This window comes from Deltaproteobacteria bacterium (assembly GCA_016709225.1).
GTDB classification, from domain to species: Bacteria; Myxococcota_A; Polyangia; order Nannocystales; family Nannocystaceae; genus Xiheibacterium; species Xiheibacterium phototrophicum.
Genome location: JADJEE010000012.1, coordinates 1,832,844 through 1,948,186 on the forward strand (window position 1 = coordinate 1,832,844; position 115,343 = coordinate 1,948,186).

The 115,343-nt window shown below is 70.8% G+C and carries 95 protein-coding genes and 2 tRNA genes (2 of these 97 cut by a window edge); 49 read left to right on the plus strand and 48 right to left on the minus strand.

Features of this window, described 5'->3' with window-relative positions; genetic code table 11:
• The 3 genes from IPH07_32610 to IPH07_32620 form a co-directional block, all read right to left on the minus strand.
• Positions 1-144, minus strand: the 5' portion of a protein-coding gene (locus IPH07_32610) for a hypothetical protein (GenBank protein ID MBK6922180.1). 363 nt of this gene lie to the left of the window's left edge; the window shows 144 of its 507 coding nt (coding positions 1-144); the start codon lies at positions 142-144; the stop codon falls past the left edge of the window.
• 248 nt (positions 145-392) lie between these two features.
• Complete coding sequence (locus tag IPH07_32615; protein MBK6922181.1) at positions 393-827, minus strand: hypothetical protein; 435 nt, start codon at positions 825-827, stop codon at positions 393-395.
• Between the two features lie 207 nt (positions 828-1,034).
• Positions 1,035-4,316: an isoleucine--tRNA ligase gene (locus IPH07_32620; GenBank protein MBK6922182.1), complete on the minus strand. Its 3,282-nt coding sequence runs from the start codon at positions 4,314-4,316 to the stop codon at positions 1,035-1,037.
• Between the two features lie 262 nt (positions 4,317-4,578).
• Between IPH07_32620 and IPH07_32625 the strand changes: the two genes are divergently transcribed.
• Positions 4,579-5,826: a hypothetical protein gene (locus tag IPH07_32625; protein ID MBK6922183.1), complete on the plus strand. Its 1,248-nt coding sequence runs from the start codon at positions 4,579-4,581 to the stop codon at positions 5,824-5,826.
• An 88-nt stretch (positions 5,827-5,914) separates the two neighbouring features.
• Here the strand turns inward: IPH07_32625 and IPH07_32630 are convergent, their stop codons facing one another.
• The 6 genes from IPH07_32630 to rpsF form a co-directional block, all read right to left on the minus strand.
• Positions 5,915-7,015 carry a hypothetical protein gene (locus IPH07_32630; protein MBK6922184.1) on the minus strand — a complete coding sequence of 367 codons (1,101 nt, stop codon included), beginning with the start codon at positions 7,013-7,015 and terminating at the stop codon, positions 5,915-5,917.
• Positions 7,016-7,040: 25 nt separating this feature from the next.
• On the minus strand, positions 7,041-8,078 hold the full coding sequence (locus IPH07_32635; protein MBK6922185.1) for a serine/threonine protein kinase: 1,038 nt from the start codon (positions 8,076-8,078) through the stop codon (positions 7,041-7,043).
• Positions 8,079-8,225: 147 nt separating this feature from the next.
• The gene (dnaB, locus tag IPH07_32640) at positions 8,226-9,635 is read right to left on the minus strand and encodes a replicative DNA helicase (protein ID MBK6922186.1); all 1,410 of its coding nucleotides are present in this window, start codon (positions 9,633-9,635) and stop codon (positions 8,226-8,228) included.
• A 139-nt stretch (positions 9,636-9,774) separates the two neighbouring features.
• Positions 9,775-10,218 carry a 50S ribosomal protein L9 gene (locus IPH07_32645; GenBank protein MBK6922187.1) on the minus strand — a complete coding sequence of 148 codons (444 nt, stop codon included), beginning with the start codon at positions 10,216-10,218 and terminating at the stop codon, positions 9,775-9,777.
• A gap of 23 nt (positions 10,219-10,241) precedes the next feature.
• Positions 10,242-10,517, minus strand: coding sequence for a 30S ribosomal protein S18 (locus IPH07_32650; protein ID MBK6922188.1), 276 nt, complete (start codon positions 10,515-10,517; stop codon positions 10,242-10,244).
• A 2-nt stretch (positions 10,518-10,519) separates the two neighbouring features.
• The gene (gene rpsF / locus IPH07_32655) at positions 10,520-11,062 is read right to left on the minus strand and encodes a 30S ribosomal protein S6 (GenBank protein ID MBK6922189.1); all 543 of its coding nucleotides are present in this window, start codon (positions 11,060-11,062) and stop codon (positions 10,520-10,522) included.
• Positions 11,063-11,389: 327 nt separating this feature from the next.
• On the opposite strand from rpsF, the gene IPH07_32660 reads away from it, so the two are divergent.
• Complete coding sequence (locus IPH07_32660; GenBank protein MBK6922190.1) at positions 11,390-11,899, plus strand: hypothetical protein; 510 nt, start codon at positions 11,390-11,392, stop codon at positions 11,897-11,899.
• On the opposite strand, the gene IPH07_32665 is transcribed toward IPH07_32660, so the two are convergent.
• Complete coding sequence (locus IPH07_32665) at positions 11,886-13,142, minus strand: NADH:flavin oxidoreductase/NADH oxidase family protein (protein ID MBK6922191.1); 1,257 nt, start codon at positions 13,140-13,142, stop codon at positions 11,886-11,888. The genes IPH07_32660 and IPH07_32665 overlap by 14 nt on opposite strands.
• Before the next feature lie 187 nt (positions 13,143-13,329).
• On the opposite strand from IPH07_32665, the gene IPH07_32670 reads away from it, so the two are divergent.
• Positions 13,330-14,298: a hypothetical protein gene (locus tag IPH07_32670; protein MBK6922192.1), complete on the plus strand. Its 969-nt coding sequence runs from the start codon at positions 13,330-13,332 to the stop codon at positions 14,296-14,298.
• On the opposite strand, the gene IPH07_32675 is transcribed toward IPH07_32670, so the two are convergent.
• Positions 14,289-15,095 (minus strand): hypothetical protein, encoded by an 807-nt coding sequence (locus tag IPH07_32675; GenBank protein ID MBK6922193.1) that lies wholly within the window; start codon positions 15,093-15,095, stop codon positions 14,289-14,291. The two genes, IPH07_32670 and IPH07_32675, sit on opposite strands and share 10 nt — an antisense overlap.
• A gap of 140 nt (positions 15,096-15,235) precedes the next feature.
• Between IPH07_32675 and IPH07_32680 the strand changes: the two genes are divergently transcribed.
• From IPH07_32680 to alkB, 3 genes are all read left to right on the plus strand, one after another.
• On the plus strand, positions 15,236-16,102 hold the full coding sequence (locus IPH07_32680) for a hypothetical protein (GenBank protein ID MBK6922194.1): 867 nt from the start codon (positions 15,236-15,238) through the stop codon (positions 16,100-16,102).
• Between the two features lie 99 nt (positions 16,103-16,201).
• Complete coding sequence (ada, locus tag IPH07_32685; GenBank protein MBK6922195.1) at positions 16,202-17,290, plus strand: bifunctional DNA-binding transcriptional regulator/O6-methylguanine-DNA methyltransferase Ada; 1,089 nt, start codon at positions 16,202-16,204, stop codon at positions 17,288-17,290.
• Entirely contained in the window at positions 17,287-17,934 is a 648-nt protein-coding gene (alkB, locus tag IPH07_32690; protein ID MBK6922196.1) for a DNA oxidative demethylase AlkB, read from the plus strand. Before ada ends, alkB begins: the two co-directional genes overlap by 4 nt.
• Before the next feature lie 109 nt (positions 17,935-18,043).
• Here alkB and IPH07_32695 read toward each other — a convergent pair whose 3' ends face one another.
• The 5 genes from IPH07_32695 to IPH07_32715 form a co-directional block, all read right to left on the minus strand.
• Complete coding sequence (locus tag IPH07_32695; GenBank protein ID MBK6922197.1) at positions 18,044-20,239, minus strand: sodium-translocating pyrophosphatase; 2,196 nt, start codon at positions 20,237-20,239, stop codon at positions 18,044-18,046.
• A gap of 216 nt (positions 20,240-20,455) precedes the next feature.
• On the minus strand, positions 20,456-21,058 hold the full coding sequence (locus IPH07_32700; protein ID MBK6922198.1) for an aminoacyl-tRNA hydrolase: 603 nt from the start codon (positions 21,056-21,058) through the stop codon (positions 20,456-20,458).
• 3 nt (positions 21,059-21,061) lie between these two features.
• Positions 21,062-21,748, minus strand: coding sequence for a 50S ribosomal protein L25 (locus IPH07_32705; GenBank protein MBK6922199.1), 687 nt, complete (start codon positions 21,746-21,748; stop codon positions 21,062-21,064).
• 215 nt (positions 21,749-21,963) lie between these two features.
• On the minus strand, positions 21,964-24,696 hold the full coding sequence (locus IPH07_32710; GenBank protein ID MBK6922200.1) for a serine/threonine protein kinase: 2,733 nt from the start codon (positions 24,694-24,696) through the stop codon (positions 21,964-21,966).
• 12 nt (positions 24,697-24,708) lie between these two features.
• Complete coding sequence (locus IPH07_32715) at positions 24,709-25,623, minus strand: lytic polysaccharide monooxygenase (protein ID MBK6922201.1); 915 nt, start codon at positions 25,621-25,623, stop codon at positions 24,709-24,711.
• 252 nt (positions 25,624-25,875) lie between these two features.
• On the opposite strand from IPH07_32715, the gene IPH07_32720 reads away from it, so the two are divergent.
• The 7 genes from IPH07_32720 to IPH07_32750 are packed head-to-tail and all read left to right on the plus strand — an operon-like array spanning position 25,876 to position 33,298.
• Entirely contained in the window at positions 25,876-26,640 is a 765-nt protein-coding gene (locus tag IPH07_32720; GenBank protein ID MBK6922202.1) for a DUF3450 family protein, read from the plus strand.
• Positions 26,637-27,998 carry a MotA/TolQ/ExbB proton channel family protein gene (locus tag IPH07_32725; protein MBK6922203.1) on the plus strand — a complete coding sequence of 454 codons (1,362 nt, stop codon included), beginning with the start codon at positions 26,637-26,639 and terminating at the stop codon, positions 27,996-27,998. The genes IPH07_32720 and IPH07_32725 overlap by 4 nt, the downstream gene beginning before the upstream one ends.
• On the plus strand, positions 27,995-28,597 hold the full coding sequence (locus IPH07_32730; GenBank protein MBK6922204.1) for a MotA/TolQ/ExbB proton channel family protein: 603 nt from the start codon (positions 27,995-27,997) through the stop codon (positions 28,595-28,597). The genes IPH07_32725 and IPH07_32730 overlap by 4 nt, the downstream gene beginning before the upstream one ends.
• Positions 28,594-29,010: a biopolymer transporter ExbD gene (locus tag IPH07_32735; GenBank protein MBK6922205.1), complete on the plus strand. Its 417-nt coding sequence runs from the start codon at positions 28,594-28,596 to the stop codon at positions 29,008-29,010. Before IPH07_32730 ends, IPH07_32735 begins: the two co-directional genes overlap by 4 nt.
• On the plus strand, positions 29,007-29,693 hold the full coding sequence (locus IPH07_32740; GenBank protein MBK6922206.1) for a TonB family protein: 687 nt from the start codon (positions 29,007-29,009) through the stop codon (positions 29,691-29,693). Before IPH07_32735 ends, IPH07_32740 begins: the two co-directional genes overlap by 4 nt.
• Positions 29,690-30,832 carry a hypothetical protein gene (locus tag IPH07_32745; protein MBK6922207.1) on the plus strand — a complete coding sequence of 381 codons (1,143 nt, stop codon included), beginning with the start codon at positions 29,690-29,692 and terminating at the stop codon, positions 30,830-30,832. The genes IPH07_32740 and IPH07_32745 overlap by 4 nt, the downstream gene beginning before the upstream one ends.
• Positions 30,833-30,838: 6 nt before the next feature.
• A complete protein-coding gene (locus IPH07_32750) occupies positions 30,839-33,298 on the plus strand; it encodes a TonB-dependent receptor (GenBank protein MBK6922208.1) in 2,460 nt (819 codons plus the stop codon).
• A gap of 41 nt (positions 33,299-33,339) precedes the next feature.
• On the opposite strand, the gene IPH07_32755 is transcribed toward IPH07_32750, so the two are convergent.
• Together IPH07_32755 and IPH07_32760 are read right to left on the minus strand one after the other, a co-directional pair.
• Positions 33,340-34,461: a hypothetical protein gene (locus tag IPH07_32755; GenBank protein ID MBK6922209.1), complete on the minus strand. Its 1,122-nt coding sequence runs from the start codon at positions 34,459-34,461 to the stop codon at positions 33,340-33,342.
• Positions 34,458-36,887: a hypothetical protein gene (locus tag IPH07_32760; protein MBK6922210.1), complete on the minus strand. Its 2,430-nt coding sequence runs from the start codon at positions 36,885-36,887 to the stop codon at positions 34,458-34,460. Before IPH07_32760 ends, IPH07_32755 begins: the two co-directional genes overlap by 4 nt.
• A gap of 291 nt (positions 36,888-37,178) precedes the next feature.
• Between IPH07_32760 and IPH07_32765 the strand changes: the two genes are divergently transcribed.
• On the plus strand, positions 37,179-38,789 hold the full coding sequence (locus tag IPH07_32765; GenBank protein ID MBK6922211.1) for a hypothetical protein: 1,611 nt from the start codon (positions 37,179-37,181) through the stop codon (positions 38,787-38,789).
• Positions 38,790-38,801: 12 nt separating this feature from the next.
• Here IPH07_32765 and IPH07_32770 read toward each other — a convergent pair whose 3' ends face one another.
• Together IPH07_32770 and IPH07_32775 are read right to left on the minus strand one after the other, a co-directional pair.
• Entirely contained in the window at positions 38,802-40,349 is a 1,548-nt protein-coding gene (locus IPH07_32770; protein ID MBK6922212.1) for a 1-acyl-sn-glycerol-3-phosphate acyltransferase, read from the minus strand.
• Positions 40,350-40,411: 62 nt separating this feature from the next.
• Positions 40,412-41,509, minus strand: a complete 1,098-nt coding sequence (locus IPH07_32775; GenBank protein MBK6922213.1) for a hypothetical protein — start codon at positions 41,507-41,509, stop codon at positions 40,412-40,414.
• A 203-nt stretch (positions 41,510-41,712) separates the two neighbouring features.
• Here IPH07_32775 and IPH07_32780 point away from each other — a divergent pair, with 203 nt between their 5' ends.
• The 3 genes from IPH07_32780 to IPH07_32790 all read left to right on the plus strand — a co-directional run bounded on the left by IPH07_32780 (position 41,713) and on the right by IPH07_32790 (position 46,863).
• Positions 41,713-45,876: a hypothetical protein gene (locus tag IPH07_32780; GenBank protein ID MBK6922214.1), complete on the plus strand. Its 4,164-nt coding sequence runs from the start codon at positions 41,713-41,715 to the stop codon at positions 45,874-45,876.
• Positions 45,877-45,976: 100 nt separating this feature from the next.
• Positions 45,977-46,279, plus strand: coding sequence for a hypothetical protein (locus IPH07_32785; GenBank protein ID MBK6922215.1), 303 nt, complete (start codon positions 45,977-45,979; stop codon positions 46,277-46,279).
• Complete coding sequence (locus tag IPH07_32790; GenBank protein ID MBK6922216.1) at positions 46,273-46,863, plus strand: hypothetical protein; 591 nt, start codon at positions 46,273-46,275, stop codon at positions 46,861-46,863. The genes IPH07_32785 and IPH07_32790 overlap by 7 nt, the downstream gene beginning before the upstream one ends.
• Before the next feature lie 40 nt (positions 46,864-46,903).
• Here the strand turns inward: IPH07_32790 and IPH07_32795 are convergent, their stop codons facing one another.
• Complete coding sequence (locus tag IPH07_32795) at positions 46,904-47,851, minus strand: ribose-phosphate pyrophosphokinase (GenBank protein ID MBK6922217.1); 948 nt, start codon at positions 47,849-47,851, stop codon at positions 46,904-46,906.
• A gap of 118 nt (positions 47,852-47,969) precedes the next feature.
• Here IPH07_32795 and IPH07_32800 point away from each other — a divergent pair.
• A tRNA-Arg gene (locus tag IPH07_32800) sits at positions 47,970-48,064 on the plus strand.
• Here the strand turns inward: IPH07_32800 and IPH07_32805 are convergent.
• Positions 48,003-48,079: transfer RNA gene (locus tag IPH07_32805), tRNA-Gln, on the minus strand. The genes IPH07_32800 and IPH07_32805 overlap by 62 nt on opposite strands.
• 412 nt (positions 48,080-48,491) lie before the next feature.
• Here IPH07_32805 and IPH07_32810 point away from each other — a divergent pair.
• On the plus strand, positions 48,492-51,749 hold the full coding sequence (locus tag IPH07_32810) for a protein kinase (GenBank protein ID MBK6922218.1): 3,258 nt from the start codon (positions 48,492-48,494) through the stop codon (positions 51,747-51,749).
• Between the two features lie 7 nt (positions 51,750-51,756).
• Here the strand turns inward: IPH07_32810 and IPH07_32815 are convergent, their stop codons facing one another.
• Positions 51,757-53,376 carry a hypothetical protein gene (locus tag IPH07_32815; protein MBK6922219.1) on the minus strand — a complete coding sequence of 540 codons (1,620 nt, stop codon included), beginning with the start codon at positions 53,374-53,376 and terminating at the stop codon, positions 51,757-51,759.
• 270 nt (positions 53,377-53,646) lie between these two features.
• On the opposite strand from IPH07_32815, the gene IPH07_32820 reads away from it, so the two are divergent.
• Both IPH07_32820 and IPH07_32825 read left to right on the plus strand, forming a co-directional pair.
• Positions 53,647-55,152 (plus strand): insulinase family protein, encoded by a 1,506-nt coding sequence (locus IPH07_32820; protein ID MBK6922220.1) that lies wholly within the window; start codon positions 53,647-53,649, stop codon positions 55,150-55,152.
• A gap of 53 nt (positions 55,153-55,205) precedes the next feature.
• Positions 55,206-56,774: an insulinase family protein gene (locus tag IPH07_32825; GenBank protein MBK6922221.1), complete on the plus strand. Its 1,569-nt coding sequence runs from the start codon at positions 55,206-55,208 to the stop codon at positions 56,772-56,774.
• 188 nt (positions 56,775-56,962) lie between these two features.
• Here the strand turns inward: IPH07_32825 and IPH07_32830 are convergent, their stop codons facing one another.
• Both IPH07_32830 and IPH07_32835 read right to left on the minus strand, forming a co-directional pair.
• On the minus strand, positions 56,963-58,006 hold the full coding sequence (locus tag IPH07_32830) for a peptidoglycan DD-metalloendopeptidase family protein (protein MBK6922222.1): 1,044 nt from the start codon (positions 58,004-58,006) through the stop codon (positions 56,963-56,965).
• 132 nt (positions 58,007-58,138) lie between these two features.
• A complete protein-coding gene (locus tag IPH07_32835) occupies positions 58,139-59,056 on the minus strand; it encodes a hypothetical protein (protein MBK6922223.1) in 918 nt (305 codons plus the stop codon).
• A 148-nt stretch (positions 59,057-59,204) separates the two neighbouring features.
• Between IPH07_32835 and IPH07_32840 the strand changes: the two genes are divergently transcribed.
• From IPH07_32840 to IPH07_32850, 3 genes are all read left to right on the plus strand, one after another.
• Positions 59,205-60,188, plus strand: coding sequence for a calcium-binding protein (locus IPH07_32840; GenBank protein MBK6922224.1), 984 nt, complete (start codon positions 59,205-59,207; stop codon positions 60,186-60,188).
• Positions 60,185-61,015: a hypothetical protein gene (locus tag IPH07_32845; protein MBK6922225.1), complete on the plus strand. Its 831-nt coding sequence runs from the start codon at positions 60,185-60,187 to the stop codon at positions 61,013-61,015. Before IPH07_32840 ends, IPH07_32845 begins: the two co-directional genes overlap by 4 nt.
• An 82-nt stretch (positions 61,016-61,097) precedes the next feature.
• Positions 61,098-61,820 (plus strand): hypothetical protein, encoded by a 723-nt coding sequence (locus IPH07_32850; GenBank protein ID MBK6922226.1) that lies wholly within the window; start codon positions 61,098-61,100, stop codon positions 61,818-61,820.
• A 12-nt stretch (positions 61,821-61,832) separates the two neighbouring features.
• Here the strand turns inward: IPH07_32850 and IPH07_32855 are convergent, their stop codons facing one another.
• A complete protein-coding gene (locus IPH07_32855) occupies positions 61,833-62,756 on the minus strand; it encodes a hypothetical protein (protein MBK6922227.1) in 924 nt (307 codons plus the stop codon).
• Positions 62,757-62,848: 92 nt separating this feature from the next.
• On the opposite strand from IPH07_32855, the gene glmS reads away from it, so the two are divergent.
• Positions 62,849-64,684, plus strand: a complete 1,836-nt coding sequence (glmS, locus tag IPH07_32860) for a glutamine--fructose-6-phosphate transaminase (isomerizing) (protein MBK6922228.1) — start codon at positions 62,849-62,851, stop codon at positions 64,682-64,684.
• 6 nt (positions 64,685-64,690) lie between these two features.
• Here glmS and IPH07_32865 read toward each other — a convergent pair whose 3' ends face one another.
• The 3 genes from IPH07_32865 to IPH07_32875 are packed head-to-tail and all read right to left on the minus strand — an operon-like array spanning position 64,691 to position 66,732.
• Positions 64,691-65,893, minus strand: a complete 1,203-nt coding sequence (locus IPH07_32865) for a sel1 repeat family protein (protein MBK6922229.1) — start codon at positions 65,891-65,893, stop codon at positions 64,691-64,693.
• Positions 65,847-66,005: a hypothetical protein gene (locus IPH07_32870; protein ID MBK6922230.1), complete on the minus strand. Its 159-nt coding sequence runs from the start codon at positions 66,003-66,005 to the stop codon at positions 65,847-65,849. The genes IPH07_32865 and IPH07_32870 overlap by 47 nt, the downstream gene beginning before the upstream one ends.
• Before the next feature lie 13 nt (positions 66,006-66,018).
• On the minus strand, positions 66,019-66,732 hold the full coding sequence (locus tag IPH07_32875; protein MBK6922231.1) for an RNA polymerase sigma factor: 714 nt from the start codon (positions 66,730-66,732) through the stop codon (positions 66,019-66,021).
• A 207-nt stretch (positions 66,733-66,939) separates the two neighbouring features.
• On the opposite strand from IPH07_32875, the gene IPH07_32880 reads away from it, so the two are divergent.
• Positions 66,940-67,518, plus strand: a complete 579-nt coding sequence (locus tag IPH07_32880; protein ID MBK6922232.1) for a hypothetical protein — start codon at positions 66,940-66,942, stop codon at positions 67,516-67,518.
• A gap of 25 nt (positions 67,519-67,543) precedes the next feature.
• Here IPH07_32880 and moaC read toward each other — a convergent pair whose 3' ends face one another.
• Positions 67,544-68,020, minus strand: a complete 477-nt coding sequence (moaC, locus tag IPH07_32885) for a cyclic pyranopterin monophosphate synthase MoaC (GenBank protein MBK6922233.1) — start codon at positions 68,018-68,020, stop codon at positions 67,544-67,546.
• 259 nt (positions 68,021-68,279) lie between these two features.
• Here moaC and IPH07_32890 point away from each other — a divergent pair, with 259 nt between their 5' ends.
• The 3 genes from IPH07_32890 to IPH07_32900 are packed head-to-tail and all read left to right on the plus strand — an operon-like array spanning position 68,280 to position 72,905.
• Positions 68,280-69,842, plus strand: coding sequence for a Re/Si-specific NAD(P)(+) transhydrogenase subunit alpha (locus tag IPH07_32890; GenBank protein ID MBK6922234.1), 1,563 nt, complete (start codon positions 68,280-68,282; stop codon positions 69,840-69,842).
• Positions 69,843-69,852: 10 nt separating this feature from the next.
• Positions 69,853-71,274, plus strand: coding sequence for a Re/Si-specific NAD(P)(+) transhydrogenase subunit beta (gene pntB / locus IPH07_32895; GenBank protein MBK6922235.1), 1,422 nt, complete (start codon positions 69,853-69,855; stop codon positions 71,272-71,274).
• A 5-nt stretch (positions 71,275-71,279) separates the two neighbouring features.
• Positions 71,280-72,905, plus strand: coding sequence for an AMP-binding protein (locus tag IPH07_32900; protein MBK6922236.1), 1,626 nt, complete (start codon positions 71,280-71,282; stop codon positions 72,903-72,905).
• A 37-nt stretch (positions 72,906-72,942) separates the two neighbouring features.
• On the opposite strand, the gene IPH07_32905 is transcribed toward IPH07_32900, so the two are convergent.
• Positions 72,943-73,614, minus strand: coding sequence for a hypothetical protein (locus IPH07_32905; GenBank protein MBK6922237.1), 672 nt, complete (start codon positions 73,612-73,614; stop codon positions 72,943-72,945).
• A 193-nt stretch (positions 73,615-73,807) separates the two neighbouring features.
• Here IPH07_32905 and IPH07_32910 point away from each other — a divergent pair, with 193 nt between their 5' ends.
• Positions 73,808-74,215 (plus strand): hypothetical protein, encoded by a 408-nt coding sequence (locus IPH07_32910; GenBank protein ID MBK6922238.1) that lies wholly within the window; start codon positions 73,808-73,810, stop codon positions 74,213-74,215.
• A 35-nt stretch (positions 74,216-74,250) separates the two neighbouring features.
• Here the strand turns inward: IPH07_32910 and IPH07_32915 are convergent, their stop codons facing one another.
• The 8 genes from IPH07_32915 to IPH07_32950 all read right to left on the minus strand — a co-directional run bounded on the left by IPH07_32915 (position 74,251) and on the right by IPH07_32950 (position 81,146).
• A complete protein-coding gene (locus IPH07_32915; protein ID MBK6922239.1) occupies positions 74,251-74,955 on the minus strand; it encodes a hypothetical protein in 705 nt (234 codons plus the stop codon).
• Between the two features lie 91 nt (positions 74,956-75,046).
• The gene (locus IPH07_32920) at positions 75,047-75,886 is read right to left on the minus strand and encodes a PHP domain-containing protein (protein ID MBK6922240.1); all 840 of its coding nucleotides are present in this window, start codon (positions 75,884-75,886) and stop codon (positions 75,047-75,049) included.
• Between the two features lie 11 nt (positions 75,887-75,897).
• Positions 75,898-76,737, minus strand: a complete 840-nt coding sequence (locus IPH07_32925; GenBank protein MBK6922241.1) for a Ppx/GppA family phosphatase — start codon at positions 76,735-76,737, stop codon at positions 75,898-75,900.
• Between the two features lie 35 nt (positions 76,738-76,772).
• The gene (locus IPH07_32930; protein MBK6922242.1) at positions 76,773-78,041 is read right to left on the minus strand and encodes a PD40 domain-containing protein; all 1,269 of its coding nucleotides are present in this window, start codon (positions 78,039-78,041) and stop codon (positions 76,773-76,775) included.
• A gap of 238 nt (positions 78,042-78,279) precedes the next feature.
• Complete coding sequence (locus IPH07_32935) at positions 78,280-79,074, minus strand: hypothetical protein (GenBank protein MBK6922243.1); 795 nt, start codon at positions 79,072-79,074, stop codon at positions 78,280-78,282.
• Between the two features lie 5 nt (positions 79,075-79,079).
• Positions 79,080-79,943, minus strand: coding sequence for a hypothetical protein (locus tag IPH07_32940; protein ID MBK6922244.1), 864 nt, complete (start codon positions 79,941-79,943; stop codon positions 79,080-79,082).
• A gap of 1 nt (position 79,944) precedes the next feature.
• Positions 79,945-80,397, minus strand: a complete 453-nt coding sequence (locus tag IPH07_32945; GenBank protein ID MBK6922245.1) for a biopolymer transporter ExbD — start codon at positions 80,395-80,397, stop codon at positions 79,945-79,947.
• A gap of 23 nt (positions 80,398-80,420) precedes the next feature.
• A complete protein-coding gene (locus IPH07_32950) occupies positions 80,421-81,146 on the minus strand; it encodes a MotA/TolQ/ExbB proton channel family protein (protein ID MBK6922246.1) in 726 nt (241 codons plus the stop codon).
• Between the two features lie 217 nt (positions 81,147-81,363).
• Here IPH07_32950 and IPH07_32955 point away from each other — a divergent pair, with 217 nt between their 5' ends.
• From IPH07_32955 to IPH07_32965, 3 genes are all read left to right on the plus strand, one after another.
• The gene (locus IPH07_32955; protein MBK6922247.1) at positions 81,364-81,936 is read left to right on the plus strand and encodes a hypothetical protein; all 573 of its coding nucleotides are present in this window, start codon (positions 81,364-81,366) and stop codon (positions 81,934-81,936) included.
• A complete protein-coding gene (locus IPH07_32960) occupies positions 81,929-82,705 on the plus strand; it encodes a hypothetical protein (GenBank protein MBK6922248.1) in 777 nt (258 codons plus the stop codon). Before IPH07_32955 ends, IPH07_32960 begins: the two co-directional genes overlap by 8 nt.
• Positions 82,706-82,787: 82 nt before the next feature.
• Complete coding sequence (locus tag IPH07_32965) at positions 82,788-84,230, plus strand: hypothetical protein (protein ID MBK6922249.1); 1,443 nt, start codon at positions 82,788-82,790, stop codon at positions 84,228-84,230.
• An 18-nt stretch (positions 84,231-84,248) separates the two neighbouring features.
• Here IPH07_32965 and gspD read toward each other — a convergent pair whose 3' ends face one another.
• Together gspD and IPH07_32975 are read right to left on the minus strand one after the other, a co-directional pair.
• On the minus strand, positions 84,249-86,558 hold the full coding sequence (gene gspD / locus IPH07_32970; protein ID MBK6922250.1) for a type II secretion system secretin GspD: 2,310 nt from the start codon (positions 86,556-86,558) through the stop codon (positions 84,249-84,251).
• A gap of 276 nt (positions 86,559-86,834) precedes the next feature.
• A complete protein-coding gene (locus IPH07_32975) occupies positions 86,835-89,126 on the minus strand; it encodes a DUF4139 domain-containing protein (protein MBK6922251.1) in 2,292 nt (763 codons plus the stop codon).
• A gap of 220 nt (positions 89,127-89,346) precedes the next feature.
• Here IPH07_32975 and IPH07_32980 point away from each other — a divergent pair, with 220 nt between their 5' ends.
• Positions 89,347-89,700, plus strand: a complete 354-nt coding sequence (locus IPH07_32980; GenBank protein MBK6922252.1) for a hypothetical protein — start codon at positions 89,347-89,349, stop codon at positions 89,698-89,700.
• A gap of 111 nt (positions 89,701-89,811) precedes the next feature.
• Here IPH07_32980 and IPH07_32985 read toward each other — a convergent pair whose 3' ends face one another.
• Complete coding sequence (locus tag IPH07_32985) at positions 89,812-90,951, minus strand: serine hydrolase (protein ID MBK6922253.1); 1,140 nt, start codon at positions 90,949-90,951, stop codon at positions 89,812-89,814.
• A 52-nt stretch (positions 90,952-91,003) separates the two neighbouring features.
• On the opposite strand from IPH07_32985, the gene pyrF reads away from it, so the two are divergent.
• From pyrF to IPH07_33005, 4 genes are all read left to right on the plus strand, one after another.
• Complete coding sequence (gene pyrF, locus IPH07_32990; GenBank protein MBK6922254.1) at positions 91,004-91,732, plus strand: orotidine-5'-phosphate decarboxylase; 729 nt, start codon at positions 91,004-91,006, stop codon at positions 91,730-91,732.
• A 212-nt stretch (positions 91,733-91,944) separates the two neighbouring features.
• Positions 91,945-92,325, plus strand: a complete 381-nt coding sequence (locus tag IPH07_32995; protein MBK6922255.1) for a group 1 truncated hemoglobin — start codon at positions 91,945-91,947, stop codon at positions 92,323-92,325.
• 1 nt (position 92,326) lies between these two features.
• Entirely contained in the window at positions 92,327-93,301 is a 975-nt protein-coding gene (locus tag IPH07_33000; protein ID MBK6922256.1) for a 2Fe-2S iron-sulfur cluster binding domain-containing protein, read from the plus strand.
• A gap of 3 nt (positions 93,302-93,304) precedes the next feature.
• On the plus strand, positions 93,305-93,823 hold the full coding sequence (locus tag IPH07_33005) for an HPP family protein (GenBank protein ID MBK6922257.1): 519 nt from the start codon (positions 93,305-93,307) through the stop codon (positions 93,821-93,823).
• Positions 93,824-93,910: 87 nt separating this feature from the next.
• Here the strand turns inward: IPH07_33005 and IPH07_33010 are convergent, their stop codons facing one another.
• Genes IPH07_33010 through IPH07_33030 form a run of 5 tightly spaced genes read right to left on the minus strand, consistent with a single transcriptional unit; the run spans position 93,911 to position 101,712 of the window.
• Entirely contained in the window at positions 93,911-94,150 is a 240-nt protein-coding gene (locus IPH07_33010) for a hypothetical protein (protein ID MBK6922258.1), read from the minus strand.
• Positions 94,122-95,474, minus strand: a complete 1,353-nt coding sequence (locus tag IPH07_33015; protein ID MBK6922259.1) for a M28 family peptidase — start codon at positions 95,472-95,474, stop codon at positions 94,122-94,124. Before IPH07_33015 ends, IPH07_33010 begins: the two co-directional genes overlap by 29 nt.
• An 8-nt stretch (positions 95,475-95,482) precedes the next feature.
• Complete coding sequence (locus tag IPH07_33020; GenBank protein MBK6922260.1) at positions 95,483-96,325, minus strand: mechanosensitive ion channel; 843 nt, start codon at positions 96,323-96,325, stop codon at positions 95,483-95,485.
• Positions 96,322-100,443 carry a cation:proton antiporter gene (locus IPH07_33025; GenBank protein MBK6922261.1) on the minus strand — a complete coding sequence of 1,374 codons (4,122 nt, stop codon included), beginning with the start codon at positions 100,441-100,443 and terminating at the stop codon, positions 96,322-96,324. The genes IPH07_33020 and IPH07_33025 overlap by 4 nt, the downstream gene beginning before the upstream one ends.
• A 3-nt stretch (positions 100,444-100,446) precedes the next feature.
• Positions 100,447-101,712: a hypothetical protein gene (locus IPH07_33030; protein ID MBK6922262.1), complete on the minus strand. Its 1,266-nt coding sequence runs from the start codon at positions 101,710-101,712 to the stop codon at positions 100,447-100,449.
• A 213-nt stretch (positions 101,713-101,925) separates the two neighbouring features.
• Here IPH07_33030 and IPH07_33035 point away from each other — a divergent pair, with 213 nt between their 5' ends.
• From IPH07_33035 to IPH07_33045, 3 genes are all read left to right on the plus strand, one after another.
• A complete protein-coding gene (locus tag IPH07_33035) occupies positions 101,926-102,393 on the plus strand; it encodes a cupin domain-containing protein (protein MBK6922263.1) in 468 nt (155 codons plus the stop codon).
• Positions 102,394-102,573: 180 nt separating this feature from the next.
• Entirely contained in the window at positions 102,574-103,968 is a 1,395-nt protein-coding gene (locus IPH07_33040; GenBank protein ID MBK6922264.1) for a hypothetical protein, read from the plus strand.
• On the plus strand, positions 103,965-105,086 hold the full coding sequence (locus tag IPH07_33045; GenBank protein MBK6922265.1) for a hypothetical protein: 1,122 nt from the start codon (positions 103,965-103,967) through the stop codon (positions 105,084-105,086). The genes IPH07_33040 and IPH07_33045 overlap by 4 nt, the downstream gene beginning before the upstream one ends.
• Here the strand turns inward: IPH07_33045 and IPH07_33050 are convergent.
• The gene (locus IPH07_33050; GenBank protein MBK6922266.1) at positions 105,067-105,477 is read right to left on the minus strand and encodes a hypothetical protein; all 411 of its coding nucleotides are present in this window, start codon (positions 105,475-105,477) and stop codon (positions 105,067-105,069) included. The two genes, IPH07_33045 and IPH07_33050, sit on opposite strands and share 20 nt — an antisense overlap.
• A 243-nt stretch (positions 105,478-105,720) precedes the next feature.
• Between IPH07_33050 and IPH07_33055 the strand changes: the two genes are divergently transcribed.
• From IPH07_33055 to IPH07_33090, 8 genes are all read left to right on the plus strand, one after another.
• Entirely contained in the window at positions 105,721-108,207 is a 2,487-nt protein-coding gene (locus IPH07_33055; protein ID MBK6922267.1) for a chemotaxis protein CheW, read from the plus strand.
• Between the two features lie 6 nt (positions 108,208-108,213).
• A complete protein-coding gene (locus IPH07_33060; protein ID MBK6922268.1) occupies positions 108,214-108,669 on the plus strand; it encodes a chemotaxis protein CheW in 456 nt (151 codons plus the stop codon).
• Positions 108,670-108,755: 86 nt separating this feature from the next.
• Positions 108,756-110,948 (plus strand): PAS domain S-box protein, encoded by a 2,193-nt coding sequence (locus tag IPH07_33065; protein MBK6922269.1) that lies wholly within the window; start codon positions 108,756-108,758, stop codon positions 110,946-110,948.
• Positions 110,949-111,026: 78 nt separating this feature from the next.
• Positions 111,027-112,121 carry a chemotaxis response regulator protein-glutamate methylesterase gene (locus IPH07_33070; protein MBK6922270.1) on the plus strand — a complete coding sequence of 365 codons (1,095 nt, stop codon included), beginning with the start codon at positions 111,027-111,029 and terminating at the stop codon, positions 112,119-112,121.
• A 33-nt stretch (positions 112,122-112,154) separates the two neighbouring features.
• On the plus strand, positions 112,155-112,532 hold the full coding sequence (locus IPH07_33075; protein MBK6922271.1) for a response regulator: 378 nt from the start codon (positions 112,155-112,157) through the stop codon (positions 112,530-112,532).
• 18 nt (positions 112,533-112,550) lie between these two features.
• Entirely contained in the window at positions 112,551-113,372 is an 822-nt protein-coding gene (locus tag IPH07_33080; protein MBK6922272.1) for a protein-glutamate O-methyltransferase CheR, read from the plus strand.
• A 125-nt stretch (positions 113,373-113,497) separates the two neighbouring features.
• Positions 113,498-114,649 (plus strand): hypothetical protein, encoded by a 1,152-nt coding sequence (locus IPH07_33085; protein ID MBK6922273.1) that lies wholly within the window; start codon positions 113,498-113,500, stop codon positions 114,647-114,649.
• A gap of 50 nt (positions 114,650-114,699) precedes the next feature.
• On the plus strand, positions 114,700-115,343 hold the 5' portion of the coding sequence (locus IPH07_33090) for a hypothetical protein (protein ID MBK6922274.1). 55 nt of this gene lie beyond the right edge of the window; 644 of the gene's 699 nt are visible here — the first part of the coding sequence; it begins with the start codon at positions 114,700-114,702; its stop codon lies off the right edge, out of view.

Sequence of the window (115,343 nt, forward strand, 5' to 3'; positions counted from 1 at the left end):
CGGCTGCGTCGCGAGTGCGACGAGGTACTCGGCGCCGCAGCGCGGGCACTCGAGTCTCCGGTCCGCCACGCCAGCCTGACGCACGGTCAGCGCCTGGGCGCACCTCGTGCAGGAGCCGACGGCGAGTCCGGACGGGTCGGTCATCGCCGACAGCGTACCTCCGTCATCCCTGCGTCGGCCTCGTCATCCCGAACCGGATCGGCAACCCCCGGGGCGAGCGGCGGAAACCCGGCGACCTTGGGGATCAGGATCTCGAGCAGGTTTGTGTCCGTCGCGGGGCGCCGGCGTCGGTGCGGGCTCGCTGGCGTCGACTCCGTGTTCGCCAGGCGTGCCGAGCTCCGGTAGCGCGCCCGCTGCAACGGGCTCGACCACGCGCCAGTCGCCAGCTCCGCTCAGCGGGGCAGATTCTGCAGCGCGCGAACATCGGTGCAGAACCACGAGAACGGCCAGCTGCGGTAATACCGGTGCACGTTCTGCCAGTCGCTCCCGCTCGGACGCTGGAGGTACGCTTTGACGACATGTCCCCAGCGTCGGTACTCGAGAATCCGATATCGGCCACTGAGGAGTCCATCGACTGCCTCTCGGTACTGACGCACCACGTCCTCGATGGTACAGGGAAACCACGACACCCAGAGTTCGCCGGCGCCGAGGTGCAGCTCGTCCACGTTGTGGAGAGCGAGCGTCACGTCGAACTCGAGGCCGGGTTGCGCCTTGATCGTCACTTCGAGCTCGGAGATGCCGCCATCGGCCTCGATCCGCATCTCGAGCCCGCCGTGGGCCGCACGGATACTCTCGAACAACCGCTGGGCAATCTCGCGCGCCTGCATCGTCACTTCACTCCGACCCACGCGGGGGCGCTCGAGCTGCGAGGCAATGCGCGGAACGCCGCATCCCCGTGACCGCCGCCCGCGGCCTTCGGCGGACGCTCGAGGGCGTGCCGAGCGTGCCACGACAAGTGGAGCAGGCACGGTCACGAAACGCAAATCCCCCGCTACCCACGCGACCCCGCCCGCGCGCGCCCGGTACCCATTGCGCTACCGCGAAACCGCAACCCGCAGCGCGACGGCGATCCCATCAATCTCGTCCCGCGCCACTTGCTCGCCCGCGAGCTCCCCGTCGCCCACGAGATCGATCGCCGTCGCCAGCACCTCGCCTGCGATCAACTCCCGCAGCCCCGCATCCGCGAGAACCACCGCGAGCTCGCCGCTGGTCGCAATCGCCAGCACCACGCGATCGCTCACATCGAGCCCCGCGTCCTTTCGCAGGTTCTGCACGCGATTCACCAGCTCGCGCGCCAGCCCCTCGCGGCGCAGCTCGGGCGTGAGCTCGGTGTCCAGCACCACGGTCATGCCCTCGCCGACCTCGGCCGCGCGCCCGCCCAAGACCTCGCGGCTCACGATCACCTCGTCGATCGCAATTCGCTCGCCGCCGACCTCGATCGATCCGTCGCGCTGCAGCGCTGCGATCGCGCCACCGTCCAGCGCCGCGATCGCAGCCCCGACGTCCTTCATGCGGGCGCCCAGGCGCTTGCCGAGGACCTTGAAGTTGGCCTTCACGCCCACGCGGCACAGCGCGCTGTCGTCCTCGGCAACCTCGAGGCGCTTGACGTTGAGCTCGCCGAGCACATCGTCCTGCATCGATTCGACCGCCGCGCGTACGGCCGCGTCGGTGCTGGCGATCGTGACGGTCGCGAGTGGACGACGCACCGGCAGCTTCTCGCGCTCGCGCACCGCCAAGCCCAGACCCACCGCTGCGCGCACGGCCGCGACCTCGGCCTCGAGCGCCTCGTCGCGCAGCGACGAGGGCAGCTCGGGCCACGACGAGAGGTGCACGCTGGCGCCCGCAGGCTCGATGCCGGTGTCGACCAGCAGGCGCTGGTACAACCATTCGGTCATGAAGGGGATCACCGGCGCAATCGCCTTGGTGATCGTCACGAGCGCGCGGAAGAGCGTCGCATACGCGAACTGCTTGTCGCGATCGCCAGCCTCGCGGCCGCGCCAATACCGGCGACGACCGCGGCGGATGTACCAATTGTTGAGATCGTCGCAGATGCGCGCCAGCGCGGGCACGGCATTCGAGAGCGCGTAGGCATCGAACTCGCGCTGCAGGTCGCCGACGAACGCGGCCAGCCGGCTGGTGATCCACCGATCGAGCTTGGCCTCGGGCGCACGCTCGAGATCCGCCGCCGTCGGTGCCCAGCCATCGGCGCGGGCATACGTGACCAGGAAGTTGTACGCGTTGTACAGCGGCAGGATCACCGTGCGCACGGTGTCGCGCACGCCCTTCTCGGAGAATCGCATCGGCTCGGCGCGCACCGCCGCCGACGACACCAGATACGCCCGCAGCGCGTCGGCACCGTATTCGTCGATCACCACCGTGGGATCGGGGTAGTTCTTGAGCCGCTTCGACATCTTCTTGCCGTCTTCGGCGAGCACGAGGCCGTTGACGATGACGTGCTTGAACGCGGGCCGATCGAACAACGCGTTGGCCAGCACGTGCAGCGTGTAGAACCAACCTCGGGTCTGATCGAGGCCCTCGGCGATGAAGTCGGCCGGGAGGTTGCGCTCGACGTAGTCCTTCTTGCTCGCGTCGAAGGGGTAGCCGTTCTGCGCGTAGGGCATGCTGCCCGACTCGAACCAGCAATCGAACACGTCGGCGACCCGGCGCATGGTGCCGCCCGGGGTCTTCTTCGACGGGAAGGTGATGCCGTCGACACTCTCGCGGTGCAGGTCGGTGATGTCCTCCACGGCGCGGCCGCTCAGCTCGGCGAGCTCGGCGATCGAGCCCACGCAGAGGGTGTCGTCGGGGTCGAGGTCGCAGCGCCAGATCGGGATCGGTGTGCCCCAGTAGCGGCTGCGGGCGACGTTCCAGTCGCGCGCGCCGCCCAGCCAGTTGCCGAAGCGCCCCGAGCCGACGTGCTCGGGCACCCAGTGGATCTCGTCGTTGTGCGCGACCAGGCGGTCACGCATGGTCTCGACCTTCACGAACCACGTCGAGAGCGCCATGTAGAGCAGCGGCTGCTCGGTGCGGTAGCAGTGCGGATACGGGTGGACGATGACGTCCTGATCGACCATGCGCCCGTTGGCCTTCAGCATCGCCATGATGCCCTTGTCGGCGTCCTTGACGTGCTGCCCGGCGAAGTCGGTCACGCGCGCGTCGAAGATGCCCTGCAGGCTCACGGGGTTGACCAGCGGCAGACCCTCGCGGCGACCGACCTCGTAGTCGTCTTCGCCGAACGCCGGCGCCTGGTGGACGATGCCAGTGCCGGCATCGGTCGAGACGTAGTCGGCCGTGACCACGCGGAACGCCAGGCGCTTGCCGTCCTTCTCGCGCAGCGCGGCGAAGTAGGGGAACAGCGGCGTGTACGGGCGACCCGCGAGCGCAGTACCCTTCATGGTCGCGAGCAGCTCGGTCTCGCCGAGCTTGCCCGCGGCCTGGTACGCCGCCAGGCGGCTGGGCTCGAGGTACGCGACCTCGCCGGTGTCCTTCACGCGGACCTTCACGTAGTCGAGCTCGGGATGCACCGCGAGCGCGAGGTTGCTCGGCAGCGTCCACGGCGTGGTGGTCCACGCCCACAGCGACGCGTCTTCGTCCTCGAGCGCGAAGCGGATCGTCACCGAGGGATCCTGGCGGCGCTTGTGGCCCTCCTTGCGCGTGACCGGATCGCGCTCCTGTGGCCCCTGCGCCACCTCGAAGTTCGACAGCGGCGTGCCCAGTGCCGGCGAGACCGGCTGCACGCGATGGCCCTCGTAGACGAGGCCCTGGTCCCACAGGCGGCGGAACACCCACCACACGCTCTGCATGAACGCGGGGTCCATGGTCTTGTAGTCGTTGTCGAAGTCGACCCAACGACCGAGGCGACGCATGGTCTTGCGCCACTGCGCGGTGTAGCGCAGCACGCCGGCACGACACGCGCGGTTGAAGTTCTCGATGCCGTGGGCCTCGATCTCGGCCTTGCCGTGCACGCCGAGTTCGTCTTCGGTGAGGCTCTCGATCGGCAGACCGTGGCAGTCCCAACCGAAGCGGCGCTCGACCGCGAAGCCGCGCATCGACTGGTAGCGCGGCACGATGTCCTTGATCGTGCCGGGCAGGATGTGGCCGTAGTGGGGCAGCCCGGTCGCGAACGGCGGGCCGTCGAAGAACACGAACGCCGGCGCCGCACTGCGACCCGCCGCCGCATCCGCGCCCTTGCGTAAGCTCTGGCCCTCGACGTCGTTACGCTCCCAACCCGCCAGAATGCCCTCCTCGAGTCGCGGAAGATCGAGTTGTGGTGGGACCGGCGCAAACCCGGGCGCTTCACGATCGGACGGTGGCATGGCGTCGAGAACCTGGTCGCCCTGTGCGACAGGTGCGACGGGTGCAAGCCTTGGCGAGCGTGCGCTTGCGGGTCAAGGCCTGCCGGAGGCGCCGCCCGAAACGACCAACCCCAACACCACAGGCCCCCGATCGACCGTCCCAGTGAAATTGCCCGCGCCCGCAGTGGCGGGTATTCTCCGGGGCGTTGGCGGCCCCTTCCAGGCGGGCCGCCCGCGTTACCGGAAGCGTGGCATCCGCCGCCCTCCGCTCGAGGAACTCCCCATGCAGCGCCTAGTCCGAGCCCCGATGTTCTTCTCCCTCGCCGTTGCCGCCAGCACCCTCGTCGGCGGGTGCAACGACGACTCCGGCGGCGGAAGCAGCAGCAACCAGCCCTTCCGCGACAAGTGGCGCGTCGAGCACGAAGGTGCGCTCGAGCTGCTCGACGCCGACGGCAACGTCGCGATCCAGCAGATCCTCATCGGCAACATGCTGGGATCGAACGAGAACTTCGTGAACCGCGGCGACGTGATCGTGAAGTTCGACGGCGCGCCGGGCACCATCAAGGTCGAGCTGCGACGCTTCACGTTCTCGGCCGACGAGACCGCCGCCAACGAGGTCTTCGACAAGCTGCAGATGTGGGCCTACAACGCCAGCACCGGCTCGCCGAAGAAGCCCGCCGACATGGACGAGGACGCGCGCTGCGGCGGCGAGAACGACAAGGGCGACCCGTACCCCTGGCAGGACGGCTGCGCGATCTACGTCTACTACGACGGCCTCAGCCAGCTGGCCCGCGCCGGCGCGGACATCCGCGTCACGCTGCCGCCGGAGTACCACGAGGACGTCGTCATCGAGACCGCCGACAACGTCGAGGAGTTCAGCTACCCCAACCGCGGCAACGTCTGCGTCGAGGGCCTCGCGGCCACCGTCGACGTGAAGATGCAGAGCGGCGAGGCGTTCATCACCGCCGCCCCGCAGACCATCGGGGGCGAGCTCAACCCGTACCCGAAGTGCCCGCAGGAGTTCGTCGAGATGTGCGTCGCATACAGCGACCCGATGACGGGCGATCCGGCGGCGTGGGACAAGAACTGCCCCTGCCTCGGCATGGGCTACGAGCCCGGCACCATCAAGGTCGCGTCGGTCGAGCCGTACGCCGCCAACATCACCGCCGACATCCCCGCCGCGCTGTGGACCAGCTTCCGCGCCGAGAACGCTGGCAAGAACGAGCTCAACGCCGACCACTGCGACTCGGTGGTCGATGGCTTCGATCCCGCGGCGATCGAGCTCAAGGATGACGACGCCGCCAAGCCGTGGCTGCGCTCGGGCGTGATCAACCAGCCGCCGGCCGCGCTGGCGGGTGGCTTCTTCGTGAGCCTGACCTCGGCGGGCTGCGAGCCGGTGTCGTCGATCGAGGCGCCCAAGGAGTGGGACCCGAACGCGGGCGATCCCGAGGGCGAGCTGCGCGGCGTGACCACCGTGTGCAGCGGCTGCTTGCAGGGCAAGAGCTGCGAGGACCTCCTGCCAGGCGGCTGATCCGTCGCCCGCTTCGGCGATCGCCAGCGCGCGATCGCAGCCCGAACGGCTCGCCCCTTGGCGGGCCGTTCGTGCGTCGGGGCTCGGCCTACGCCGGGCGCGGCTCGGGCAGACCCGGGGGCAGTCGCTCCACCAGCACCGCGCCTCGGATGTGGCGCACGTCGCCGCGCAGCGCCCCGGGGCGACCGCCGACCTGCACGATCGACGCGCCCGCCGCTGCGGCCGCGTTGGCGGCGCTGGTGGCCTGCTCGGCGGTGCACGGCACGACGCAGCACATCGGCCCCACCAGCGGGTGCTCGGGCAGCGGCCAGCTCGCGCAGAAGGCCGCGGGCGCGAGGTAGATCTCGCCGCCCTCGCCCCGCTCGAGCTCGCCGCCGTCGCACCACACGCGCGCCCGGGGCTCCGCGCGCCAGGCCGCCTGCGCCACCTCGAAGGCGTCGCGCAACGAGGCATCGACCGGACCCGCGAACGAGCCGGGATCGCTGGCGGGCCCCAGCTGCGCTGCGACCCACAGCCGCTGGAGCTGTCGCTGCAGTCGCGGCGCATCGCCGACGACGTAGGCGACGTGGACCGCCCGCGGATCCGTGCCGCTACGGCGCAGGCAGGTGCGCGCGAGCACGTACGCGACCAGCTCCGCATCGGCTGCGGCGTCGACCCACGCGACGCGCGGCACGGCTCGCGCGACGCCGGCGCGCGGCCACGTCGAGGGATCGTTCGGATCGATGTCGGCCGCTCGCTGCGACGACGACGGCGCGGGCGACAGCGTGCCGTCGGACACTGCGGGCTCGGACAGCAACGTCAGCGCGCCGGGCGGCAGGTCGGCGCTGGCCTCCGCGAGCAGCATCGCCGTGGCCGAGCACGCACCGGCCTCGGCCTCGTAGGCCACGCGACGCCCGTCGACCAACAGCGACCACACCGCGTCGACCGCCTCGAGCGGCTGCGCTCGCCACTCGCACACCCGCGCGGGCAGCCCGCCCGGCAGCGCGCCGCGACCCACCGCGATCGCGTCGAGCCGCGCCTGCACGCTGCCGATCAGCTGCTCGCGATCCCACGTGACCAGATGCAGCTCCTGCGCGAGCGCGGCCGAGACGTCGTCGGCGTGCAGCGCGAGCCGCTCGCAGAAGCCCGACAGCGCCGTGCGTGCGGCCTGCGCCGACGCGGCGCCCTCGGGCAGACTAGGACGGCTCACGCTCGACCATGCAGCGCCTACGACGCTACTGGAACGCGAAGATCGCGACCAGCGAGACGCACACGCCGATCGCAACCCCGGCCACGACCGCGATCATCACGGTTCGACTGCCCGAGCTCGCGCCACGACCCGCGCCCCCGACCGGCGGCTCGGTGCGATCGTTGTCGCCCGGCGAGCCGTTCTTGAGCAGCTCGACGTCCTGGTGCCGCGGCGGCACGCGACCACCGAGGCGACGCGAGATGTCGCCGAGCTTCTGGATCAGCTCGTCGAAGGTCGGCCGCACGTCGGGCCGACGGCTCATCATGCGACGACAAAGATCCGAGAGCTCCTCGTCGAAGCCGGCAATCTCGAGCTTGAGCTGCGGCCGCTCGGCCTTGAGGTGACGCCGCACCACCGCGGTGTAGTGGTCGTCCTGGCCGCCCTTGCGAAACGGCGGGTGCCCGCTGCACATGTGATAGAGCGAGCAGCCGAGCGCGTAGACGTCGGCACGGGCGTCGACCTCGTCGCCCATCGCCTGCTCGGGCGCGAGGTAGTCGGGCGTACCCACGAACACGCCGGTGGCGGTGATCGAGAGGTCTTCTTGCAGCGCCTTCGCCAGCCCGAAGTCGGTGACCTTCACGATGCCGTGGGTGGTGACGACCAGGTTCGAGGGCTTCACATCGCGGTGGACCACGCCGGCGCGCTGCGCCTCGGACAGGCCGACCGCCGACTGCCGGATGATCTCGGCCGCGTCGCCGGGGTGCAGCGGGCCGCCGCGCTTGAGCGTGCCGCCGATGTCCTCGCCGTCGAGGAACTCCATCGCGAGGAACGGCCGCCGCTCGTGCTCGCCGATCGCGTAGATCTGCACGATGTTGGGGTGGTTCATCGCCGCGAGCGCCCGACCCTCACGCAAGAAGCGGGTCTTGAACTCGGTCGACTCGCGATGCTTGGCACCGAGGATCTTGAGCGCGACCCGCCGGCTCAGCTGATCGTCGACGCCCTCGAACACCTCGCCCATGGCGCCCTTGCCCAGCAGGCGCAGCACGCGGAAATGGCCGATTTGCTCGGGGACGGGCCCAGACATCGCCAGGGCGGAAACTATCACGGGACGGCGAGCAGCCGCTAGGTTCGGGCCGCCGGCTCGGGCTCGGGGTGGGTCGCATCCGACCCACCCGCGGGCCGCGGGCCCGTCCCCGCGAGGGGACCGCGCCGCCGGCGAGCAGGGCCCCCGTCAGAGCTCGTTGGCGGGGTTCTCGAAGCGCGTGTGCTTGCCGACGAAGGTCAGATGGACGGTCCCGGTGGGGCCGTTGCGCTGCTTGCCGATGATGACCTCGGACGCACCCTCGACGGCCTTGCGCTTCTCTTCCTCGGTCATGTACCGCTCCTCGCGGTAGATGAACATGATCACGTCGGCGTCCTGCTCGATGGCGCCCGACTCGCGGAGGTCGGACAGCTGCGGCCGGTGGTCGGCACGACTGTCGACGCCACGGTTGAGCTGCGACAGCGCGATGATGGGCACGTGCAGCTCCTTCGCGATGGCCTTGAGGCCGCGCGAAATCTCGCTGATCTCCTGCTCGCGCACGTCGTAGCGGCCCTTGCCACCGCGGCAGAGCTGGAGGTAGTCGACCACGATGAGCCCGAGCGGCGGGCGCTTGCCCTCCGGTGCCGGGGGAAAGATCTGGCGGTCCTGGCGGAACCGCCGCGCGCGGGCGCGGATCTCGAGGATGGTCGGTGAGGCGCTGTCGTCGATGAACAGTGGCGCGCGGTAGATGCGATCGGCGGCGCGGACCAGCTCGGCGAACTCCTGCTCGATCAAACGTCCGCCGCGCAGCTTACCGGCGTCGACGCGGGCCTCGGAGCAGAGGATTCGCTCGATGAGCTGCTGCGCGCTCATCTCGAGGCTGAAGAAGAGCGTCGGGTACCGCGACGGCCGCTCCTCCTCGGGGAGGTGCATGTGGCGCGCCTGGGTGATGCAGGCGTTCTGCGCGAAGTTCAGCGCCAGCGCGGTCTTTCCCATCGAGGGGCGCGCGGCCAGGATGATGAGGTCGCCGGGCTGCAGGCCGCCGGTCATCTCGTCGAGCTTGGTGAAGGTCGTCGGGACGCCGGTGATCGGGTTCTTGAGCTTGGCGCGCTCGGTGATGTTCTCGAACACGCCATGGATGAGGTCCTTGGCCGAGCGGTAGCTGCCCTGACGGCCGCGCTGGTTGACCTCGAGCAGGCGCTTCTCGGCGCTGTCGATGAACTCGTCGACGTCGGGCAGCTCCTCGCGGCCCTCCTCGGCGATCTCCTGCGCCGCGACCACGAGGTTGCGGACGGCCGCCGACTGCCGCACCAGCTCGGCGTAGGCGCCGACGTTGTGGCTGCTGGCGTAGCGATCGGCGAGGCGGCCGAGCCCCTCGATGCCGCCGACGAGGTTCATCTCGTCGGTCGCGCGCAGCTGCGACTCGAGCGTGACGATGTCGATCGGCTGGCCGCGATCCGAGAGCTTCACCATCGCGCGGAACACCGCGCGGTGGGCCGGGACGTAGAAGTCCTCGTCGGTGATGCTCGCGATGACGTCGCCGAGCGCCTCGTTGCGCAGCAGCACGCCGCCGAGCACCGCCGACTCGGCCTCCTTGTTGTGGGGCAGCGGACGCGACATCGCGGGGGATCGTCAGTGTAGCAGCGGGCCGGACGCGCACGTGCGCCGCCCGAAACGAACGACGCGCCGCGACCCTTCGGGTGGCGGCGCGTCAGCGCACGAGCCGACGCGCTGGCCGGCTCGCGTACGCGTGGGTGGGCTAGATGCCGACCACGGTGACCTTGATGGTCACCTCGATGTCGGAGGTGAAGCGCACCGGCACTTCGTGCACACCGACGGTGCGGATCGGCTCGGCGAGCTCGATGAGCCGCTTGTCGATCGCGACCTTCTGCACCTCGAGTGCCTCCGCGATGTCGCGGACGCCGACCGAGCCGAACAGCTTGTCGTCCTTGCCGACCTTGCGGGCGATCGAGACGCTGATACCGCGGAGCTGGTCCGCCAGCTTCTGGTGCTCGGCACGCACGCGCTCGAGCTCGCGGGCGATCGCCCGGCGATGGTGCTCGTGCTGCGCGATGTTGCCGCGGGTCGCGACCAGGGCCAGGCCGCGCGGCAGCAGGTAGTTGCGCCCGTAGCCGGGCTTGACCTTGACGATCTCGCCGGCGCTGCCCAGCTTCGGAACGTCCTTCGTGAGGATGACATCCATGATCGATCTCGCTCCTTCGCCGATCAGCCCGAGGTGAACGGCAGCAACGCGAGCATGCGCGCGCGCTTGATGGCCTGGGTGAGCTGACGCTGCTGACGGGCGGTCAGGCCCGAGATCCTCGCCGGCACGATCTTGCCGCGGTCGGTGAGGAAGTTCTTCAGCATCTGCGGATTCTTGTAGTCGATGACGAGATCCTTGATCTCGCCGATCGCGAAGCGCTTGCGCGAGCGACCTTCACGGTCGCCGCGGTCGCCACGATCACCACGGTCGCGGTCTCGGTCCTTGAAATCGTCGCGCATGATCAGAGATCTCCCTCGGCGTTGAACTCTTCTTCGCCCTCGAAGACATCGCCACGCTCGCGGCGCGACGCATTCTCGGCCTCGCGCTGGGCGGCCTCGGCGGCGGCCTGACGGGCGAGGTCATCGGGATCCGGGCCCGGATCGGTGGCGGCCTCGAGCAGCTCCTCGGTGACCTCGCTGGGGCGCGCCTCGGGATCGATGTCCTCGTCGACGAGCACCGTGTAGAAGCGCAGCACCTTGTCGGAGAGCCGCATGTGGCGCTCGAACTCGGCCACGATGTCGGAGCCGCCGAGGTAGCGCCAGTAGAGGTAGATGCCCTTGCGGCAGTGCGAGATCGGGAACGCGAGCACGCGCGTGCCCCAGCTGTCGATCTTCATCAGCTTCGCGCCGCGGGAGGTGATGACCTCCTGCATGCGGGCGATGAGCTCGCCGATCTCCGGCCGGCTGGTCTCCGGGCGGATGATCGTGACCGATTCGTACTCGCGTTGGGTACCGACTTGAGCGCGCTGCGAGAGCACGCGCCCAGCGGGGATTGCCTTGGCCATGGAGAACTCCCTTTGGACGACTGGCCCCCACGGACATCGTGGGAGCAAGGAGGTGGTTTGGAGGGCGATCTCCTAGCGGACCCGGCCGCCCGGCGCAAGCACGGGACGACACCGGCGCGCGACCACGCGCCGTATGGCCCGCAGGGCCGCGTGGAGGGCTTGCCGCGAGCCGACCGGCCCCGCGCTTGGGGGGCCGAGGGCGACCGACGACGCGATTCGGGTCACCGATCCTGGACCCACCGACGCGATGCGGGTCGCCGGTCGCCGCCAAGCCCCGGCGCGAGCGACCACGCGGGCATGGCATCGCGTTTGCGATGCAGCCCTGGCATGTCGAACCCCCGCGTGTCCCGTGCCGTGTGCTCGCCGTTGGTCGCCGCCGCGCTGCTCGTCGCTTGTAGTCACTCCGACAAGCAGCCGCAGCGCCCCGACGACGAGCCCTACCTCTCGACCAGCTACGCGAAGGACACCGGCGACGCGCCCGATGGCGACGCGGCGCCCGACGCCGACGAGACCCCAACGAGCGGCACACCGAGCGACACGCCGGCGAACACCGTCGAGGGCCCCGGCGGGATCCCGCTGCCGGCCGACGCGGTCGCGCGCACGGACATGCCCAGCGCCGGCGGCAAGATGTCGGTGCACGAGATCACCCGCGATCGTCACAGTGCGGAGCAGGAGCTGCGGGCGAACCTCGCCGCCGCGGGCTGGGTCATCGACGCCGAGGAGGTCTCGCCGCGCTTCGGTGCACTGCGCCTCGATGTCAGCAAGGGCGACGTCCACGTCAATGTGCGGCTCACCGGCGACGACGCGAAGTCGGCGATCATCATCACGCTGAAGTGAGCGCCGGTGCCGGCGGCAACGCGCGCGAGCGCAGGTTGTCGCGCATGCCCTGCACCAGCGCCCGCACCCGACCGAGCGAGGGGTCGGGCTCGTGGCCGTCGGCCATGCGCTGCATCTGCTGCTGGAACCACATCACCTGCAGCGCGTCGTCGATCATGCGCACGCCGGTGTGCAGCCGCACCCCGCGTGCGACCTCGACCGAGCCATCGAGCAGGCGCGCGGCCAGATCGGGCTCGATGGTGAGCGGTCGCCCCAGGCCGATGACATCGGCGTCGCCGTCGGTGATGGCCGCGGCCATCGCGGCGGCGCTGCGCAGACCGCCGGTGAGCATGATCGGCGCGCGCGTGTGGGCCCGCAGCATGCGGGCGTACTCGAGGAAGTAGGCCTCGCGCGCGACCGTGCTCTCGCGGGTGGGCACCGGCAGCTCACCGCGACCGACCATCGCCGGGCTCTCGTAGTTGCCGCCCGAGACCTCGACCAGATCGATGCCCGCGGCATCGAGCGCGCGCACGACCTCGATCGCATCGTCGGTGGTGAAGCCGCCGCGCTGGAAGTCCGCCGAGTTGAGCTTGACCGCGATCGGGAAGCCCGCGCCGACCCGCGCACGCATGCGATCGACGATCGCCAGCAGGAACGCCATGCGCCGGGTCGCGTCGCCACCCCACGCGTCGTCGCGCCGGTTCACCAGCGGCGACAGGAATTGGCTCACGAGGTAGCCGTGGGCGGCGTGGATCTGCACGCCGCCGAAGCCGGCGCGCTGCGCCATCTCGGCGACGATGGCGAAGCGCTCGACCAGGGTCTCGATCTCGTCGGCTGCGAGCGCACGCGGGGGCGCGAACATGCCCGGCATGCCCCGCAGCTTCACGGCCGAAGGCGCGACCGGCTCGCGCGTGACCCCGCGCGACGACTGTCGACCGGCGTGGCTGATCTGCATCCACAGCGCGGCGCCGTGGGCCTGTGCGGCGTCGGCCCAGCGACGAAGCCCCGCGAGGTGGCGGTCGTCGTGGACGACGACGTTGGCGGGCTCGGTGCGACCGCCGCGATCGACGATCACATTGCCGGTCAGCAGCATGCCCGCGCCGCCACGACCCCAGCGCTCGTACAGCCGCACCAGCCGCTCGCTGGGCCCACCGTCGGCATCGGCGATGGCCTCGCTCATCGCGGCCTTGGCCAGACGATTGCGAAGCTGGGCGCCGCACGGCAGCGTGAGCGGGCGCGCGAGGATCGACGCGGGTGAGGTCATGGGCAGCGTGACGGTACGCGCAGTGGGCCCGTTACGCACCGCCGGCGACGTGCCGCGCCGCCGGCCATGGTTCCCGCAGTGCGGCGTGCGTCCTGCCTTCGGTGGTGGGCGCCGAATCCTGGAAGCGACGCGGTCGGCGTCGCGGTAGCTCCCTCGCGGCGCCACGGCGCCGCAGAAAGCACGAACCATGGGCGGCACCGGAGCCACTGCCTTCTGGGCCTGTCAGGATGCACTGCGCGCGAACCGACGGATGGACGCGCAGCTCGAGGCCAACCGCACGCTGCGTCGCGCGATGCGAGGCCTGCGGAGCCTGGAGCATGCCCCCTCGCGACACCCGTTCGCGTGCGGACACCTGTGCGTCGCGTGTGGCTGGCTCGAACCGCCGACGGACGCGGGCGATCCCATGCGAAGCGAACCCTCGCGCGGGCCGCGACGCGGCTGCCCCCGCTGCGGCGCGCACGGCTGGGCCGATCTGCGGAGCGTGGAGACCGCCGAGGCGCTGGCCGCCGCCGAGCAACGCGAGCTCGACCTGCGCGCGGGACTGCGGATCGCACCGTGGCTGGCGCTGGTGGCCCCCGCGCTGTTCGGGGCTGCATTCGCGGGGATCTGGCACCACGTGCCGGCGGTGTTCTGGCTGACCACGTTCGGCACCGCGTCGATCTTCACGGCCCACTACGGGCGCGTCCTCCTCCACGCGCTGCAGACCCCGCGACGAACCGCGTGGCGATGGCACGCGCCTTCGCGATGCGTCCGCCCCGGCCGCGTCACCGCGCGGGGCACGGTGGACGCCGATCGAACCCTGCGGTCACCGCTCGGTGATCGGCCGTGCATCGCCTGGCGAGTCGAGGTCCGCTACCGCCGCGATCGCGGCGATGCGTTCGCGCTGGTCGAGCAGGCCGCCGCCACGCTCGCGCTCGACGGCACCGTGATGACGCGCGAGCCTTCGCTCGCGTTGCCCGGCACCGAGATCGACGTCGCGCTGCCCCACGTCGTGCGGTGGCTGCAGACCCGCGGCGTCGATCCCAACGACGTCGCCGCGCTCACCGAGGCGGTGCTCGACGCGGGGTCGCCCGTGGTGTTGCGCCGCGATCGCAGCGGGCCCGCGCCGGTGCTGGGCCTCGCGAGCGCGCCCGTGAACGCGCGCCGTCAGAAGTAGAAGATCAGCCCGGTCTGACCGCCGGCGCTGATCGAGGTCGCCGCGCGCACCTGCATCAGGCCGTGGAAGGCGGTGATGCCCAGATCGGCCTGCCCCTGGAACAGCAGGCTCACGCGATCGCCGATGTAGAACTCGGTGCCGATCACAGGCCCGAACGAGAAGTTGAACATCCAGTTCGCGCGGCCATCGGGATCCACGTAGTGGAAGTGCAGCATGCCGCCGGCGTAGGGCGAGATGCGGCGCCACACCCGGAAGGGCCGCAGGAGCGCGAGGCTGGCCGAGATCCCGGCGTCGTTCTCGCTCTCGCCCTCGCGCGGGCTGTGGTTGAACACGCCGGCACCGAGGGAGAACTGCACGATCAGCGGCTTGGTCACGCGACGAAAGCCGAGCTCGGTCATGAGCAGGCGATTGATGCCGTGATCGCGGATGCCCGCGATCGACAGCGGCGCGAGACCACCGAAGGTGAACTGCATGCCCCAGTCACCCGGCTCGCCCCGACGGACGTTGCGACGCGGCCCGTCACCGCGCGCCCGCGTGGACGCCTCGGGCGGACGCGCGCCGCCGTCGGTCGCCGCGGACGCGACGACGGGTGCCTCGGCGGGCTCGGCTGCGCGCGGCGCTGGCTCGGCGGGGCTCGCCGCGGCGGTCGACTCGACCTCGGCGGCCGGCTCCGACGTCGCCGTGACCGCGGGCTGCGACACCGTCGGCGTCGTCCCCGAATCCGGCAGCTCGGGCGGCGATGCCCCGCCGGTGCCCAACATCACACACAACCCAATCAACCCCGTACCGATCACCATCGCCCAGCAGCCTACGGAATCGATCCGTCGCTCGCAAGCCACTGCCACCGGCGAGCCGCCGACCGCCGTGCTACTGTCACGAGTACGTGGGTGGTTGGATCGAACGTGCAAGGGTGGGTGTCGGGTGTGCCGTGGCGACCGTGGGCGGAGCAGCGATCGCCGGGGCCTGTGGCGTCGGTACGCCGACGATTCCAATCCCGCTCGCGGAGCTCGAGCAGGCGCTGTGCCACAAGCTGCTGGCCTGCGGCTGCAGCGAGGACCTGCGCGCAGCCGGCTACGTGCCGCCGGTGACCTGCGAGGGCTGGACGATCGGCTCGCTCGCGCCCGACCTCGAGCTCGGTGACGACGACGCCGATGGCACCCGCGTCGACGAGGCCTGCATCGAGCGCCTGGCCGCCCGCATCGACGCGCAGACCTGCGAGCTGAGCTTCACGACGCCCCGCTGCGACGACGACTGCTCGCCGTTCTTCGGGGCACAGCTCGAGTTCCAGCCGTGTCGACGCGACGCCGAGTGTGGTCGCGGGCTCGCGTGCGTGCTCGGGATCTGCCGCGACCCCTGTCAGGTGACGCCCCCCGGCGAGGGCGAGCCCTGCGAGGGCAGCTGCGCCGAGGGCCTGGTCTGCGATCTCGAACGAACCGGAACCTGCCGACGGCCGGTCGACGCGGGGCCCAGCTGCAACGATTCGGCGTGCTCGATCGACGAGTTCTGCGATCGCGTGGTCCCCTCGACGCCGGTCTGTCGGCCGCTGCGCGAGCGCGACGAGCCTTGCCGCGGCCATCGTGAGTGCCTCGCGGGCTACTGCCCGGCGGGGTTCTGTGCGGCGCTCCCCGGCGTGGGCGAGGCCTGTGGGCTCGGGGCCCTGTGTGCGCCGGGCTCGAGCTGCCGCGCCGACGATGGCGGCGGGCTGTGCGTCGCCGCCTCGCCCGCTTGCACCGATCTCGCCAACGACGTGCTCGAACGGCTCGACGCGCACCGCGGCTACGACTACGGCTACGGCTACGACTGAGGGCCGCTCGTTGCGGGTACGATGCCCGGGCGCGCCCGGCCGAATGCGACCGCAAGCGCCGGAGTGCGGCCGCACTGCGAGCTCGCCAGAGTTGCCGCCATGACCCGCACCTCCCCACGCCCGCGCCCGGCCTGCGCCGACGCGACCGATCCACGCTGGCAGGCGCTGCGCACCCGCGACGCGCGGGCCGACGGCAGCTTCGTCTACGCCGTACGCACCACCGGCGTGTTCTGTCGGCCGTCGTGCCCTGCCCGGCCGCCGCGGCCCGAGAACGTCAGCTTCTACGCCGAGCCGGCCGCCGCCGTCCGGGCCGGCTTCCGTCCCTGCAAGCGCTGTCGACCCGACGGCCCCAGCCCCGCGGCGCAGCACGGCGAACTGGTCGCCAAGCTGTGTCGGTTCATCGAGGGTAGCGAGGAGGTGCCGACGCTCGAACAGCTCGCGCAGCACGTCGGCAAGAGCGAGTTCCACACCCATCGGCTGTTCAAGGCCGGCACCGGGCTGACGCCGCGGGCCTACGCGGCGGCGCATCGCAACCGCCGCGTGCGCAGCGAGCTCGAGGCCGGCAGCAGCGTGACCGAGGCCATCCATGCGGCGGGCTTCGGCTCGTCGTCGCGCTTCTACGAGACCTCGCGCGCCACACTCGGGATGACGCCGACCCGCTGGCGCCAAGGGGGTGATCGCGAGCGCATCCGCTTCGCCGTCGGGCAGTGCAGCCTGGGCGCGATCCTGGTGGCGACGACCGACCTCGGCGTGTGCGCGATCCTCATCGGTGACGATCCCGAGCCGCTCGTGCACGACCTCGAGCGCAGGTTCCCGCGCGCCGAGCTCGTCGGCGACGACCCGGCATTCGCACAGACCATCGCCGCGGTGGTCGGCATGGTCGAAGCGCCACAGCTGGGCCTGCAGCTGCCGCTCGACATCCGCGGCACCGCGTTCCAGCGGCGGGTGTGGGCCGCACTGCAGGCGATCCCGCCCGGCGAGACCCGCGACTACACCGGCATCGCCGACGCGCTGGGACTGCCGCGATCGGCCCGTGCCGTCGCACAGGCCTGCGCCGCGAATCCGCTGGCGATCGCGATCCCGTGCCACCGCGTGGTCCGTCGCGACGGCGACCTCGCAGGCTACCGCTGGGGCATCGATCGCAAGCACGCGCTGCTGCAGCGCGAGCGCGGAGGCGAGTCGCGATGAGCCAGGCCCAGCTGGGCTTCTCGCTGGCCGGCGACGATGTCGAGCTGGGCCCCGGCGCGAAGGTGCTGCAGGGCTTCGCGCTCCCGCTCGAGCGCGCGTTGCTCGACGGTGTCGCGGCGGTGCTCGCCGCGGCGCCGCCACGCCACCTCGTGACGCCGGGCGGCTACACGATGTCGGTCGCGATGACCAACTGCGGCCCGCTCGGCTGGGTCTCGGACGCCCGCGGCTATCGCTACGACGCCCGCGATCCCCTGCGAGACGCGCCGTGGCCGGCGATGCCGGCAGTCTTCGCCGAGCTCGCCCGACGCGCCGCGGCGGCGCTCGGCTTCGACGACTACGACCCCGATGCGTGCCTGGTGAACCGCTACGTGCCGGGGGCACGATTGTCGCTGCACCGCGACGCCGACGAACGCGATCGCGTGGCGCCGATCGTGTCGATCTCGCTCGGTGTGCCGGCGGTGTTCCTGTTCGGCGGCGACGCGCGCAGCGACGCAACCACGCGGGTCGTGCTCGAGCACGGCGACGTCACGGTGTGGGGTGGGCCGGCGCGCATGCGCTACCACGCGGTCGCGCCGCTGCGTCGCGCGTGGCACCCGGCGTTCGGCGAGGACCGCATCAACCTCACCTTTCGCAAGGTCCGATGACGCGCCTCGCGGTCCGCGGGAGCCCGAAATTGCCGAGGGCGGCCTCCACCATCGGTGGGGCCGCCCTCGTCGCGCCGACCCTGCGGTCGGCCCACGCTCACCCTGCTCGCTAGCCGAGGAAGGGCGCGATCACGACCGCGACGATCGACATGAGCTTGATGAGGATGTTCAAGCTCGGGCCGGCGGTGTCCTTGAAGGGGTCGCCAACGGTGTCGCCGATGACGGCGGCCTTGTGGCGCTCCGAACCCTTGCCGGTGTTCACCTTGAGGTCGTAGTCCTTCTTCTGCTCCTCGACCTGCTTCTTCGCGTTGTCCCACGCACCACCGGCGTTGGACATGAAGATCGCGAGCATCACGCCCGACACCAGCGTGCCGGCGAGCAGACCACCCAGGGCCAGCGGCGACCAGAAGCCCATCACCACCGGCGAGATGACCGCCAGCAGGCCCGGCACGATCATGCGCTTGATGGCGGCCTGGGTGGAGATGGCGACGCACTTGGCGACCTGCGCGTCCTTCGTGGCCTCGAAGATCTGCTCCTCCTCGGCGTCCGTCAGCTCGCGGTTCTCGTCCTCGGCCGCCTTCACGAGCTCGAGCGCGGGGCGCAGCTTCGGGATCTCGCGGAACTGCCGGCGGACCTCCTGGATCATCTCCATCGCGGCCTCACCGACGGCCTTCATGGCCATCGACGAGAACAGGAACGGCATCATGCCGCCGATGAGCAGGCCGACCGTGACGTGCGGATGCGTGAGCGGCATCGCCGTGGTGGGCAGCGCGATCTGCTTGTAGCCAGCGAACAGCGCCAGCGCGGCGAGGGCCGCCGAGCCGATCGCGAAGCCCTTGCCGATCGCCGCGGTGGTGTTGCCGACCGCGTCGAGGTTGTCGGTGCGCTCGCGGACCTCGTGGGGGAGGTTGGCCATCTGCGCGATGCCGCCGGCGTTGTCCGAGATGGGGCCGTAGGCATCGACCGCCAGCTGGATGCCAGTGGTCGAGAGCATGCCCAGACCCGCCAGCGCGATGCCGTAGAGGCCGGCGTAGTGGTTGGCCAGGAGGATCGCGGCCGCGATGCAGACCACCGGCGCGGCGGTCGAGCGCATGCCGACGCCGAGACCGGCGATGATGTTGGTCGCGGGGCCGGTGGCCGACTGCGCCACCACCGAGTCGACCGGCGGCTTGTGCTTGCTGCAGTAGTAGTCGGTGATGAAGCCGATCGCGACGCCCGCCGCGAGACCACCCGCCATCGGGATGAAGAGGTCGAGCGTGGTCTTGGCGCTGCCGTCGTACATGATCGGGTGCTTGCCCGCAGCGGCGACGCCCACGAAGTAGTCGACCACGAAGTAGGCGATGGCGACCATCACCACCGCGGCACCGGTCGAGCCGCCGTTGAGCGCGCTCTGCGGGTTGCCACCCTCCTTGGTCTTGACCACGTAGGTCGCGGCCACCGAGACCACCACGCCGATCGCGGCGAGGACCATCGGCAGCAGCACCGCCTCGAGGCGACCCTGCTGCAGGGTCACGCCGATGACCATCGCACCGACGATCGCGGCGATGTACGACTCGAAGAGATCGGCGCCCATGCCAGCGACGTCGCCGACGTTGTCACCGACGTTGTCGGCGATGGTCGCGGGGTTGAGCGGGTGATCCTCGGGGATGCCCGACTCGACCTTGCCGACCAGGTCGCCACCGACGTCGGCGGCCTTGGTGTAGATGCCACCGCCGACGCGGGCGAACAGCGCGATCGACGAGGCGCCCATCGAGTAGCCGGCCAGCAGCTGCACCACCTGGTAGAGCGCCGTCTTGCCGTGCTCGACGCCCTCGACGTTCGCGAGCGCGTTGGTCGAGCCGTTGAATGCGATGAAGAGGATACCGAGGCCGAGCAGGCCGAGACCGACCACGCTCATGCCCATCACGGCACCACCGCGGAAGGCGATGACGAGCGCGGGTGCGAGGCCGCGGCGCGCGGCGGCGGCGGTGCGCACGTTGGCCTGGGTGGCGACGCGCATGCCGAAGTAGCCCGACAGCGCCGATGCGCCCGCACCGGAGATGAACGCCAAGCCGATCATCCACGAGGCGCCCACCGAGAGGTTGAGCATGATGAGCAGCGCGGCGACGGCGACCACGAAGATCGCGAGCACGCGGTACTCGGCGCCGATGAAGGCCATCGCGCCCTTGTAGATCTGATCGGCGATCGTCTGCATGCGACGGTCGCCGGGGTCCTGCTTGCCGATCCAGGTCGCGGTCGTGTACGCGTAGACCAGGCCGATCAAGCCGGCGGCGGGGATCATGTAGAGAAGCGTCTGGTTGTCCACGGAGGTTTTGCCTTCCGCGCCGCAGGCAGCCGCCCTCGCGAAGAGGACGAGAACCCGAGTCGCGCGGGGCACGACATACACGCAAAACTGGCCTCGGGGAAGGGTGTTCGATGCGGCGGCGACGTGCGGGCGCACGCGCATCGCGAGCCAGTGGCGACGTAAGCCAGGTCATGTCGCCCGCGCACGGGCGCATGCCATCGGCGATCGCCGCCGGACTCAGGCCTGCCCGGTGCCCTTGGTGTTGGTCGCCAACATCGCGGCCTGGACGCCGTCCCGGAGGATCGCCGTGATGGCCTGCTCGGCCCGATCCAACATCGACGGCAGCTCGATCGCGCGTTCGCTGGCGCCGAAGTCCGACAGCACCCAGTCGGCGACCTCACCGTGGACCGGACGACCGACACCCATGCGAACCCGCACGAATTCGGCGGACCCCAGCGCGGGGATGATGTCGCGCAGGCCGTTGTGCCCGCCATGGCCGCCGCCCTGCTTGACGGCCACGCGACCGAGCACGAAGTCGATCTCGTCGTGGACCACGACGACCTGCTTGGGCGGCACGTGGAAGAACCCCGCCGCCGCCCCGACGCTCTGGCCCGAGCGGTTCATGTACGTCTGCGGCTCGAGCACGACCACGCGCCCGAACGGTGTCGACAGCGTCACGGTGCGGGCGTGGAACTTCTCGCGCCAGCCATCGGCGCCGGGCGTCGCGAAACGATCGGCCCAGCGCTCGACGGCCATGAAGCCGACGTTGTGGCGATGGCCGGCGTACTTGGCCCCGGGGTTGCCGAGGCCCACCAACAGCCATGGCGCCGCGTCGGCCACGGGCTACTTCTTGGCGGGCGCCTTGGCGGCGGGTGCAGCCTTGGCGGCGGGCGCAGCCTTGCCCGCCGGAGCAGCCTTGCCACCGGGGGCCGGGGCCGCGACCTCGTCCTCGGCCTTGGCGCGCGCGAGGTGGCAGATCACCAGCGGCAGCTCGCCGTGCTCGTCGACGCGGGCGTTGTCCAGCTTCACGTCCTTCATCTTGATCGACTCGCCGTTGTCGAGCGGCGTGACGTCGAGGACGATCTCGGCGGGCACGTGGGCCGGCTTGGCGGCGACGTGCACGGTGCGGCGGGTGATGTCGACCCGGCCGCCCTTGACCATGCCGGCCGCGCGACCGATCACGCGCACGGGCACCGGGCGCACGACCTCCTTCTCGGGGTCGACGCGCATGAAGTCGATGTGCACCACGGCGTCGCGCAGCGAGTCGCGCTGGATGTCGGTGATCATGCACAGCTCCTCGCCCGCGGCCTTGCCGTCCTTCTTGAGCGCGAGCTTGAAGTAGGTGTTGTAGCCCATCTTCGGATCGGTCGCGCGCAGGTACGAGTGGGGATCGATCGCGATCGAGACCGACTCGCCGCCGCGGCCGTACACCACCGCCGGGAACTTGCCCGCGCGACGCAGACGGCGGACGCCGCCCTTGCCATCGGGGACGCGGAGATCGACTTCGAGGACACCGTAGGTCTGGGACATGGGAACTCCTGCGATCGCCCACGCCGAGGCGGCGGGGGCGTGGTTGGTGGCGGGTCTCGGGTAGGTGCCGCCAGAATGGGGCTTCGCCGCCGAGGCTCCCGCGAGGGAGGACGCGGGACCCAAAGAGGGACCTGCGCGGGCGATCGGATAGCCGCTGCCCGGCACGTTCGTCAAGTCGCCGCGTGGGCCCGCGGGCGGCGGGCTCCGAAGGTCCGTCAGAGCGGCGCTGGGATCCCCGGCTGCCCCAGGGTCCCGAGCCAGGCGCGGATCTTGTCGGCCGCCTCCGCGTTCGCGGTGTACTCGGCGAGCGCGCGCTCCCCCTGTGTGCGCGCCTCGTCGAGGCGACCCAGGCCCCGCAGCGCGACCGCGAGCTGGATCCTCGACTCGCCGAGGTAGCGGGGATCGAGCCCGAGTCCCTCGCGGATCGCGAGCGAGCGCGCGGCGTCGTGGCGGGCGGCCTCGTACTCGCCCATGGCGTTGCGCGCCGACGCGGTCGCGTGCAGATCGTAGGCGACCTCGGGATGCTCGGGCCCGAGCGTGGTCTCGTCGATCGCCAACGCCCGCGCGAGGAACGGCAGCGCCGCCTGCGGCTGGCCCAGCGCGGTGTGACAGTTGCCGATCGCCATCAGCGGCACCGCGACGGCGGGATCGTCGGGCCCGAGGTTGCGCTCGAGGATCGCGAGTGACTCGGTGTGGAACTCGAGCGCCGTGCGAGAGTCGCCGCGCTTCGCGGCGGTGGTGCCGAGGTTGTGCAGCACGTGCGCGACCTTGGGATGGTCGCGCCCGAAGATGCGCTCGCGGGCGACCAGCGCCTCGCGGAATGCGGCCTCGGCGGCATCCGGACGGTTCTCGTCGAGGAACAGCGAGCCGAGGTTGTTGAACGCATCGGTGGTGATGGGGTGATCGGGGCCGAGCAGCTCGATCCACTCTTCACGGGACTGCCGCAGCGCAGCCTCGGCCTCGCGCCACAGGTGCAGACGATGCAGCACCAGGCCCAGCTCGTTGTGCGAGATCGCCAGCGAACGCAGCGCTTCGTGGTGGTCCTCGCCCGCCAGCATGGCGAGCGCCTCCTCCAGCCGTGTGCGCGCCTGCTCGAGTCGGTTGGCGCGCTCGTCGATCGCCGCCTGCGCCTCGAGCAGCGTCACGCGCGACAGCGGCGGATCGCCGATGCGCTCCAGCCATGCATCGGCCACGCGGACCCAGGCGTCGACGTCGGCGAAGCGGCCCTGCTCGGCGCCGACCAGCGCAACCATCCCCACCGAGACATCGCTGGCGCCATGCTCGAGGCCGTGCACCACCGCCAGCTTGAACGCGGTCTCGAGCGCGGCCTGCGACTGCGCGAGTCGACCGTCGAAGCGATCGAGATCGGCGAGCAAGAGGTAGAAGTCGAACAGCAGCGGCGGATGATCGATCGCGAGGACCTCGGCACGCACCGCCTCGAGGGTCTCGCGCGCACGGGGTGCGCGACCGGCCCGCTCCTGCGCCCGCGCACGCTCGAGCTCGGTGCGCGCGGCATCGATGCGGGCTGCGTCCTCGGGCCGCGGCGCGGGCCCGCCGTCCTCGGCGAGCCGTTCGAGATCGCCGCATTGCTCCGGCGAGGCCAGGCGACTGACGGCGTCGGGAGCCGCGCGCACCAGGCCGACGTCGAACTGATCGAACTCGGCGAGCAGCGCACCGAGCTCTCGGCGACGACGCTCGAGACACGCCATGCGACGATCGAGCAGCGGTGCCGACTGCTCGCCGCGGCGATGGGCCATGCACGCGTCGCGGTGCTGGCCCAGCCATGTCTGCACGAAGCGGCCGAGTGCACCCTCGACATGATCGAAGGTCGTCTCGGCGTCGGCGTCGGCGAAGGCGCTGCGGAGTGCGTCGGCCCGCGCGGGATTCCACAGCGGGGCCAGCTGCTCCGGCCCGCCGTCGCAGCCCGGTTCGCGCGCGCGCGAGGCCCACGCAACCCCGCCCAGCACCGCCACCGTCGCCACGCCCATGGCGATGCGACGCTGGCGTCCCGGACGCGGCAGCGAGCGTTCGAGCGCCTGGATCAGCGCGTCCATCGACGGCCAGCGGGCATCCGGATCGACCGCGAGCCCGCGCAGGAGGATCGCGCGCAGGCCAGCCGGGACCCCGGGCGGCCGCGGCGGATCGACGGTGTTGCCGAGGAACACGTTCTGCGCCAGCGCACCGAGCTTCTCGCCGGGGAACGGCAGCGTGTGATACGCGGCCCGGAACAGCGACACACAGAAGCCGAATTGGTCGGAGCGCGCGTCGACGCTGAGCCCGCGCAGCTGCTCGGGCGACATGTACATCGGCGTGCCGATGAACTCTCCGGTTCGCGTGATGCGATCGATCGAGATCTCGGCGCGCGCGTCCTCGGGCAGCGCAACCGCCTCGAGCTCGGGGCCGGCCTCTTGCTTGGCGATGCCGAAGTCCACCAGCCGCACGCGCCCGTCGTCGCCGATCATGACGTTGTCGGGCTTGAAGTCGCGGTGCACCAGCTTGGCCTCGTGCACCGCCGCGAGTCCGCGAGCCGCCTGCAGGAACATCGCGAGCACCTCGTGGAACTGGCGCTCACCGGTGAGCCACTGCCGCAGGCTGTCGCCGACGACGTACTCCATCGCGACGAACAGGCCCTGCTCGAGCTCACCGACCTCGAACACCTGCACGACGTTGGGGTGGTTCACGCGCGCGAGCGCCTTGGCCTCGCGCAGCATGCGATCGCGCGAGCGCTCCGAGCGATGGGCCCCCGAGACCACCTTGATCGCCACGCGGCGATCGAGGGTGTCGTCGTAGGCCGACCACACCGTGCCCATGCCGCCTTCACCGAGGCGGCGGATGAGGGTGTAGCGACCGAACCGGGGCGGTGGCGAGGGCTCGCCGACGATCGGCACGCCATCGAGGGTCTCGGCCCGGGTCTCACCCGATCGAGGGTCGGTCTCGCGGTTCGACAAGACGCTGCGATTCTAGCGACGGCGCGTCCGCAGGCGCAGGCCCACCAGTCCGAACAGCCCCAGCAGGCCGACGAGGCCCGACGCCGGTCCGCGCGACGCCGCACTCGTGCACGCGCAGCCGCCCCCGTCGTCGTCGGTCGAGCCGGCAGAATCAGTGCCACCGGTGCCGCCGCTGCCACCGCCGAGCGTCGCATCGCCGGTCGACTCGCCGCCCGCGGTCGCGCTCGCGCTGCCACTGGCGCTCGCGCTGGCGCTGGCGTCGGTGGTCGCGGAGGTGGTGCCGTCGGTGCCGCTCGCCGAGGCCGAGCCGCCGCTGCTGTCACCGGAGTCGTTGCCACCGCCGCTGGTATCGCCCGCCGACGGCGTGATCGAGATGTTCGCGCAGTGGTGGTAGTAGCAACCGCCGGGGTTGTTCAGGCCGTGCTCCGACATGAACTGGATGATCTGCAGGGTGCAGTTGGTGCACGTGACGTCGTTGGGCAGCGTGATGTCGATCGACTGCGGCGAGTCGAACGCGCTGGTGTGCTCGAACACGCCATCGGCCAGCACCGGGAACACCGGCGGATCCATGATCGCCGCCGAGCCGCAGGCGAACATGTCGCCGGGTGTGACGTCGGGCTCCGCCGGCAGCTCGCTGGGGTCGTTGACCGCCAGCGCGATGCGGTAGTGACCGGGGTGGTAGACCGTCTCGTCGATCGTGATCGTGATGGTGTCGCCGCCCTGATAGGCGGTGATCATGTCGGTGGGGACCGCGGTGCCATTGTCGCCGCAGGGCGGCGCCTTCTGGGGATCGCCCAACCCGCTCTGCTCGAAGTTCGCGGCCGGTGCCTGCAGCACGAAGTGCGCGCCCGCGATCGAGGGGGAAACGACGACCCCGCCGAAGGCAGCGAGACCGAGAACGAGCCGATGACCCAGACGAATGTGCACGGGCCAACGGTACACGAACTCGCACGGCGCCGCCGCCCGTCGCGTCCGCGTCGGACCTGCGATCGCGCGGTCGCGTGTCGGGAGCGTGAGGTCGCGAGACACTTGCACAAGCGTTGAAATGCCGCGCGGCGGGGGCCCAGGGACCCGTGCAGCGACCGACGCACCGGCACGCCCGCGGGCGTAGTAACGACGCCCCACGGGAGACACCGACGACGGCGCGCACGGGCGCCACATGCGGTCGCACCTTCGAGCATGCTGCACTGGCCACGAATCGTCGCTTCGCTGCTGTTGTGCCTGCCGTTGGCGGCCCAAGCCGCCGGTACCACCGACGAAGCCGTGGTCGCGCTGCGCGTCGAGGTCGAGCGACTCGCCGGTGAGCTCGCGCAGGTGCGGGCCGAGCAGACCGAGCAGCTCGCGGCGCTGCGGGCCGAGCGGGTCGAGCTCGCGCGAGCGCTCCGGGCGGCGCGCTCCCGCAACGCGCAGCTGCGCGAGCTGCAGGCGCAGGACGCCGCGCGCGACGAGGCCGAGATCACCGCGGCGGCCCGCGGTCGTGCACCGGCGCTGGCGGCGATCGCCGCGGTGCGCGAGCACGTGCGAGCCTCGCTGCCGTTCGCGCGAGCCGATCGCGAGGCCGAGCTCGATCGCATCGAGGCCTCCCTGCAGGTCAGCGAACCCGATCTCGGGCGCGCGATGCAGCGACTGTGGCGGTTCGTCGAGCAGGACCTCGCGCTGGCCGGAGAGATCGAGCTCGGCCAGCAGGTGGTCACGACCGCGGGCGACGAGCAGCTCGCCGAGGTGCTGCGCATCGGCATGGCCGTGATGTACGTGCGCACGCAGGCTGGCGCGGTGGCGTGGACTCGCCACGACGGCACCACGTGGCGCATCGAACCCATCGACGATCCCGCGATGGCGCGCGAGGTGCTCGCGCTGTTCGACGCCTACCACGACAACCGCGGCTTCGGCCCCGCCGTGCTGCCGTTGCCGCGCGAGACGCTGCAGCCGGGGGGCACGCCATGATCGTCGGACTGCTCGCCGCGCAGCTGACCGTCGCGGTGTACTCGGCACCGCCGTCGCTCGAGGCCGCCCGTACCGACGAGCTCGAGGCGCTCCGGACGGAGCGCGATGGTCTGCGCAAGGCGGTCGACGACGCGGCATCCGGCGCCAAGGCGGCGATCCGCAGCGCCGAGGCCGAGGTCGAGCAGCTCACGCGCGAGCTCGCCGGCGTGCAGCTCGACAACGCCGCCCGCGAGCGCTCGTTGCCGGCGAGCGAGCGCACCCGCGCCGGCGCGACGCAGCAGCGCCAGCTCGCCGAGCTGCAGCAACAACAGGCCGGCTGGCTCGAGCTCCACCAGGCCGCGCCGGTCGCGGGCGAGGCCGACGATCTCGAGCGACTGCCGCGGCTGTTCGAGGCGGTGCTGCGCCACGCCGATCGAGCCGCGCGCGCGCGGATCGAGTCCGACGCGACGTGGTTCGACGTCGATGGCAGCGCTCGACACGGCGCGGTGCTGCGCGTGGGGGAGCTGGCCGCGGTCGCGTGGGACGACGCTGCGCAGCCGCTGGTCGACACTCCGCAGGGGCTGCAGGCCGCGGCGGGCGTAACGGGTGCGCGGATCGACGGCAGCGACGGCGTGCGCGTGCGGGTGGTGCTGCAGGATCCCGACGTCGCGACCGACCCGCGCGCGTGGCTGGCCCCCGACTGGCGCCAGACCATGGATCGCGGCGGCCCGCTGATGTGGGTGCTGCTGGGCTTCGGCGTGCTGGCAGCGTTGGTGGCGATCGAGCGCCTGCTCGCCGTGGGCTGGATCGCGCTGCGGTGGCGCGCCGCGGTGCGACGCCTCGAGGCCGCGGTGAGGCTGCCGGCCGCGCAACGCGACGCAGCGCTCGCAGCCGAGCGCGATCCGATCGCCACGCCGTTGGTGGTGGTGCTGGCCCCGGCCGCCCACGCCGATCGCAGCGCGATCGAGGAGCTCGCGACCCAGGCGGTGATCGGCATCCGCGAGCGGCTCTACCGACGGCTGTCGCTGCTGTCGCTGGCCGCCGCGGTCGCACCGCTCGCCGGCCTGCTCGGCACCGTCAACGGCATGATCACCACCTTCTCGGTGGTCACGAGCAAGGGCACCTCCGACGCCCAGCAACTCGCCGGTGGCATCTCCGAGGCGCTGCTGACCACGCAGTTCGGGCTCGCGGTGGCGATCCCGGCGCTGGTCGTGCACGCACTGCTGCTGCGGGGCGCGAGACGTGTGCTGGTCGCGATCGAGCAAGCAGTGCTGCAGCACATCCATGGCATCGCCGGCGGGCACGAGCACCATCACGGGCACGAGCACGGTGCCTTCGCCGACGCGGTCGCCCCCCGCGACGGGGTCGAGGACGCATGAGCGCGGTGCTCGACGCCGCGCTGGCCGACGCGCGCACGGTGATCGCGGCCGGCGGATGGATCTCGTGGGCACTGGTCGGCATCAGCGTGATGCTGTGGACCATCGTGGTGCTGCGCGCGCTCGAGCTGCGTCGGGGTGTCCGCGGGCCGCTGCGCGACGCGCTGCTGAGCTCGCCGACGGCGGCACCACGCGGGGTGATCGATCGCTTCGTGCAGCGTGCTGCCGCCGCGCTCGCGCGACCCGGCGGCTGTCACCACGACCTCGACCGCTGGACCATGCACGAGATCGATCGCACCGAGAGCTTCGGCGCCGTACTGAATGCGCTGGTCGCCGCGGCGCCGCTGCTGGGCCTGCTGGGGACGGTCGCGGGCATGATCGAGACCTTCGCGTCGATGCACGGCAGCCACCACCACAGCGACGAGAGCGTGGCCGGCGGCATCTCGATCGCCCTGGTCACGACCCAGCTGGGGCTCGCGATCGGCATCCCCGGGCTCATCGCGGCGCGCCTGCTCGATCGCCTGGCGGCCCGACGTCGTCGCGAGCTGCAGGCCACGCGCGCGCTGCTGGCCGCGCGCTTCGACGAGGGTCGCGCGTCATGAGGCTCGGTCAGCTCGCCGAGGAGACCCGCGAGGGCAGCGCGCTCGACATCACGCCGCTCATCGACATCGTCTTCATCCTGCTGATCTTCTTCGTGGTCACGACCACGTTCGTCCACGACCTCGGCATCGATGTCGAGCGCCCACAAGCCAGCACCGCGCGCGAGCAGCCCAGCGAGATCGTGCGGGTCGCGGTCAGCGAGCGCGGCGAGGTCACCGTCGATGCGCGGCCCACCAGCAGCTGGCGCATCGAGGCCGAGGTCCGCGATCGGCTCACCGGCGCGCGCGATGGCGCGGTGCTGCTGGTCGCCGACAAGGGCGTGCACGCCGAGACGCTGGTGTCGGTGATGGATGCGTGCCGGCGCGCGGGTGCGTCGTCGGTCGCACTCGCGGTGGAAGCCGGTGCCTCACCATGAGCGCGCTGCATCGCACCGTGGCCCGCGTCGCGATCGCGCTTGCGATCGGCGTGCTCGCGACCTCGTTGTCGTTGGTCGGCGTGGCCCGCATGGCGCGGGAGCGCCCCGAAGCCCCTGCGCGCGAGCCCGCCGCAGCGCTGGTGATCGAGGTCATGGCTCCACCGACGCCCGAGTCGCCGCCGGAGCTGGCGCTGCCGCAGCCGAGCCCGCAGGCCCTCGCACCGCAGCCGAGCCCGCTGCCGCAGCCCGCCCTCGAGCCGCCCGCGTTGCCGTCGCTATCGCGCGATGCCCTCGCCGGTGACGCCAGCGCGCTGCCGGGCCTCGCACTGGGGCCGGCCGGCGGCGCCGCGGGGTTGGGCGCCGCGCTGCCCGGCACCCGCCCGACCCGCGACGACGACGATGACGCACCCGACACCCCCGCGCGGCCGATCGCACGCCCGGCGCCGAGCTATCCCCGCGATGCCCAGCGAGCGGGCATCGAAGGCGCGGTGGTCGTGCGCCTGCACGTCGACGCACGCGGTCGCGTCGACGACGTCGTGGTGGTGCGCGCGACCCCACCCGAGGTCTTCGACGCCGTCGCGCTGCGAACCGCCCGCAGCTATCGCTTCGAGCCCGCGCGCAAGCACGGCCGTGCGGTCTCCAGCACCATCGAGCAACGCATCGTGTTCAGGCTCCGGCGATGACCTACGCGACCTTGCGACTGGTGATGCACATGTTCGCGGCGGCGGGCCCAGCCCACGCGCCCGACGATCCCGAGCTCGCGCAGTACGCTGCAATCGAGCGCGCGATTCGGATGGGCGCGCTCGAGGATGCCGCCGCGCGGCTGTCGACGACCACGCTCGATGCCCCCAACCGCGCGCGGCTCGAGGGTCTGCTCGCGCTCGCGCGGGGCGACGCCGCCGCGGCCGCGCGCGCGTTCACCACCGCGCTCGCGGCCCACGACGATCCACCGCTGCGACTGCACCTCGCCCAGGCCGAGCTGGCGCTCGGCCATGCCGAGGCGGCCGCGCGTGCGCTGGTGGGCACCGAGGCGCTCGCGACCACCACCGCCGCGCAGCCGCTCCTGCAGGGTCGCGTCGCGCTCGCGCTCGGCCACGACGACGATGCCTACGCAGCGTTCGTGCTCGCGGCGCGCAACTTCCCCGACGAGCCCACCGCGGTGCTCGAGCTGGTCGCACTGTGTGCCGATCGCGGGCTCGATGCCGCTGCGCGGGCGTGGGCGGGTGCTTGGCTCGCGCTGCCCGAGACCGCGATCGAGCGCACCGGCGCGCTCGTGGTGCTGTCGGCGCTCCACCGCGATCGCGCCGCACTCCCACTACTCGAGTCGATCGCCCTGCGCTTCCCCGGCGACGCCGAGGTGATCGCCCGGCTCGCGCACGCGTGGGCGGCCGCGGAGTACCACCGCACGGCCGCAGGCCTGTTCGAGCGTGCGGCCCGACGCGGCGGCGACACATGGTTCGCGGCCGCCGATCAGTACCGCATGGCCGGCGCGACCGAGCGCGCACTGGCGGCCAATGCTCGCGTGCGCGGCGACGCGACGCGGCTCGATCAGCGCGCGAGCATCCTCTTTGCCGCCGGGCGACACGCCCGCGTGGTGGCGCTCGCGCCCGCGCTCGCGCGTGCCGGTGTGAACGGCCCTGCCACGCGTCTGCGACTCGCCCACGCCCACTACGCCCTCGGTCAGTACGCGCAAGCCAGCAGCATCGCACGCGGCCTGCTGGGCGGCGCGCTCGAGGGCCCTGCGCGCGCGCTGCTGGCCGCCACCGGTCGCGTCGCGGCGGCCGACGACGCGCCGGCGTCCGACGACTCACCCCACCCCTAGCACGCCATGTTCGCGCCCTGGATCCTCGCGCTGGCACTGCCGGCCTCGGTCGACGACTGCGACGCGCAACTGCGCGGGCGCGCCATCGATGCCGCCACCGGCGAGGGCATCGCGGCCGCGCACGTGCGACTCTCGGATCGCGACGGCGAGCGCACCACCACCGCCGACGACGACGGCCGCTTCGCGTTCGAAGGCGTGTGCCGCGGCGAGCGAACCCTCGCGATCGGCCGCGCCGACTACGAGCCGCGCTCGCTGCGGGTCGCCATCGCAGCGCAGGATCCCACGCGCGAGCTCGAGGCGGTGCTCGAGCCCCGCATGGTCGATCGCGTCGACGACGTGGTGGTCGAGGCGCTCGCGCCGGCCCCCACCGAGCTGCGCGCAAGCCACAGCATCGATGGCGAGGCGCTCGCGCAGCTGCGCGGGCGCAACCTCGCCGACACGCTCGCGCGCGTGCCGGGGGTCACGGTGCTGCGCGGCAGCGGCGGTGCGCCCGGCAAGCCCATCATCCGCGGCCAGGACGAGCGACGCAGCCTGCTCATCTTCGACGGCGTGCGGCATGCCGGGCAGAAGTGGGGCCTCGACCATCCGCCCGAGATCGATCCCTTCGCGGCCGATCGCATCACCGTCATCAAGGGCCCGGGCGGCATCCGCTACGGCCCCGATGCCATCGGCGGTGTGGTGCTGGTCGAGCCCGCGCCGCTGCGCACGACGCCCGGCGTCGATGGCCAGGCCCACCTGGTGGGCGTCAGCAACGGCGTGCGCGGCACCGCGGCGCTGCGGCTCGATGGCGCCCACGCGCGCGCGCGCGGGCTGGCCTGGCGCGTCGACGGCAACATCACGCGCGGCGCCGCCATCATCACGCCGCGCTACCCGCTCGACAACACCGGCGCGCTGCAATGGAACGCCGGCGCGCGCGTGGGCTACCAGCGTCACGGCCACGAGTTCGTGGTCGCGTACCGACGCAACGTCGTGAAGAGCGGGCTGTGCACCTGCCTGCGCAACGCGACCCCCGAGGAGTTCCAGCAGGGCATCGCGTTGGGGCGGCCGGTGAACTGGCAGCTGTACTCGCGCGAGTACGCCATCGACCGCGCGTACAGCCACGCCAGCCACGACCTCGCGCTGGCCCGCGCCGTGGTCTCGCTCGGTGATGCCGGCCACCTGAGCGCGACCTACTCGCTGCAGCACAACCGCCGCCGCGAGTTCGACATCGTGCGCAGCGCGGTCGCAGGCCCGCAGTACACCTTCGTGCTCGACACCCACGGGGTCGACGTCGCCTTCGAGCGCACGCCGCAGCAGCTGAGCGCGGCGGTGTCGTCGAGCGGCACCTACGGGCTCGCCGCGTCGGTGCAGCGCAACCGCTTTCGTTCCAACCAGACGCTGGTGCCCGACTACCAGCAGCTGTACGCCGGCGTGTTCGCGGTCGAGCGCCTGGTGCTGCGCCGCGCCGAGCTGCAGCTGGGCGTGCGCTACGACGGGCTCTCGCGCGTCGCGACCCTGCGCCAACGCGACTACCTCGGGCAGGTCGCAGCCGGTCGACTGCAGCCCTCGCGCTGCGACGGCACCGCCGATGGTGGCGGCCGCTGCGGCTTCGCGTTCCACACCGGCTCCGCCTCGATCGCGACCGTGCTGCGGCCGATCCCCCGCGACGACGGCTTCGCGATCACGCTCGATCTCAGCAGCGCCGGCCGGGTGCCCGCGGTCGACGAGATGTTCTTGAACGGCAGCTCACCGTCGTTCCCGGTGCTGGGCCTGGGTGACGCGCGACTCGGGGTCGAGCGCACCTGGGGCGCCGCGCTCTCGCTGGCCTACGCCAACCGCTTCATCGCCACCGATGGCGCCGCGTGGGTGAACTGGATCGACGACTACATCTACTTCGGACCCGCGCCGGGCGGTCAGCTCACGCAGACAGTGCACGGCAGCTTCCCGCTGTTCACGTTCCGCCCAGTCGGCGCGCTCTTCTACGGTGGCGAGTACGGCGTGCGCGTGCAACCACCCAAGTGGCCGGTCGAGATCGACGGCCAGCTCGCACTGGTGCGCGCGGTCGATCTGCGCAGCCGGCAGTACCTCGTGTTCATCCCCGCCGATCGCTACCAGCTCGGCCTCACCTACCACTGGCCCGAGACCCGCCGCATCGAGCGGGGCTTCATCGGCGTGCGCGGCATGTACGTCGATCGCCAGCGTCGCTTCGATCCCGTGGCCGACTTCGCCGCGCCGCCACCGGGCTACGCCGTGCTCGGCGCCAGCGTCGGCTTCGAGGTCCCGCTCGGCCCCGAACGCCTCGCGCTCTCGCTGGTCGGCAACAACCTCACGAACACTCGCTACCGCGACTATACGAGCCTGCTGCGCTACTTCGCCGACGAACCCGGCTGGGAGCTGATGCTCCGCGCGAGCCTCTCGTTCGAGACGCTCGCGCGCCCGTCCGCCCGCCGCCGCAGGAAGACGCCGCCGTCCCGCGTCGCGACGTAGGGCCGCTCGCGGGAGGCGAGCCGTCGGCCGGGCGCGAGCCGTCAGCCGGGCGCGGCGGGATCGTCGGGCACGACCTCGGGCTCGGGGTCGCCGGTGACCTCGCAGATGAAGAAGCAGAAGTCGTAGAAGTCGCGGGGCGGCGCGCCGTTCCACGCGATCGTGCGGGTCGACCAGCTGATCGGCACCAGTAGCGTGCCACCCTCGGCCGCGCGCTCGAGCTTGAAGATGATCTCGCGGTAGCTGCCGACCTGGCGATCGACACCGCTGCCCCAGCCGTCGGGCATGTTGGCCATGCAGTAGACCTGCCCGACCTCGAGAGCGACCTCGCGGGTGTTGAGGCGGCGGTACTCGATCGTCGTGCCCTCGGGGAACTCGATCGGCAGGCCGCCCTCGCCCATCACCGATTGGTTGCGCTTGGGGTAGTACGTGCCGCGACCGTCGGCGAGGTACGTGCCGAGCTGGTACATGATGCGCTTGTACTCGGCGAGATCGGTCGCTGGGACGCCACTGGGCACGTTCGCGAGCGTCTCGAGCGGGGTCGAGAACGCATTGGGCTCGCGCTCGCGCAGGGCGATGATCGCCTGACTCCACTGCTGCGCGCGCGGAGTCGCCGGCGGCGCGGCGCCGGCGACCGGCGCGTCGAGGCCCCGGAACAACCGCGTCATCTCGCTGGCGTCGTCGGTCAGCGGATCGACGCGCTCGTCGACCCGCACCAGCGTGTACTGGTACGGCGGCAGGCTCTGCAGCACCGGCGCGGGCGTGGGCGGCGTGCCACCGGCGGGCGGCGTGCCACCAGCAGGCGGCGTGCCGCCGGCGGGCGGCGTGGCCGGCTGGGCCTGCGCGGCCACGCTGTCCGACGCTTGATAGAAGGTGTACCGCGGCGCTTGGCCGGCGAAGTACACCAGCTCGCGCTCGACGTGGATCGCGTTGCTCGGCAGGAAGAGATGATTGCCGATCAGGCTGCCTGGCCCGTTGTACCGGCGGTAGCGACCGACGGTGATCTCGAGCTCCGCCCCGACCCGTTCGCGTAGTGCCTCGAGCGACGCGTCCGGTCCTGCGGACGGACCGTCGGCCGGGCTCCCGCCGCTGCCTTGATTGCCCTGGAAGAACGCTTGGAAGAACGCGCGCATGTGCGGCGCGAGTTGATTGACGAGCTGACTCACAGCGCAGCCTCCGGCGAGAGGGGATCGATCAACAGCGTTTCGGCGCTCGACTGGACCGGGCCGATGTCGAGGTGGGTGTTGTCATTGCGGATCCACTGCAGCGAGTACTGGTACCCGGTCTCGGTGCGCTTGCGCATCGGCACCCGCCACACCAGCGGATTCGCCATCGCCGCGGCATCGCGCGCGACGAACACCTTCTCGAGGTCGGGGTCGGCCCACTCGGGCGCGCCGGGGTACTTGAGCGTCAGCCGCAGCGCCTTCATGTTCGCCGCCTGCAGGTCGGACAGGAACGTGACGCTGACCGAGAGGATGCCGTCGGCGCTGTCACCCACGACCAGCTGATCGGCGGTCGTGGTGATCCACGCCTGCTCGCGCACGGCCCCGCCGACGAAGTACGTCACCCGATAGCGGAACTCGCGGTTACCGCTCGGCGGCGGACGGAAGGCCCACGTGGCCTTGGAGAGATCGCCCTGCAGCTCGATCGCGCGGTCGGTGTCGCCGCCGGGCTGGCCGAACTGCAGCGTGACCTTCTCGTAGCGCGACAGCGGGTCGGCGAGGATGACCGTCACGCTCTTGGTGGTGTCGGCGGGCTGGTTGACCAGCACGATGCCGCTACCGCGGCGCTCGAGCGGCACCGTCTGCGTGCCGCCATCGGCGAACACGAAGGTGGCCTCGACCTTCACGGTCTGCTCGGTGCCCGGTCGCACGAGCACCGTCTGCGACGGCGCGCCTTGCTCGAGCTTGACCATGCGGCTGGCGTCGATCCGCGCGCCCGGGTCCTTGTAGATGACGTTGGCCTGGACCTGCTTGACCAGCGCCCAGTCGATCGCGCCGGCCTCGACCTGGATCGCCATCACGCTCGAGACCTCGCGCGGGTCGATGTCGAGGTTGCGCGAGGTGGTCTTGATCCACGGCGAGACCTCGTCGGCCGCGGCTGCGCCGATCGCCGCCTCGGGCACGTGGTTGAGCGTGACGCGATACTCGATCTCCTGCGTACCGCGCTCGTCGAGCCACCAGTCGAAGGTGCCGTTGGCGTCGGTCGCCGCGAGCTTGACCTCGGCGTGCTCCTTGGGGAACTGGGTGCCCTTCCAGCCGTAGCGCAGCTCGACGTTCATCGAGGAGATGCCCAGCTGCGCCAGTGGGGCCGTGGTCGTGACGGTGCCCTGGATCTTCTTGAAGAAGTCGATGTCGAGCGAGACCTCTTGGATGCGTCGCTCGAGCTGGGCAGCGGTCGCGAGCATGCGGATCTGGCCCTGCGGCGAGATCGTGCGCTGCGCGGCGCTGACCTGCTTGAGGTCGAACACGATGTCCTGTCGCTCGCGCTGCTGGATGTTCTTCAGCTGCCAGGTGGCGTGCGGTCGACCGGCGCGCTCCCACGCCGACAGCGCGGTGTCTCCGGCCGGCGGCGGCACGTCGGCCTGCGTGCGCGGCGGATCGGTCTGCGCCGACGTGGCGGTGCCCGACGGGCGCACCGCACGACCGTCGCCACCGGCCTGCGTCGGCGGATCGCCGGTGGGCGTGGGCGCGTTGCCGGTCATCGCACCGCTGACGGCCTGCTGGTTGCGCTGCTGCAGCTGCTGGAAGTTCGGCGGCGGCGCGAACAGGTCGCGCTGGTTCTGCGGCAGCACCTGGCCCGGTCGCAGGCCGGGGCTGAAGAAGCTCCACGTCGCGAGATCCTTCGCGAGCTGGATCAGCGCCTGGCGCCGGTTCTCGCGCTCGCCGGCGTCGTCGGTGTGATAGTTGATCTCGGTGATCTCGATCGCACCGCGCTTGACGAGCTCCTCCATCTCGGTGTCGACGTCGGCCTGCAGCAGCAAGCTCGAGAAGGTCGCGCGCTGACGCAGGTAGTCGTAGGTCTGATCGAAGTGGATCTTGATCTTGCACTCGTAGGCCGGCAGCAGGCCGGTGTACGTGAGCTCGTAGACCAGCACCACCGGGGTCGCACCGCCGTTGCGCAGCGCCGCGGCCATCAGCACCGCGCCGTCCTGGGAGAGCGTGCTCGAGAACACCGCGCGCTCGTCACCATAGAGGCTCGGCGTGCCGGCGGCGATCGTGCGCTCGACGAAGCCGCCGGTGCGCGCCTCGTCGGACGAGGTTGCATCGAGCAGGCTCACGCGCACGGTGCCCGACTCGACCGGTAGCGTGCTCAGTCGTGCATCGACGCCGAAGCGGCGCGACAGCTCGCCCCGCACCGTCTCGAGCTTGCCTTCGCTGACCTTCAAGTCGCAGGTCATCGCGAGGAAGCCACCTCCCAACGGGCCTTCGGCGCCCGCGTTGCGGCGATACACCAGCAACGAGAACATCGGCTCGCCCGCGGTCACCGTCAGCTGCGGTGACTCCGGGAGGTAGTAGAAGAGCGAGCGATCGTTGAAGTCGCGGAAGATGCTCAGCCCCTGCAGGCTGAGTGGTTCGTCGAGTGACAGCATGCGCGGGTGCTCCTCGAAATTCGCAGGCGAACGTAGCACGCCGCGGGGTCGACTCCGCAAGCGTGAACGGCTCCGCACACCCACTCGCGTCGCGGAGATCCACGGGCGAACGCCGGTCGGACACCGGCCCGTTGCGTCGACGTGATCGAACGGCCACCCCACGGTTTCGGCATCGGTGCGACGGACCACCGTTCGCCGTGACGCTGCGTCATCGCTGGTGGACGCAACACGGCGCGGGTATCCTGCGAGCCAATCGCGCAACGCTGCCGCGCGCACGAACAGGAGCACGCCATGGTGGACTTGATGAACGTCGAGTGGAGACGCCCCAACCAGCGGGGCGCCGACGAGCCCTTCAACTTCTGGTTCGCCGCCGATCTGTTCGACCAACTCGACTTCGCCCACACCTGGGCCGACGATCCCCGCGGTCACTTCGCGAAGTTCAGCGGCGCGAGCACGGTCAAGGTGCTGGAGGTCCTGACGGCGATCGCGGAGCACCGCTCCAACATCATGGTCCAAGGTTGGCGGCCCAACTCGTCGACCGGCCAGGTGGTGCCGGCGATGTACGACGACACGCTCGACGTCGTGAAGAACTCGCCGCGGCACTGCGGCGGCTGGCTCGGCCTGCTCCGCATCCGCATGCCGAACCCGTCGGCGCGGGTCGTCGTCGTCGATCGCCCGAGCAGTGGCGCGCAGTGGTTCGTCACCTGGCCGCCGGCGGCCGGCCGCGGCTTCCTCACGATCCTGCGGTGGTTCATGCAGAGCATCCGCATCGAGGCCAGCGCGTTCGACACCGGCAACTCGTGGGTGCCGAGCGCGAACATGCTGGCGTTCATGGCCGGGCAGAAGGCCACCGGCGGTCCGACCACGTCGGCGGGAGCGCCGACCGCGGGCTTCGAGTCGTTCTCCAACACCATCCGCGCGCTGGTCTACGAGAACGCCGACCAGCAGCTGTTGGCGTTCTACATGCGGCACCTCCGGGGCCACGGCCCGACCGAGTCCGGCACCGTGCATCACTTCAACCAGATGGTCAGCGGTTCGTCCGAGGCCGACGCCAGCGGCATTCGCAGCAACGTCGACGTCGCGCTCCACCAGGACCTGCTGGGCTTCCCGGCCGCGTGGGCGCTGACGCGCAGCTTCGGTGACTGGAGCGGTGCGATCGCCGATCACCTGCAGCACTGGCGCGTGGGCATGGGCAACCACCGCGACGGCCTGACCTGGCTGCGCAACATCGTGACGGCACGCAAGACCGAGTGGGATCGCGCCAACATCCTCGACGTCATCGGCGGCACCCGCTCGACCCAGCGCACCGTCGGTGTGACGACCGCGACGACCCTGAGCCAGACCGACACCGTGTCCCGCGAGATCAGCACGACCATCAGCGACGCGTACCGCACCGCCACCAGCGAGGCGTGGAGCCGCGCGCTGACCAACGCGCAGTCGCGGCTCGACACCATCGGCACGCGCACCACGACCGGCTCGAGCAGCACCCACGGCATGCAGTACGGCAACGACACCGCCGTCACCGTGGGGGGCGAGACGGGTGCGCTCGAGGAGCTACTGCTGGGGAAGATCACGGGCGAGGTGACGACGACGATGAAGTCACAGCTCAGCAGCCAGTTCACCCAGCACCGCGCCCTCGAGGAGTCCAACTCGACCGCGACCGGCACGAGCAGCAGCACCACCGACACCACGCAGCTCACGCGGATGCGCGAGCGCACCTATACGCTGACGAACTCGTTCCGCACCGCGGTCTCGCAAGCGATCACCACCGCCCGCACGCTGTCGACCAGCACCAGCGATGTCATCAACCTCGATGGCGACGCCAGCCGACAGGCGGCATCGGTGCGCGACGGCCTCGACGTCGCGCTGCGAGCGATCAACGACGCACTGTCGTCGCTGTAGCGACGAGGTCGGCTACCCCGGCAGCACGCGCCCGTCGTCGGCAACGCTGCCGGGCAGCTCGAGGCCCTGCGCGAGCGCGAGGATGTCCTCGCACAGCCGTCGCCGCTCGATGCGGAGCCGCTGCACGGCTATCCATCGTCGCGATCGCGTGAGCCGCACCCGCACCGCACGCCCGACCTCGCGGGCGACCCGGAGGTAGCGCACTGCGATTGCGCCACCGAGCGCGGCCAACAGCGCGAGCGTGACGCCGGCCAGCGCCGGCGTGCGCGGCAGCGCCGGGTACATCGCGTGCAGCTGCTCGTGCACCATCGCGGCGCCGAAGCCCGCGGCGACCCACGTCGCCGGGAACAACACCAACCCCACCAGCAGCTTGATGGTGGCCTCGTCCTTCTCGAGCTTGGCGCCGAGCCTGGCGATGCCCCGGAGCAGCAGCGCGGTCGGTAGGTTCACCGCATAGCCCACGACGATGAGCGGCGGCAGCAGCAGGAACACGCCGATCGCCTGCAGCACCAGCAGGATCGCCAGCCACGGCGACAGCAGCGACGGCCCGCGATCGAGATCGTAGTCCTCGAGCTGCAGCGCGCGCAGATCGGCGTCGTACTCCTCGACCCGCCGCCGCAGCGCTGCGACCTGCTCGGGGTGCGATTGCTCGAGCGCATAGTAGCCCGCACGCACCCGTGCGAAGCCCAGCACGCGCTCCTCGATGGTGGTGCGGCCGGGATCGGCATCGGCGAGCGCGGCCCGCTCGGCTCGCACCATCCTTCGCGTACGCTGCATGAGATCGTGCAGCGCCCAGTCATCGGTCGCGTGCACGACCTCGCGCAACGTCGACTCCACCAGTGCCGTCAACGCGCGCACACGCTGCTTGTCGGCCTCGGGATCCTCGTCGACCGCGGGCGTGACGTCGAGCTCCGGCGGTAGCTCGAGCGGGGCGTGGAACGCCACCAGCGCGTTGGACCGGAACATCTGCTTGCGATCGTAGTGGAGCCCGACCGGCACGATCACCGGCGGCGAAGCACCCGCGGCGGCCCGCAGCTGGCGCGCGCGGTAGTACAGCCGCGCGAAGCCGGACTTGATCTCGGTGAGGTGTGGCGCGTCGTGGCTGATGCCCTCGGGGAACAGTGCCGCGTACGAGCCCGCCGCGATCGCGGCGGCCAGCGCATCGAGGCTACGACGGTTGGCATCGCGTCGCGCGGCCTCGCGGGCGGCCTTCGCCGCGGCGGCGTCGAGCTCACCGCCGCGACGTCCGGCATCCATCGCGCGGTAGATCGGCACGGTGCCCAAGCGGCGCAGCACGAAGCCGAGCAGCGGATAGCCGAACAGGCCATGCCGCGCACCGAATACGATCTGCCGGGGGAACTGCGTGAGCACCAAGCCGGGATCGACCAGCCCGTTGGGGTGCCACGAGACCACCAGCCCGCAGCCGCCCGCAGGAATCTGTCGGCGTCCGATCACCTCGACGCGGCGGAAGAACGCCCACACGGCGACGCGCAGCAATGCGACGATCGCCCGATACAGCAGCGGCGCGCGGTCGTCGGTGGTGCTCGGGGGAGTGCTCACCCGCCGTGATCGTCGCAGATTCGCCGCGTGCGCGCGCGATCGGGGTCACGACCGACGGTGGTTCAGCCCGCGAACGGATCGTCCAGCAGCTTGTCGCGCACCGGCGCCGAGCAGCTGCCCGGGGCCTGGCCGCCGCAGAAGTCCTGCATGGCCCACGCGTCGTCGCCGGGGAAGCCCACCGCCGCCAGATCGCCGACCAGCGGCATCGCCTCCTCGCCAGCGTTGACGTACGGCGGCAACGCATCGAAGGCGGCCGCATCGTCGACCCCATCGGGGCCACAGTCCTCGTCGATGCAGGGCACCACCGAGATGCCCTCGCAGATCGCGATGGTCGCGTAGGTGGCGTGCTTCGACTGCGAGGGGAACACCACCCAGCGCGGCTCGGCCGAGCGACCGCTCGCATCGAACACCAGCTGATCGAGCTCGGCGTCGACGAAGCTGCGACCGTGATCGCTGACGGTGTTCTCGTGCGCGGCGGTGTACGCCCCAGCCATGACCACGCCGCCGGCTCCGCCGTCGGGCCACGGCGCCAGATCGAGCACGACGCGCTCGGAGTCGCCGCTGTGGGCGGTGAACGAACAGCTGCCGTAGTCCTCGCTGTACCCGAGCATCACGAACAGGCGGTGGTGATCGCCGACGGCGACCACCCGACCGACGTCGCCGATCGTCGCGGCGTCGTCGGTGAGCAGCGGCTCGGCCTCGTCGAATCGCCGCAGCGGTCGCAGCCGATCGATGACGGCATCCTCCCATGCATCGACGACACCGTCGTCGTCGAGGTCGTCACACGGGGCGCCAGCGATCGCCTGGCACTGCGCCAGCGCGGGCGGCAGGTTGCAACGCAGTGCGAGCCGGCCCTGATCGGTGAGCTCGGTGTGCACCTCGAGCACGAAGTCGCCACCGGTGCTGTCCTGCGCCCCGCTCGAGCCCGCCTCACCGCTCGTGCCGGGACCTGCGTCGCTGCCCGTGGGTGACGACGACGTCGTCGTCACCGCGGACGTGCTGCCGTCGTGGCCGGTCGCGCCCGACGAGCCGGTCGCGGCGGTGGTGTCACCGCTGTCACCGAGCGCGTCCGGCTGGCCGCAGCCACACAGCATGCCCAACGCGATCGACACCGTGCGCCGCATCTTGGTCAGGATGCCCAAACCCAGCGCAGCTGTCACGGTGAGGGGCGCCCACCGGGCACGCGATCCTCGGCGGCCCTGCGCGAGCACGGGTGATCGATCGACGTTCGGGTGCGGACACGCCCGCGTCGCCGGATTGCGTGGGCCGATGACCACGAAAGCGTCATGATCGCCGACGCGCGGGGCCGGCGACAGACCTGTCGCCGCAGCCACGCGTACAAGCGAGACCGGAGCCAAGTCGCATGCACCCATCGGGTACCCTCGTCGCGCCTCGCCCACGAAGTCTTCTGCGCCGCGCGCTGGTGGTACTCGGCGCCACCACCCTGCTCGCCGGCGGTGTCGCGCTGTTCGTGTGGAAGCCCTGGCACGTGCCGGTACCGGTCACGGCCGCGCGCATCGACGCCGAGCTCGAACTGGCCGCCGGCGAGGTGCTGCTGGTCGCGGGCGATGGCCCCGGCGAGCGACTGCTGTCGAAGACCCCGCTCGGCCAGGATGCTCGGCTGCGCACCGGTGAAGGTGCGCGCGCGTTGGTGCGGCTGTCCGACGGCACGCGTGCCTTCCTCGACGAGCAAACCGAGGTCGTGATCGGACGTGGCGTCACGATCGTGAAGGGCCGCGTGTGGATCGATGCACCACCGCTCGATCGCGGCGAGGATGCCACCGTGCACGCGCTCGGCGACGCGACGCTGACGCTCGCCGAGGGCGGCGCGAGCCTGCAGTTGCAAGACGGCGCGCGGGAGATCTACGTCGCGTCGGGCACCGCCGTCGTCACGGCCACCGGCGGGCGACGCGAGATAGCAGCGGGTGAGCGCGCCAGCATCGACGACGCCGGCGCGCCGCAGGTCGCCCCGGTCGCGTTCTGGGAGGACTGGACCGGCGGCATGGGCGATCGCTCGGCGCTCGGGCGCACGCAGTCGGTCGGGCAAGGGGCGCTGTTCGCCGTGGATCGCCAAGCCGCAGCGGGCGCGCCGGCGCTGCCACTGTCGATCCAACGGCAGACCGTGAAGGTCGCGCTCGTCGACGCACTGGCGGAGACCCTGGTGGACCAGCGCTTCTTCAACCCCAGCAATCGCCCGGTCGAAGGCTGGTACTGGTTCACGATCCCCGAGGGGGCGCAGCTGGTCGGCTTCGCGCTCGAGACCAACGGTCAGCTGGTCGAGGGCGAGATCGTCGAGCGCCACGACGCCGCACGCAAGTACGAGGCCGCGGTGCAGCGTGACAACGACCCCGCGCTACTCGAGTGGATCGACGAGCACACGGTGCGCGCACGCATCTTCCCGGTGCCCGCGCTCGGCACCCGCCGCATCGTCGTGCGCTACCAACAGCTGCTCCGCGAGTCCGAGGGCAAGCTCCGCTACGCATATCCGCTGGCCGGCCCACCCGGCAAGCACAGCCCGACCATCGAAGAGTTCGCGCTCCAGGTCGAGCTCGGCGAGCTGGCCAAGCGGTACGAGGTCTCGACGCTCGGCGAGGCGCGCGTCGAAGGCGACGGTGCGCGCGTGACCATGCGTCGCAGTGGCTACCAGCCGCGCGCCGACTTCCAGCTCGAGCTCTCGCGCAAGCCCGGCGTCGAGTTCGACACGATGCGCCTGGCGTTGCTCGATCCCGGCGGCGACCAGGGTCGCTACGCGATGCTGCGCTGGGCCCCCGATCTCGACCTCGCCCACGCCGCGGTGCCGCCCGGCGAGGTCGTGGTGGTGGTCGACACCTCCGCCGCCGGCGACAGCTCCGAGTACCTCGCGCGCGTCGCCGCGGCCGAGGCCCTGCTGCGCAGCCTGAGCGCCGGTGATCGTTTCGCGGTGATGTCGGCCGATCTCCAGGCCGAGGTGCTGTTCCCCGACGAGGGCATGAGCGAGGCCACCGACGAGGCCATCGACACCGCGCTCGAACGCCTGGCTCGACACGCGACCGGCGGCGCAACCGACCTCGGCGCGATCTTCGATGCCGCGCTCGAGCGGGTGCACGGGCTCGAACAGCCCGCGATCGTCTACATCGGCGACGGCCTCGCGACCAGCGGCGAGCGCCGCGGCGAGGCACTCATCGATCGCGTGCGACGGACGATGGCGGGCTCGCGCGCGCGGCTGTTCACCATCGGCGTCGGACGACAGATCGACGCCCCGGTGCTCGATCGCCTTGCCGAAGTCGGCGGCGGGCAGAGCCTGCGGGTCGAGAGCAACGAGCTCGCGGTCGCGCGTGCGCTCGAGCTGTCGGGCGCGCTCAAGACCCCGATCCTCACCGACCTCGTGATCGAGCTCGGCGAGGGCCTCGACGACGTCTTCACCAACACCAACGGCAAGCTCGCGCGGGGCCAGGAGCTGGTGCTGCTCGCTCGCACGCACCACGACCTCCCCAAGTCGATCCGCGTGACCGGTCGCCTCGCCGGCGAGGCGTTCGACAAGTCCTACGACGTCACCAACGACACCGGCACGATCGTGCAGGCGGTGCCCAAGCTCTGGGCCGCCGCGCACATCGATCACCTGCGCACGGACAGCCGCGGACTCGATGCGGTACGCGGACAGATCCTCTCGCTCGGGCTCGAGTACGGGCTGCTCAGCCCCTTCACCTCGTACCTCGCGCTCGACAGCGAGGCCGCGTACGCGCAGATGGGCGTGCAGCGTCGCAACCGACGCTTCGGTGGCGTCCGACTCGTCGCCGACGCGAGCATCGTGCACGGCGACGGGCCGAGCACCCGCGGCGCAGGTCTGCTGCAGGGCTTCGTCGGCGCCATGACGGCACCGCTGGGCTGCGACGCGAAGCGAGAATCCGCGGGCGCCTCGAAGAACGACGACGCGCCGTCGCCCGTCGCGGCCTCGGCTCCGCCACCGCCGGTGCCGGGCAGCCCGGGCCCGACCACGCCCGAGCCCGCGCAAACCGAGCTCGCCGCCGAGGAGGTCGCACCGGCCGCGGACGCGCCCGCGGCGAAGCTCGCCGACAGTCGAGCTGCCGAAAAGGACGGCACCGGCGACGAACCGCCGGGCGCGGTGCCGGGTGGTGTCCCCGGCGGCCGGCCGACCGGCACCACGCCCGCGACGGTCCGGCCCGCGCCCGCCAAGGCAGTCGACGACGACGAGCCCCGCGACCTCGCGGAGACCCGCAAGGTCGAGGCCGTGCGTTCCTCGATCGCGCGTCACCGCAGCGAGGCGTGCAGCGACGCCGCCGCGCAAGATCTCGCGCAGCGCAAGGTGTTGTGGCAGCGGCGACTGGCGCTCACGAGCGACGTGAGCGCGGCGCTCGAGCTGTACGAGGCCACCGCCGCCACCTGCGAGCTGCCGGGGTGGAAGGATCAACGCACGCTGCTGACGATGATCGCCGCGCGGGCTGGCTCGGAGCACGACGTGTCGTTGCTGCTGTCGCACTTCGAGGGCGACGCCGACGCCCGCAACTACCTCGCGCGTGCGCTGCTGCGTCGCATGATCGACCCGGCGCTGGTCGCCGCCGTCAACGCGGCGATGTCCGGCGTCGCGATCGACTGGCCGGCCATGGACCGCAGGCTGCGGCTCGCCACCAGCCACGCCGAGCGCCTGACGCTGCTGCGTGCCGCGCTGTCCCGCGCCCCCGGCGACCCCGAGGGCGAGCGCCGCATGCTCACCGTGCTGGCCGCGAACGGTCAGCGCGACGAGGCCATCGCGCGCGGCCGCAAGCTGCGGGAGCAGGGGTGGTTCACACCCGCGCTGGCACAGACCCTCGGCGAGCTCCTCGTCGATGCCGGACAGGTCGACGACGCACAGCGGGTGTTGTCGGAGATCGTCGAGTTCGACCCCGAGTCGATCGACAACCGCCGGCTGCTCGGCGACATCTTCCTGCGGCATGGCTGGTTCGACGGCGCCTACGAGCAGTACGACGACCTCGCGCAGCTGGTGCCCGACGACGCCGCGGTCGCAATCCGACTCGCGCGCGCGGCCGCGGGCACCGGCCGCATCGACGAGGCCCTGCGGATCCTCCGCAAGCTCGCCGCCGACGAGGGGCGCCCCGGCGCCGACGACCCCCGTCGCTTTGCACGGCTGCACGCCGCGGCCTACCTGGCACGCATGATGGCGGATACCGGCACGCCCAAGGCCAGCATCGCCGCCGAGCTGCGGCGCCTGCAGCTGTTCGACGCCCCGACCACGTGGACGCTGCTGACCTGGCATGATCTCGACGCGAGGCTCGTGCTCGCACGCGAGGACGACGTGCAGGTCGATGCGCTCGCAGCCGGCGACACCGGACTGTTCGCGCTGCAGACCAGCGGCGCGAAGGTGCCGATCGTGGTGCGACACGCCGGTGCCGATCACGGCCGCATGGTCGCGTACGATCGCGTCGTGATCGCGTTCGACGGCCGCAACTTCGAGGTCACCGTCGAGCCCGGCAACATCGGCCCCGCGGCGGCGACCCCCGACGAGCCCAAGCCCGCGACGCCGACGCGCTAACGGCGATCGCGACACCGCGGCCCGGGTGCGCGCGCGCGCACGGGCCTGCGGGCCCACGCGCGCGTGACTTCGCCAAGCGCTTCAGAATCCTTGGCAATTCGTGCTCCGTGCGTGCGGCGGCGTGCTTGCAGCCGTGGCGGGCACCATGACCAACCGCGGTCCTGTCTGGTCACGACTTCGCTTCGCACTCGCGGCGTTGCTGATCGCATGCGACGAGACCGGCAGCGACGACGACGACCCCTACGCGGTCGAAGCAATCGCCGCCAGCGCATCGAACGAGTCCTTCGAAGGTGGGGTCGACGTCGAGCTCGCCGTGGGCGACACGAACTCCACCACCCTTCCAGCGCGGCTCGGTTGGATCACCAACTGCAACACCAACTGCAAAGGACCAACACCATGCTGACCCATACACGACGCTTCGCCTCGACGCTCCCGTTGCTCGCCGTGATCGCCTGCGGATCCGACGACGATCGCGAGCAGGTCGACATGCGCGACGCCCAGATCGGCTGGACCGCCACCAACGAGGCCGCAGCAGCGGGTCACGGCGCCTTCACCTCCCAGGTCCCCGCCGGACAGGAGGGCGAGATCGTGGTCGCGTGCAGCGGCGGCGGTGAGATGCGCATCGTCGGCACCTCCAACGCCGAGGACGATGTCCAGCTCGACACCAGCTTCGATGCCTGCGTCGACGACGACGTCATCATCAACGGTGACCTCACGCTGGTGGTGTCGCTGGACGTCGACGTCGACGTCGATGACGACGGTGCCGACGACGATCACATCGCGGCCGGCATCGTGATGGACTACGATGGCAGCCTCCAGCTCGACGGACGCGTCGAGGGTAGCTGCATCGTCGACGCCGAGCTGCGCGCCAAGGCCGTGGTGTTCGAGAACTTCGCAGCGCTCGGGGTCGCGACCAGCGGCACCATCTGCGGCCACGAGGCCGACCTCGTCATCCGCGGCGAGGCCGACGACGTCGACGACGCCTGAACGGCGTCCGACGCACCGCGCAGGCCGGCCTGCGAGCTGACTAGCTGAACAGGCTCGAGATCGAGTCGCCGTGGTGGATGCGCTTGATCGCCTCCCCCAACAGGCGCCCCAGTCCGAGCACCTCGAGCCGCGAGCACGCCTCCATGCGGACGGTCTGGGGGATCGTGTCGGTCACCCAGACCTTGGTCAGCACAGAGTTGTTGATGCGCTCGATCGCCGGGCCGCTGAAGACGCCGTGGCTGGCCACCGCGTAGACCTCGGTCGCGCCGTGATCCCGCACGGCGTTGGCCGCGTTGCACAGCGTGCCGGCGGTGTCGATCATGTCGTCCACCAGGATCGCGCGCTTGTTGCGGACATCGCCGATGAGGTTCAAGACCTGGCTGACGTTCGGTCGATCGCGGCGCTTGTCGATGATCGCCAGGCCGCAGCCCAGCGCCTTCGAGTAGATCCGCGCCCGCTCGACGCCGCCGGCGTCGGGCGAGACGACCACGGTGTCGTCGCCGCGAAGGCCCTCGCGCTCGAGCTTCTCGATCAACACCGGCGATCCGAACAGATGGTCGAACGGGATGTTGAAGAAGCCCTGGATCTGGCCGGCGTGGAGGTCGACCGACAGCACCCGCGAGGCCCCGGCCGCCGACAGCAGGTCGGCCACCAGCTTGGCCGAGATCGGCGTGCGTGGCTTGACCTTGCGGTCCTGCCGGGCGTAGCCGAAGTACGGCATGATCGCGACGATGCTGCCCGCGCTCGCGCGCTTGAGCGCGTCGATCATGATCAGCATCTCCATCAAGTTGTCGTTCGGCGGCGAGCAGGTCGACTGCACGATGAAGCAGTTGACGTTGCGAACGTTCTCGCCGATCTCGACGAAGATCTCGCCGTCGGAGAAGCGCTCGACGCGAGCGTGCCCGACCGGCACACCGACGTAGGCCGCCACATCCTCGACGAGCTTGGGGTTCGAGTTTCCGCCGAAGATGCTGAGCGTCTTGTTCACGTCGAGCGCGGGGGTGAGCAGGATCTGTACTCCACTTTCACCCACGCGCGCGACCGTAGCTTCGCCCTCGGCCCGTGAGCGCGCTCCGGCGTCGCCGTGGTCCCGCGTCGCCGTGGTCCCGCGTCGCCGTGGTCCCGCGCGGCGGGGAACGTGGTTGGGGCGGTAGGATTCGAACCTACGAATGGCGGGATCAAAACCCGCTGGCTTGAACCACTTGCCGACGCCCCATCGGGTCTGCAACAAGGCGCTCGTCCTACGCGCGGCTGTCGTCGCCGAAAACGGGCGCGGGGTCTTCTAATCCCCCGGCGGCGAGCTTGTCAATGCGGTGCGATCGCGCATCGCGCGTGCGGGGCCCCCGAAGCGGCGTGGGTGGGACGTGCGATGTCCCAAGCAGCCACACGACGCGGCCAGCGACCTACCCCGTCTGCCAGGTTGCCACTCCCGCGGCCCAACGCGCAACGACTCCGGCGGCAGGCGAGCGACCTCTCCGGCAGCCAATCCGGTCACCCATCCGGTCGCCAACCCGGCCGCCGCCCCACGACGGGCCGCCTTCCGAGAGGTGACTCGTCTTGGTCCGAAACGACGTGGGGACAAGACCGCCCGCGACGTGGGATGATGCCTCGCCTCTCGCGCGAAGACGGTGCTGTCCGCAGCCTACAAGATCTGTCCGACGTGCTCGGCTCGTGCGAGCTCGGACACGAAGTACTGCGTCAACTGTGGCGGCGACATCTCGATGGTTGCGGCCGCCGAGGGCGATCCCTACGTCGGCGTCGAGCTCGAGGGCAAGTACGCCATCGAGCAGCTCATCGGCGAGGGCGCGATGGGCCGCGTGTACAAGGCCAAGCAGGTGCCGCTCGGCAAGGCCTTCGCGGTCAAGATCCTCGCACCGCACCTGATGAACGACGAGGCGAGCCACCAGCGCTTCGCCAGCGAGGCCCACAACGCAGCGAGCCTGAACCACCCGAACTGCGTCTCGATCGTCGACTACGGCCGGACCCCCGAGGGCATCACGTACATCGTGATGGAGTTCATCAAGGGGATCACGCTCGAGCGGCTGATCTCCGAGCAGTTCCCGCTCGCGCGCGAACGCATGGTCGATCTCACCCTGCAGATCCTCGCGGCGCTCAGCGAGGCGCACGGGCTCGGCATCCTGCACCGCGACCTCAAGCCCGAGAACATCCTCGTGCAGCAGCTGCGCACCCACGGCGAGCTCGCGGTCGTGCTCGACTTCGGCATCGCGAAGCTGATGGACACCGGCGCGCCGGCGCCGAAGCTGACGACCGCCGGCATGGTCTGCGGCACGCCGGAGTACATGTCGCCCGAGCAGGCCCGCGGGCAGAAGCTCGACGCGCGCTCCGACCTCTACTCCGTGGGCGTGATCCTCTACCAGATGCTGACCGGGCGGCCGCCGTTCGAGAGCAACTCGGCGGTCGAGATCCTTCACAAGCACCTGCACGAGGAGCCGATCCCACCGTCGGTGCTGCTGGGCACCGAGCCCGATCCCCTCGAGACGGTGTGCCTGCGCGCGATGCGGAAGGACCCGGCCCAGCGCTACGCATCGGCACTCGAGTTCCGCGAGGAGCTGCTCGCCGCCACCAACTCACCCAAGCCGGCCGTGGCTGCGCTGCGCTGCGAGCGTTGCGGCGGCGAGATGCGGGCCGACCATCGCTTCTGCCCGCAGTGCGGCTCGTCGGCGCCGACCCGCAACCCCGACCGCATGCGCCGTCGCGCGTCGACCCGCGGCTCGGGCATGTCGATCGCGCGCACCGGCGAGATCACGGCCGAGGTCGTGGTGCGCTCGTTCCCGCTGCCATTGGTCGGCCGTGAGCAGGCGTTCGAGCGCTCCCGCGTGATGCTGTCGCGCCCGAGCCCGGGCGTTCGCCTGCGCGTGCTCACCGGTCCGCCGGGCGTGGGCAAGACCCGCATGGCCGACGAGATCGCCTCGCTCGCGGAATCGATGGGCTGGCGTGCGCACTACGTCGGTGCCGACCCGACCGGCGCACGCACGCCGATGTGGCCGATCCGCGTGATGGTGGCGCAGCTGCTCGAGCTCGATCCGCTGGCCTGCACCACCCGCGATCTCGGTCGCGTCGCCAACCTCTCGGGTCTCGGCTTCGAGGAGCTGCCGGGCCTCGCCGAGCTGTTCGGCCTCGACGGTCCGGCCAGCGATCTCGAGTACCCCGTGCGACGTCGCGAGTGCTCGGCGAGCGCCGTGCAGGCGCTGCTGTCGGGCGGGCGCGGCCAGCCGCTGCTGCTGGTGTTCGACGACGTCGACACCTTCGACAACGCCTCGCGCGAGATCCTGCGGCGCCTCGCGGCCGCGCCGAGCAGCGCCTGCGTGCAGGTGGTCGCGACCAGCGGTGACCCGCGCACCGAGTGGCTCGGCGGCGTCATCGAACAGCTCGAGCCGCTGCCACCCGAGGCGGTCGAGCGGGTCGGCCGCCAGGCGACGCTGGATGTGAAGCCCAACTCGCAGCTGCCCGGCGAGCTCGCGCGCGTGGCCCCGCTGACGCCGCTGCGGCTCGAGCTGCACCTGCGACTGCTGGCGCAGGGCCTGCTCGCGCCGCGCCAGGCCGACGAGGTGGCGTTGGTGCGCGCGCGCATCGACCAGCTCGAGACCCCGCTCGTCCGACTGCTCGAGATCGCTGCAGTGCTGGGCGAGCGCTTCCCCGAGTCGGAGCTCGCGGAGCTCCACGAGCGCGACCGCGGCGAGCCCGGCGTCGCGTTCGACGACAGCCTGATGCAGCTGCACGTGAAGGGGCTGCTGCTGGTGATCGGCGCCGGCGAGCGAGCCTTCGCCCATCGCGTGCTGCGCGAGGTCGTGTACCAGGCAATGACGGAATCGCGGCGCCAGAGCCTGCACGCGCTGGCGGCGAACCATTCGCGCCTGGCCAAGCGACTCGTCAACCTGCGGGCGCTGCACCTGGTGCGCTCGGCCTCGCGCGAGGCCCCACGTGCGCTGCTCGAGGCCGCGAAGAAGGCCGAGGCCAGCTTCGACGACACCACCGCCGCCGAGTTCCTGCAGGCCGCGTTGGCGCTGTGCAGCAAGGTCACCGACGCCACCGAGCGCCGCGGACTCGAGCTGGAGATCGCACTGCGCAGCTGCCGGGTCATGCGCGCGCCGCAGGTGATCGACAAGGCCGTCTCCCTGCTCGACGACCTGCTCAAGCGCAACGCCGGCACCGACGCCGAGCCACGCATCCTCGCGGCGCTGGGCAAGCAGCAGCGCCGTCGCGGCCGCTACGACGACGCGACCGCGACGCTGCAGCGCGCGCTGGCGCCGACCATCGCACTGGGCGATCGCGCGGCGATGCTGGACGTGTACCGCGACCTCGGCCGGGTGTACCTGGCGCGCAAGGACGTCCAGCGGGCGATCCGCGAGCTCTCCGAGGGGCTCGACCTCGCGACCCTCGGCGAGGGACCCCGCGCCGAGATCGACGTGAGCCTGTGGCTGTACCTGTTCGAGCTGAGCGAGGCCTACCGCGCCGCGGGTCAGCACAGCGACGCGCGCAAGTGGTGCGAGCACGCGCTGCACCAGGCCGAGCGCATGGGCGATCGCCTGGGCCTGCTGCGTGGGCACGCCCAGATGGCGTGGATCCTCCGCGACCTCAAGCAGCTCGCGCTGGCCGAGCAGCACCTCGGTCGCGCCATCGAGGAGGCACGACACTTCGGTGATCGCTTGACCACCGCCGAGCTGCTCATCGAGCGCGCCCGGGCCCGCGCCGCGCGGGGACGCCTGGCGGAGGCGCACCGCTGCTGCGAAGAAGCCCTGCGGCTGGCGAGGGGCCTGCAGTGGGCGGCCGGCATCGAGCACGCCGAGCGAGCCATCGCGATGCTGCGACGCCCCGCGCAGGGCACCGGGCCAGGCACCGGTCCGGGCACCGGTCCGGGCACGTAGCTCGACGTCATCGTCGTCGTCGTCGTCGTAGCCACCACGCCGGCACCAGCCACGCGCCGTCGGTCGGCGCGGGTGCACCGGCAGCACAGCCGCAGCCGCCCGCGCCGGCATCGCTGGCGCCGGCTTCGGTGCCACCGCCGTCGCCGGTGCCGGTGTCGCCGCCACCCGTGCCGCCGCCATCGACGGTGCCGCCGTCACCACCCGAACCGCTGCCGTCGGCACCGCCCGAGCCGCCATCGTCGCCGCCGCCTTCGCTACCACCCGTGTCACCGCCGCCACCCGAGCCACACGCGTCGATCACGTCGTCGAGCGGGCCGCACGGATCCTCACCGGCACCAGCGTAGGCGCCACGGAATCCGAACCCGCCCTTGTCGGTGCCGTTGTAGTCGCGGTCGTACTCGGGCTGCGCCGCGAACTTCGACAGGTCGAGCGCCGCGCCCTCGACCGCGCCGGGCAGCGGATAGAAGTCCATCGCGCCGAGCATGGTCGCCGGTTCGGCGACGTACGCCGCGGCGTCGGCGACCGCGAGCTCGAGGTTGTCGCGCGCGTCGACGATGGTGCCGGAGATCGGTGAGCCCGCGAACACGAGGTTGCCGACCACGGCGTCGTCCTGCGTGGCCATCTGCGAGAACGAGATGCCGGTACCCGCGGCGTACACGGTGTTGTTGTAGACGTGCGCGAGCACGACCGACTTGCCCTGGTGCGACGTCACGGCCAGCGCGGGGAAGCCTGCGGCGCCGTCGATGAAGAGGTTGTCGTGGATCGCGAAGCGACCGGTGGCCTGCATCAAGGCCTCGCGCGGATTGTGGAAGAGGAGGTTGCCGTAGACGTGGTAGACGTCTTCGCTGCCAGGTCCGGCGTCGGGAAAGCCACCGATCAGCAGGTTCGGGCGATCTCCGTCGGGGCTCTCGCGGTCGTCCTTGATGAAGATGTTGTGGCGGATGATGCTCTCGTGTGGCCCCTCGGGCATGTCGGGCAGCAGCGCGTAGTCGTTCTGGTGCTTGATCTGCATGCAGTAGCCGACCGGCGAGACGACGACGTTGCGCTCGATGATGCCGGCCACGAACGGCGTGTCGCCCTCGGAGCCGCCGAGGTAGAGCCCGGTGCCCGGCTCGACGATGCGGTTGTCACGGACGATCCAGTTCCACACCGTGACCTTGGTGTTGACCCCGACGATCTGCTGCTCGCCGGTCGGGAAGCCCTGCATCACGTTGTGCTCGATCACGATGTCGTGCGACGGCGTGTCCTTGGCGTTGACCGCATCGACCGCGAGGCCCATGACGTCGATCGTCAGGTTCCGCACCGTCACGAACGAGGCGTCGTAGATCTGCACCGTGTTGCAGCACGACTCCCCCACCACCACCGCGGGCTCGCCGGACTCGGGCCCGCTGATGACGATGGGCGCGTCGGCGGTGCCGTGCAGGCCGTCGATCGTCAGCCGCGTGTACGTGCCCGCCGCCAGCTGCAGGGTGTCGCCGGGCTGCAGCGTGCCCAGCAACGCCTGGTAGTTCGAAGGGTCCGCGGGCACCACGGCCGCCGCGGCCTCGCGGTGCCACGCGGCCGCCAGCGCGAGTGCGAACAACGGAGCACGGCGGAGTGCACGGGGGGTCACGACGGTTCGGCGCATGGTCATCACGTTGCCGCACGTCGCGGCCCCATCGAGGCGTGCAGTCGCGTATCGCCGCGCAATCGGCTCAAACGGCCGGCCCTACGCGCGCACGCGTGCAGGTTTCACGCGCTCGCGCGGTGCAGCCGTGAGAACCCTCCCGGCCGCATGACCGACTCGGACGCGTCGGTGACCTCGGGGCCCTCGGGATCGGGCCGCCGGTGCGCAGCCAGCCACGGTGGATGTGGTAGCGTCCGGTCGCCCGAGCACGGCCACGAAGGATGTTCCTCGATGCGAAGCGTTAGCGCCCTGCGTCTGTCCACGATTCTCGCCACGTCGTTGGCCCTCGCGCCGATGTCGGTCCGCGCGGCCGCCCCCGCCAAGGAGACCGCGGCCGCGCCCGCGAAACCCGATGCGAAGGTCCCAGCGAAGGCGACCACCGCCAAGCCGGCCAAGGCCGCCCCGGCCGCGGCCACGCCGCCCAAGCCTGGCGAGCTGGTGACCCTGCGTCGCGAGATGAAGGGCACCACGCGAGGCCTCTCGGTCGCGATGGAGGCCAAGCACTTCGTGCTCGCCAACGGCCTGCACGTCTACGTGCTCGAAGACCACAGCCCGCCGAGCTTCTCGTTCCAGATGGTCTACAACGTCGGCTCGCGGGACGACGAGCCCGGCCGCACCGGCTTCGCGCACTTCTTCGAGCACATGATGTTCAAGGGCAGCGCGAACATCCCCGACGGCGGCCACTTCCAGAACGTGCTCGGCGTGGGCGGAAAGCTCAACGCCTTCACCAGCCAGGACGTCACGCTCTACTTCGACATCCTGCCCAGCCAGTACCTCGACATGGTGCTGTGGCTCGAGAGCGATCGCCTGCGCTCGCTGGCGATCACCGACGAGAACTTCGAGAACCAGCGCAAGGCCGTCAAGGAAGAGAAGGCCATGCGCGTGGACAACGTGCCCTACAGCAAGGCCATCCAGGATTTCTTCGCCGACGCGTGGAAGGGCACCGGCTACGGTCACCCCGGCATCGGCAGCGAGGAAGACCTCTCGGCGGCGACCACCGCCGACGTGAAGGCGTTCTTCGACAAGTACTACGTCCCCAACAACGCCGTGATGGTGCTGGTCGGTGACGTCGACGCCGCCGAGGTGCAGACCAAGGTCGAGAAGCACTTCGGCGACATCGCCCGCGGCCCCGACCGTCAGCCGTTCGCGCCGGTCGATCACACGCAGGTCAAGGTCGAGAAGCGCTTCGAGGACAAGCTCGCCCAGCAGCCGCTCTACGTGATCGGCTGGAAGACCGTGCCGGCCACCCACCCCGACCGTCACGCGGTCGAGCTGCTCATGAACATCCTCATGCGCGGGGACTCGTCGCGCATCACCAAGCAGCTGGTCGACGAGAAGAAGCTGGCCGTGGCCGCGATCGCGATGCCCTCCGAGGCCTCGGGTGGTCGCGACGCCGGCGCGGCGATGGCCGCCTTCGTGCCCGTCGAGGGCAAGTCGCTGGTCGACATCGAGACGGTCGTGAAGGCCGAGATCGACGCCGTGAAGAAGAAGGGCATCACGCGCAAGGATCTGCAGAAGGCCATCAACCAGATGACGGCCGACACCATCAAGCAGCTCTCGACCAACAACGGTCGCGGCATCCTGCTGTGCTTCGGCGCGCTGCTCGAGGGCGATCCGTTCTTCGTGCTGAGCGACACCGAGAAGTACCGCTCGGTCACGCCGGCCGACATCAAGCGCGTCGCCAACACCTACCTCACCGACAACTGGATGGTCGCCGAGATCGTGCCGGCGAAGTGAGCCACGAAGAGGCCAAGCGGAGAATCCCCATGACGACTTCCAATCCTTCGTCCATGCCCGCCGCGATCACGTCGCACCGTCGCCTCGCCCGCCTCGGCGCCTCCGCCGTGGCGCTGGCGTTCGCGCTGGGTGCGTGCGGCCCGAAGAAGACCACCACCCCCGAGCCCGTCACGACGCCCCCGGTCGCGACCACGCCCGAGCCCAAGCCCGAGCCGGTCGCCCAGACCGCGCCCGCAAAGGTCTACCCCGATCCGCCGCCGCCGTCGGAGGCCAAGCCGGTCAACTTCCCCACCGCCGCGAACTTCTCGCTGCCCAACGGCCTGCAGGTCTACGTGGTCGAGAACCACGAGCTGCCGGTGGTCTCGGTGCAGCTCTCGGTGCGCGCGGGCAGCATGGACGCCGAACAGATCGCGCCGTTCGTCTCCGCGATGCTCGGTGAGGGTACCAAGAGCCGGCCCAAGGCCAAGATCGACGAGGCCATCGAGTTCGTCGGTGCGAGCATCAGTTCCGGCAGCGGCGTGCACACCTCGGGCATCGGCTCGCGCGTGCTCAAGCCCGACCTCAAGCTCGCGCTCACGCTCATCGCCGACGAGGTCATGAACCCGGCGTTCCCCGAGGACGCGCTGAACAAGCTCAAGGCCTCCGCCAAGACCGCGCTGGGCTTCTCGAAGTCACAGCCCTCTGCGCTCGCGCAGACGCTGTTCGACATGGTCGCGTATCCCGAGGGGCACCCGTACGGCCGGCCGTTCGCGACCGAGGCCGACATCGACGCGGTCACCGTCGCCGACCTGCGCAAGTTCCACGAGACCTTCTACCGCTCGAACAACGCGTACCTCATCCTCGCCGGCGACATCACGCAGAAGGAGGCCGAGCCCCTCGTGAAGCGTGCCTTCGCGGCGTGGAAGGCGGTGCCGACCGGGCAGAGCCTGCCGACCAACCCGCTCAACCAGTACAAGACCTACGCGCTGCCCACGGAGCTCACGGTCCACCTGGTCGACCGACCCGGCTCGGCGCAGTCCGAGATCATCGTCGGCAACCTCGCGATCGCGCGCAGCCACGGTGACTGGGCCGCGCTGCAGGTCGCCAACAGCATCCTCGGCGACGACGCCGGCGGCCGGCTGTTCACCGACGTCCGCGAGAAGCGGGGCCTGACCTACGGCATCTACTCGCAGATCAGCGACGGCCAGGCGCCCGGCACCTTCGCGATCTCGACGCGCACGCGCACCAAGAGCACCGGCGAGATGCTGGCGGCGATCTTCGAGCACATCAAGCGCATGCGCAGCGAAGCGCCGAGCCAGGCCGAGTTCGACGGCGTCAGCAAGAAGCTGGTCGGTTCGTTCCCGCTCGAGATCGAGACCTCGGACCAGATCGCCGATCGTCTCGACGAGGCGCTCATGTACGAGCTACCGCTCGACTACTGGCGGACCTACCGCGATCAGCTCGCGGCGGTCGATGTGCCCGCGGTGCAGCGCGTCGCGAAGGACTACATCCACCCGATCCCGCACGTGATCGTGGTCGGCCGCGCCGACAAGGTCGAGAAGCAGATCAAGCAGGTCTTCCCGAAGGCGAAGATCGTGAAGTACGACGGCGACCTGCACACGGTCGCTGCGCCTGCGAAGTAGCGCGCGGCCGATCGCCGCCGTCGCTCGCTCGCCCGACACCGGCGCGGGTGGTCTTCCCGAACGGGACAGCCACCTCCGCCGGTGTTGTCGATTGCGCATGCTCGCTGCACCCGTGCCGGGCTCCCGTGCCGTGGCCGCATTGATGTGGACGTCCGCGGTGTCGGGGGCGGCCGGCTCGACGTTGCCCGCTACGCCGGGCCCGTGTTCCACAGCGGCTTGTCGCCCTCGTAGACGACGAGGTTGCCGTCGTCTTGCAGCACCATGTACGCGCCGGGATGGCCGTGGGTGCTGATGTGCCAGATCGGCCCGCCGTCGGTGCCGTACAGCACCAGGTTGCCGTCCTCCTGCATCACCAAACCCGAAGGCGACGTGCCGTAGGTCTTCGAGCTCCACAGCGCGACGTAGTCGACGATGCGCAGCACGATGTTGCCGTCGGTCTGTAGCTCCAGCTGGAAGCGATTGTCGCAGGAGTACAAGATCTGTCCGGGCAACATGACCTCACCCGGGACGAGCACACCACAGCCATCGACGGGCGGTGGCGGCGGCAGCTCCGGGTCTGGTGTCGGCGCTGGCGGGGGAGCTCCGTTCCCTGCGGTGCGCTGCCAGGTCGCCATGAACGGATACGGATCGACGGCGTCGCTGTCGCCCGGAGCGGCCTCGAAGTGGAGATGCTCGACCGAGGTGCCGGTCGAACCCATCAGCGCGATGACATCGCCCTTCTTGACTCGGGTCAGCCCCTGGTCGGCCTTGCGAAACGGCGTCGATTCGATGTGGCCGTAGTAGTAGCGCCAGCCGCTGTCGCCGCGGATCGAGATGCTGTTCCCGGAGAACTCGGGGGTCTCCGCGGCGGTGCGAACCACCCGGATCGTCGCATCCTCCACGGCGACGAGTGGCGCGTGGCTCTGGGCCGCAAAGCAATCGACGCCCTGGTGCGTGCGCCCGCCCGGTCGAGGATCGCCGAAGCCGTCGCCACAGGATTCCCCACGAACGTAGCCGGCGACCGGGAAGGCGTTGTTCGCGGGCGGTGCCGCGGCGATCGAGCTCGTGCCGGGTGCTCCGCCGACGGGCTCCTCGCCTTCGGCAGGCATCTCGAAGCCCGGAAAGCTGGGCTCGAGCTCGCCATCAGGCCCCAAGCCCTCGTAGCAAGCCGACAGTCCGAACGCGACCGATGCCGCAATGAGTGCCAGCTTGCAGCTGCTGACACCGTGTCTCCCCGTACCCTGGTTTCTCATGTCGTGCCCTCGGCGGTGTGACTGAACCCGCTTCCAAGAGGGGAAGTGGAACGGGCGCGCGTTCAGTTTAAGGGCGCGGTGAATTTTCTCGCGAGTCGCACGCCACGCGGCCGCTCGCCCCCGAGCACTCGCTCACGGCACGAGATCCGCGAGGCTCCGCGGCGCGACATCGAACGCGTCCTCGGTGAAGCGCAGCGGGCCGATGATCGCCGAGTAGGTCGCCCCGACGCTCGGGCTCGGCGCGTTGCCGCCGAGGAAGAGATCGTCGACGCGCACCTCGGTGGTCAGGGCGAACTCGCCGCTGCAGACCTCGGGATCGGTGACCGTCGCACTCTCGATCCGCACCAGCGCACTCTCGTAGGGCTGGGGCCCGTCGCCGGGCGCGAGCAGGGCCGACAGCGGCAAGGTCACCGGCGGCGGCAGCGTGGCGGTGCCTTCGACCACCACGTCGGCGACCGCCCCCTCGAGCACGATCTGCTCGTACGACAGCTTCGTCGCCACGCGCCCGACCACCCGCACCGCGTCGCCGATCTCGACCTGCAGCGGCGCGCTGCTGCGCACGGTGATCGCCGAGTTCTCGCCGCCCTCGGGTGACTGCACGAACACCAGGTACTCGCCGTCTTCGACCGCGACCGGCGAGGTGACCACGAGCTCGTCGAGCTCGACCAGCGTGCCGGCCGGAATGCCACCGGTGCGCACCACGAACACGGTCGCCCCGATGGGGATGTCGTCGCCCATCCCGGCGTTGGTGTCCTCGGCACCGCCGCTGGTGCCCTCGGGGCCGAGATCCCAATCGCCCTCGCCACCGTCGCACACGGTGTCCTGCGCGCCGTCGGTGGCGGTCGCGGGCCCCGTCTGGGTTGCGTCGGTACTCGTGTCCTTCGCGGTGGTGGTGGGGCTCCCATCACTCTCGCTCGAGCTCGACGAGCCGCCCGTCGGCGTTCCCGCACCCGTGTTCTCGCCGTCGGGCGACGCCGGGCTGCTGCAAGCCGCGATGGCAATGACCCACGACCCCACCCCACCCGCGACACGACACCAAGCGCGATGCATCGCAGCATCGTAGCTTCTTTCTGCGCCGAAGCGATCGACCCCGTCGAGGTCGACACTCGTAGGGTGAGGCCGACGATGGGTCGAGCCCGATGGATGGATGACGATGCGTAGACAGCTTGGATTGCGGTGTTGTGGGTGGGTTTCGGGCTTGATCTCGCTGACGGTGGCGGTGAGTGGTTGCGACGAGCGCGACGATGGCGATGCGGCGAGCGGCCCGTCGTCACCGATCGGTGCCGACTCGAACGCGGACGACCACGACACCGATGGCGCGACCGGGTCGACCGGCGAGACCGACACGAGCGAGGACAGCGGCCCCGAGGACGACGCGACCAGTGAGAGCGACCCCAGCGCGGGCAGCACCACCACTGGCCCCAGCGAGACCTGTGAGGTCCAGGGCGGCGCGCGCCCGTGCAGCGAGCCAGACGCGCAGCAGTACTGCGACGCGGGCGTGTGGGGCGAGTGCGTCGTGCCGCAATGCGATCTCGGGGCCACGGTGTCGTGCGAGTTCGGCGTCGGCCACGACACCTGCGTGCTCATCGACGCGACGCCCATGTGGCAGTGCGACGGCGACCCCGCCGCGTGTGCCTGCGAGGACGACGGCGGCACCAGCACCCCGATCGTGCTGTCCTTCGACGGCGCCGAGCCACGACTCACCGCCGGGGCCACGGCGGTCTTCGACAACGAGCTGACCGGCGATTGCCTCGCCACCGACTGGCCCACCGTCGACACGCCGTGGCTCGCCTTGGATCGCGACGGCGACGGTACCATCGTCGACGGGCGCGAGCTGTTCGGCTCCGGCACCCGCCTGCACGCCGGCGCGACGGCCCAGCACGGCTTCGCAGCGCTACGCGAGCTCGATGCCAACGGCGACGGGCGACTCACCCCCGCCGATCCACGCTTCGGCGAGCTCGTGCTGTGGTCGGACCACGACGGCGATCGCCGTGGGCTCGCCGGCGAGCTGTTGCCGCTGTCGTCGTTCGGCGTGCTCTCGATCGAGCTCGGCTATGCTCGCGCGTCACTGTGTGACACGCGTGGCAACTGCGGTGTCGAGCGAGCTTCCTTCACCTTCGTCGCGCCCGGTGGCGCGCTCCAACACGGGCAGGCGATCGACCTGCATCTGGCCTGCCAATGAACACGAACACGGCACACCCCGACGTGCGCGCGCGCCTCGGCGCCGCGATGGCAATCACCTGGCTGACGACGGCCTGCGGAACCGAAGCACCGCAGTCGCCCACCGGCACCTCCACCGATGCTTCGGCATCGGCAACATCGACCGACGCGATGTCGTCGGGCGTCGACGGCTCGACCAGCACCGGCACCAGCAGCACCGGTGTCACGACCGATGCCAGCTCGAGCAGCGGCAGCGGCAGCGACAGCGACAGCGACAGCGACAGCGGATCGACCACCGACGACGGTCTGCACGACGGCTGCTGGGATCACAGCTTCGAGGGCAGCTCCTCCAAGGAGCCGGTCGAGCCGCCGTGGGATGCGTTTACCTGCGACGGCTTGCCGACGCCGTGCAGCGCCGTCGAGCTGTCCGTGACCCGCGAGACCGGCGAGCTGACGATCGACGAGACGGCGATGACACCCGCGGAGGTCGCCGCCGCGGACGACAACGTGCGCTGCATGCTGCAGGCCCTGCGCGACGCGACGCCAGGGCAGTACACGGTAGAATGGGCAATCGACGCTGGCTTCTCGAGCTCACGCACGCACTACTACGTGCTCGACGACGGCGTCGTCGCGTCGTCCTCGGCGAGGCAGGACTTCGTCGAGTGGTACTTCGAGGCCTATCGCTCGCTGGTCGACGTGTCGACGTTCGACCCGTGCATCGACGAACCCGATCTCATCACCGCGGCATCATGCCTGGCGCCGCCGGCCGAGAAGGGGCTCAGCCTCGCGCAGGTACCCGTGCTCGACGCCGACGTGTGCATCGATGCCGTCCCGGCGTGCACGCCGTAGCGCCGGGTGGCGCGCTCCAACAACGGCAGGCGATCGACCTGCATCTGGCATGTCAATGAACACTTACACGAGAACCGAACTCATGCGCACGTACCTCGCCGCGGCGATCACATGCACTTGGCTGACGACGGCGTGCGGTACCGAACCACCGCAGTCGTCCAACACCACCAACGACACACTCACCACCGACGCCTCGGCGAGCGACTCGTCGACGAGTGACGCGAGCTCCAGCAGCGACGGCAGCTCGACCACCGACGGGCTCCACGACGGCTGCTGGGACCACAGCTTCGAGGGCACCGAGCTGGACGAACCGGTCGTGCCGCCGTGGGATGCGTTCAGCTGCGGCAGCTTGCCGACGCCGTGCGGCGACGTCGAGCTGTGGGTCACCACCACGACCGGTGAGCTGACGATCGACGAGACGGCGATGACGCCCGAAGCGACCGAGACCGCGGATACCAACACGCGCTGCATCCTGCAGGGCCTCCGTGATGCGACGCCGGGGCGGTACACCGTGCAGTGGGTCATCGACACCGGAATCTATGGCTCGATCACGCACTACTACGTCCTCGACGACGGCGTGGTGGCGTCGTCCTCGGCGAACCAGGACTTGGACGTGTCGTTCTTCGAGGCCTACCGGCCCTTGGTCGCCCCATCGACCTTCGACCCGTGCATCGACGAGCCCGATCTCATCGCTGCGGCCTCGTGCCTGTCGCCGCCCCTCGCGGAGGGATCGATCGGCTTCGCATCTGCGCCGGCGCTCGATGCCGACACGTGCATCGATGCGGTCCCGACCTGCCCGCCCTGACGGGCACGGTCCTCAGGCCCAGCGCAGCACCGGCGCCGGTGGCTTCCCGCAGCTGGGCGCCGCGACGGCGCCGGTGTCGATGCTTCGCACGGTCCGCTCGAGCATTGCCCCACGCACCCGCGCCCGCACCTGCACGCCGCCCGGGTCCGGCTGCTCGCCCTCGATGACGACGTCGTCGAAGCCGCGCAGATCGAGCTCGCTGCGCCACAGGCACTCGGCCGCCTGTGCGGCCTCGCTCAGGCACGTGCGACCGCGTAGCAACGCGACGTCGCCGAGCTCGCGACGCAGCGCCGCGTCGAGGAACGCGTCGGTGCCCGCGGCCGTCAGTCGCCCCACGCACAGGCCCTCGGGCAGCCACAGCGCGGTGGCAGCGAAGCGGTGGCCGCCCAGGTGCGTGGTCTGCCACGCCTCGAGCTCGGCGCGACGGGCCGCGACCTCGTACACCGCGACCCCGAACTTCGCACAGCAACGATCGCGCTTGCCGTTGGTGCACACGAGCAGGAGTGGCTGCGTGACCGCCTGGGCGCCGGCCGGGACCGCACCGGTGCGCAGCTGCGCGAGCGCCCCTGCGAGGTCGATGCCCGGCAGCGCGTCGAGCCCATCGAGCTGCCACCGTGCGACCCGCGGGACACCGTCGTTGCGGGTCGACGCGAGCATCACGACCACGCCGGCGGGCCCGCGTCGCGCGGCGCCGGGACGACCGATGAGCTGCAAGCGTGCGCCCGCGGTGCCCTCGATGAACGCATCGACGTGGGCGCGCACCGACGCGGACACCTGCGCGGCCTCCCAGGCCTTGCCGGCCCACGCGCCGGTGTACTCGAGCATCAGCCATGCATCGATGCCGGGGGCCGCGGTGCCGAACTGCGACTCACCCGCCGCGACCGACGAGGCCGCGCACCATGGGCTCGCGCTCGCGTCTGCATCCCCCGGTGCCATCGGCCCAAGCGTCGCCACGGCCCGAAGGTAGCAGGTCCCGATCCGGGAATCCTGCGCTGGCGTCCGCGCGATATACTGGTCGAGTTCAAATCATGTGCGGCATCGTCGGATACACCGGGCATCGTGAAGCGACTCCTCTCCTGCTCGAGGGGCTGCGACGCCTCGAGTATCGCGGCTACGACTCGGCCGGCGTCGCGGTGCTCTCGGGCGCAGGCGCACCGGCCCGCGTCGCGCGCTGCGAGGGCAAGCTGCAGCGCCTCCGCGACCTGCTCGAGCGTGAGCCGCTGGCGGGCACCTGCGGCATCGGCCACACGCGGTGGGCCACCCACGGTCGCCCGACCGAGGCCAACGCCCATCCGCATCGGCAGGGCAAGGTCAGCATCATCCACAATGGCATCATCGAGAACCATCTCGAGCTGCGCCAGCAGCTCGAGGCGGTCGGGTGCCGCTTCGGCAGCGAGACCGACAGCGAGATCTTCGCGCACCTCGTCGATCGCGAGGTCGCCGCGGGCGGTGAGCTGCGTGTCGCGGTGTCCCGCGCGCTCGCGCAGGTGCGCGGCACGTGGGCGATCTGCGTGCTGCACGACGACCACCCCCACGAGGTGGTCGCGGCCCGCCACAACGCGCCGTTGTTGCTGGGCCTGGGCGAGTCCGACAAGCCCGAGAACTTCGTCGCCTCCGACGTCGCCGCAATCCTCGAGCACACCCGCCGCGTGGTCGACCTCGAAGATGGCGACACCGCGCGCCTGACCCGCGAGAGCATCGAGGTCTACGACGCGACCGGCAAGCGCGTCGATCGCCCCGAGCGACGGGTCGACTGGAGCCCCGTCGCCGCCGAGAAGGAGGGCTTCAAGCACTTCATGCTCAAGGAGATCCACGAGCAGCCGCGCGTGATCTCCGATGCGCTCGCCGGCCGCATGTCGCCGCAGCAGGCCGAGGTGCGCCTCGACGGACTCGACCTCGACTTCACCGGCACGCAGAAGCTGCTACTGCTGGCCTGCGGCACCAGCTGGCACGCGGCGATGTGCGGCAAGTACATGCTCGAGAAGCTCGCGCGGATCCCCGTCGAGGTCGACCTCGCCAGCGAGTTCCGCTACCGCGACCCGGTGGTGCAGCCCGGCACGCTGGCGGTCGCGGTCTCGCAGTCGGGCGAGACCGCCGACACCATGGCGGCGCTGCGCGAGGCCAAGCGCCTGGGCGCGACCACACTGGCGATCTGCAACGTGGTCGGCTCGTCGATCGCCCGCGCCGCCGATCACGTGGTCTACACCCACGCCGGCCCCGAGATCAGCGTCGCCTCGACCAAGGCCTTCACCAGCCAGCTGACGATCTTCGTGCTGCTGTCGCTGCACGTCGCCAAGCGGCGCGGCACCCTCGACGACGCGGCGATCCAGCGCGCGATGATGGGCCTGTCGGCGGTGCCCGAGGCGATGAACCACCTGTTGGGCCAGCTGCCGGCGATCCGCACCATCGCCCGCCGCTACATGCACGCGCGCGACTTCCTCTACCTCGGCCGTGGGCTCGGCTTCCCGGTCGCGCTCGAGGGCGCGCTCAAGCTCAAGGAAATCTCGTACGTGCACGCCGAGGGCTACGCCTCCGGCGAGATGAAGCATGGCCCGATCGCGCTGGTCGACGAGAACCTGCCGGTGGTCGTGATCGCCCTGCGCGGCCCCGGCTACGAGAAGGTGCTCTCGAACCTCGCCGAGGTCCGCGCCCGCGGCGGCAAGATCATCGCGCTCGCGACCATGGGCGACCGCGAGATCGCCGACATGGCCGACGACGTCGTGGTCGTTCCCGACGTCGACGAGCTGCTGCAGCCGCTGCTCGCCAGCATCCCGCTGCAGCTGCTCGCGTACCACATCGCCGATCTGCGCGGCACCGACGTCGACCAGCCACGCAACCTCGCCAAGTCGGTCACCGTCGAGTGACCGACGCTACGGCGCGGCCGCGGCGGTGCCGTCGCATGCCGCCTTCACGCCCTTCGCACACGCATGGGCGCGGACTTTCTCCACGCGCGCGGGCAGCACGTCGGGCGCCTCGCCGCGCTCGAGGATCCACGCGCACGCGTCGAGGTCACCCATGCGACAGCCGACGACGCGCAGCTCGTGGAGCTGCGCCGCATCGGGCTCGCCGAAGGCGCGGTTCTCGATCATGAACGACAGCATCCCGCAGGCACGGGTGTCGTTGATCTGGCAGCCGGTGGTCAGGCTCTGCCGCAACAGATCGGTGTCGGATCGCTGCTTGCGCTCGAGCAGGCGGTCGACGAGCTGACTGCACGAGGCACCATCGCCGAGCTGGCAGGCCTTACCGAGCAGCTGGAGCGCCCGCGCGGCATCGGTCGCGGTACCGCGGCCCGCCTCGAGCGCCATCGCGAGCCAACCGCACGCCATGGCTTCGTTGGCATCGCACGCCGCGGTCAGCTGCTGCACGCCCTTGACGCTGGTGCTGGTGACGGGGCTGAGCCACAGCTCGTGGCCGAAGAATGCGCATGCGTAGGTGCTGCCGCCGGCGCAGCCCTGCTCGAGCAGGGTCATCGCACCCTCGGGGTCCTGCTTGATGCCCCGGCCGCTGAGCTTGCCGAGCGCGAGATTGATGCAGGGGTTGGCGTGACCGGGACACCCACGCTCGTAGGCCGCGAACGCGCGCGCCTCGTCGGCGCTGGTGCCCAGGCCGCTTTCGTACATGAAGCCGACGTTGGCGCACCACTGCGCGTCGCCGGCCTCGCACGCGCGCTCGAACGCGGCCAACGCCTTCACGTAGTACGTGGCGGCGAGCTCGGGATCGGCGGTGGTGTGCTCGCCACCGCCGATCATGTTGGCGAGGTTGTAGCAGCCGATGCCAGCCCCGGCCTCGCATGCGCGGCCGTGCCACTTCGCGGCCTCGACATCCGAGTGCGGGCGTCCGAGGCCGTCTTGGTAGAGCATGCCGACCATCGAGCACGCCGGCGCGTAGCCGCCCTCGCACGCACGTTGCTCGAGATCGCCGTAGCGCGCGCGGTCGTAGGTCACGCCGCGGGCGTGCAGGACGTCCTGCGCGAGGTCGTCGCAGGCGCGCGCATCGGCGGGATCGCAGGGGCTGCCCGTGCAGCGATCACAGCTCGGCGTGGGCGCAGCCGCCGGCGTCGCGGGCGACGCCACCGCGGCGGACGTGGGCGGCGACGCCTCCGCTGGCGAGCTCGCGGCCGGTGACGCCGCAACCGAAGTCGCGGGCGACGGTGGTGATGCAGGCGCGGTCGCGTCGGCGCCACACGCCATCGCGGCGATCACGACAGCGCTGATGACGTGGCGGCGATCGAGCGTGGCGCGGCGGTGTGGCATCGGCACTCGTGGGTCGCGGACCGCCGCCCGCGCGGGCGCACGGCAACGTGCCCCACGATAGAACGGGCAGCCGTCGCCGTCGACGACGGCCGCGCGGATGGACGTGCGGGGCTGGAGCCGAGCTCGAGGCGACGCCCGAGCCAGCTCCTCAGCTTGCGGCGGGCGTGGAACAGCCGGCTCATCACGGTGCCGGTCGGGCAGCCGCCCGCGGTCGCCAGCTGCTGGTAGTCGAGGCCACCGACCTCGCGCAGGATGATCGCTTCGCGATGCTCGTGGCTCAGCCGCTGCAGCCCTTCGTGCAGAGCATCGCGCAGCTCGATCGATGCCAGCGCGGCCTCGGGCGACGCGTCGGTGTGCTGCAGCGGCTCGAGCACGTCGACGTCATCGACATGATGCTCCGGCCGACGCCGGCGATGACGCTTCAGATCGCGGCAGACGTTGACGACGATGCGGTTCATCCACGTCTGCGGCTGCGCGATGCCGTTGAAGGTCGCGGCGCTGCGCTTGGCCTTCATGAAGGCCTCCTGCACCGCGTCGTCGGCGTCGTTCTCGTCGTGCAAGAACGCCCAAGCGATCGCGTACGCCCGACGTCGATAGCCGCGGTAGAGCGCGTCGAGGTCGAGCTGGTGGGAGAGCGCTGTCGGAGCTGTCGCGACCATGTGGTTTTGCTACGGGCCCCGGCCGCCGACGGATCGACGCCCTCGATCGAATCCCGACGTCTGCGAGACCACCGAGCTGGCGACGCCGGAGCCCAGCGAACCCCGCCGTGACGGACTTCGCACGCGCGTCCGATCCGTCGGCCGTCGACGCTGCGTAGCGCTGGTCGCAGGTCGCGGCACATCGCCGCCCTCGCGACAGGGGGAACCGTGGGACTGATGTGCCAGAATGCGGCCTCGTGCACGCACACCGATTCGCAGGACTTCAACGGATCGGTGCGGCCACAGATCGAAGCCTTCATCCGCGCGGTGATGGAGCACCACTTCCAAGCGACCCCCGAGGCGTGGCAACGCGACGACTCGTTCCACGCCTACTACAACTGGGGCTCGCTGTGCGGCGCCAACGATCTCGAGCGCGCGTGGCCCGAGTACCTGCGGTGGCCCGCGCCGACCATCGGCGGCCGTCGCGACGAGCCCGTGCGCACCGGTGACCGCAGCATCGCGATGGCGGCCCCACAATCCGGCCTCGGCATCCGCATTCCCTTGCCCGGCGGCTCCGTCACGCACTACGTCGATCACCGCATCAAGGCGCTGATCAACGCGACCAATCCGATGCACGTGCTGCACCCGGGCTACATCGTGCGGTGGCTGTCGGTGCGCGGGGTCATGACCGCCAGCAACACACTGGGCCGCGGCATCGGCTGGACCCCGCGCGTCAACGAGTACTTCGGCGTGCGCATCTTCTCGGAGCTCGACGAGGACGTCCGCGCGCACCTGCCCCAGCGCTGAAGCGCGATGCGGGGTCGCCCCGCACTCATCGCGCGAAGTGTCCCGACTTGCCGCCGCGCTTCTCGAGCAGCACCACGCGGTCGATGACCATGCCGCGATCGATCGCCTTGCACATGTCATAGATCGTCAGCGCCGCGATGCTGGCGCCGTGCATGGCCTCCATCTCGGGGCCGGTGCGATCGAGGGCGTCGACCCGTACGCGGACCTCGAGGCCGACCGCGTCGGCCAAGGGCGCGAACGCGACGTCGACCGCGACCACGCGCACCGGGTGGCACAGGGGGATCACACCGGCGGTCGCCTTGGTCGCCATGATGGCGGCCAGCCGCGCAACTGCCAGCACGTCACCTTTGCCGAGGGTGCCGGCGTGGATGCGTGCGAGGGTCTCGGGCGCCATCGTCACCCGCGCCGCGGCCGTGGCCGAGCGCGCGGACTCGGGCTTGTCGGTGATCGCGACCATGCGCGCGGCACCGTCCTCGTCGAAGTGCGTGAGTTCGTCGGCCATCGTGGGGCGCCCCGCGTGGGTGCGTGCGGGTTCTTCTGCGGCGCCAGCGTAACGCGAGGCCCACGCGCGTGCGCGCCCCACCTGCGACGCGCCACCGGCGACGCGCCCCACCTGCAACGCGCCCCAGGCACGCGCGGTCAGACCCTCGAAACCCGCCGCTGCGGCCGCTCCAGACCGGCCTGCGCAGCTTTCTCGCCCGCGCCGGGCGTGATACACAACCGCTCGCGTGGGCCGACTTCGGCCTCGCCCCGCGGTGCGCATGAAGATCGGCATTCCCAAGGAAATCCACGAGGGCGAGCGCCGCGTTGCGGCCACGCCCGACACCGCCAAGAAGCTGCAGAAGTTCGGATTCGAGGTGCTCATCGAGTCGGGCGCCGGCGACAACGCGAACTTCCCCGACGATGCCTACCGCGCCGCCGGCTGCGAGGTGACCTCCGACGTCAGCAAGGTCTGGCAGCAGGACATCGTCGCGAAGGTGCGTCCGCCCGAGTACCACCCCGGCACCGGCATGGACGAGACCGAGCTGCTGCGCGAGGGCGGCACGCTGATTTCTTTCCTGTGGCCCGCGCAGAACGCCGCGCTGGTGGAGCGTCTGGTCGGACGCAAGTGCAACGCGATCGCGATGGACGCGGTGCCCCGCATCAGCCGCGCGCAGAAGCTCGACGCGTTGTCGTCGATGGCGAACATCGCCGGCTACCGCGCGGTGATCGAGGCCGCCAATCACTTCGCGCGCTTCTTCACCGGCCAGATCACCGCCGCCGGCAAGGTCCCGCCCGCGAAGGTGATGGTCATCGGTGCCGGCGTCGCGGGCCTGGCCGCAATCGGAGCCGCGCGCGGCATGGGTGCCATCGTCCGCGCCTTCGACACCCGCCCGGCCGTGCGCGAGCAGGTCCAGAGCATGGGCGCCGAGTTCCTCGAGGTCACGCTCGAGGAGGACGGCGCCGGCGAGGGCGGCTACGCCAAGGAGATGTCGCCGGCGTTCATCAAGGCCGAGATGGAGCTCTTCCACGAGCAGGCCAAGGACGTCGACATCATCATCACGACCGCGCTCATCCCCGGTCGTCCGGCGCCCAAGCTGCTCGAGGCCTACCACGTCGAGGCCATGAAGCCCGGCAGCGTGATCGTCGATCTCGCCGCCGAGCAAGGCGGCAACTGCGAGCTCACCTCACCGGGCCGCGTGATCGTGCACAAGGGCGTGACCATCGTCGGTCACACCGACCTGCCGAGCCGCCTGTCGAGCGTCGCCAGCCAGCTCTACGGCACCAACATCGTCCACCTGCTCGACGACCTCGGCAAGGCCGAGAAGTTCAAGCTCGACCTCGACGACGAGGTCGTGTCGGGCGCGTTGGTGGTCAAGGACGGCGCGAACCGCTGGCCCACGCCAAAGCCCAAGATGACCTCGCCGACCGAGGGCAAGCCCAAGGAGGCCGCACCGCCGCCGAAGGCCGCCGGCGGTCACGGTCACGGCGGTGGCGGTGGGTCGGGCTCGCCGTGGCCGCTGGTCGCCGCCGGTCTCGCGCTGGTCGGCATCGGCATGGGCGCGCCGCCGTCGTTCCTCACCCACCTCACGGTGTTCGTGCTCGCGATCTTCGTCGGCTGGCAGGTGATCTGGAACGTCACGCCGGCGCTGCACACCCCGCTGATGAGCGTCACCAACGCGATCAGCGGCATCATCATCATCGGCGGCATCCTGCAGATCTCCGGCCCGCCCGGTGCTGCGACCACGATCCTCGGCGCCGCGGCGATCCTGCTCGCCACGATCAACATCGCCGGTGGCTTCCTCGTCACGCAGCGCATGCTGCAGATGTTCCGCAAGCAATAGGACGCGCCCCGTGCTCTCCAGCCTCGTCACCGTCGCCTACATCGCCGCGAGCGCGCTCTTCATCATGAGCCTCTCGGGGCTCTCGAACCAAGAGACCGCTCGGCGCGGCAACCTCTACGGCATCATCGGCATGGTGCTCGCGCTGGTCGCGACCGCAGCCGGCATCAGCGGCGGCGGCTTCGCGATGCTGCTGGGCGCGGTCGTGCCGGGCGCCGTCATCGGTGCCGTGCTCGCGGCCCGCGTCGCGATGACCTCGATGCCCGAGCTCGTCGCCGTCCTGCACAGCTTCGTCGGACTGGCCGCCGTGCTGGTCGGCTTCGGCAGCTACCTCGGTGGTGACGGCGGCGCGCCGATGAGCGCGCTCGAGCTCACCATCCACGAGGTCGAGATCTTCGTGGGCATCTTCATCGGCGCGATCACCTTCACCGGTTCGGTGATCGCGTTCGGCAAGCTGCGCGGCAGCATCAGCGGCAAGCCGCTCATGTTGCCCGCGCGCCACATGCTGAACCTCGGCATGATCACGGGTTGTGTGGTGCTCGGCTGGCAGTTCCTCGGCGCCCACGGTGCCAGCGACGGCGGCACGCCTGCCGGCCTGATGCCGCTGGTGATCATGACCGCGATCGCGGCCATCATCGGCGTGCACCTGGTCGCGGCCATCGGCGGCGCCGACATGCCGGTCGTGGTCTCGATGCTCAACAGCTACTCCGGCTGGGCTGCCAGCGCGGCCGGCTTCATGTTGAGCAACGACCTGCTCATCATCACCGGCGCGCTGGTCGGCAGCTCGGGCGCGATCCTCAGCTTCATCATGTGTCGCGCGATGAACCGCTCGTTCGTGAGCGTGATCCTGGGCGGCTTCGGCACCGGCGGCGGCACCAGCTCGAGCACCGCCAGCACGCCGCAGGGCGAGGTCCGCTCGACCACCGCCGAAGAGACGGTCGAGTCGCTGCGCGAGGCCGGCAGCATCGTCATCATCCCCGGGTACGGCATGGCGGTCGCACAGGCGCAGCACTCGCTGTCCGAGGTCGTGAAGATCCTGCGCGCCAAGGGCAAGAACGTCCGCTTCGCCATCCATCCCGTGGCCGGGCGCTTGCCGGGCCACATGAACGTGCTGTTGGCCGAGGCCAACGTGCCGTACGACATCGTGCTCGAGATGGACGAGCTCAACCACGACTTCCCCGACACCGATCTCAGCTGGGTCATCGGCGCCAACGACATCGTGAACCCGTCGGCGCAGGACGACCCCGGCAGCCCGATCGCCGGCATGCCGGTGCTCGAGTGCTGGAAGGCCGGTCGCTGCATCGTGATGAAGCGATCGATGGCATCGGGCTACGCCGGCGTCGACAACCCGCTCTTCTACAAACCCAACACCGAGATGTTGTTCGGCGACGCGAAGAAGGTCATCGACGAGATCCTCGGCAAGCTCCGGGGCTGACGACCGTGCCGGGCCACTCGCTCGGCGACGACCCGTTCGACGGCAGTGACCGCGAGCGGTGGTTGGCGTCGGACCTGCGCGCCAAGCTGCGCAAGGTGCTGCTGGCCGACGACGGCCCGGTGCTGCGCTTCGTCGGCTCGGGCGGCGAGACCACCGTCGGCATGGCCGCGTTCGCGCGGGAGGCCGCGGGCTTCCTCGCGGCGTGCCGGCAGCTGGGCCTGGGCGCGGGCGACGTGGTCGCGATCGCCTACCCCACCGGCGCGCGACCGCTGGCGGCGTGGGCCGGCGCCGTGCTCGGTGGGCTGGTGCCACTGTTCGCGCCGCCCAACGACCCCCGCGCGGCCCTGCGCGGGCCCGCCGAGGTGCGCGTGGTGGCGGGACCCGAGGCCCTGGCCGACACCATCCGTCGCCGCCCGCTGCTGTCGACGTGGGCGCCGGCGGAGCCCGAGTTCGACGACGCGGCCGCGTACACCGGCGTGCCCGCGCTGCTGCAGCGTTCGAGCGGGACCACCGGGCCGCACAAGCCGATCGCGATCGACCACCGCCGTGCGCTCGCGCAGCTGTGGGGGCTGGGCCGCGCGCTCGAGCTACGGCGCAGCGACGTGATCGCGAGCTTCCTGCCGCTGCACCACGACATGGGCCTGGTCAGCACGGTGCTGCTGCCGCTGTGCTGCGGCATCTCCCTGGTGCGGGTCGAGCCCCGGCTGTGGCGCGCCGACGCGACGCCGTGGGTGTGGTCGATCGCGCGGCACAAGGCCACGCTGGCGTGGGTGCCACCGGCCGCGCTCGCACGGCTCGTGCGTCGCGTCGCACCGGCCGACGAGCGCGCGATGGGCTCGCTGCGACAGATCGTGTGCGGTGGCGAACCACTCGGTGCCGAGGTCGTCGACGCCTTCCTCGGTCGCTTCGGCGCCGCGTGCAAGCCCGAGGTGATCGGAGCCGGCTACGGCGCGGCCGAGAACGTCGCCGCGATCACGCAGACGCCGGTTGCCCGCGGTGCACGTCGACTCACCGCCGCCCGCGATCGCCTCGCGATCGGCCGCAAGGTGGCGACACCCGAGGCGGGCGAGGCCGCGCTGACGTTGCTGTCGTGCGGCGTGCCGATCGAGGGCACCACCGTGATGGTGCTCGATGCCGATGGCCGCGAGGTCGACGACGGCGTGATCGGGCGCTTGCGGCTGGCGGGCGACTGCGTCGCACCCGGCTACCTCGGTGATGACCACGGCGCCGCGCTGGTCGACGGTGGCTTCGACACCGGCGACATCGGCCTGCGTGACGGCGGCGAGATCTTCGTGCTCGGGCGCGCCGACGAGCTCATCGAGCTCGACGGCATGCTCGTGCTCCCCCACGAGGCCGAGGCTGCGCTCGCCGATCACGACGACATCGAGCCCGGCCGCTGCGCCGCGGTGTGGAGCGAGCGCAGCGGCTTCGCAGTGCTGGTCGAGCTTCGACCCGCGCGGTTGTTCACCAGCGCCGAGCAGCTCGCGGCGTTCGTCGCCGACGTGCAGGACCGCGTCGAGGCCCGCGTCGGTCATCGACCGCGCACGGTGCGTGTGCTGCCGCAGGGCTCGCTGCTCAAGAGCTCTTCGGGCAAGACCGCACGCGCCGCCAATCGCGACGCGCTGCCTTGAGATGCGCTGCGCGCGATGCCGGCGTGCAGGATGCATCTCAGAAGTTGCAGCTCTGTTCGCAGCTGCTGCCGCTGCACGACCAGCAGCACTGGTAGCAGCCGAAGTCGTCGCAGGCGGTCTCACAGCCCGAGCACGCGTCGGGGTCGCACGACGGCGCCGGATCGCCGCCGCCACCCGATCCGCTGCAGTCGCTGACGTCGGTGCCATCCCAGCAGTAGCCGGTGCCCTCGGGCTCGTCGCACTCGCCGTCGTTGGTGTACGAGCACTCGGGTGCCTGCGCGCCGGGGTCGTCTTCGCCGAAGCAGATCATCATGTCGCGGTAGGGCGTCCAGCACTGCGTGCCGTACCAGCCCACGCAGCCGACGGCGTCGCCGCAGGCCGTGAACGCGTCGACCTCGTCCTCGCAGAACACCCACACGCTCTCCGGCGTGCGCGAGAGATCGCAGACCTGCGCGACGTCTTCGTCGCTCACCGGATCGAACTCGCTGGGGAAGCACTCGACGCTCAGGTCCATGTAGGCGCTCGCACTCGCCTCGCAGCTCGACGTGTCGGGCGTGTCGTCGCCCGGATCGTCGCTGGGGTCCTGCCCGGGATCCTCGCCACCCGGCGATGTCCCGAGGCCAACGGGGTTCGAGCCGTGGTGGTCCTCGCTACGATCCTGGTCGCAGGCAAAGACACAGAGGAGCGCGATGGCGAGCGTGCGGTGCATGCCCCCTGTGTGCTTTCGGCGCGAGAATCGATTCCTGCACAGACTCTCCGTGGCGAAGGCAATGGCCACGAGCGGTGGCCAGCACCGTCCCAATCGGGCCGCGACTGGCCACCCGACTTGGGCATCGATTGGGCAGTCGGTCGGGCAACCTCGCGGGATCGCGTGTGGCACCCAGCTTGCTCATGTGGGGGGCATGCTTCGCCACATCGCGCTCGCCCTCCCCTTCGTGTTCGGGCTCACGGTCACCACGGTCGCCGCCGCGGCCGAGTCGACCACGCAGTGCAGCGCGATGCTGGATGACGCGGAGCGGGGCCGCGACAGCCTCGATCGCCTCGAGCAGTCGCTGGTCGAGATCGACGCCGAGCGCATCGAGCTGCTCGACGCGATCGCGCTGCTCGACACCCGCATCGCGGCCGCCCGCGCCAAGGGCAGCGACGCGATGGCGCTGCGTGGCGAGCGGGACGGGCTGCTGCGGGAGGTGGAGCTCATCGATGCGCTGCGCCCCGATATCGTGGCGCAGCTCGAGGCGCTGCGCGCCAGCGTCGACGAGAGCGAGCGCGGCTACATCGCGTGCGTCGAGTCGACGATCGCCCAGCGCTGAGGAAGCCTGGGGGCCCTTCGCGCGGGTGAGCCGCGCTAGCGAACGCGGCGCTCGATCACGAGCGCGGCGCACAGGTACAGCCAGCACGCGAAGCCAGCCGCGGCGCCGACGAAGAGACCGATCACGGCGCCGATGCGCACCGCCAGGCCCATGAGCCCCAGCTCGGCCTCGGCGGCGCAGAGCCACTCGAAGCTCGGGGCGAACCCGAAGGCACCGCTCGCGCTCGCACCGAGGATGCCGAACGAAGCGATCGCGAGCGAGGCCGCCATCGCCGAGACCCCGAGGTGCTCGACCCGACCCAGGCGAAACGGCCGGTCCCACAGCTGCGGCGCCCACAGGGTCACGAAGGTGGTGCTGCCGACCAAGATCGAGAACACGAGGTTGGCCGTGCCGGCGTAGGGCGCGTGCAGCGAGCCGAACCCGACGATGCCCACCACCGCGGGCACCAACGCGCCCGCCAGACCACCCAGGGCCCCGAACGCGGTCATCCGAAGTGCACCCACGCGCCGCGAGCCCCCGCCGGTGCGCACCGCCAGCGCGGTCGCGGCCGCAATGCCGAGCGCGCCGGCGATGCCCGAGCCGACCGCGTAGGCGAGGATCACCAGGGCCATCGAATCCCATGGCAGCTGCTCGGCACCCGGCAATGCGGCGTAGTTCCAGGTCGCGAGGCCCGCACCCAGCAGGCAGGACGCGGCCCCCGCCCACGCGGCTCGGAGGATCCAACTCGGGCGCTGCGTCACGGCCATGCTCGAACCCGCTTCCTTTCGTGCAACGCGGGGCGACGGCGCCGCTTGCAGCCGGAGCCTGAACGCACGGGCCCGCGGGCTCGATCTACGCCGCGGGGTCGATCCACGCCAACAGCCGCTCGGCCACCGGCGCGGGCAGCTCGATGCCCGGCTGCGTCACCGCGGGGCTCATCTCGCCGTGGAAGTCGGAGCCGCCGGTCGCGACCAGATCGTGCGACCGACACAGCCGCAGCCACGACTCGCTCTCGGCCCGCCCGTACGCGCCGTAGTAGGCCTCGAGGCCCTCCAGCCCGAGCTCGCGATGCTGCACGATCAGCGCCTTGACCTGATCGAAGTCGCCGTAGACATGGGGGTGGGCCATGCTCGCGCGCGCCCCGGCGGCAAGCCCGAGCGCGAGCCCGTCGGCGACCGAAAGCCGCTCGAGCGGCACGTCGGCCGGACCGCCGTCCCGCAGGTAGCGGGTGAAGGCCTCCTGCGGGGTCGCGACGACGCCCTTGCGGACCAGCGCACGCGCGACGTCGGGTCGCCCGGGCGTGCGTCCGTGGGTCTGGGACAACAGCGAGTCCGCATCGATCTCGATGCCGAGCTTGGCCAGCCGCACGCAGATGCGCCGCAGCCGATCACTGCGCTCGGCGTGGATGCGATCGAGCCGCTCCTGCAGCGCGTCGAGTCCTGCGCCTTCGCGCAGGCCGTAGAGCAGCACGTGCACGGTGCGACCGTTCTCGCGACAGCTGAGCTCGAGGCCTCGCAGCACGCGAGTGCCGTCGGCCGCGAGCTCGCCGGCGGTCGCCGCGTAGCCGGCACAGGTGTCATGATCGGTGAGGCAGAACAGCGTGACGCCCGTCTGCGCGGCCCGACGCGCGACCTCGGCGGCCGCGAACGAGCCGTCGGAGTGGGTGCTGTGGCAGTGCAGCTCGACGCGCATGCGGGGCCCCTTCAGATGAGCGCGAACCGCAGGCCGCGATCGCGCACGACCAGCGTGGTCGCACCACAGTGACGCAGCGCCTCGACGAGGATCGTCAGGCCCGCGACGATCACATCGCCGCGCCCGCGACCGAGGATCGGCCGCGCGATGCGAGCTTCGAGTCGCTCCCGCGCCAGGACATCGCGCAGGTCCACGACCTCCGCCAGCGACAGCTCGCAGCCGTCGACGCGCTCGCGATCGTAGCGCTCGAGGCCGAGGTGCAGCGCGGCCGCGCTGGTGACCGTGCCGGCGAGGCCATGCAGACGCGGCAGGGGCTCGACCGCCTGGCTCGCGAGCTGCTCGCGCGCGGCCAGCTCCATCGCCGCCAGCTCGTCGGGCGCCGGCGGGTCGTTCCGCACGAAGCGCTCGGTCAGCCGCACCGAGCCGATCGGATGCGAGCGACGCTGGAGGATCTGCGGGCCGGCCCCGACGATCAGCTCGGTGGAGCCGCCGCCGATGTCGAGTACGTGCAGTGGCCCGGCCCCGCCCTCGTCGGCGACGGAGCGGTACGAGAGCTCGGCCTCCTCGTCACCGCTGATGCAGCGGATCGACTGGCCGAGCGCACGGGCGGCGGGCACGAGGAACGCCTCGGTATCCGACGCCATGCGCAGCCCCTCGGTCGCGACCGCGACCACCTCGGCGCCGTGGCTGCGCGCGAGCACGGCATACTCCGCGAGCACGGCGACGGTGCGCTCGATGGCCTCGGGTCGCAGCCGACCGCTGGCGGCGACGCCCTCACCCAGTCGTGTGATGCGCGCGAGATCCTCGACGACCTCGACGCGACCATCGGCACCCCGCGTGCCCACCAACATGAGCACGGTGTTGGTGCCGATGTCGATCGCAGCCCTCAAAGCGCGCGCGGGCCCCAGTCGGGGGTCGTGCCGGCCTTCATCACCGGGATCTGATTGTTGCCGTCCTCGTTGGCGATGACGATGCCGCCGGACGACGAGTTGAACGAGATCAGGCGACCGTCGGGCGCGTAGCTGGGGTCGGTGTGGCGACCGCCGCCCTGGGTGATGCGCTTGAGCTGCCCCGACTTCACGTTGACGGCGAAGATGTCGAAGTTGCTGCCCTCGCGGCCGGCGTAGGCGACCCAGCTGGCGTACTCACCCTCCCCGGGGCTCCAGTCGGGCGTCTGGTTGTATTCGCCCTTCTTGGACAGACGCGAGGCCGAGCCGCCCGCCGAGGTCATGCGGAAGATCTGCGGGCCACCGGCGCGGCTCGACACGAAGGCGAGCTGGTTGCCGGCCGGGCTCCACGACGGCGAGCCATCGATCGCGGCGTTGTTGGTGAGGCGCGACTTGATGCCGCCGCCCTGGTCGATCAGATAGATCTCGCTGTTGCCGTCCTTCGACAGCGTCAGCGCGATGGTGCCGCCCTGCGGGCTCATCACGCCGCCGAGGTTGAGGCCCGGCTGCTTGCTGATGCGCGTGGGCTCGCCGCCGCTGCTGATCCACAGGTCGGGGTTGCGCTTGGCGTAGCTGGTGAAGACCACCTGCCCGCTGGGGCCGATCGACGGCAGGATGTTGAGTGAGCGGTTGTTGGTGATGCCAGCGACGTTGCCGCCGTCCATCTCCATCGTGAACACGTTCTTGCTCACCTCGGGGCTACGACGCGTGCGCACGAATGCGATGCGTGATCCGAACACCCCGGGCGTGCCGGTGTAGTACTTGATCACTTCGTTCATGAACTTGTGCGCGGCCTTGCGCTTGTCGCCACCGGGGAAGCCGAGCGAGAGCACGGGCTTGTTGCCCTTGGCGAGGTCGTACAGCTGAAACTTGATCTGACCGCCGACGTCGGCGTTCTTGATCACCGCCTGCGCGCCGACGGCGTTCCACTGGTCACGGTCGAAGCCCGTCTCCTTGATGAGCGCCGCGGGGATCGACTTGCGGTCGATGACGTGGAAGCCGGCGGAGAGCTCGGCGTCGCGCCGGATGACCTCGCCGACCTCGTCGCCGGCCGGCACCCCGAGCTCGAGCAGCACCACGCCACTGCCACCGACATGCTGGGGCTCGTCGGGCGCGGCGTTGACGGTGGCAACGTCCTGGCCAGCCCAGTAGGCGCCGAGTGCGAGCAGCGAGATGAGCGTCGTGGTGCCGAGCAGAGTTCGCTTCATGGTCTTGGCCTCGAGAGGAATCGGGCGTGAGCATAGCCAGGCCAGCTCGATTCCGAAAGGGCCGACGGGCCCCCCGCGGGGATTATTTAGGCCGCAATCCAACCGCTTACGCGGGCGTTGTTGGCTTTGCACCGTCGACGTGACCGGGTCGCACACGATCCGATCGGCGCACGATGTCGGTGGGGCAGAGTTGGGCGGCGCTGCGCGAGCGCGCGGGCGCGTCAGCGCGTCGCGGAGTTCACCAGGGCTGCGAGGACGACCACACGAACGTGTAGCGGATCTTCGCGCAGCGCGTAGGCATCTGTGCGGCCAGCTCCGCGGGGATCGGAGGGAACTGCAGCCGACCCACCGCCAGCACCACCGCGTCGACGACGTCGACCGAAGCGCTGCCGCCCTTGCGGGTGACATCGTCGATCGTGCCGTCCTTGCACACGCTGATCTGGAAGCGGACGTCGCCCTCACCAACCTTGCGTGCGAAGCCCTGCACCTTCATGCCCGCCATGACCTCGAGCACCGCGGTCGCCCACGGGTCGCCATCGCGGGTGAGATCGTCCCAGCCACCCGGCTCGCCGAACGGCCGCCCGCGTCGCTGCGGCGGCCCCGGCAGGTTGCCACCGCCGCCACTGCCACCGTGTGGCGCCGGCGTCGGGTGGGCGCCACGCGTACGGGGCTTCGGCTCTGGCTTGGCGGGCGCATCGACGTCGGTGGATACCGCCGGCTTCGCGGGCTCGGGCGTCGCGGGCTCCGTCGGAGCCGGCGCGTCGACGAGCGCTGGCGCGTCGACGAGCGCTGGCGCGTCGACGAGCGCTGGCGCGTCCGGGGCCGCGGCCGCGCCCCGATCGGCAGTCGCATCACCGATTCGCGCGATGGTGCCGGGCAGGAACTCGAGCTCGTCGAGGCCGGCATCCTCGCTCGCGCGCGCCGGGGCCGACGACTGCAGCACCACGGCGAACAGCGCAGCGACCGAGATCACCCCGGCCACCCCGCCTGCGCTCGCCCAACGGTTGCTCGCATTCGGCGTGCGGCTCGGCATCCCGCTCACTTCACCTTGGTGGCGGTCCAGACGAACGTGTACTTGATCTTCGCGCACTTGCTGCCCATCGAGTCGGCGACCTTCTTGGGCGGCTTGGGGATCTCGAGCTGCTCGAGCGCGAGGCGTACGGCGGCCTTGCCGTCTTCGGGCAGGCTACCGCCCTTGTTGAGGACCTCCTCGATCGTGCCGTCCTTGCAGATCTTGAGCTGGAACTTGTAGTCGCCGTTCTTGGCCTTGGCGGCGTAGGCCCCGACCTTGAGGTGGTTGAGCGCCTTCATCACCTCGGTCGCCCACGGATCACCATCGCGGGTGAGGTCGTCCCAACCATCCGGATCACCGAAGGGGTCGCCCTGATCCTGCTGCACGGTCGGCAGGTCGTTCTGGTAGGGCGTGTTCGAGTGCGTCGGCGTCTTGCTGGTGGGGAGCTTCTTGTCCTTGTTGTCCTTGACGGTCGGCTTGTCCTTCGAGATGTCCTTGGGCTTCTCCTTCGGAGGCTCGGTGGGGACAGCCTTCTCGTCGGTGGTGACCGAGTCCTTCACCGGCTCCTCTTCGACCGGATCGGGCGCGCGGGTCTCCTGCACGATGATCTTCTGCGGCAGCTCCTTCTCGTCGATCTTCTGACCGAGCTTGGCGAGCGTGCCGGGCGTGAAGTCGATCTCGAACGCGTCGTCCTCCTCCTCGGCGGACTCGTCGCCGGCGGCGTTCGCCACCGCGGAGCCACCCAGGAACAGCGCGAGCGAGGTCAGCGCGAGACCGCCGACGCCACCGACGAACGCCAGCGGGTTGCGCAACAGATCGCGGAAGTCGCGGCCCACGCTGAGAAACAGCGCGCCCAGGGGATTGCCCGAATCGACGTTGGAACGGCTCATGTCATCCCCCTCGAAGCGCCTTCGTATCGGGCTTCGCGACGAAGCCCACCGACGAGATCTGCGCCTGCTTCAGTGCCACCAGGACATCAACGATCTTGTCGAACGGTACGTTCTGATCGCCCTGGAGAAAAACCATCCCGTCGGCCTGCAGCTTGGCGTTCGCGGCGAGTTCCTGCTGCATTTGCGCTGGATCCTCGGAGAGCGGCAGCGGGCCCAAGAACACGTGTCCCACCTTGTCCACGGAGATGACGCTGTAGAGGAAGTCTTCTTCAGACATCTTCTTGCCGCGTCCGGCCGGGATGTCCACGTCGTGGCCCTCGGGGCCCATCATCGGGGTCGCGACCATGAAGATGATGAGCAGGCACAGCATGACGTCGACCAGGGGTGTGACGTTGATCGCCGACATCGGCGCGTCGTCGCCATGGCCCGGGTCGTTGTTGATGATGCTCGACATGCCGTGGGTGCGCCCCTCGATGTCTAGAAGAAGTGCCGCTTCACGATGTTCATGAAGTCGTTGCCGAAGTTCTGCATCTCGGCGCCGAGCACCTTGAGACGGCGCTGGAAGTAGTTGTAGAGCACGACCGCAGGCACGGCGCTGGCGAGCGCGAGCGCGGTGGCGATGAGCGCCTCGGCGATGGGGCCGGCAACCGACGCGAGGTCGGCCTTGCCGGCCTCCGAGATCTTCGCGAAGGCGTCCATGATGCCCCAGACGGTGCCGAACAGCCCGACGAACGGGGCGGCGGAGCCGGTGGTGGCGAGGAACGGCAGCAGGTTCTCGAGCTTGGTCTGCTCGCTGGTGCGGGCACGGGCGAGGGCGCGCTCGACGTTGTCGGAGTCGCCCATCTTCTCGTGCATGCTGGTGTCGCCCTGCTGCTGCGCGGCGGCGGCGGCCTTCTTGACCTTCGAGAGCTCGATGTAGCCGGCGCGGAACATGGCCGCGATCGGGCTGTACTTGAGCTGCTCGGCGACCCGATAGATGTCGTCGAGCCGCTTGCTGTCCCAGAACTTGTTGAGGAACGTGATCGACTGCGCCTGCGCCATCGAGACGTGGATGAGCTTGTAGAACACCACGAAGACCGTCAGCGCGACGAACAGGAACAGGATGATGACGACCCCGAGAACGACGCCCTTGGAGTGCGTGATGAGCTCGACGTAGTTCAGCTCGGCGAGCAGGGTTCCCAGCGAAACGGGAAGCGGCGGCAGTTGCGGCGGGGTCACGATGGCTCGCAGGCTACCACGGCGGCATCGGGCCCCTCAAACCCTCAGCCGTGGCAAAGCGGCCCGCAGCCGCCGTCGGCGTGACCGGCCCCACCCCATCCCCATCCCATGCCATGCGCGGCCGCGGATGTTCACCGGCGCGGCTCGTTTCGGCCGGCGAGCGGGCGCGCGCTCGGCCTTGCTATGCTGCGCGCCCGGAGCGATGCCAGTGGCACCCGAGCAGCATGACTCCAGCGCGCCTGCCCGCCGGCGCGGGTGCGCCGTGCTGCCGCTGCTGCTGTGCGCGTGTCAGGCCGGTGGCGTGGTCGAGCTCAACTGGGCGTTCGTCGATCGCGACGGCGACCCGATCTTTCCCGGTGGTTTGTTCACACCGCAGCTGCGCGACGCCTGCGACATGCCGGCGCGTCGCGGCACCGCCTCGGCGAAGATCGATCTCGGCGTGGAGCTCGCGATCTGCGACGTCGACTGCGCCGGCGACTGCGAGGGCGACTGTCGCATCGCGGAGCCGGAGCGCTTCGCCTGTGACGTGGCGAGGACGACCCTCAACGACGTCCCGGCGTCGTCGCAGCCGTACCTGTTCGTGCTGCGGGCGGTCATCACCGGCGCGGGCGACCCCTGCGTCGCGCCGCCGCCGAGCTGCATCGCGGTGCCGGGCCCGCGCGAGCGCTCGGTGGCCCAGGGCCAGGTGACCGATCTGCAGGTGTTCCAGATCGCCGTCGACATCGATCGCGGCGGTGACGACACGCTCGACTTGGAGGCCTGTGGCTGTGGCTGACCGCCTGCGACTGCCGACGCCCTTGCTGCTGCTCGCGCTGACGGGCGCGTGCGTCTTCCCGAGCGACAACCCCACCGGCATCGAGTTCTCGTGGCTGTTCAAGGAGCACGAGGCCAGCGACGGCGACGCCGGACGACGCGTGCGGACCTGCGAAGGCGTGCACGCCGAGACGATGGCGGCCGAGCTGCAGGACACCGGCGATCCGGGCCGCCACGGCGTGTTCCGCTTCGTCTGCGAGGACGGCTTCCAGACCGCCAACGACCTCGCGCGCACCGCCTCGGAGGCGTTCGTCGAGCTGCACCCCCGCGACTACGAGGTGACGCTGTCGGTCGACGACGCCGGCGATCACGAGGTGCTCGCGCAGCGGACCGTCGACGTGCTCGCGCGCGCCGTGACGCTGGAGCTGTGGGAGCTGGCGCGCGCGCCGATCACCTGGACGCTCGACCTGCAGCACGCCGACGCGTGCGGCGACGTCGGCGTCGCGCTGTACTACGACGACCCCGTGCGCGACCTCGCGGAACCCGAGCTCGACGACGAGGGCGCGGCGGTCCCGCTGCTGTACCGCACCACGCTGCGCTCCGATCGCGGGCTCGATCTCACCGGCGAGGCCGGTAGCTGTGAGTCCCGCGGGGGTCTGCACCGCTTCGAGGCCTTCGACGCCGGGCGCTACCGCCTCGAGCGCACCGTCGACGGCGCCAGCTGCAGCGTTGTGCTCGATCTACGCGAGACCGGCACCACGGTGGTGGATCTGTCCAGCGGGTGCGGCTAGCCGCGCCGCGATCGCGCCACGCGGGCCCTCGCGTCCCGACACCGATGCATCGCCCGCGCTCGCCTGCTAAGGTCCGCCGGGCATGACGCGGCTTCCTCGCAGCACCGCCTCGCGCGTCGCCCTTGCCGGGCTGGCGCTGGTCGGTGGGTTCGGCTGCAACCAGACCGCATCGTTCCGTCTGCGCTGGCAGATCGAAGCCCGCGACGGCGAGCTGCTGCCGGTGACCGATCCGCTGCAGTGCAGCGAGTTCGGTATGAACACCATGCGCGTCCTCGTGACCGACCCGGCCGGGCTGGTCGCGTTCGATGACGTGCTGCCGTGCTTCGCCCACGGCTTCGCCAACCCCGAGCGCATGTTCGAGGGCCCCGAGCTCGACGCCGGTCACTACATCGTCGAGGTGCGCGGGCTCCAGCGCGACCTCCAGCCCTGGGAGGACGCACCGCTGGATCCGACCTCGACGCAGTTCTGCAGCGGCGCCGCCGCGACCATCGCGTGCAACGAAGTCGACGTCGCGTGTGACTGCCAGCAGTTCGACGCCGAGAAGGACGTGACCGTCACCCTCGACCCGTTCGTGTTGACGGCGCCCCGCGAGTGCATCGACGGCATCGACAACGACCGCGACGGCCTGGTCGACGACGAGGACGCGGCCTGCGGCATCGACGGCCTCGCGTCCGAGTCGCTCGAAGTCAGCGCCGTGCAGTTCCGTGCGGTGCTCAGCCTGTTCGACGGCAACCCGCGCATGACCTGCGAGGGCGTGCGGCTCATCGACCTGCGCGCACGCGTGTGCCGGCTCGATGATCTCGGCGACGACGGAGCCTGCGACGACACGTCGGCCGTCACGCTCGATCCGGTGCCGTGCCGGCTCGGTGAGCCCAGCTTCTTCGCGACCACGTTGGGTGAAGGCGAGTGGGTGCTCGAGCTCACCGGTCGCGGCCCCGGCGGCACGCTCACCACCGTCCCCGCGACGTTCCCCTTCACGCTGCAGCCTGGGCCCGGCGCATTCGTGCCCATCGCGGTCGACTTCCCGGCCGCGGCGTTCGAGCCCGCGATCGAGGCGGCCGCCGCCTTCGCCCTCGAGTTCGCCCGCGGCGACGCCGAGTCCACCGCGACGCGCACCTGCCTGCCCCCGGTCGACGGCGGCACGCTCGCGATCGCCGACCTCGTCCTCGAGCTCCGCGACGCCCACGGTGGGCCGTTGCCGAGCCCCGCCTCGCTGTCCGACGGCACGGTCCTCGACGGCACGCCGATCCCGTGCCCGAGCGCCATCGTCCGCACCGCCGCGTTGTCGTGGGGCGGCTTCAGCCTGCGCGCGCAGGCCCGCGCTGCCGACGGCACGGTCTGCTTCTCGACCGACACCCCCGATGGTGGCGGCGCGCCGCTGGTGCTGGCGCCGGGGTCTTCGGCCGTCTCGCTGGTGATCCCGCGCGTGCTCGACGAGAACGGCCTTCCGCCCGCTGCGTGCCGCGACTGCACCACCGACGTCCAGTGCGGCGACGGCACGTGCGTCGACGGCCTGTGCGAGTGAGCGCAACGCAGGTGGCCGTCACGGCTCGGTGCCGGGCACCAGCCCGATCTCGCCGCTGACATCGGTGCGCTGCAGCTCGCGCTCGGCCAGCTCACGCTGGGACAGCTCTTCGTGCATGCGCTGCGCCTCGGCGTTGACCGCCGACAGCAGGCCCGACTTGCGGTTGTAGTTGATCGCGGTGTCGAGGTCCTTGCGCTTGAACGCGCTGTAGCGCTCGAGGAAATCGAGCCGCTCCTCCATGCGGCGCTTGTGGATGCGCCGCATGTCGTCGGGGCCATCGAGCACGTGCGGCACCATGATCATGAGCAGGTTGACCTTCTCCTTCTGCTTCTTGCGCGACTTGAAGGCCCACCCGAGCAGCGGGATCTTCGACAACCCCGGCACGCCCGAGGTGTTGTCGCGCTCGACCTCCTTCATCAGGCCGCCGAGCACCAGCGGCTGGCCGTCGTGTGCGAGCACCTGCTCGAGCTTGAGCTTGCGCTTGGTGGTGCTGACGCCGAGGCCGGTGGCTTCGACGAAGTTCTCGTTGTCGAGCTCGACGTCGAGCGAGAGGCTCTTGCCGTCGTTGACGTGGGGCGTGACCTTGAGGCTGAGCTTGATGTCGCGCTGTTGGATCTGCGTGCCGGGCACGAACTGACTGGCGCCGGTGCTGGTCGTGCCGGGGGTGTACGCGATGTTGCCGGGCACCGGCTTCTGATCGCCGACCTCGATCAAGGCCTCGCGGTTGTCGGCGGTGTAGATGTGCGGTTCGGCCACGACGTTGACGTCGTTGTCGGTCTGCAGGGCCTGGATGACCACGCCAAAGGCGGGCACGTCGGTGCCGAACAGCGCCGAGCTACCGGGGATCGCGGGCCCGATGATGCCCGCGGCGAGCCCCGAGAGCACCGACGGATCGAGCAGCACCGAGTTGTGCGTGGAGCTCGGAGCCGAGGCCGCGAACGCGACCGCATCGCCACTGGCGCTGCCGCTGCTGACGCTGGTCGTGCTGCCGAAGTGCGCGCCTGCGCCAGCGCTGACCAGACGCTCGACCGTCAGCTCGAGCAGGTAGACCTCGATGTACACCTGCCGGCGCTCGACATCGAGGCCGCGGATGATCGGCTCGAGCGTGAGGAAATCGGCCGCGGTCGCATAGATCACCAGCGATCGCGTTGCCGGATCGGCGGTCACGCGGATGTCGGCGCCGAAGCTCGGCACGCTGCCGGCGCTCGCAGCCGCGCCGCCCTTGCCGGCCGGCTTGTCCTTGCCCGCGCTCGCGGCCGCCGACGCCAACGCCGTGAGCACGTCGGCGACCTCGGCGGGATCGGCGTTGGACAGCGGCACCAGGTGGAAGCGGGCGGCGCCGCCGGAGAGCGGCACGTCGAGTCGCTCGATCAACCTCGCGATGGTCACGTAGTCGGCCGGTCGCGCGACGATGACCAGCGCCTGCGTGTGCTGGTCCACCAGCACGCGCGAAGCGGTGGCGGCCTGCTCGGCGCCCGCGACCGGCTCGCTGGCGGCGGCCGCCGCCGGGGCCTTGCTGCTGCCTCGCGGCGTGGCGGCGGTGCTGGGCTTGCCGGTGGTCGCGGCGGTGCCACCGGTCGGCACGCCGAACACGTCCCGCACGACCGTTGCGATCGCCTCGGGATCGGCATGACGCAGCTGGTGGAAGTAGATGCGCTCGGTCGGCGCAGCGGCGCGATCGACCTCCTCGAGCAGCCGCAACATCCGCGCGAGATTGGTGCCGGTGTCGGTGACGAGCAGGAGCTCGCCGACCACGTCGACGCGCCCGGGCTTGGTCTTGAGGCTGTCGAGCAGGCTCCGCAGCTGCTCGGGCGCGGCCGCCTTCACGCGGTAGAGCTGGGTGACGTAGCGGTCGGTCGCGGGTGCCTGCGTGTCGGTGCCGTACAGCGGCAGCGCGTGGTTGGCGGCGTCGGCACTCTCGACGATCTTGTAGAAGTCGCCCGCGCCCTCGACCGTGAGCCCCATGGTCTGCAGCGCGGCGTGGAAGGCCGCGAACGCCTCCTGCATCGTGACCGGCTCGGGCGCGAGGATGGTGGCCTTGCCGCCACGGACCTTGGGCTCCCAGATGAACTTCTGACAGCTCACGCTGCTCATCCAGTGCACGAGGTCGGTGAGCTCGGCCTCCTTCGGCAGCGTGATGCGGAAGCGTTCGTTGCCGACGTGCTTCTCGCAGCGGTCGAAGCCGGCCGGCATCCCGTCGGCGGGCCCCATCGAGGGCGCGAGCGAGGGCGCGAGCGAGGGCGCGAGCGCGGGCGCCTCATCGATGGCAGCCACCGCCGGGGGTGCGGCGACGCCGGTGCGCGGCCACGCGAATGCGAGCGCTGCCACGACAGCAGCCATGCGGTGAACGACGAGCACGATCGTACCTCCTGCACGCGAACGGCCAGCCCGTGCGCCTACGGCTGGGGTGACAGAGCAAGTCCGCCACCACCGACGCCGGTCCAGGAATCGTGCGGAGTTGCCGTTTCGTCACGGCGTGCCGCAGCGCTGCATTGTCTTGTTTTGCCGACGCGTGCTCGCCAGCTTGTCAGGCATGGCCAGCGCGCGGCGCAGCGTCGTCTCGCAGACGCATGCGCCGGCCACTGCCCAGCGCGATCATGCGCGCTACTTCGAGGAGGCCTTGGGCGCCTCGAACTCGAGCCCCTGCAGCAGGTCCTCGAGCGCGATCTTCTTCTCGAGCCGCTGGCTGTTGAGCTCGACGACCTTGCGGCCGATGCGATCGCCGTCCTTGGTGAAGGCGTCGAGCCGCGCGTTGAGCTTGCTGCGCAGCGACCCGGCGGCGGGGTCCTTCTTGATGGCCTCGAGGTTCTCGCGGGTCTCGTTGGCGCGCTGATCGAGCTCGACCTGCTGACGCTTGAGACCGTCGATCTCGGTGTCGATGCGGCCGATCTCTTGGCGCAGCTTGACGATGGGCTCGAGCTGCTTGCGCAGCGCTGCCGTGAGCGTGGCCTTGGCGACCAGCCCCTCGAGCAACGACACGGCACGCACGTCCCAGATCGATAGCGTCGTCACCGAGGGGGTCTGCTCGACCAACGTGACCTCGCCCTCTTGGCCGGCGGTCGTGACCGGTACCGGCACGAGATAGGCGTCGGGCAGCGCCTCGGTGCCCTTGGGCGGATCGACCAGCTCGTAGTTCCAGCCGGCCTTGCCGTGGCGCACGAGCACCGAGAACGTGCCCATGGACTTCGGCGCCTTGACGGTCCACTTGGTGGTGGTGCGCGCGAAGCTCTCCACCTCGAGCACGCCGCGGACGATCCGCAGCAGCTGCATCTCGTCGCCGGAGTAGCTCGCGGTCGAGGTGACCATGATGCCGGGCTCGACCGCGAACGGCAGCGTCGCGCTCATGCCCGCGCCGACCGACTCGGAGAGTCCCTCGCCGACGAAGCTGTCGCCGGAGTAGATGCTGATCGGACCCGGCTCGAGCACGAACGGTGTGCTGTTGCGGAAGCGAACCACGCGGTAGGGATTCGCCTCGTAGCCGACCCCAGCACCGCCGGGGCGGTACAAGAAGGTCTGCTCGGCACCGACCGATTGGTTGAGGATCGCGACCATCGTCGAGTTGCCGTTGGGCACCGTCACGCGCTCGCGCAGGTCGAAGCTCGTCAGACCGCTGATCTGCTTGCTCCGCGCGCTCGCCATGGTGCTGCGACGCAACGCGTCGTAGTCGATCGCCTGCTCGACGTTCTTCTTGTACTCGGTCTCGCTGCGATCACGAGCGGCATCCTTGTCATACGCTCGCGGCTCCATCTTCGCCTTCGATCGCACCGAGGATGCCCGGGCGTCACCACCACCGCCGGATTCGCCCGCCATCACGTCATCCTCGTACTGGTACTCGTCGGCGGCTGCGGTGGCGGGCGCACTGGCCGGCGGTGGCGCGGGCATGACCTCCTCGGGGGCGTCGGAGTAGGTGGTCTCGCCGACCGCCACGATGGCGCGCCGCGAGACGCCGGCCTCGGTGAGATCGGCGCGCTGGATCGTGCGCGGGGTGTGCAGGTCGTACTGGAACGCGATCGGCTCGCCGGAGGTGAGACCGAGCGAGACGTCGTTCCAGTCCTCGCCGCTGGTGTTGTCGACCACCGCCCAGCCCTGCAGCAGTGCGTCGCCGTTGCCCTCCTTGGGCAACACCACGCGGTAGGTCGGCTTCCACATCGGCGCCGCGACCACATAGCTGACGGCGAGATCGTGGGCCTTCTTGCCGGCCAACCGGATCACGATCTCGACCTGTTGGAACATGCCCTCGCCAGCGCTCGCGTCGAGTCGGCGGTTGAGCTGCAGCGCGAGGTCGCCGTCCTTGAGGGTGACGCCGTGGACCTTCGAGAGCCGCACGGTGTGCATGTCGTTGCCCTGCAGCAGCGTGAGTCGATGGTCGCGCTGGTGGACCTGCTCGCCGCCGCCGCCTCGCGTCGGCCGCGCGTACGGGTCGGGCTCGTCCTGGATGGTCTCGACCATCACGATGCGACCGCGGATGGTGCCGTCGTGGGTGCGCACCACCACCTCGGTGCCCCGCAAACCATCGAGCACCTCGGCGAGGCTGCCGCGACCGGGGCCCAGCTGGCTCAGCGCCGCGTTGGCCCAGCTCTCGGGGTCGAGCGGCATCGACACGCTCATGGCCTTGCCGGTGCTGCGATCGATGACGGTCAGGCTCTTGAGCAGATCGTCGACCTGATCGCGACGGACTTTGATCGCGAGCGCATCACCATCGACTTCGCCGTGACGCTCGAAGTAGCCGATGCCGTTGCGGTAGAGCACGACGCGGTGGAGCGCGAGATCGGTCTCGGCGGTGGGGTACGCGCTGCGGCCGTGGGCACAACCGATGGCGGGCGCGAGCGCGAGCAACGAAAGCCAGAGCGCAGGGGTACGCGAGAGTGGAGAGAGCAGCTGCAGGGATCGACGCATGAGGTCTCCTCGGGAGCACCGGTGGCGGTGCGCGGGCGTGCGAATGTAACGCCGATGCGCAGCGCCCCGGGGCGTCGCCCCACACGCACGAGCTGCGCCCGCCGGTCTATTGGCCCCATCCGCGCCTGCGCGGGTCGAGGCGGCAGCAGAAACCAGGCGCGGTCCCGTTCGCCGATCGGGCTTGTGGATCCCCTCCATCTCGGCTGTAAGATGGTGGTCGATGCGTTCCTGCGGCATGGCGACCACGCTCGCGGCGACCTGCCTGCTCGGCCTCGCGATCGCGCCGAGCGCAGAGCGCAGCGAACATGCGCGACGGCACTGCGAGGCCGAGGCGAGCCGCCCGGCCCCCAGCCCTCCACCGGTGACCACCCTGCGCACGCGGGACACCGAGGTCGCGATCTACAGCCTCGACGGCGAGCTGCGGTACACCGTGCTCGACGCCTCCGGCCGCGTGCTCGCGCACCACGTCGACGAGCTCACGTTCATCGCGGGCTTCCCGAGCCTGGCCGAGCAACTCGACCGTGCGCTCGCGGACGAGGCGTGGATCGATGCATCGGTGCCCGACCGCCCGTAGCCCCGGCTCGCGCGCCAGAGCGCCTAGTACCTCGACACAGGGATTGTGATGGGTCAGAACGCCGTCATGGCCGCGACTCCGCAAGGCGCCGTGCCGCCGGAATACCGGGTACTAGATCGCCATCGCTTCGCGATGGAAGCGCTGACGGAAGGCCTTGATGGCGTCGTTGGTGCGAACCGGATGCACGCGGTTGCTGAGCAACACGAAGATCCGCGCACCCCCCGGGGCCGACGGATCGATCCACACGCTGGTGCCGGTGTAGCCGGTGTGCCCGACCGCGTCGGACGTGAGCGCATCGCCGGTGCTGCCCGAACCGTCGGGGCTGGGGCCGTCGAAGCCGAGCGCGCGGGTCGAGCCCGCCACGGTGCTGCGCCGCCAGAATCGATCGCGGGTCGCGAGATCGAGGCCGGGGAGGTTCGCGTGCAGCCAGGCGCGACACAGCTCGTGCACCGACCACGCATCGCCGAACAGGCCGGCATGGCCCGCGACGCCGCCCATCACCCACGCGTTGTCATCGTGCACGGCGCCGTGGGCGAGCGGTCGACCGCTGCGGACGCGGAGGTGGCTGGGCGGTGCGTCGCCGTGCAGCTCGGCGTCGTACACCTCGGTCGGCGCGATGCGACGCTCGAGCGCAGCCGGCAGGCCTGACTCCGCGAACAGCCGTCGGAAGCCGAGCCCGGGCAGCGGCGTGTGATCGATGCCCAGCGGATACGCGATGCGATCGGCGAACACGGCGTCGAGGCGATCGTCGTACACGCGCTCGAGCCACGCGCCGACGATCATGAAGCCGAGGTCCGAGTAGATCGCACGCTGCCGCGGTGGGCCGTCGCGGGGCGTACGGCAGACGTGCTCGAGCACCGCCTCGGCATCGAACGGTTCGACCTCGAGGAAGTACTCGCGGTGCGCGACCAAACCCGCGCAGTGTTCGAGCAGATCACCCAGCGTGGCACCCGGGCATGCGCGCGACCACGGCGACGGCACCGGCTCGTCGATCGACATGCGCCCTTGCGCGACCGCCATCGCGACCAAGGTCGTGCTCGCGAGCACCTTGGTCAGCGACGCGAGGTCGTAGACGCTGTCGCGGACCACTGGCTCACCGGCGGCGACGAAGCTGGGGTGTTCGCCCAGCGTGCCGTGCGCTTCGTGGTAGACCACCGCGTCGCCGCGGCTCACGATCGCGACGCAGCCGGGGAACGTGCCCTCGCGGACCGCGGCTTCCAAGCTCTCGAACAGCCGTGCATGCGGGTCCATCGCGGGGCTAGCTTGCCTGCTTCGCCGACCTCGGGCTACAACCTCGCGGACGATGCAGACGACTGGCGCGACCACCCCCGAGCGTCCAGATCGCGAACGACTCATCGTCGCCCTCGATGTGCCGACCGCCGACGCGGCCTTCGAGCTGGCGCGACGGTTGTCCGGCCACGTCGGCATGTTCAAGATCGGCCTCGAGCTGTTCGTGGCCGAGGGGCCGAGCGTGGTCCGACGCATGCGCGAGCTGGCGCCGGACGTCGACATCTTCCTCGACCTCAAGCTGCACGACATTCCCAACACCATGTGCGGAGCGATCCGCAGCGCGCGAACGCTCGGGGCGAAGTTCGTGACGGTACATGCCGGCAGTGGCACCGCACACCTCGCCGCGTGCGTCGAGGCGGCCGGTGACGCGCTCGGCATCCTCGCGGTCACCGTGCTCACGAGCCAGGACGAGGTCGCGTGCCGACAGGCCGGCCACACCCGCAGCCTCGAGGAGTTGGTCGAGATGCGCGCGGTGTGTGCCCGCGAGGCCGGCTGCGCCGGCGTCGTCTGCAGCGGCCGCGAGCTCGCGCGGGTGCGAGCCGTCGCGCCCAAGCTCGCACGGGTCGTGCCCGGCATCCGCCCCGCCGGTGCCGACGTCGGCGATCAGCAGCGCGTGATGACGCCAGCCCGCGCGGTGCTCGAGGGCGCCACGCACATCGTGGTGGGGCGGCCGATTCTGCAGGCCGAAGACCAGCCCGCGGCCGCCGACGCGATCGTGGCCGAGATCGCCGCGCGCCAGTAGGCCCTGCTGGCCTCGCGTCGCGGTGGTCGACCACGCGGCTCGTGATCGCTTCGGTGGTCGGCAACGGGACGCCGTCGGATCCCGGTGCCGCGAGCGTCCCCGTCGCGCGCAACCATGCCCATCGCGCACGCAGCCTCTGCGCGCCGTGGAGGTCATCGCTTCGACGCGCCGGGGTGGCACCGCGCGGCCCCAACCGTAGAAGCACGGACGCAGTGTCCACACTCTACGAATCCCTCGGTGGCCAACCGGCCGTCGACGCCGCGGTCGACATCTTCTACCGCAAGATGCTCACCGACGATCGCGTCGCTCGCTTCTTCGAGTCGGTCGACATGGACCGACAGGCGGCGAAGCAGAAGGCCTTCCTCACGATGGTCTTCGGCGGTCCCGCGAACTACAGCGGGAAAGACATGACGCGCGCCCACTCGCACCTGCTCGCCAAAGGCCTCGACGACAGCCACGTCACCATCGTGATCGAACACCTCGGCGGCACGCTGCGTGAGCTGGGCGTAGCCGAAGAGTTGATCGGACAGGTGGCCGCGATCGCCGAGTCCGTGCGGGATGACATTCTCGGTCGACGGGCCACCGGCACCTGAGATGGCGATCATTCGTCGCGGTGACGCGACCGTACGTGCTCTCGAGGGCGAGACCGTGCTCGATGCGCTCGCGCGCATCGGGGCGGCGCCCCCGAGCTCGTGCCGCGCGGGCGCCTGTCAGTCCTGCATCCTGCGCGCGCGCGTCGGCACGCCGCCGCCCGAGGCACAGCTCGGCCTGCGCGAGTCGCTGCGACGGAGGGGCTACTTCCTGTCGTGCCGAGCGCACGCGACCGAGGACCTCGAGATCGATGACGGCGACGAGCTGCGTATCGCCGCCAAGCTCGTGGGGCTCGCGCGGCTCAGCCACGACGTGCTGCAGGTGCGGGTGCTCCCCGAGCGGACGCTCGACCACCGCGCAGGGCAGTACGTCACGCTGATGCGCGCCGACGGCCTCTCGCGCAGCTACTCGATTGCGAGCGCGAGCGATGTCGAGGAGCTCGAGCTCCACGTGCGCGTGGTCCCGGGCGGCGCGATGAGTCAGTGGCTCGCATACCAGGCGAGCGTCGGCGACGTCGTCGCGTTGCGCGGCCCAGCGGGAGACTGCTTCTACAGCCCTGGCCGCCCCGAGCAGCCCTTGCTGCTCGCCGGCACCGGCACGGGCGCCGCGCCACTGCTGGGCTTCGTGCGCGACGCGCTACGCCACGGCCACACCGGCCGCATCGTGCTCGCCCACGGCGCGCGCGTCCCCGCGGGGCTCTACCTCGACGCGGAGCTGTCGCACCTCGCCGACGTGCACGACAATCTCGAGTTCCATCGCGTGGTGCTCGACGGCGCCGGAGTCGAGGGCGTCGAAGTCGGCTCGCTCGACGCGGTGTTGACCTCCTTGGTCGCGGCCCCGAAGGGCTGGCGCATCGTGCTCTGCGGCGACCCTGTCGTGGTGCAGTCCATGCGACGTCGCATGTTCCTGGCCGGCGCGAGCATGTCCGACATCCGCGCCGACGCGTTCGTGCCGTCCGCGGCCGCCACGGGCTCGTGACCGATGGACCGCGTGCGGACCGGGCCGACCTGGCACGCGACCCTGGGCTGCGCAGCATCGATCGCGTTGCTCGGCGCACTCGCGTGGATCACGGGAACACCGTGGCTGTTCCCATCGTTGGGCCCGACCGCTTACCTCCTGTTCGGGGCGCCCTCGGAGGCTGCCGCCAGCGGACGACGCATCGTGCTGGGGCACACCATTGCCGTCGCCTGTGGCTTCGGAGCGTTGCTCGTGACCGGACTCTACGACCAACCGTCGACGTTGGTCGCAGGCGTGGACGGAGCGCGCGTGCTCGCGGCCACAGGCTCGATCACCGCGTGCGGCGCCTTGCTGGTGAGGCTGCGCGCCATGCATCCGCCGGCTGGCGCAACCACGCTGATCGTGTCGATGGGAATGCTGCAGACGCCCGCGGAGCTCGCGATCATGGTCGGTGCCGTCGCGCTGCTCGTCGTGCTCGGGGCCTTGTTGACGCGTGCACTGGGGTTGCCGGTTCCACGATGGCGCCACGCCGACGACCGTTGAGAGCGGCCGCACCAGGCGTTCATCGCCAGCCCGCGGCCGCCGACGCGATCGTGGCCGAGATCGCCGCGCGCCAGTAGGCGGCGGCCGTCAGGGTGGTTGATCGATGCCGTCGCTCGGACGCGCGAGCACGGCCGTGCCCTCGGAGGGCTTGTCGTCGTCGTCCGCAGCTTCGACGCGCACGGGGATGCCGGGCTCGTCCGCCAGCTGCCACACGAGATCGAAGATCGAGTCGGTCGTGCTCGCGAGCGCCTTGAGGTTGGTCGAGGCCGCGAACGGGCCGTCGATCAGCGCGCCGGCCTCACTGCGCCGCGTGAGCGCGAGCGTCACGAGTCCGGCGGCGTCCAGCGCCTCGCGCTCGGGGGTTGTCGAAGCGCGTGCCCGCGAGCTCGCGCGCGATGCCGCCGTCGAATGCGTTCGTGAGGGTGACATCGAGTGAGCTGCGCTCGGCCCCGATCGCCACCAAGTGCGCCGAGCTGTCGTGCAGGTCGAAGCCCGACAGCACGATCACGGCCGCGACGTTCTTGCGATCGGCGACGCCGCCTGCGAGGTAGCGCTCGACGCCGTAGGGTCCGAGCGACCCGTCGGCGGTCAGCACGAAGACGATCGAACGCAATGGCCGACGCCCGGCGAGGGTCCACTGGACCGCGCGATCGGCCATCGCCAGCGCGATCGCGACGCCGGCGGCGTTGTCCTCGGCCCCTGCGCCAGCACCCGCGGCGGCCGCGTGACCGCCCGCGTCCCAGTGCGCGACCACCACGACGCTCTGCTCGGGCCGCTGCGCACCGGCGACCCGACCGATGACGTTGGCGTCGTCCCACTGTGTGATCTCGGTGTCGACGTCGAGCTCGACCATCGTGCCGGCGACCGTCGAGGCCTCGCGCAGTTGCTCGGCCGCAGCTGCATCGAGGATGCCGAACACGTCGATGCTGGTCGGTAGCGGCTCGCCACGCGCGCCCGCGAACACCCGCGGCTCGGCGAAGCGCCGTGCCAGGGCGTCGAAGCTGACGCCGCGCTGACCCTCGATCGACACCAACGCCGCACGGGCACCGGCCCGCTGCGCGCGCTCGAACTTGTAGTCCATGCCGGCGTAGCTCGAGTCCTCGGTGCGGCCGATCGGCACGCCGATCCGCGCCAGCACGGCGCGTCCGGTGATCTCGCGCCCGGCGTAGTCGTCGACGCCCCACTCGGGCGCCGTCACCCCGTAGTCGACGTCCACCAGCGGCAACGCGACCTCGAAGGGGCCACTGTCGACGGTGCGCGCGAGCCGAACCCCTTCCACCGCGGTCAGCTCGGTGGCGGTGCGCAGGCGTAGCTCACCGCTGCTGCTGACCACCTGCAGCGGCACCGACTGCAGCCACCCGCCGTTGGGCGCGGCCGGCTGCACGCCCGAGTCGGTCAGCTCCGACACGATGAAGTTGACCACCTGTCGCGCGTCGTCGCTGCCAGGGCGACGGCCATCGAAGTGGGGACCGGCGAGCACCCCGAGATGACGACGAAGCATCGACTCGATGCGAATGAGCTCCGGCGTCGAGCGCTCCGCGAACGGCACCAGCTCGACCGCGCGTAGCTGCGTGGTCTCGGGCTCGTCGAACTCGAGCTCGCCGACGGTGTCCAAGCGGCAGCCCCATGCGAGGCCGAGCGCAGCGAGCATCCGACGTCTCATCGCGCGCCACCTCCGTCGGTGGCGTTCGCCGTCGGGCTCGAGGGCTCGAGTCGATCGAGCTCCGCCTGTGCGATCGCGGCCAGCCGTCGACTCAGCACGTCGCGCGCGGCCGAAGCCCAGGTCTCGACCTCGATGCGCACCTCGAGCCCATCGCTGGCGACCACCACCGCACCCCGCGGCAGCCGGAACGCCGAGGCCTGGAGGCGCCGCCGCAGCGCCTCGAGCTGGGCCACCGTCACCGGCTGCTTGCGCAGGATCGAGGTGCGAATCCGCGTTGCCCCGGCCAGCGCGGCCACCGTCACGGCGGTGCCGGCGATCTGCCGATTGGGCAGATACACGTGCCCACCGTCGGGCATCGACAGCACCGTCTCGCGCGCGCCGATGCGGTCGACGCGACCGCGGATGCCACCGACGTCGATCGCATCACCCTCACCGAACACGCGACGGCGCGCGAGCATGAAGCCGGCCACGAAATCCTGCACGAGCCCCGGCGCGACCCGGGCGACGATGATGGCGATCGCGAGGAAGACGGTGACGACCACGAACGGCGCGCGCACCAGTAGCGGCCACAGCGACGCAAGCGCGGCCGCGAGCCCGATCAGCACACGCACGCGCGCGGCCAGTCGATCGACCAGGCCGTGCAGGGGCCCGAACGCACGACGCGCGCGCTCGGCCAGGCGATCGATCCCCCACGAGGCCATCGCGACGACACCCGCCATCGCGATCACCAGGAGCAGCGTGCCGCCCAGCACGTCGAGCGAGAGCGCGTCGAGCTCGCGGACGAAGCGCTGCCCGACGTTGTCCGTCTCGCCGACCGGCTGCCACCGCAACGCCATCACGCGGCCACCTCCGCCGCGATGACGCCAGCGTCGACCAGGCCCAGCTCGACGTCGTCGACCCACACCGGAGCGATCTCGAGCGCGTCGCCGACCGAGACCACGATGCCGACCGTGGTCAGCAACCGCACCGTCCGCGCCATCGGAGCCCCGAGAGCCGCCTCCAGTTGATCGAGTCGCCGCGGACCCTCGCGCAGCAGCAGGTGCAACGTGCCCAGTGCGTCGACGCCGAGGCTGGGCCAAAACGGCATCCCGAGGGCATCGGCGGGCGCCGGCCGTACGCGCACGGTCTCGCCACCCAGCACCGCGTGGGATCGCCACAGACGAATCGCGGCGCGGAGGTTGCCGTGGGTGCGCCGCGCGAACTCGAGGAAGTAGCTCTGCGCCACGGTCACGCGGCGCAGCCCCGCGATCACACCCCCGATGCCGACCTCGGGATACGCGATCGTGAGATCGGTCGGACCGTGTCGGGTCTCGATGACGCTCTCGAGCACGTGGCTGTCTGGCGCCGCCAGTCGTACGACTTGCGCGAACCAACCCTGCAGCGGCATCAGCTCGTCGATGACCGCGAGCGCGGCGGAGTGCATCGAGGTGAGCCAGAAGGCCTTCTGGCCGGTGCGCTCGATCAGCGAGAGGAGCGTGCGCAGGCGCTCGAGGCCCTCGGGTGAGGCGTCGATCCACGTGTGGAGATCATCGATCATCACCAAGGTCGCGCGGCCACCCAAGGCTGCGACGATGGCATCGAGCTCGCCGCGACAGCCGAGCTCGCGGCCGATCGCGCCCAACAGTGGCGTGCCCATGTGCGTCCGCCGACCGCCGATGGCGATGACGCGCCGCAGCCCGAGCTTCGTGCGTGCGACCTGCAGCAGCGAGGTCTTGCCGGTGCCTGCGCCGCCGACCACCACCGCGGCATTGCCGGCGGCCGTGTCGGCGCGCCAGCTCCGGCCGGCGTGGACGATCGCGTCGAGCTGCGCGCGGTGGGCCACGAACAACACCGCATCCAGCAGGGGCGCGTCCGCAAACAGCCGCTCGTACATGCGCGGCCCTTGGTTCTCCGCGCGGGCGCGGGCGCGCTCGGCGAGGAAGTCACGGATGTCGCCAGGGTTGTACTCCGCCGCGGCCGCCTTCTTGCGGCGTGCCTCGGCGTAGCGCGCCGCCTCGCCCCGCAGCGCCACGAACATGCGACGCCACCAACGCGTGAATGGTGAGGCCAGCGCCTTCTGCACCCGTGCAGCGACCCGCGTCTCGGAGGCACTGCCGGCGTCGGCGTTGGTCGCGAGCGTGGCGACGCGCTCCGACAGCACTCCATAGGAGCCGTCGAGCGCGGCCATCACCGCACCGCGGAACTGCACCGCCTGATCGACGGCCTCGCGCGCCAGCGGCTCCAGCCGTGCGCGCTCGCGGACGACCGCGTCGGCGAGGGCCTGATCGGCGCCGTCGTCGACCTCGGTGGGCTCCAACACCGCGCGCGCGAGCAGCTCGATCACCCCGACGGCATCGGTGAGCCGCTTCTCGTGCGCGACGACACGTGCGCCCTCGCGATCGACCAGCTCGGCCAGCGGCGTGATGAGCCCCTCGAGCAGCAGCACACCGATGCGCTCCCGGATCGCCAGCTCGCGTGGGACGACCGTCGCGGGGTTCGGCGCGTTGGCGAGCTCCGACAGCGAGGGGTACAGCCGCGCCAGCTCGGGCACGTCGGGCACCAACGCCTCGACCGCGTGGGCCGCGGTCGGGATCGACTCGGCCTCGCGCAGCGCGTCGCGCAGCTGCTTCGCGTCGCCACGCGGGCGCAGGGTCTTCGTCGCCAGCTCGAGCGCAGGATGATCACGCTCGAGCGCGGCAGCGGCGACCGGCTCGAGGCGCTGCTCGACCGTCTTGGCCGAGTCGGAGATCGCCATCAGCGCCCGCTCGATCGGCACGATCACCGTGCGCTCGAGCGCGGCACGGGTCTCGCCGGCGGAGTGCGCCGTGACGCCGCCGATCAGCGCGGTCTCGATCATCGCGTCGAGCCGCTGCGGCCACACCTCGACGTCGCGGCGCAGGCGATTGGCGCCGTCGCGCACCGCACGATCGACCAGCGAGTACCGCACCCGGCGCAGCGGCAGCCGCGGGGTGTCGACATCGCGCAGCGCCGCCGCCAGCTCGCGTCGGCTGCGGACCAACCGCTCGAGCAGCGTGCGCTCCAACAGCAGGGGATCGCGCTCGGCTCGCTCACGTGCACGCCGAGCGCACTCGCTGCTCGACAACGAGCGACGGGCACAGGCGGCGATGTCCGCCATCATCGCGACGTCGATGCGCAGCAGTGCGGTCTGGGCGTGCTCGACCAGCTCGATGAAGCGCGGCTCGAGGCGGGTGCGCGCGAGCTGCCGCACCGGCACCGTGCGCGCGCGACGACCGAAGCGCAGCGTCAGCACGGCGGCGAGCGTCGCCATTCGTTTGTGCCAGCGACGACCGAGTCGATCGCCGGGTTGCACCCGCCGATGATAGCTCTCGAGCGCCACGCGACAGACCTCGGGCAGCTCGAGCAGCGTGGCGAACAACGCGTCCAGCAGCTGCGGGCCGGCGGGCTTGGGCAGCTCGCGCAGCGCAGCCGCGAGCTCGGTGGTCGAGCGGCGCAGCCGCGCGGCGTCGTCGAGCTTCGCGGCCGTGTCGCCGCAGATGGCTGCGACAGCGTTGGTCCGCACCACCACGTGCTCGTGCAGCCAGCGCTCGACCGCCCGCTGCGCGCCGCGATGCACCCGCGCCACCGCTGCCTTGAGCTCGGGGTCCTCGAGCTCGTGGACCTCGGGCACCTCGGGCGGCGCGGCCGCGACCGCCGGGCCGCTCTTGGTGGCCTTCTCGGTCGCGATCTCGCCGGCGCGGCGCAGCGCCATGCGCAGCGTCACCGGGCCCGCGAGCAGGTTGATGGCGACCATCGCCATGCCCAGCGTCGAGACCGTCTCGCCGAGGGTGCCACCGATCTCACCGGCGGCGATCCCGAGGATGCCCAGCGTGACGCCGGCCTGTGGCAGATAGCCGAGCCACGCCAAGCGCCGCACGTCGGCGGACTCGCCACCCACGCGGCCGCCGACCCACGACGCCAGCGCGAAGCCGGCGGCACGAGCCACGCAGACCGCTGCCGCCAGCGGCAGCACCGTCATCGACGCACGCATGTCGACGCCGGCGCCGGCGTTGGTGAAGAACACGATGAAGACCGGCAGCGAGATGGTCTGCAGCGGCTTGAGCAGATCGTGCTCGTAGCGCGAGAAGTTGCGCACGGTCATGCCGCCCACGATGCACACCAGCAGCAGCGACAGGTGCAGCGCCTCGCTGACCTCGGCGACCACCAGCACCATCGCCGCGACGAACAGCAGCATCTCGGCCTTCACCCACCGCAGGTACGCGATGAGCAACCAACCCAGCACGCTGCCGACGACGAGGCTGCCGCCGAGCTCGATCCCGACCGCACGGAGCGCGTCGATACCGACTGCGCCGCCGCCGACCAGCGACCGAGCGATCGCGACCGCGATCGCGACCGTGATCACCACGACCACGTCCTTCACGATCGCGGCCCCGAGCACGAGGTCGGCGATGCGTCCCTTGGCCGAGGTCTCGGCGATCACTGCGAGCGCGATCGCGGGCGAGGTGCCCAGGCTGAGCGCCGCGAACACCACCGCGATGCCCACGCGCTCGGCCTCGGTTGCGAGCCCCAAGAGACTGAACTGGGACTCGATCAGTAGCACCCCGCCGCCGACCAACACGATCGCGGTCACGAGCTTGACGCCGATGGTGGCGGCCAACGTGCGCGCGAGTCGGCGCAGCCCCGCGAACTCCAGCTCGAGCCCCGCCGTGGTCGCGATGAGACCCAGCGCGAGGGTGTTGAACATGCGCATCTGCTCGACGACGTTCGCCGACATGATGTCGGCCGACGACGGGCCCAACGCGAAGCCGGCGAGGATGTAGCCGGTCACCTTCGGCAGCGACAGCTCGCCGCCGAGCTCGGCCAGCGCGAACGCGGCCAGCACGACGAAGCCGATGGTCGCGAGCGTCAGCGGATCGGTGCCGCTGTCGTCGACCGCCTGCAGGACCCGCAGGCCCAACATCATCGCTAGCAGCACCCCGACGACGAACACCCGACGCATGGGCTAGCTCGCCTCCCGTACGTGGATGTCGCCGGCGTCCGCGAACAGACGTCTCACCGAGCGCGCTGCGAGCACGTCGGTGAGCAACATGCCGCCGAGCACGGTCGTGAGCACGACCCCGGCGTACTCGCCGAAGCGCTGCGCGAAGCCCAGCCCGATCGCGGCCGCCAACGCGCCCTGCCCCACGAGCCCACGGCCGAGCCCGCGCACGAGCGCGCGGTCGTCGAGGAAGGTCGCAACCGCGAGCCGCGTGGCCACGCGCACCGCGAACCACCGCGTGACTGCGTACGCGACCGGCAGCAGCCACAGCCAGCCCGACACCGGCCGCCAGTGCGCGCCGGCGAACAAGAGGATCAGCACCGATGCGGGGTGCTCGAGCGGCTGCAACGCGACCTGCAGACGATCGGAGTGCGTCGAGGTGCTCGCGACCATGGCCCCGGCGGCCAGGCTCACGAATAGCGGCGACACCCGCAGCGCCACGCCGGCCCCGGCGGCGAAGGTGACCGCGCCGACCGATGCCACCGTCAAGCGCATCGCGTCGCGCTCACGGCCGAGGTAGACCGTGAACAGCACCCCCGCGACCGCGCCGAAGCCGACCACGATGATGCCCCACTCGGTCAGTGTGAGACCGAACTCGGCCCCCGCCGCGCTCGCGCGGCTGCCAGCCATCGCGACGCCGAGCACCACGACCGAGAAGGCGGTGCCAACCGTCGCCATCGCGTGCAGCAGCCCCACGCGCGGCCCGTGCACGCCGTGGGCGTTCGCGACCCGCGTGATGACGCTCGTCGCGGACACGCCGGCGGCCGCGGCGATCCCGAGCGTGACCCACAACGCCTCGGGCGCCAGCCACAACGACAGCAGCCAGTGGCCGTCGGAGGCGATCGGCATCGCGAACACGGGCTCGGTGGTGCGGAAGAACTCGGGATGGCTGGCCTGCACCGCGGCCGCGCAGCCGCACGCGACCGCGAGGATCACCAGCAGGGCCGACAACGCGCCGGCCATGGTGTGCTCGAATTCCCGCAGCGCGCTGCGCAGGCGAAGGCCGGCGAGGAAGCCGGTGAACCCCAGCAGGATCGACACGAACAGGTCGAGCGCGTCGAGCACCTCGACGGTCAACACGCGCGGCGGCGTGACCGGCCCGAGGACCACGCCGAGCAACAGGAATCCCAGCCCGGAGACCCCTGCCCGCCCGGGCGCGATGCGGCCGATGCCGCGCGCGACCAGGAATCCGAACACCAGGATCGCGACGAATATGATGCTCGTGCTCAAGACAGCGGCCTGATCGGGGGCGGTCGCTCGTGCCCCATCCGAACGGCCATGGTAGCGGGTTTCGCCGGCGGCTCCCGCATCGCGGGCGAATCCGAGGGCCCGCGCGATCGCCGGTCGCACGCACCCCCTTGCCGACGCTGCAGTGCTGCACGGCTGTGCGGGCATTTCGGCCGCGACGGGCTCATGTGCGGTGCTGCTACGGTAGCCGGCGAAATGCCCGTGCTCGACCTCGACACGCTACCGATGTTCACCGGTTCGTCGTATCCACCGCCGTTCGACGAGCCCTGCCGCACGCGCACGAGCCAGCGCCTCGGCGTTGCCGGCGGCCTCACCCAGTTCGGCGTCAACCTGGTGCGCCTACCACCAGCGGCGTGGAGCAGCCAGCGACACTGGCACGCGCTGGAGGACGAGTTCGTCTGGGTGCTCGAGGGTGAGGTCGTGTTGATCACCGACCGCGGCGAAGCGCTGTTGCGCGCGGGCATGTGCGCGACGTTCCCCGCCGGCGAGCGCGACGGCCACCACTTCGTGAATCGCTCGGACAGCGACGTGCAGCTGCTCGCGATCGGCTCGCGCAACGACGCCGATCACGGCGAGTACCCCGACATCGACATGCGCTTCGTGCCCGGCCGCTACTCCGGGGTGCAGCCGGTCTTCGTCCGCAAGGACGGCAGCGGGCTCTGAAAGCCCCGCGCCAAGGGGAGCGAAGGCCGTCGGGCGCCGCCCACGGCCGCGAGCGGGGACCTCGGGATGTCCATGCGGCCGCCGGGCGTTGGTCGGGTGAACATGATCGAAACGACTCGATCCCCGTCTGTCCCTGTCGGGGCCGCGGCCCGCTCCAAGGATTTGCGTATGATCGTCGCCATGGAATCCTCGTCGCTCGCCCGCCGCACGGCGCGGTCGTGGTTGTTGCTGGCTTGGGCGCTCGCGTGCACGAGCTCGGAGCAAGCCGCGACGCCAGCACCTGCGACCACACCGACGAAGGCCGCCGAGCCCACCAAGGCCGTGGCACCCGCGGCACCGGTCGACGGCAAGGCCGCCGAGCCCACACCCGCTGCGCCCACGCCCGTGCCGCCCACGCCCGCTGCGCCCACGCCCGTGCCGCCCACGCCCGTGCCGTCCACGCCGGTGCTGCCGGTGACGGGCACCGACGTCGCGCCGCCGGTCGGCGATCCCTCCGCGACGCCAGACTTCGCCCAGGCGCCGATGCTCGCCACCGAGACCATCACATCGACGCCGACCACGGTCAGCTGGCGCGAGGTCGCGCGACCCGAGGCGAGTGTCGAGCTCGAGCCGGTGACACGCGGCGTGCTCGCGCGCTCCAGCCTCGGCTTCTTCGACGTCGACAGCAACGGCGCGCTCGTGCTGCGCAAGGAGATCGAGGCGCCCAAGGGGCCGGTGCTCGGCATCTGGCCCGACAACGCGTGGGTCATCGAACGACGCACGCGCGAGCACAAGGATGATCGCAGCGGCGACGAGGATCGACAGATTCGCCTCGTGCGCCTGCGCGGCAAGAAGCGCTGGGTGCCGCAGGAGTACCACTACGAGCAGCGCTTCGACGATCGCGGGGAGGACTTCGCGATGGGTGCGAAGATCGGCATGCTCGTGAAGCACGGCTGCGACGCCGGCTACAACGATCAGGGCACGCCACCGGCCGACTGCAATCCGAACGCACTGACCCGCGTGGCCGACTCGCCCGAGGATCCAGAGATGGGCGCGAGCGTCGGCGGCGAGCTGACCGGATTCTTCGAGACCCGCGGCGGCGAGATCTACACCGCGCGCGTGCTGAACGACGCCGTCTACCTGCAACGTGACTGCGCGGACGCGGCCTGCGTCGCCGCCAACGTGCGCCGCCTGCCCGACGGTCGCTGGTGGAGCTTCGAGCGTCCGATCGCGCGGCAGAAGCACAGCGTGTCCGTGGTCGCGACCCTGGCGGGTACTCCGGCGCGCTCGCACGTGCTCCACTACGAGGCCAGCGGCTGGAAGCTCGAGTCGCTCGACGCGGCACCGAAGGGGCTGTGGCCACTCGATGACGGCGGCCTGTGGACGCAGGTCGGCGACACCGTGCTGCACCGCGATCCGGCCGGCAGCTGGCGCACCATCGAGCTCCCCGACGGTGCCTCGGCGCCGAGCATCGCCGTCAGCGGCGACGGCAACGAGGTGTGGCTCTCGGCCCAGGTCGGCGGCACCGCAGTGGTGTTCGCAACCCCGGCTCGCGCCCAGCAACCCGCCCCGACACCGACCCCCGCAGCGCCATGAGATCGAGTGGGTGGGTGCCGCTGCTGCTGCTGCTCGTGGCGGGTGCCTGCGACGCGACCACGGCCAGCGACGCGGCCACGGCCAGCGACGCGGCGACCACCACCAGCGCTGCCACCGAGGTGATCGAGCACGGCCAGGGACGACCCGCCGAGTCGCGTTGCGCCAGCTGTCACGAGGCGGCGGCGACGTCGTGGGCTCGCTCGCGACATCACACGGCGTACACCAACGCGGCCTTCCAACGCGCGTGGCACGACGAACCCGAGCCGTTCTGCCGCGACTGCCACGCGCCCGACAGCGTCGGCGTCGCCGAGCCAGCCGCGGGCGCCGACCCGCGGTGGCGGGCCGCCCTCGATCGCGGCGTCGGCTGCCTCGATTGCCACGCCGACGGCGACACGATCATCACCGGACCGGGCAGCTCGCGGCGCGCGGCACCCCACGCGCTCGTGCGCGTCGACGACTTCGGCACCCGTAGCTGCGCGGGCTGCCACGAGTTCGACTTCCCGTCGTACAGCCGGCGACCCCGCGGCACGATGATGCAGACGACGATGCGCGAGCACCGGAGCTCGCTCCACGCCGAGCGCAGCTGCGCCGATTGTCATCTGCCGGCCGGCGATCACGGGCTCGCGAGCAGTCGCGAACCTGCCGCGCTGCGCGATGCGCTGACGGTGTCCGCCGCACGTGACCACGACACGATCGTCGTTTCGATCGCGCCGCAGGGCATCGGCCACGCGTTCCCGACCGGCGATCTGTTCCGCCGCCTCGCACTGCACGTGCAGGCTCGCGAGGGCGAGCACGTACTCGTCGAGGACACGCGGTACCTCGCGCGACACTTCGCGCCATACCGTCGCGCCGATGGCACCCGCGATCCTGCGTACGCCTGGCCGGTCCCCGACGATCGGGTGACGGGCGCGACCGAGCTGCGGCTGCCGCTGCCGGGCGGTGCGACGCTCGAGTGGCGGTGGTGGCTCGACTACGAGCGGGTCGCCTCGCGCGACGAGGTCGCGCCGGAGCGCTCGAGCATCGAGAGCTCGGTGCGAATCGCCGAAGGCACGCTGGCCGCGCCTGGCGCGTCGACGGGCGACACCGCAGCCGCCCGACTCAGCCGTTCGCCAGGGTGAGCTCGAGCAGCGCCACGTAGGCCACGGTCATCTCGATCAGCACCGGCGGTCGCAGCAGGTTCATGCGGCTGATCACCTCGATGATGTGACGCCTTGCGACGCGCTGCTCCTGCAGCGCGTCCTCCAGCTGCCGCATGGAGATGAAGCCGTGCTCCACCGCGATCTGACCGAACTTGGTGGTTGGATCGTCGGCCTGCCGCGCCAGCACGAACATGATCTGCTTCACCGACAGCACGCCTGCTTGCATGAGGACCTGCCCGATCGGGAGTCGCTCATCGGCCGCGCTGCGCCGAGCGGCCTCCGCCTGCTCGGCGGTGATCGCCTCGCGATCGACGAGGAACTGCGCGAAGTCGAACGGAACTTGATGGGTCACGGCGGCGGCGGTGGACATCGCAGCTGCGGCCATCGTCCGAGACCGAGCGCGACTGAACCTTCCTCGAGTACGCTCCACGTGGGATACGCGCGTGAGATCGCGGCCGCCCCTCGTCTCGGATCGACGCGTCCCGATCAGGCCCGGATCGTAGGGTCAAGCCGGAGACCGATTGGTCGAACGTGGCGGGCAGCGGGCCGACCCGCCGCATCCGCAGCCGTCGTGGCGCGGGCGCCCTCCGACCCTACGAAGTGACGCGTCTCGATGTCCGCTGACGACGAACTGATCCGAGAGTTTCTGCTCGAGAGCTGGGAGGGCCTCAACCAGCTCGATCGCGACTTCGTGGAGCTCGAGCGCGATCCGTCGGATCGCAACCGACTGGGCGCCATCTTCCGCTGCATCCACACCATCAAGGGCACCGCGGGCTTCCTCGCGCTCCACCACCTCGAGGCGGTCGCCCACGCCGGCGAGAGCCTGCTCAGCCGGCTGCGCAACGGCGACTTCCTCCTCGACGGCGAGATGACGTCGGCGCTGCTGGCCATGGTCGATGCGATTCGAGCGATGCTCGAGCGCCTCGAGACCACCGGCCACGAGGGCACCGAAGCCTACAAGTCGCTGGTCGAGCACCTCGCCGCCCTCACGGCCGGACAGCGCGGCATGGCTGCACCGGCGACGCCCCGCGTGTCGCCAGCGCCCGAGCTCAGCGCTGCGGCCCAGCCCACGGCCAGCGTGGCCACGACCGCGCCGGAGCACGACGTGGCCCCTGCGACCGCGTCGGCTCCGACCACGCTCGCGCCCGCAGGGCTCTCGGCGGAGCCGCACGACGACGCCGACGCCCCCGCGCTCGACGACACCGCCGACGAATCCGCGGCGAGTCACGAACCCCAGCCAACGCTCGCGCCGGCACAGTCGCCGGTCGCGGCCGCACCAGCACCAACCCCGGAACCCCTCGCACCGGCAAGCACGACCCGGACGAGCCAGGAGCCTGCGACGATGACGACCCCTGCCACAGCGACTGCGTCCGCGGCCACCGCCCCCACGCCGGAGCCGAGCGATGCCAGCCCGACCAAGGGCCCGGCCGTCTCGGTGTCGGATTCGGCGATTCGCGTCGACGTCGGGCTACTCGACCGCGTCATGAACCTGGTCGGCGAGCTCGTGCTCGCGCGCAACCAGATCTTGCAGTACGGCGCGACCGTCAAGGACGCGGGCTTCGCCAACGCGTCGCAGCGGCTCAACTTGCTGACGACCGAGCTGCAAGAGGGCGTGATGAAGACGCGCATGCAGCCCATCGGCAACGTGTGGAACAAGTTCCCGCGCGTCGTCCGGGATCTGTCCCATGCGTGCTCGAAGAAGGTCGATCTGAGCCTCGATGGCACCGAGACCGAGCTCGACCGCACGATCATCGAGGCCATCAAGGACCCGCTCACGCACGCCGTCCGCAACGCGGTCGATCACGGGCTCGAGCGGCCCGAGGCGAGACTCGCGGCGGGCAAGTCCGAGAACGGACGCCTGACGCTCCGGGCGTTCCACGAGGGCGGCCAGGTCAACATCGAGATCTCCGACGACGGCGCCGGAATCGACGCAGCCAAGGTCCGCGCGCGTGCGGTCGAGCGTGGCGTGATCAGTGCCGACCGCGCCAGCCGCATGAGCGACCGTGAGGCGGTGCACCTCATCTTCCAGCCCGGCTTCTCGACCGCCGAGAAGGTCACCAACGTGAGCGGTCGTGGCGTCGGCATGGACGTCGTGAAGACCAACATCGAGAAGATCGGTGGCACGGTCGACATCCACACACAGCTCGGCCAAGGCACCACCCTCAAGCTGAAGATCCCGCTGACGCTGGCGATCATCCCGGCGCTCATCGTCTCCAGCGGCGGCAACCGCTTCGCGATCCCGCAGGTGAGCCTGCTCGAGCTCGTGCGACTCGAGGGCGAGACCGCCGCGCGCTCGCTGGAGTCGCTGCACGGCTCGACCGTGTACCGCCTGCGCGGCAACTTGCTGCCCCTGGTCTTCCTCGACCGTGCGCTCGAGCTGAAGCCGGTACCGCGGGGCCACGACGTGGTGAACATCGTCGTGCTGCAGGCCGATGATCGTCAGTTCGGCCTGGTGGTCGACGGCATCAACGATACAGAGGAGATCGTGGTCAAGCCGCTCGGCAAGGAGCTCAAGGGCATCAGCGCGTTCGCCGGCGCGACCATCATGGGCGACGGCCGGGTCGCACTCATCCTCGACGTGCTCGGCATCGCGCAGCGGTCCAATGTGGTCTCCGCCGGCCGCGAGCGCTCGATCGTCGAGAAGTCGACGACGTCGCAGGGCAGCTCCGAGCACCGCGAAGCGCTGCTGCTGTTCCGCCTCGGCCACGAAGGACGCATGGCGCTGCCGCTCTCGATGGTCGCGCGACTCGAGGAGATCCCGCGCGCCGCCGTCGAGCACGCGGCCGGTCGCGAGGTCGTGCAGTACCGCGGCGCGATTCTGCCGCTGCTCGACGTACGTCGCGCCCTCGGCGTTGCCGGTGGCAGCGGCGGCGACAGCCCGCTGCAGGTCATCGTCTACTCCGAACACGGTCGCAGCTTCGGCTTCGTGGTCGATCAGATCCTCGACACCGTCGAGGAGACGCTGACCACGAAGCAGCGCAGCAACCGTGAGGGCGTGCTCGGCTCTGCGGTCGTGCAGGGCAAGGTCACGGACATCCTCGACGTGCACGGCATCATCCGCCGCACCGACCCCAGCTTCTTCACCCAAGACGCCGCGTAGACACCGATGCCTCCCACCACGCGACAACTGTGCACCTTCTCCCTGGGCGACCTCATCTTCGGCGTCGAAGTGACGCACGTGCAGGAGGTCATCCGCTACCAGGAGATGACCTCGGTCCCGCTGGCTCCGCGGATCATCCGCGGGCTCATCAACCTGCGCGGACAGATCGTCACCGCCATCGACATGCGCGCGCGTCTGCAGCTGCAGCCCCGCGAGGGCGAGCTGCCGATGAACGTCGTGCTCCGCACCGCCGACGGCGTGGTCAGCCTGCTGGTCGACGAGATCGGTGACGTGGTGCAGACCGACGAGTCGACCTTCGAACGCGTCCCCGAGACCACCGACGCCCTGCTCAAGGAGCTCGTCAGTGGGGTCTACAAGATCGAGCACCGCCTGCTGCTGCTGCTCGATGTCGATCGAGTGATGACCAATAGCCAACTCTCCGCCAAGGGCGAAGCCGCCTGAAGCCGTCCCCGCGAGGGCCGCCCGCGCCGCCACGCCCCCGCATCACCCTTCAATCCTCAAAACGAGACGAGACGAGAAACAACACCATGTCTGCCGCCGCCGAACGCAAGCGAACCGATGCCACCACCGCCGCCTCCGCGGCCAACACTGCCCCGCGCGAGGTCGAGTCCGACGCGGAGCTGCAACGCAAGCTCGAGGACTTCGAGGGCCAAGTCCGCGCCATCTCGCGGTCCCAGGCCGTGATCGAGTTCGAGCTCGACGGCACCATCCTCGCCGCCAACGACAACTTCTGCGACGCCCTGGGCTACAGCGCCGACGAGATCGTCGGCAAGCACCACCGCATGTTCGTCGACCCCGAGTACGCGCGGACCAAGGCGTACAAGGACTTCTGGGCCCAGCTCGGCCGGGGCGAGTTCGTCGCGCAGGAGTTCAAGCGCTTCGGCAAGGGTGGCCGCGAGATCTGGATTCAGGCCTCGTACAACCCGATTCTCGACGAGCAGGGCCGCCCGTGGAAGGTCGTGAAGTACGCCACCGACATCACCGCCCAGAAGATGAAGGCCACCGACTGGGGCGGGCAGATCGCAGCCATCAATCGCGTGATGGCGGTGATCGAGTTCGACATCGAGGGCAACATCATCCACGCCAACGAGAACTTCTGCAAGACGCTCGGCTACGCGCTCGACGAGATCGTCGGCCGTCACCATCGCACGTTCGTGTCGGCCCACGCGGCGGCGAGCGATGCGTACCGCAAGTTCTGGGTCGACCTGCGCAGCGGTGTGCCGCAGGCCGGTGAGTTCCTGCGGGTCTCGAAGGACGGCAAGGACGTGTGGATCCAGGCCTCGTACAACCCGATCCTCTCGGACGACGGGCAGGTGCTGAAGGTCGTGAAGTTCGCGACCGACATCACGGCGCAGAAGCTCGCCGCGATGGAGGCGATGCGCCTCAAGCAGGTGGTCGAGAACGCTCCGCTCAACCTGATGTTCTGCGACCGCGACCTGACGGTGCAGTACGCCAACCCGGCCTCGCGCGGCGCCCTCAAGCGGCTCGCGAAACACCTGCCGATCGCACCCGAGCAGATCGTCGGTTCCTCGATCGACATCTTCCACAAGAACCCGAGCCATCAGCGCAAGATGCTCGCCGACCCGAAGAACCTGCCGCACTCCGCTCGCATCCAGATCGGCGACGAGCACCTCGACCTCATGGTCGCGGCCATCCACTCGCCAGGTGGCGAGTACCTCGGCCCCATGCTCACGTGGGACATCGTGACCGAGAAGGTCGCCGAGGAGCGCGCTGCCGCGGCGCGCGTCGAGCAGGAGCGCGCCGATGCCGATGCGTTGCGCACCAAGGTCGAGTCGCTGCTCGACGCCGTCGATGGTGCCGCCAAGGGCGACCTCACGCGGCAGATCACCGTCTCCGGTGACGACGCGATCGGTCGCGTCGCCGCGGGTCTCGGTCGCCTGCTCGACACCATGCGCACCAGCGTGACGAGCATTGCGAGCAACTCGTCGGCGCTCGGCGCAGCGGCCGAGGAGCTGTCGGCGGTCAGCAAGCAGATGACCACGACCGCCGAGGAGACCTCGGCGCAGGCGGGAGTGGCCGCCGCCGCGACCGAGCAGATCAACCGCAACGTCCAGACGGTGGCCAGCGGCACCGAGGAGATGTCGGCGAGCATCCGCGAGATCGCCAAGAACGCCTCCGACGCGGCCCGCGTCGCGACCTCTGCGGTGAAGGTGGCCGAGACCACCAACACCATCGTCGGCAAGCTCGGCGAGAGCAGCGCGGACATCGGCAAGGTCATCAAGGTCATCACCTCGATCGCGCAGCAGACCAACCTGCTCGCCCTGAACGCGACCATCGAGGCCGCACGGGCGGGTGAAGCCGGCAAGGGCTTCGCGGTGGTCGCGAACGAGGTGAAGGAGCTGGCCAAGGAGACCGCGAAGGCCACCGAGGACATCAGCCAGAAGATCGAGACCATCCAGTCCGACACCCGCTCGGCGGTCGGTGCCATCGGTCAGATCAGCGAGATCATCGCCCAGATCAACGAGCTGCAGACCGCCATCGCCGGCGCGGTCGAAGAGCAGACCGCGACCACCAACGAGATCGGTCGCAACCTCGCCGACGCCGCCCGCGGCAGCAGCGAGGTCGCGCAGAACATCTCGAGCGTCGCGATGGCCGCACAGAGCACGACCGGTGGTGCGATGGACACCACCCGCGCTGCCTCGGAGCTGAGCCGCATGGCGTCCGAGCTGCAGCGACTGGTGGGTCAGTTCACCTACTAGCCGAATCGACGGCGGGGACCTCACCGGTCCCCGCCGTCTTCTCTTTCCTCCACGCATCCCTCCCAGAGCAACCCGATCATGCCCGGCCCCTCTCGCATCCTGATCGTCGACGACTCGGTGGTCGTTCGCCGAATGCTCTCCGACCTGGTGAGCTCCGACCCCGACCTCGAGCTGGCGGGCACCGCATCGAACGGTCAGCTCGCGCTCCAGAAGCTTCCGCAGCTCGCCGTCGATCTGGTGGTCATGGACGTCGAGATGCCCGGGATGGACGGCATCGAAGCCGTCGGACGCATCCGCGTCGACTGGCCCCGCCTCCCGGTGATGATGTGCAGCTCCCTGACGGCCCGCGGCGCCGACGCGACGCTGCGAGCCCTGGCCGCCGGCGCCACCGACTACGTCGCGAAGCCCTCCGGCCTCGGCAACGCCGAGGGCCTCGAGGGCTTCAAGCGCGAGTTCGTCGCGAAGCTCAAGGGCCTCGCGGGTCTGCGTCGCTCGGACGGCGTCGTGGCGATGCCGGTCGCCCCCCAGCGCCCGATCTCCAACGCTCGCCGCACGCCTTCGAAGCGGCCCGCCGTGCTCGCGATTGGCTGCTCCACCGGTGGCCCCAACGCGCTCGCCCGCGTGTTCGCCGACCTCCCCGGTGACATCGGCGTGCCGATCGTCATCACCCAGCACATGCCGCCGCTCTTCACCCGCATGCTCGCCGAACGCCTGACTGCGACCTCGGCGATCCCGGTGAAGGAAGCCGAGACCGGCGATGAGCTGCTCCCGAACCACGCGTACATCGCCCCCGGCGACTACCACATGGCGTTGCGTCGCGACGGCGTGCGGGTGCGCGTCGTGCTCAACCAGGATCCGCCGGAGAACTCCTGCCGCCCCGCGGTGGATGTCATGTTTCGCTCGGTCGCGGCGCTCTTCGGTCCCGACGTCATCGCTGCGGTGATGACGGGCATGGGGCAAGACGGCGCCGTCGGCTCGCGGCACGTCGCTGACGCCGGCGGCTGGGTGATCACCCAAGACGCCGCCAGCTGCGTCGTGCCGAGCATGCCCAATGCCGTCGTTGCGATCGGGGCCAGCCACGAGAGCGCCGAACTCGAGCAGCTCGGCACCCTGTTCGGATTCCGCTGCAAGCCCGCGCAGGGCCTGCCCTCGAGATGGACCGCCGCCCTGTGACGCACGACGTCACCACCCACAAGGAACCAGCCCATGCATGCCCTCGTCGTCGATGATTCTCGTGCCATTCGCTCCGTGATCGCTCGCATGCTGCGGGGGTTGGGGTGGACCGTCAGTGAGGCTGGCAACGGCCAGGAAGCCGTCGACGTGCTCGAGGGCCTCGAGTTCCCACCGGACATCGCACTGGTGGACTGGAACATGCCCGTCATGGATGGCTTCACGTTGGTCTGTGCGATCCGCAGCGACGCGAAGTTCGACGACATGCGCATCATGATGGTGACCACCGAGACGGAGATCGAGCGCGTACAGCAGGCGCTGTCGGCCGGCGCCAACGAGTACATGATGAAGCCGTTCACCCAGGACTCGCTGATCGAGAAGCTTGGACTGCTCGGCCTCGCCGCGGCTGCTTGACCCCGGAGGAGGTTTCCGATGACCACAGTACTCGAACCGCTCGACTATCAATGGCTCTGCACGTTCCTGCGTGATGAGTCGGCGCTCATCATCGACGAAAGCAAGGAATACCTCGTCACGACTCGGCTGCATCCGGTGATGAAGCAGTTCAGCATCGCCTCGCTGCCCGAGCTGGTGCGGAAGCTCCGTCAGCGGCCGCTGGCCGCGATCCACCAGGCCGTCATCGAGGCGATGACGACCAACGAGACCTCGTTCTTCCGGGATCTCCACCCGTTCGAGACCCTGCGCAACGACATCTTGCCGGAGATCGTCCGCAAGCGTGGCAGCAACGGCCTCAACATCTGGTGCGCGGCATCGTCGACCGGCCAAGAGCCGTACACGATCGCGATGGTGCTGCGCGACGCCTTCCCCGACGTCGCGGCAAAATCGAAGATCCTCTGCACCGACATCAATGCGACCGTGCTCGCACGCACCGCCGAGGGCAAGTACTCCCAGCTCGAGGTCAACCGAGGTCTGCCCGCGACGATGCTGGTGAAGTACTTCGAACGCGCCGGCACCGAGTGGCAAGTGAAGGCCGAGCTGCGCCGGATGATCGATACACGCCTGCTCAACCTGGCCTCGCCCTGGACGGGCATCCCGCCGATGGACATCGTGTTCATCCGCAACGTCCTCATCTACTTCGACGTCGAGACCCGGCGTGGGATCATCGGTCGGATCCGCAGGAACATGGCGATGGACGGATTCCTGTTCGTCGGTGGTGCCGAGACGCTGTTGAACATCGACAGCGACCTGACGCGCACCACCGCCGGGCGCAGCACGCTGTACAAGCGCGCGGCCTAGTACCTCGACCGTCGGCCGCGCTTGCCCCGGTTCACCGCTGCGCGGCGGCCGGTCGCTGCACCATCGCCCGCGGCTTTGCCCCGCGGCTTTGCTAAGCTCTCCGCGGGGTGGTGGTGGGTCGGCGCGTGCGCGGTGGATCGTGGGTGGCGGCGGCGGTGCTCGTGCACGCGACCCCCGCCGAGGCCGCGACGCCCTCGCTCCCCGCCGCGGCGGAGCCCGCCGGTGCTTCGAGCGTCGCCGTGACGATCCACGGCGACGAGGCCCAGCGCGCGGCACTGCAGATCCAGCTCGAGGGCGCGCTGCCCCGGGACGTGGCGTCGTCGATCGCAGCCGGGCCGGTCGACCTCGCCAGCGCCATCGCGCCTGCGCCCGTCGAGGCCGACACGCTCGCGCGGGTGTGGATCGAGCTGGCCCCGGCCGATCGCGGCGGCGTGGTCACCGTCGCACTGGTCGACGGCCGCCACGAGCGCGTGCTGGTGCGGCACATCGCGGCACCCATCGGGGTCGATGCCGCCGTGCGCGAGACCATCGCGACGTTGGTCGCGAGCGCGATCGAGGCGCTGCGCGACGGCGCGGTGATCGGCATCGAGCGCGCGGTGGCACAGGCGCAGCTCGACGCCGCGATCCCGCCGCCGCCCGCCGACAGCCCGACCTCGAGCACCGCGCCGGCACCACCGATGCGCGCCCAGCCGGGCCCGCCACCGACCGCGTCCGATCGACGCGGCGACGCACGCATCTCACTCCCGATCGAGCTCGGTTGGTCGTTGCTGGCGTGGTCGCGCGAGCAGCCGCTGCAGCATGGCCCGAGGCTCGCGCTCGGCGTGCTCTCGCGGGATCGTTGGCGCGCCGGTGCGGGGCTCTCGGGGCAGTATCGCCTGCCCGCACGCGTGGCCCACGACGACGTGGGCCTGCGGCTCTCGAGCGGGTCTGTGCGCGTGTGGGCCGGCCTGCACCCTGGAATCACGCCACGCGTCGGGTTGCGGGCGCGGGTGGGCGCAGGCGTCGATCTCGTGCGGGCCAGCGTCTCCGCCACGACGCCCGGGGTGCGCACGCGCGTGGCCGCGGTGCACGCGCTGCCCGTGGTCCGCGCCTCGTTCGGCGTCGGTGTGTCGCTGACGCCCGGGCTGCAGCTGGCGCTCGATGCCGCGCTCGAGGTCGACCTCGTCGACACACGCTTCGTGCTGGAGGCGCCCGATCGCACCGTGTTCGACCCTTGGCGCGCACGCCCCGGCGTGACGCTGTCGTTGGCGTGGGATCCGCTGGTGCGGGCGAAGTGATCGATCCGCGGTGCCCGTGGCCACCCCTTCTGCGAGAGGACACTGCAAGCATGACGCTTCGATCCCTTGGACTGGCCCTGTTCCCCCTGTCGCTCGCGCTCGCCTGCGACGGCAAGATCCCGCTCGGTGAGGGCGAGAGCTCCTCCGGCGACATCGATACCGACGACTCCGCGAGCGCGAGCGCGAGCGAGACCGGCGCCGGCAGCTGCACGCCCGTCGACGACGAGCCCACCAGCAGCATGACCACGGTGCGCTTGACCAACGCACTGGCCACGCCGGTGGTCATCGCGGTGGTGCCGTTCTGCCCCGCCAACGACTACTATCAGATCGAATCGAGCGAGGATGAGCTCGCGCTGCACGTCGAGTCCTGCGGCAACTTCTGCGACCAGCTGGGGCAGCCGTGGGAGTGCCAGGCAGGCTGCATCAACCCGAACGACATCTTGATCTTGCCCGGTGGCAGTCACGAGTTCGAGCCCTGGGATGGACGACTGTGGGAATCGCGAGCGGTACCCGATGCCTGCGGTCCGCTCAACACCGGCGAGTGCTTCCACGGCGTGGCGGCGAGCGGACCGCTGCAGATGACGGTGTGGTTCAAGCCCGCGACCGAAGACCTGTGCGACGGCACCTGCGAGTGCGCGGACGGTGAGGACTCCTGCGTGTTCGATCAGGAAGATCCAGGCTTCGACCTCGAGCC

What these genes read in the sequence shown, in the direction of transcription:
- IPH07_32615 (MBK6922181.1), bottom strand. Translation starts at nt 827, where the DNA reads ATGCAGGCGCGCGAGATTGCCCAGCGGTTGTTCGAGAGTATCCGTGCG.
- IPH07_32620 (MBK6922182.1), bottom strand. Translation starts at nt 4,316, where the DNA reads ATGCCACCGTCCGATCGTGAAGCGCCCGGGTTTGCGCCGGTCCCACCA.
- IPH07_32625 (MBK6922183.1), top strand. Translation starts at nt 4,579, where the DNA reads ATGCAGCGCCTAGTCCGAGCCCCGATGTTCTTCTCCCTCGCCGTTGCC.
- IPH07_32635 (MBK6922185.1), bottom strand. Translation starts at nt 8,078, where the DNA reads ATGTCTGGGCCCGTCCCCGAGCAAATCGGCCATTTCCGCGTGCTGCGC.
- dnaB (MBK6922186.1), bottom strand. Translation starts at nt 9,635, where the DNA reads ATGTCGCGTCCGCTGCCCCACAACAAGGAGGCCGAGTCGGCGGTGCTC.
- IPH07_32645 (MBK6922187.1), bottom strand. Translation starts at nt 10,218, where the DNA reads ATGGATGTCATCCTCACGAAGGACGTTCCGAAGCTGGGCAGCGCCGGC.
- IPH07_32650 (MBK6922188.1), bottom strand. Translation starts at nt 10,517, where the DNA reads ATGCGCGACGATTTCAAGGACCGAGACCGCGACCGTGGTGATCGTGGC.
- rpsF (MBK6922189.1), bottom strand. Translation starts at nt 11,062, where the DNA reads ATGGCCAAGGCAATCCCCGCTGGGCGCGTGCTCTCGCAGCGCGCTCAA.
- IPH07_32660 (MBK6922190.1), top strand. Translation starts at nt 11,390, where the DNA reads ATGTCGAACCCCCGCGTGTCCCGTGCCGTGTGCTCGCCGTTGGTCGCC.
- IPH07_32665 (MBK6922191.1), bottom strand. Translation starts at nt 13,142, where the DNA reads ATGACCTCACCCGCGTCGATCCTCGCGCGCCCGCTCACGCTGCCGTGC.
- IPH07_32670 (MBK6922192.1), top strand. Translation starts at nt 13,330, where the DNA reads ATGGGCGGCACCGGAGCCACTGCCTTCTGGGCCTGTCAGGATGCACTG.
- IPH07_32675 (MBK6922193.1), bottom strand. Translation starts at nt 15,095, where the DNA reads ATGGTGATCGGTACGGGGTTGATTGGGTTGTGTGTGATGTTGGGCACC.
- ada (MBK6922195.1), top strand. Translation starts at nt 16,202, where the DNA reads ATGACCCGCACCTCCCCACGCCCGCGCCCGGCCTGCGCCGACGCGACC.
- alkB (MBK6922196.1), top strand. Translation starts at nt 17,287, where the DNA reads ATGAGCCAGGCCCAGCTGGGCTTCTCGCTGGCCGGCGACGATGTCGAG.
- IPH07_32705 (MBK6922199.1), bottom strand. Translation starts at nt 21,748, where the DNA reads ATGTCCCAGACCTACGGTGTCCTCGAAGTCGATCTCCGCGTCCCCGAT.
- IPH07_32720 (MBK6922202.1), top strand. Translation starts at nt 25,876, where the DNA reads ATGCTGCACTGGCCACGAATCGTCGCTTCGCTGCTGTTGTGCCTGCCG.
- IPH07_32725 (MBK6922203.1), top strand. Translation starts at nt 26,637, where the DNA reads ATGATCGTCGGACTGCTCGCCGCGCAGCTGACCGTCGCGGTGTACTCG.
- IPH07_32730 (MBK6922204.1), top strand. Translation starts at nt 27,995, where the DNA reads ATGAGCGCGGTGCTCGACGCCGCGCTGGCCGACGCGCGCACGGTGATC.
- IPH07_32735 (MBK6922205.1), top strand. Translation starts at nt 28,594, where the DNA reads ATGAGGCTCGGTCAGCTCGCCGAGGAGACCCGCGAGGGCAGCGCGCTC.
- IPH07_32740 (MBK6922206.1), top strand. Translation starts at nt 29,007, where the DNA reads ATGAGCGCGCTGCATCGCACCGTGGCCCGCGTCGCGATCGCGCTTGCG.
- IPH07_32745 (MBK6922207.1), top strand. Translation starts at nt 29,690, where the DNA reads ATGACCTACGCGACCTTGCGACTGGTGATGCACATGTTCGCGGCGGCG.
- IPH07_32750 (MBK6922208.1), top strand. Translation starts at nt 30,839, where the DNA reads ATGTTCGCGCCCTGGATCCTCGCGCTGGCACTGCCGGCCTCGGTCGAC.
- IPH07_32760 (MBK6922210.1), bottom strand. Translation starts at nt 36,887, where the DNA reads ATGCTGTCACTCGACGAACCACTCAGCCTGCAGGGGCTGAGCATCTTC.
- IPH07_32765 (MBK6922211.1), top strand. Translation starts at nt 37,179, where the DNA reads ATGGTGGACTTGATGAACGTCGAGTGGAGACGCCCCAACCAGCGGGGC.
- IPH07_32780 (MBK6922214.1), top strand. Translation starts at nt 41,713, where the DNA reads ATGCACCCATCGGGTACCCTCGTCGCGCCTCGCCCACGAAGTCTTCTG.
- IPH07_32790 (MBK6922216.1), top strand. Translation starts at nt 46,273, where the DNA reads ATGCTGACCCATACACGACGCTTCGCCTCGACGCTCCCGTTGCTCGCC.
- IPH07_32815 (MBK6922219.1), bottom strand. Translation starts at nt 53,376, where the DNA reads ATGCGCCGAACCGTCGTGACCCCCCGTGCACTCCGCCGTGCTCCGTTG.
- IPH07_32820 (MBK6922220.1), top strand. Translation starts at nt 53,647, where the DNA reads ATGCGAAGCGTTAGCGCCCTGCGTCTGTCCACGATTCTCGCCACGTCG.
- IPH07_32825 (MBK6922221.1), top strand. Translation starts at nt 55,206, where the DNA reads ATGCCCGCCGCGATCACGTCGCACCGTCGCCTCGCCCGCCTCGGCGCC.
- IPH07_32830 (MBK6922222.1), bottom strand. Translation starts at nt 58,006, where the DNA reads ATGAGAAACCAGGGTACGGGGAGACACGGTGTCAGCAGCTGCAAGCTG.
- IPH07_32835 (MBK6922223.1), bottom strand. Translation starts at nt 59,056, where the DNA reads ATGCATCGCGCTTGGTGTCGTGTCGCGGGTGGGGTGGGGTCGTGGGTC.
- IPH07_32845 (MBK6922225.1), top strand. Translation starts at nt 60,185, where the DNA reads ATGAACACGAACACGGCACACCCCGACGTGCGCGCGCGCCTCGGCGCC.
- IPH07_32850 (MBK6922226.1), top strand. Translation starts at nt 61,098, where the DNA reads ATGCGCACGTACCTCGCCGCGGCGATCACATGCACTTGGCTGACGACG.
- IPH07_32855 (MBK6922227.1), bottom strand. Translation starts at nt 62,756, where the DNA reads ATGGCACCGGGGGATGCAGACGCGAGCGCGAGCCCATGGTGCGCGGCC.
- glmS (MBK6922228.1), top strand. Translation starts at nt 62,849, where the DNA reads ATGTGCGGCATCGTCGGATACACCGGGCATCGTGAAGCGACTCCTCTC.
- IPH07_32875 (MBK6922231.1), bottom strand. Translation starts at nt 66,732, where the DNA reads ATGGTCGCGACAGCTCCGACAGCGCTCTCCCACCAGCTCGACCTCGAC.
- moaC (MBK6922233.1), bottom strand. Translation starts at nt 68,020, where the DNA reads ATGGCCGACGAACTCACGCACTTCGACGAGGACGGTGCCGCGCGCATG.
- IPH07_32890 (MBK6922234.1), top strand. Translation starts at nt 68,280, where the DNA reads ATGAAGATCGGCATTCCCAAGGAAATCCACGAGGGCGAGCGCCGCGTT.
- IPH07_32905 (MBK6922237.1), bottom strand. Translation starts at nt 73,614, where the DNA reads ATGCACCGCACGCTCGCCATCGCGCTCCTCTGTGTCTTTGCCTGCGAC.
- IPH07_32910 (MBK6922238.1), top strand. Translation starts at nt 73,808, where the DNA reads ATGCTTCGCCACATCGCGCTCGCCCTCCCCTTCGTGTTCGGGCTCACG.
- IPH07_32920 (MBK6922240.1), bottom strand. Translation starts at nt 75,886, where the DNA reads ATGCGCGTCGAGCTGCACTGCCACAGCACCCACTCCGACGGCTCGTTC.
- IPH07_32925 (MBK6922241.1), bottom strand. Translation starts at nt 76,737, where the DNA reads ATGTTGGTGGGCACGCGGGGTGCCGATGGTCGCGTCGAGGTCGTCGAG.
- IPH07_32930 (MBK6922242.1), bottom strand. Translation starts at nt 78,041, where the DNA reads ATGAAGCGAACTCTGCTCGGCACCACGACGCTCATCTCGCTGCTCGCA.
- IPH07_32935 (MBK6922243.1), bottom strand. Translation starts at nt 79,074, where the DNA reads ATGCCGAGCCGCACGCCGAATGCGAGCAACCGTTGGGCGAGCGCAGGC.
- IPH07_32940 (MBK6922244.1), bottom strand. Translation starts at nt 79,943, where the DNA reads ATGAGCCGTTCCAACGTCGATTCGGGCAATCCCCTGGGCGCGCTGTTT.
- IPH07_32945 (MBK6922245.1), bottom strand. Translation starts at nt 80,397, where the DNA reads ATGTCGAGCATCATCAACAACGACCCGGGCCATGGCGACGACGCGCCG.
- IPH07_32955 (MBK6922247.1), top strand. Translation starts at nt 81,364, where the DNA reads ATGCCAGTGGCACCCGAGCAGCATGACTCCAGCGCGCCTGCCCGCCGG.
- IPH07_32965 (MBK6922249.1), top strand. Translation starts at nt 82,788, where the DNA reads ATGACGCGGCTTCCTCGCAGCACCGCCTCGCGCGTCGCCCTTGCCGGG.
- IPH07_32975 (MBK6922251.1), bottom strand. Translation starts at nt 89,126, where the DNA reads ATGCGTCGATCCCTGCAGCTGCTCTCTCCACTCTCGCGTACCCCTGCG.
- IPH07_32980 (MBK6922252.1), top strand. Translation starts at nt 89,347, where the DNA reads ATGCGTTCCTGCGGCATGGCGACCACGCTCGCGGCGACCTGCCTGCTC.
- IPH07_32985 (MBK6922253.1), bottom strand. Translation starts at nt 90,951, where the DNA reads ATGGACCCGCATGCACGGCTGTTCGAGAGCTTGGAAGCCGCGGTCCGC.
- pyrF (MBK6922254.1), top strand. Translation starts at nt 91,004, where the DNA reads ATGCAGACGACTGGCGCGACCACCCCCGAGCGTCCAGATCGCGAACGA.
- IPH07_33000 (MBK6922256.1), top strand. Translation starts at nt 92,327, where the DNA reads ATGGCGATCATTCGTCGCGGTGACGCGACCGTACGTGCTCTCGAGGGC.
- IPH07_33005 (MBK6922257.1), top strand. Translation starts at nt 93,305, where the DNA reads ATGGACCGCGTGCGGACCGGGCCGACCTGGCACGCGACCCTGGGCTGC.
- IPH07_33015 (MBK6922259.1), bottom strand. Translation starts at nt 95,474, where the DNA reads ATGCTCGCTGCGCTCGGCCTCGCATGGGGCTGCCGCTTGGACACCGTC.
- IPH07_33025 (MBK6922261.1), bottom strand. Translation starts at nt 100,443, where the DNA reads ATGCGTCGGGTGTTCGTCGTCGGGGTGCTGCTAGCGATGATGTTGGGC.
- IPH07_33035 (MBK6922263.1), top strand. Translation starts at nt 101,926, where the DNA reads ATGCCCGTGCTCGACCTCGACACGCTACCGATGTTCACCGGTTCGTCG.
- IPH07_33040 (MBK6922264.1), top strand. Translation starts at nt 102,574, where the DNA reads ATGGAATCCTCGTCGCTCGCCCGCCGCACGGCGCGGTCGTGGTTGTTG.
- IPH07_33045 (MBK6922265.1), top strand. Translation starts at nt 103,965, where the DNA reads ATGAGATCGAGTGGGTGGGTGCCGCTGCTGCTGCTGCTCGTGGCGGGT.
- IPH07_33050 (MBK6922266.1), bottom strand. Translation starts at nt 105,477, where the DNA reads ATGTCCACCGCCGCCGCCGTGACCCATCAAGTTCCGTTCGACTTCGCG.
- IPH07_33055 (MBK6922267.1), top strand. Translation starts at nt 105,721, where the DNA reads ATGTCCGCTGACGACGAACTGATCCGAGAGTTTCTGCTCGAGAGCTGG.
- IPH07_33060 (MBK6922268.1), top strand. Translation starts at nt 108,214, where the DNA reads ATGCCTCCCACCACGCGACAACTGTGCACCTTCTCCCTGGGCGACCTC.
- IPH07_33065 (MBK6922269.1), top strand. Translation starts at nt 108,756, where the DNA reads ATGTCTGCCGCCGCCGAACGCAAGCGAACCGATGCCACCACCGCCGCC.
- IPH07_33070 (MBK6922270.1), top strand. Translation starts at nt 111,027, where the DNA reads ATGCCCGGCCCCTCTCGCATCCTGATCGTCGACGACTCGGTGGTCGTT.
- IPH07_33075 (MBK6922271.1), top strand. Translation starts at nt 112,155, where the DNA reads ATGCATGCCCTCGTCGTCGATGATTCTCGTGCCATTCGCTCCGTGATC.
- IPH07_33080 (MBK6922272.1), top strand. Translation starts at nt 112,551, where the DNA reads ATGACCACAGTACTCGAACCGCTCGACTATCAATGGCTCTGCACGTTC.